The sequence below is a fragment of the Patescibacteria group bacterium genome (genome assembly GCA_018897195.1).
In the GTDB taxonomy this organism is placed as follows: Bacteria; Patescibacteriota; Patescibacteriia; order Patescibacteriales; family UBA12075; genus JAHILH01.
In genome coordinates, this window is sequence record JAHILH010000001.1 from 288,357 (window position 1) to 403,699 (window position 115,343).

The 115,343-nt window shown below is 37.2% G+C and carries 116 protein-coding genes, 4 tRNA genes and 1 other RNA gene (2 of these 121 cut by a window edge); 34 read left to right on the plus strand and 87 right to left on the minus strand.

What is annotated here, in order from left to right:
- The 7 genes from KKD45_01345 to KKD45_01375 form a co-directional block, all read right to left on the minus strand.
- Window positions 1–1,746: the 5' portion of a hypothetical protein gene (locus KKD45_01345; GenBank protein ID MBU4309150.1), read on the minus strand. 690 nt of this gene lie to the left of the window's left edge; 1,746 of the gene's 2,436 nt are visible here — the first part of the coding sequence; its start codon is at window positions 1,744–1,746; the stop codon falls past the left edge of the window.
- 83 nt (window positions 1,747–1,829) lie between these two features.
- A complete protein-coding gene (locus KKD45_01350; GenBank protein MBU4309151.1) occupies window positions 1,830–2,948 on the minus strand; it encodes a glycosyltransferase in 1,119 nt (372 codons plus the stop codon).
- Window positions 2,949–3,129: 181 nt separating this feature from the next.
- Window positions 3,130–4,545, minus strand: a complete 1,416-nt coding sequence (locus KKD45_01355) for a sugar transferase (protein ID MBU4309152.1) — start codon at window positions 4,543–4,545, stop codon at window positions 3,130–3,132.
- Between the two features lie 210 nt (window positions 4,546–4,755).
- An RNA gene (gene rnpB, locus KKD45_01360) (RNase P RNA component class A) lies at window positions 4,756–5,091 on the minus strand.
- Between the two features lie 408 nt (window positions 5,092–5,499).
- Window positions 5,500–5,778, minus strand: coding sequence for a hypothetical protein (locus KKD45_01365; protein ID MBU4309153.1), 279 nt, complete (start codon window positions 5,776–5,778; stop codon window positions 5,500–5,502).
- Between the two features lie 158 nt (window positions 5,779–5,936).
- The gene (locus KKD45_01370; protein MBU4309154.1) at window positions 5,937–6,095 is read right to left on the minus strand and encodes a hypothetical protein; all 159 of its coding nucleotides are present in this window, start codon (window positions 6,093–6,095) and stop codon (window positions 5,937–5,939) included.
- A 135-nt stretch (window positions 6,096–6,230) separates the two neighbouring features.
- A complete protein-coding gene (locus tag KKD45_01375) occupies window positions 6,231–6,575 on the minus strand; it encodes a hypothetical protein (GenBank protein MBU4309155.1) in 345 nt (114 codons plus the stop codon).
- Window positions 6,576–6,816: 241 nt separating this feature from the next.
- Here KKD45_01375 and secE point away from each other — a divergent pair, with 241 nt between their 5' ends.
- The 12 genes from secE to gatB all read left to right on the plus strand — a co-directional run bounded on the left by secE (window position 6,817) and on the right by gatB (window position 16,037).
- Complete coding sequence (secE, locus tag KKD45_01380; GenBank protein ID MBU4309156.1) at window positions 6,817–7,002, plus strand: preprotein translocase subunit SecE; 186 nt, start codon at window positions 6,817–6,819, stop codon at window positions 7,000–7,002.
- Window positions 7,003–7,065: 63 nt separating this feature from the next.
- A complete protein-coding gene (gene nusG / locus KKD45_01385; GenBank protein ID MBU4309157.1) occupies window positions 7,066–7,611 on the plus strand; it encodes a transcription termination/antitermination protein NusG in 546 nt (181 codons plus the stop codon).
- Between the two features lie 264 nt (window positions 7,612–7,875).
- Window positions 7,876–8,298, plus strand: a complete 423-nt coding sequence (rplK, locus tag KKD45_01390; protein MBU4309158.1) for a 50S ribosomal protein L11 — start codon at window positions 7,876–7,878, stop codon at window positions 8,296–8,298.
- Between the two features lie 71 nt (window positions 8,299–8,369).
- Complete coding sequence (gene rplA, locus KKD45_01395) at window positions 8,370–9,041, plus strand: 50S ribosomal protein L1 (GenBank protein MBU4309159.1); 672 nt, start codon at window positions 8,370–8,372, stop codon at window positions 9,039–9,041.
- A gap of 180 nt (window positions 9,042–9,221) precedes the next feature.
- Window positions 9,222–9,761 carry a dCMP deaminase family protein gene (locus KKD45_01400; GenBank protein ID MBU4309160.1) on the plus strand — a complete coding sequence of 180 codons (540 nt, stop codon included), beginning with the start codon at window positions 9,222–9,224 and terminating at the stop codon, window positions 9,759–9,761.
- Between the two features lie 96 nt (window positions 9,762–9,857).
- The gene (locus KKD45_01405) at window positions 9,858–11,300 is read left to right on the plus strand and encodes an FAD-dependent thymidylate synthase (protein ID MBU4309161.1); all 1,443 of its coding nucleotides are present in this window, start codon (window positions 9,858–9,860) and stop codon (window positions 11,298–11,300) included.
- Between the two features lie 113 nt (window positions 11,301–11,413).
- Window positions 11,414–11,959, plus strand: coding sequence for an AAA family ATPase (locus tag KKD45_01410; protein MBU4309162.1), 546 nt, complete (start codon window positions 11,414–11,416; stop codon window positions 11,957–11,959).
- A 51-nt stretch (window positions 11,960–12,010) separates the two neighbouring features.
- A complete protein-coding gene (locus KKD45_01415) occupies window positions 12,011–12,574 on the plus strand; it encodes an AAA family ATPase (protein MBU4309163.1) in 564 nt (187 codons plus the stop codon).
- Between the two features lie 142 nt (window positions 12,575–12,716).
- Window positions 12,717–13,778, plus strand: a complete 1,062-nt coding sequence (dut, locus tag KKD45_01420) for a dUTP diphosphatase (GenBank protein ID MBU4309164.1) — start codon at window positions 12,717–12,719, stop codon at window positions 13,776–13,778.
- Window positions 13,779–13,793: 15 nt separating this feature from the next.
- Window positions 13,794–14,069, plus strand: coding sequence for a hypothetical protein (locus KKD45_01425; protein MBU4309165.1), 276 nt, complete (start codon window positions 13,794–13,796; stop codon window positions 14,067–14,069).
- 18 nt (window positions 14,070–14,087) lie between these two features.
- Entirely contained in the window at window positions 14,088–14,339 is a 252-nt protein-coding gene (locus KKD45_01430) for a hypothetical protein (protein ID MBU4309166.1), read from the plus strand.
- Between the two features lie 180 nt (window positions 14,340–14,519).
- Window positions 14,520–16,037: an Asp-tRNA(Asn)/Glu-tRNA(Gln) amidotransferase subunit GatB gene (gatB, locus tag KKD45_01435; protein MBU4309167.1), complete on the plus strand. Its 1,518-nt coding sequence runs from the start codon at window positions 14,520–14,522 to the stop codon at window positions 16,035–16,037.
- A 282-nt stretch (window positions 16,038–16,319) separates the two neighbouring features.
- Here the strand turns inward: gatB and KKD45_01440 are convergent, their stop codons facing one another.
- Window positions 16,320–17,291 (minus strand): CDP-alcohol phosphatidyltransferase family protein, encoded by a 972-nt coding sequence (locus KKD45_01440; protein MBU4309168.1) that lies wholly within the window; start codon window positions 17,289–17,291, stop codon window positions 16,320–16,322.
- Between the two features lie 216 nt (window positions 17,292–17,507).
- Here KKD45_01440 and KKD45_01445 point away from each other — a divergent pair.
- The 6 genes from KKD45_01445 (at window position 17,508) to KKD45_01470 (ending at window position 20,469) form a co-directional block, all read left to right on the plus strand.
- Window positions 17,508–17,580: transfer RNA gene (locus KKD45_01445), tRNA-Lys, on the plus strand.
- A gap of 16 nt (window positions 17,581–17,596) precedes the next feature.
- Window positions 17,597–17,670: transfer RNA gene (locus KKD45_01450), tRNA-Thr, on the plus strand.
- 113 nt (window positions 17,671–17,783) lie between these two features.
- A complete protein-coding gene (dnaB, locus tag KKD45_01455) occupies window positions 17,784–19,169 on the plus strand; it encodes a replicative DNA helicase (protein ID MBU4309169.1) in 1,386 nt (461 codons plus the stop codon).
- A gap of 192 nt (window positions 19,170–19,361) precedes the next feature.
- Window positions 19,362–19,637, plus strand: coding sequence for a YbaB/EbfC family nucleoid-associated protein (locus tag KKD45_01460; GenBank protein MBU4309170.1), 276 nt, complete (start codon window positions 19,362–19,364; stop codon window positions 19,635–19,637).
- Window positions 19,638–19,646: 9 nt separating this feature from the next.
- Complete coding sequence (recR, locus tag KKD45_01465) at window positions 19,647–20,249, plus strand: recombination mediator RecR (protein MBU4309171.1); 603 nt, start codon at window positions 19,647–19,649, stop codon at window positions 20,247–20,249.
- A gap of 31 nt (window positions 20,250–20,280) precedes the next feature.
- A complete protein-coding gene (locus tag KKD45_01470; GenBank protein MBU4309172.1) occupies window positions 20,281–20,469 on the plus strand; it encodes a hypothetical protein in 189 nt (62 codons plus the stop codon).
- A gap of 53 nt (window positions 20,470–20,522) precedes the next feature.
- Here the strand turns inward: KKD45_01470 and rplU are convergent, their stop codons facing one another.
- From rplU to KKD45_01510, 8 genes are all read right to left on the minus strand, one after another.
- Window positions 20,523–20,840 carry a 50S ribosomal protein L21 gene (gene rplU, locus KKD45_01475; GenBank protein ID MBU4309173.1) on the minus strand — a complete coding sequence of 106 codons (318 nt, stop codon included), beginning with the start codon at window positions 20,838–20,840 and terminating at the stop codon, window positions 20,523–20,525.
- A gap of 185 nt (window positions 20,841–21,025) precedes the next feature.
- Window positions 21,026–22,162 (minus strand): NADP-dependent malic enzyme, encoded by a 1,137-nt coding sequence (locus KKD45_01480; protein MBU4309174.1) that lies wholly within the window; start codon window positions 22,160–22,162, stop codon window positions 21,026–21,028.
- Between the two features lie 20 nt (window positions 22,163–22,182).
- Window positions 22,183–23,394: a hypothetical protein gene (locus KKD45_01485; protein MBU4309175.1), complete on the minus strand. Its 1,212-nt coding sequence runs from the start codon at window positions 23,392–23,394 to the stop codon at window positions 22,183–22,185.
- 1 nt (window position 23,395) lies between these two features.
- Window positions 23,396–24,088 (minus strand): di-trans,poly-cis-decaprenylcistransferase, encoded by a 693-nt coding sequence (gene uppS, locus KKD45_01490; GenBank protein ID MBU4309176.1) that lies wholly within the window; start codon window positions 24,086–24,088, stop codon window positions 23,396–23,398.
- Complete coding sequence (locus tag KKD45_01495; GenBank protein MBU4309177.1) at window positions 24,089–24,361, minus strand: DUF167 domain-containing protein; 273 nt, start codon at window positions 24,359–24,361, stop codon at window positions 24,089–24,091.
- A complete protein-coding gene (locus KKD45_01500; GenBank protein MBU4309178.1) occupies window positions 24,330–25,664 on the minus strand; it encodes a phosphodiester glycosidase family protein in 1,335 nt (444 codons plus the stop codon). The genes KKD45_01495 and KKD45_01500 overlap by 32 nt, the downstream gene beginning before the upstream one ends.
- Window positions 25,665–25,758: 94 nt before the next feature.
- Window positions 25,759–26,457 (minus strand): peptidylprolyl isomerase, encoded by a 699-nt coding sequence (locus KKD45_01505; GenBank protein ID MBU4309179.1) that lies wholly within the window; start codon window positions 26,455–26,457, stop codon window positions 25,759–25,761.
- Between the two features lie 96 nt (window positions 26,458–26,553).
- Window positions 26,554–28,041, minus strand: coding sequence for a CCA tRNA nucleotidyltransferase (locus KKD45_01510; GenBank protein MBU4309180.1), 1,488 nt, complete (start codon window positions 28,039–28,041; stop codon window positions 26,554–26,556).
- Window positions 28,042–28,160: 119 nt separating this feature from the next.
- Between KKD45_01510 and KKD45_01515 the strand changes: the two genes are divergently transcribed.
- Together KKD45_01515 and KKD45_01520 are read left to right on the plus strand one after the other, a co-directional pair.
- Window positions 28,161–28,913 (plus strand): hypothetical protein, encoded by a 753-nt coding sequence (locus KKD45_01515; GenBank protein MBU4309181.1) that lies wholly within the window; start codon window positions 28,161–28,163, stop codon window positions 28,911–28,913.
- On the plus strand, window positions 28,913–29,347 hold the full coding sequence (locus KKD45_01520) for a divergent PAP2 family protein (protein MBU4309182.1): 435 nt from the start codon (window positions 28,913–28,915) through the stop codon (window positions 29,345–29,347). The genes KKD45_01515 and KKD45_01520 overlap by 1 nt, the downstream gene beginning before the upstream one ends.
- A 55-nt stretch (window positions 29,348–29,402) precedes the next feature.
- Here KKD45_01520 and gpmI (KKD45_01525) read toward each other — a convergent pair whose 3' ends face one another.
- The 12 genes from gpmI (KKD45_01525) to KKD45_01580 all read right to left on the minus strand — a co-directional run bounded on the left by gpmI (KKD45_01525) (window position 29,403) and on the right by KKD45_01580 (window position 44,633).
- Window positions 29,403–30,998 carry a 2,3-bisphosphoglycerate-independent phosphoglycerate mutase gene (gene gpmI, locus KKD45_01525; GenBank protein ID MBU4309183.1) on the minus strand — a complete coding sequence of 532 codons (1,596 nt, stop codon included), beginning with the start codon at window positions 30,996–30,998 and terminating at the stop codon, window positions 29,403–29,405.
- A 29-nt stretch (window positions 30,999–31,027) separates the two neighbouring features.
- On the minus strand, window positions 31,028–32,602 hold the full coding sequence (gene gpmI / locus KKD45_01530; GenBank protein MBU4309184.1) for a 2,3-bisphosphoglycerate-independent phosphoglycerate mutase: 1,575 nt from the start codon (window positions 32,600–32,602) through the stop codon (window positions 31,028–31,030).
- Between the two features lie 15 nt (window positions 32,603–32,617).
- On the minus strand, window positions 32,618–33,880 hold the full coding sequence (gene eno / locus KKD45_01535) for a phosphopyruvate hydratase (GenBank protein ID MBU4309185.1): 1,263 nt from the start codon (window positions 33,878–33,880) through the stop codon (window positions 32,618–32,620).
- Window positions 33,881–33,943: 63 nt separating this feature from the next.
- A complete protein-coding gene (pgk, locus tag KKD45_01540; protein MBU4309186.1) occupies window positions 33,944–35,113 on the minus strand; it encodes a phosphoglycerate kinase in 1,170 nt (389 codons plus the stop codon).
- Window positions 35,114–35,302: 189 nt separating this feature from the next.
- On the minus strand, window positions 35,303–36,310 hold the full coding sequence (locus KKD45_01545; protein MBU4309187.1) for a rod shape-determining protein: 1,008 nt from the start codon (window positions 36,308–36,310) through the stop codon (window positions 35,303–35,305).
- Between the two features lie 31 nt (window positions 36,311–36,341).
- Window positions 36,342–38,357, minus strand: a complete 2,016-nt coding sequence (locus KKD45_01550) for a DUF4012 domain-containing protein (protein MBU4309188.1) — start codon at window positions 38,355–38,357, stop codon at window positions 36,342–36,344.
- A gap of 70 nt (window positions 38,358–38,427) precedes the next feature.
- On the minus strand, window positions 38,428–39,717 hold the full coding sequence (locus KKD45_01555; GenBank protein ID MBU4309189.1) for an ABC transporter permease: 1,290 nt from the start codon (window positions 39,715–39,717) through the stop codon (window positions 38,428–38,430).
- A gap of 6 nt (window positions 39,718–39,723) precedes the next feature.
- The gene (locus KKD45_01560) at window positions 39,724–40,974 is read right to left on the minus strand and encodes an ABC transporter permease (GenBank protein ID MBU4309190.1); all 1,251 of its coding nucleotides are present in this window, start codon (window positions 40,972–40,974) and stop codon (window positions 39,724–39,726) included.
- A 110-nt stretch (window positions 40,975–41,084) separates the two neighbouring features.
- Window positions 41,085–41,795 carry an ABC transporter ATP-binding protein gene (locus KKD45_01565; GenBank protein ID MBU4309191.1) on the minus strand — a complete coding sequence of 237 codons (711 nt, stop codon included), beginning with the start codon at window positions 41,793–41,795 and terminating at the stop codon, window positions 41,085–41,087.
- A gap of 28 nt (window positions 41,796–41,823) precedes the next feature.
- Window positions 41,824–42,099, minus strand: coding sequence for a hypothetical protein (locus tag KKD45_01570; GenBank protein ID MBU4309192.1), 276 nt, complete (start codon window positions 42,097–42,099; stop codon window positions 41,824–41,826).
- Window positions 42,100–42,331: 232 nt separating this feature from the next.
- A complete protein-coding gene (locus KKD45_01575; GenBank protein ID MBU4309193.1) occupies window positions 42,332–44,242 on the minus strand; it encodes an HlyD family efflux transporter periplasmic adaptor subunit in 1,911 nt (636 codons plus the stop codon).
- Complete coding sequence (locus KKD45_01580) at window positions 44,235–44,633, minus strand: response regulator (protein ID MBU4309194.1); 399 nt, start codon at window positions 44,631–44,633, stop codon at window positions 44,235–44,237. The genes KKD45_01575 and KKD45_01580 overlap by 8 nt, the downstream gene beginning before the upstream one ends.
- 201 nt (window positions 44,634–44,834) lie before the next feature.
- On the opposite strand from KKD45_01580, the gene KKD45_01585 reads away from it, so the two are divergent.
- Window positions 44,835–45,047, plus strand: a complete 213-nt coding sequence (locus KKD45_01585; GenBank protein ID MBU4309195.1) for a hypothetical protein — start codon at window positions 44,835–44,837, stop codon at window positions 45,045–45,047.
- Between the two features lie 94 nt (window positions 45,048–45,141).
- Here the strand turns inward: KKD45_01585 and KKD45_01590 are convergent, their stop codons facing one another.
- The 3 genes from KKD45_01590 to KKD45_01600 are packed head-to-tail and all read right to left on the minus strand — an operon-like array spanning window position 45,142 to window position 48,247.
- A complete protein-coding gene (locus KKD45_01590; protein ID MBU4309196.1) occupies window positions 45,142–45,288 on the minus strand; it encodes a hypothetical protein in 147 nt (48 codons plus the stop codon).
- Between the two features lie 11 nt (window positions 45,289–45,299).
- A complete protein-coding gene (tgt, locus tag KKD45_01595; GenBank protein ID MBU4309197.1) occupies window positions 45,300–46,454 on the minus strand; it encodes a tRNA guanosine(34) transglycosylase Tgt in 1,155 nt (384 codons plus the stop codon).
- Between the two features lie 14 nt (window positions 46,455–46,468).
- Window positions 46,469–48,247 carry a glycosyltransferase family 39 protein gene (locus tag KKD45_01600; GenBank protein ID MBU4309198.1) on the minus strand — a complete coding sequence of 593 codons (1,779 nt, stop codon included), beginning with the start codon at window positions 48,245–48,247 and terminating at the stop codon, window positions 46,469–46,471.
- Window positions 48,248–48,561: 314 nt separating this feature from the next.
- Here KKD45_01600 and KKD45_01605 point away from each other — a divergent pair, with 314 nt between their 5' ends.
- Window positions 48,562–50,238, plus strand: coding sequence for a hypothetical protein (locus tag KKD45_01605; protein ID MBU4309199.1), 1,677 nt, complete (start codon window positions 48,562–48,564; stop codon window positions 50,236–50,238).
- A 39-nt stretch (window positions 50,239–50,277) separates the two neighbouring features.
- On the opposite strand, the gene KKD45_01610 is transcribed toward KKD45_01605, so the two are convergent.
- From KKD45_01610 to murJ, 3 genes are read right to left on the minus strand one after another with little or no spacing between them, the layout of a single operon-like run.
- Window positions 50,278–52,641, minus strand: coding sequence for a DUF3160 domain-containing protein (locus tag KKD45_01610; protein MBU4309200.1), 2,364 nt, complete (start codon window positions 52,639–52,641; stop codon window positions 50,278–50,280).
- A 38-nt stretch (window positions 52,642–52,679) separates the two neighbouring features.
- On the minus strand, window positions 52,680–53,696 hold the full coding sequence (gene mltG / locus KKD45_01615; GenBank protein ID MBU4309201.1) for an endolytic transglycosylase MltG: 1,017 nt from the start codon (window positions 53,694–53,696) through the stop codon (window positions 52,680–52,682).
- A gap of 23 nt (window positions 53,697–53,719) precedes the next feature.
- Window positions 53,720–55,366 (minus strand): murein biosynthesis integral membrane protein MurJ, encoded by a 1,647-nt coding sequence (murJ, locus tag KKD45_01620; protein ID MBU4309202.1) that lies wholly within the window; start codon window positions 55,364–55,366, stop codon window positions 53,720–53,722.
- 130 nt (window positions 55,367–55,496) lie between these two features.
- Between murJ and KKD45_01625 the strand changes: the two genes are divergently transcribed.
- The 3 genes from KKD45_01625 (at window position 55,497) to KKD45_01635 (ending at window position 56,709) form a co-directional block, all read left to right on the plus strand.
- Entirely contained in the window at window positions 55,497–55,700 is a 204-nt protein-coding gene (locus KKD45_01625; GenBank protein ID MBU4309203.1) for a hypothetical protein, read from the plus strand.
- 218 nt (window positions 55,701–55,918) lie between these two features.
- Window positions 55,919–56,293, plus strand: coding sequence for a hypothetical protein (locus KKD45_01630; GenBank protein MBU4309204.1), 375 nt, complete (start codon window positions 55,919–55,921; stop codon window positions 56,291–56,293).
- Window positions 56,294–56,433: 140 nt separating this feature from the next.
- Window positions 56,434–56,709, plus strand: a complete 276-nt coding sequence (locus KKD45_01635) for a hypothetical protein (GenBank protein MBU4309205.1) — start codon at window positions 56,434–56,436, stop codon at window positions 56,707–56,709.
- Between the two features lie 63 nt (window positions 56,710–56,772).
- Here KKD45_01635 and acs read toward each other — a convergent pair whose 3' ends face one another.
- From acs to KKD45_01675, 8 genes are all read right to left on the minus strand, one after another.
- Complete coding sequence (acs, locus tag KKD45_01640; protein MBU4309206.1) at window positions 56,773–58,734, minus strand: acetate--CoA ligase; 1,962 nt, start codon at window positions 58,732–58,734, stop codon at window positions 56,773–56,775.
- Between the two features lie 22 nt (window positions 58,735–58,756).
- The gene (locus tag KKD45_01645; protein MBU4309207.1) at window positions 58,757–59,743 is read right to left on the minus strand and encodes a carbohydrate kinase family protein; all 987 of its coding nucleotides are present in this window, start codon (window positions 59,741–59,743) and stop codon (window positions 58,757–58,759) included.
- A 68-nt stretch (window positions 59,744–59,811) separates the two neighbouring features.
- Window positions 59,812–60,996, minus strand: a complete 1,185-nt coding sequence (locus KKD45_01650; GenBank protein MBU4309208.1) for an acyltransferase family protein — start codon at window positions 60,994–60,996, stop codon at window positions 59,812–59,814.
- Window positions 60,977–61,726 (minus strand): SGNH/GDSL hydrolase family protein, encoded by a 750-nt coding sequence (locus tag KKD45_01655; GenBank protein MBU4309209.1) that lies wholly within the window; start codon window positions 61,724–61,726, stop codon window positions 60,977–60,979. The genes KKD45_01650 and KKD45_01655 overlap by 20 nt, the downstream gene beginning before the upstream one ends.
- Window positions 61,727–61,731: 5 nt before the next feature.
- On the minus strand, window positions 61,732–62,430 hold the full coding sequence (locus KKD45_01660) for a hypothetical protein (GenBank protein ID MBU4309210.1): 699 nt from the start codon (window positions 62,428–62,430) through the stop codon (window positions 61,732–61,734).
- A gap of 101 nt (window positions 62,431–62,531) precedes the next feature.
- Entirely contained in the window at window positions 62,532–62,738 is a 207-nt protein-coding gene (locus KKD45_01665; protein MBU4309211.1) for a DUF378 domain-containing protein, read from the minus strand.
- A 35-nt stretch (window positions 62,739–62,773) separates the two neighbouring features.
- Window positions 62,774–63,016 (minus strand): SHOCT domain-containing protein, encoded by a 243-nt coding sequence (locus tag KKD45_01670; protein ID MBU4309212.1) that lies wholly within the window; start codon window positions 63,014–63,016, stop codon window positions 62,774–62,776.
- A gap of 95 nt (window positions 63,017–63,111) precedes the next feature.
- Complete coding sequence (locus KKD45_01675) at window positions 63,112–63,810, minus strand: hypothetical protein (GenBank protein ID MBU4309213.1); 699 nt, start codon at window positions 63,808–63,810, stop codon at window positions 63,112–63,114.
- A gap of 138 nt (window positions 63,811–63,948) precedes the next feature.
- On the opposite strand from KKD45_01675, the gene KKD45_01680 reads away from it, so the two are divergent.
- Window positions 63,949–66,078 carry a PBP1A family penicillin-binding protein gene (locus KKD45_01680; protein MBU4309214.1) on the plus strand — a complete coding sequence of 710 codons (2,130 nt, stop codon included), beginning with the start codon at window positions 63,949–63,951 and terminating at the stop codon, window positions 66,076–66,078.
- A gap of 1 nt (window position 66,079) precedes the next feature.
- Here KKD45_01680 and KKD45_01685 read toward each other — a convergent pair whose 3' ends face one another.
- The 11 genes from KKD45_01685 to KKD45_01735 all read right to left on the minus strand — a co-directional run bounded on the left by KKD45_01685 (window position 66,080) and on the right by KKD45_01735 (window position 74,660).
- On the minus strand, window positions 66,080–66,667 hold the full coding sequence (locus KKD45_01685) for an HD domain-containing protein (protein MBU4309215.1): 588 nt from the start codon (window positions 66,665–66,667) through the stop codon (window positions 66,080–66,082).
- An 8-nt stretch (window positions 66,668–66,675) separates the two neighbouring features.
- The gene (locus KKD45_01690) at window positions 66,676–66,903 is read right to left on the minus strand and encodes a VF530 family protein (protein ID MBU4309216.1); all 228 of its coding nucleotides are present in this window, start codon (window positions 66,901–66,903) and stop codon (window positions 66,676–66,678) included.
- Window positions 66,904–66,917: 14 nt separating this feature from the next.
- A complete protein-coding gene (locus KKD45_01695; GenBank protein ID MBU4309217.1) occupies window positions 66,918–67,316 on the minus strand; it encodes a tryptophan-rich sensory protein in 399 nt (132 codons plus the stop codon).
- Window positions 67,317–67,348: 32 nt separating this feature from the next.
- Window positions 67,349–67,678 carry an ASCH domain-containing protein gene (locus tag KKD45_01700; protein ID MBU4309218.1) on the minus strand — a complete coding sequence of 110 codons (330 nt, stop codon included), beginning with the start codon at window positions 67,676–67,678 and terminating at the stop codon, window positions 67,349–67,351.
- A 12-nt stretch (window positions 67,679–67,690) separates the two neighbouring features.
- Window positions 67,691–67,906, minus strand: coding sequence for an alkylphosphonate utilization protein (locus KKD45_01705; GenBank protein MBU4309219.1), 216 nt, complete (start codon window positions 67,904–67,906; stop codon window positions 67,691–67,693).
- A gap of 72 nt (window positions 67,907–67,978) precedes the next feature.
- Window positions 67,979–68,710: a methyltransferase domain-containing protein gene (locus KKD45_01710; protein ID MBU4309220.1), complete on the minus strand. Its 732-nt coding sequence runs from the start codon at window positions 68,708–68,710 to the stop codon at window positions 67,979–67,981.
- 25 nt (window positions 68,711–68,735) lie between these two features.
- Window positions 68,736–69,356, minus strand: coding sequence for a hypothetical protein (locus KKD45_01715; GenBank protein MBU4309221.1), 621 nt, complete (start codon window positions 69,354–69,356; stop codon window positions 68,736–68,738).
- A 37-nt stretch (window positions 69,357–69,393) separates the two neighbouring features.
- Complete coding sequence (locus tag KKD45_01720) at window positions 69,394–71,115, minus strand: DUF262 domain-containing HNH endonuclease family protein (protein ID MBU4309222.1); 1,722 nt, start codon at window positions 71,113–71,115, stop codon at window positions 69,394–69,396.
- Between the two features lie 9 nt (window positions 71,116–71,124).
- Window positions 71,125–72,090, minus strand: a complete 966-nt coding sequence (locus tag KKD45_01725) for a DNA adenine methylase (GenBank protein ID MBU4309223.1) — start codon at window positions 72,088–72,090, stop codon at window positions 71,125–71,127.
- Between the two features lie 458 nt (window positions 72,091–72,548).
- Window positions 72,549–73,583: a virulence RhuM family protein gene (locus KKD45_01730; GenBank protein ID MBU4309224.1), complete on the minus strand. Its 1,035-nt coding sequence runs from the start codon at window positions 73,581–73,583 to the stop codon at window positions 72,549–72,551.
- A gap of 438 nt (window positions 73,584–74,021) precedes the next feature.
- Window positions 74,022–74,660, minus strand: coding sequence for a hypothetical protein (locus KKD45_01735; protein ID MBU4309225.1), 639 nt, complete (start codon window positions 74,658–74,660; stop codon window positions 74,022–74,024).
- 314 nt (window positions 74,661–74,974) lie between these two features.
- Here KKD45_01735 and KKD45_01740 point away from each other — a divergent pair, with 314 nt between their 5' ends.
- Complete coding sequence (locus KKD45_01740; protein MBU4309226.1) at window positions 74,975–75,994, plus strand: phosphoribosylaminoimidazolesuccinocarboxamide synthase; 1,020 nt, start codon at window positions 74,975–74,977, stop codon at window positions 75,992–75,994.
- A 60-nt stretch (window positions 75,995–76,054) separates the two neighbouring features.
- On the opposite strand, the gene miaA is transcribed toward KKD45_01740, so the two are convergent.
- From miaA to KKD45_01755, 3 genes are all read right to left on the minus strand, one after another.
- On the minus strand, window positions 76,055–76,990 hold the full coding sequence (miaA, locus tag KKD45_01745) for a tRNA (adenosine(37)-N6)-dimethylallyltransferase MiaA (GenBank protein ID MBU4309227.1): 936 nt from the start codon (window positions 76,988–76,990) through the stop codon (window positions 76,055–76,057).
- Between the two features lie 126 nt (window positions 76,991–77,116).
- Window positions 77,117–78,454 carry a tRNA (N6-isopentenyl adenosine(37)-C2)-methylthiotransferase MiaB gene (gene miaB, locus KKD45_01750; protein ID MBU4309228.1) on the minus strand — a complete coding sequence of 446 codons (1,338 nt, stop codon included), beginning with the start codon at window positions 78,452–78,454 and terminating at the stop codon, window positions 77,117–77,119.
- A gap of 104 nt (window positions 78,455–78,558) precedes the next feature.
- Window positions 78,559–79,005, minus strand: a complete 447-nt coding sequence (locus KKD45_01755; GenBank protein ID MBU4309229.1) for a hypothetical protein — start codon at window positions 79,003–79,005, stop codon at window positions 78,559–78,561.
- Between the two features lie 248 nt (window positions 79,006–79,253).
- Between KKD45_01755 and KKD45_01760 the strand changes: the two genes are divergently transcribed.
- Both KKD45_01760 and amrB read left to right on the plus strand, forming a co-directional pair.
- On the plus strand, window positions 79,254–80,861 hold the full coding sequence (locus KKD45_01760) for a hypothetical protein (protein ID MBU4309230.1): 1,608 nt from the start codon (window positions 79,254–79,256) through the stop codon (window positions 80,859–80,861).
- 59 nt (window positions 80,862–80,920) lie between these two features.
- Entirely contained in the window at window positions 80,921–81,709 is a 789-nt protein-coding gene (amrB, locus tag KKD45_01765) for an AmmeMemoRadiSam system protein B (protein ID MBU4309231.1), read from the plus strand.
- Here the strand turns inward: amrB and KKD45_01770 are convergent, their stop codons facing one another.
- Window positions 81,710–81,997 (minus strand): hypothetical protein, encoded by a 288-nt coding sequence (locus KKD45_01770; protein MBU4309232.1) that lies wholly within the window; start codon window positions 81,995–81,997, stop codon window positions 81,710–81,712.
- 58 nt (window positions 81,998–82,055) lie between these two features.
- Here KKD45_01770 and def point away from each other — a divergent pair, with 58 nt between their 5' ends.
- Window positions 82,056–82,541: a peptide deformylase gene (gene def, locus KKD45_01775; protein ID MBU4309233.1), complete on the plus strand. Its 486-nt coding sequence runs from the start codon at window positions 82,056–82,058 to the stop codon at window positions 82,539–82,541.
- On the opposite strand, the gene KKD45_01780 is transcribed toward def, so the two are convergent.
- Window positions 82,538–83,158 carry a DedA family protein gene (locus KKD45_01780; protein ID MBU4309234.1) on the minus strand — a complete coding sequence of 207 codons (621 nt, stop codon included), beginning with the start codon at window positions 83,156–83,158 and terminating at the stop codon, window positions 82,538–82,540. The genes def and KKD45_01780 overlap by 4 nt on opposite strands.
- Before the next feature lie 50 nt (window positions 83,159–83,208).
- Here KKD45_01780 and fmt point away from each other — a divergent pair, with 50 nt between their 5' ends.
- Window positions 83,209–84,156 carry a methionyl-tRNA formyltransferase gene (fmt, locus tag KKD45_01785; GenBank protein MBU4309235.1) on the plus strand — a complete coding sequence of 316 codons (948 nt, stop codon included), beginning with the start codon at window positions 83,209–83,211 and terminating at the stop codon, window positions 84,154–84,156.
- Between the two features lie 389 nt (window positions 84,157–84,545).
- On the opposite strand, the gene KKD45_01790 is transcribed toward fmt, so the two are convergent.
- The 3 genes from KKD45_01790 to KKD45_01800 are packed head-to-tail and all read right to left on the minus strand — an operon-like array spanning window position 84,546 to window position 87,820.
- Window positions 84,546–85,457: an ABC transporter permease gene (locus KKD45_01790; GenBank protein ID MBU4309236.1), complete on the minus strand. Its 912-nt coding sequence runs from the start codon at window positions 85,455–85,457 to the stop codon at window positions 84,546–84,548.
- A gap of 31 nt (window positions 85,458–85,488) precedes the next feature.
- Window positions 85,489–86,169: a cell division ATP-binding protein FtsE gene (gene ftsE, locus KKD45_01795; GenBank protein MBU4309237.1), complete on the minus strand. Its 681-nt coding sequence runs from the start codon at window positions 86,167–86,169 to the stop codon at window positions 85,489–85,491.
- A gap of 4 nt (window positions 86,170–86,173) precedes the next feature.
- Entirely contained in the window at window positions 86,174–87,820 is a 1,647-nt protein-coding gene (locus KKD45_01800; protein MBU4309238.1) for a serine hydrolase, read from the minus strand.
- A gap of 111 nt (window positions 87,821–87,931) precedes the next feature.
- Here KKD45_01800 and KKD45_01805 point away from each other — a divergent pair.
- Window positions 87,932–88,004: transfer RNA gene (locus KKD45_01805), tRNA-Thr, on the plus strand.
- Window positions 88,005–88,007: 3 nt separating this feature from the next.
- Here the strand turns inward: KKD45_01805 and KKD45_01810 are convergent.
- From KKD45_01810 to corA, 6 genes are read right to left on the minus strand one after another with little or no spacing between them, the layout of a single operon-like run.
- A complete protein-coding gene (locus KKD45_01810) occupies window positions 88,008–89,162 on the minus strand; it encodes a hypothetical protein (protein MBU4309239.1) in 1,155 nt (384 codons plus the stop codon).
- A 9-nt stretch (window positions 89,163–89,171) separates the two neighbouring features.
- Window positions 89,172–89,603: a septum formation initiator family protein gene (locus tag KKD45_01815; GenBank protein ID MBU4309240.1), complete on the minus strand. Its 432-nt coding sequence runs from the start codon at window positions 89,601–89,603 to the stop codon at window positions 89,172–89,174.
- Window positions 89,604–89,605: 2 nt separating this feature from the next.
- Window positions 89,606–90,076: a hypothetical protein gene (locus tag KKD45_01820; GenBank protein MBU4309241.1), complete on the minus strand. Its 471-nt coding sequence runs from the start codon at window positions 90,074–90,076 to the stop codon at window positions 89,606–89,608.
- Window positions 90,077–90,081: 5 nt separating this feature from the next.
- Window positions 90,082–91,125, minus strand: a complete 1,044-nt coding sequence (locus KKD45_01825) for a PilT/PilU family type 4a pilus ATPase (protein ID MBU4309242.1) — start codon at window positions 91,123–91,125, stop codon at window positions 90,082–90,084.
- An 11-nt stretch (window positions 91,126–91,136) separates the two neighbouring features.
- Window positions 91,137–91,652, minus strand: a complete 516-nt coding sequence (locus tag KKD45_01830) for a CvpA family protein (protein ID MBU4309243.1) — start codon at window positions 91,650–91,652, stop codon at window positions 91,137–91,139.
- A gap of 23 nt (window positions 91,653–91,675) precedes the next feature.
- A complete protein-coding gene (gene corA / locus KKD45_01835) occupies window positions 91,676–92,785 on the minus strand; it encodes a magnesium/cobalt transporter CorA (protein MBU4309244.1) in 1,110 nt (369 codons plus the stop codon).
- A 227-nt stretch (window positions 92,786–93,012) separates the two neighbouring features.
- Here corA and KKD45_01840 point away from each other — a divergent pair, with 227 nt between their 5' ends.
- Window positions 93,013–94,338, plus strand: coding sequence for a sugar transferase (locus KKD45_01840; GenBank protein ID MBU4309245.1), 1,326 nt, complete (start codon window positions 93,013–93,015; stop codon window positions 94,336–94,338).
- 74 nt (window positions 94,339–94,412) lie between these two features.
- On the opposite strand, the gene KKD45_01845 is transcribed toward KKD45_01840, so the two are convergent.
- Window positions 94,413–96,626: an O-antigen ligase family protein gene (locus KKD45_01845; GenBank protein ID MBU4309246.1), complete on the minus strand. Its 2,214-nt coding sequence runs from the start codon at window positions 96,624–96,626 to the stop codon at window positions 94,413–94,415.
- Window positions 96,627–96,803: 177 nt separating this feature from the next.
- Here KKD45_01845 and KKD45_01850 point away from each other — a divergent pair, with 177 nt between their 5' ends.
- A complete protein-coding gene (locus KKD45_01850; protein MBU4309247.1) occupies window positions 96,804–97,817 on the plus strand; it encodes a glycosyltransferase in 1,014 nt (337 codons plus the stop codon).
- 7 nt (window positions 97,818–97,824) lie between these two features.
- Here KKD45_01850 and KKD45_01855 read toward each other — a convergent pair whose 3' ends face one another.
- From KKD45_01855 to gatA, 19 genes are all read right to left on the minus strand, one after another.
- Window positions 97,825–98,919, minus strand: coding sequence for a glycosyltransferase family 4 protein (locus tag KKD45_01855; GenBank protein MBU4309248.1), 1,095 nt, complete (start codon window positions 98,917–98,919; stop codon window positions 97,825–97,827).
- On the minus strand, window positions 98,913–99,623 hold the full coding sequence (locus KKD45_01860) for an FkbM family methyltransferase (protein ID MBU4309249.1): 711 nt from the start codon (window positions 99,621–99,623) through the stop codon (window positions 98,913–98,915). The genes KKD45_01855 and KKD45_01860 overlap by 7 nt, the downstream gene beginning before the upstream one ends.
- Before the next feature lie 10 nt (window positions 99,624–99,633).
- Window positions 99,634–100,311 (minus strand): WbqC family protein, encoded by a 678-nt coding sequence (locus tag KKD45_01865; protein ID MBU4309250.1) that lies wholly within the window; start codon window positions 100,309–100,311, stop codon window positions 99,634–99,636.
- Between the two features lies 1 nt (window position 100,312).
- On the minus strand, window positions 100,313–100,945 hold the full coding sequence (locus KKD45_01870) for a PIG-L family deacetylase (protein ID MBU4309251.1): 633 nt from the start codon (window positions 100,943–100,945) through the stop codon (window positions 100,313–100,315).
- A complete protein-coding gene (locus tag KKD45_01875) occupies window positions 100,942–101,985 on the minus strand; it encodes a glycosyltransferase (GenBank protein MBU4309252.1) in 1,044 nt (347 codons plus the stop codon). The genes KKD45_01870 and KKD45_01875 overlap by 4 nt, the downstream gene beginning before the upstream one ends.
- Window positions 101,982–103,595 carry a class I SAM-dependent methyltransferase gene (locus tag KKD45_01880; GenBank protein ID MBU4309253.1) on the minus strand — a complete coding sequence of 538 codons (1,614 nt, stop codon included), beginning with the start codon at window positions 103,593–103,595 and terminating at the stop codon, window positions 101,982–101,984. Before KKD45_01880 ends, KKD45_01875 begins: the two co-directional genes overlap by 4 nt.
- Window positions 103,588–104,616, minus strand: coding sequence for a hypothetical protein (locus KKD45_01885; GenBank protein ID MBU4309254.1), 1,029 nt, complete (start codon window positions 104,614–104,616; stop codon window positions 103,588–103,590). The genes KKD45_01880 and KKD45_01885 overlap by 8 nt, the downstream gene beginning before the upstream one ends.
- Complete coding sequence (locus tag KKD45_01890; protein MBU4309255.1) at window positions 104,537–105,625, minus strand: glycosyltransferase; 1,089 nt, start codon at window positions 105,623–105,625, stop codon at window positions 104,537–104,539. Before KKD45_01890 ends, KKD45_01885 begins: the two co-directional genes overlap by 80 nt.
- 1 nt (window position 105,626) lies before the next feature.
- On the minus strand, window positions 105,627–107,384 hold the full coding sequence (locus tag KKD45_01895) for a glycosyltransferase (GenBank protein MBU4309256.1): 1,758 nt from the start codon (window positions 107,382–107,384) through the stop codon (window positions 105,627–105,629).
- A gap of 4 nt (window positions 107,385–107,388) precedes the next feature.
- Window positions 107,389–108,042 carry a hypothetical protein gene (locus KKD45_01900; GenBank protein ID MBU4309257.1) on the minus strand — a complete coding sequence of 218 codons (654 nt, stop codon included), beginning with the start codon at window positions 108,040–108,042 and terminating at the stop codon, window positions 107,389–107,391.
- 1 nt (window position 108,043) lies between these two features.
- On the minus strand, window positions 108,044–109,300 hold the full coding sequence (locus tag KKD45_01905) for a flippase (protein ID MBU4309258.1): 1,257 nt from the start codon (window positions 109,298–109,300) through the stop codon (window positions 108,044–108,046).
- 2 nt (window positions 109,301–109,302) lie between these two features.
- Window positions 109,303–109,728: an acyltransferase gene (locus KKD45_01910; GenBank protein ID MBU4309259.1), complete on the minus strand. Its 426-nt coding sequence runs from the start codon at window positions 109,726–109,728 to the stop codon at window positions 109,303–109,305.
- 176 nt (window positions 109,729–109,904) lie between these two features.
- Window positions 109,905–110,153: a helix-turn-helix domain-containing protein gene (locus KKD45_01915; protein MBU4309260.1), complete on the minus strand. Its 249-nt coding sequence runs from the start codon at window positions 110,151–110,153 to the stop codon at window positions 109,905–109,907.
- A 123-nt stretch (window positions 110,154–110,276) separates the two neighbouring features.
- Window positions 110,277–111,227 (minus strand): NAD-dependent epimerase/dehydratase family protein, encoded by a 951-nt coding sequence (locus KKD45_01920; GenBank protein MBU4309261.1) that lies wholly within the window; start codon window positions 111,225–111,227, stop codon window positions 110,277–110,279.
- Window positions 111,228–111,255: 28 nt separating this feature from the next.
- A complete protein-coding gene (locus KKD45_01925; protein MBU4309262.1) occupies window positions 111,256–112,167 on the minus strand; it encodes a hypothetical protein in 912 nt (303 codons plus the stop codon).
- A gap of 34 nt (window positions 112,168–112,201) precedes the next feature.
- On the minus strand, window positions 112,202–113,011 hold the full coding sequence (locus KKD45_01930; protein ID MBU4309263.1) for a GtrA family protein: 810 nt from the start codon (window positions 113,009–113,011) through the stop codon (window positions 112,202–112,204).
- Window positions 113,012–113,047: 36 nt separating this feature from the next.
- Window positions 113,048–113,134 (minus strand) — tRNA-Ser (locus KKD45_01935).
- A gap of 4 nt (window positions 113,135–113,138) precedes the next feature.
- The gene (locus KKD45_01940) at window positions 113,139–113,888 is read right to left on the minus strand and encodes a DsbA family protein (GenBank protein MBU4309264.1); all 750 of its coding nucleotides are present in this window, start codon (window positions 113,886–113,888) and stop codon (window positions 113,139–113,141) included.
- Between the two features lie 13 nt (window positions 113,889–113,901).
- Window positions 113,902–115,343: the 3' portion of an Asp-tRNA(Asn)/Glu-tRNA(Gln) amidotransferase subunit GatA gene (gatA, locus tag KKD45_01945; GenBank protein ID MBU4309265.1), read on the minus strand. It continues 1 nt past the right edge of the window; only the last 1,442 of its 1,443 coding nucleotides appear in the window; its start codon straddles the right edge of the window (only 2 of its three bases are visible, at window positions 115,342–115,343); its stop codon occupies window positions 113,902–113,904.

Sequence of the window (115,343 nt, forward strand, 5' to 3'; positions counted from 1 at the left end):
CAAGGCCAGGGATTCATTATTTGCTGCTTTGTTAGGTGCATACTGTATAGCCTTTTTGCCCTGCTCAATCGCCGTATTTAAGCTGCTCGCCACTTCTGCCTGATCGTTACTACCCATAGCAGCTTTGTTGGCGATAGCCATATAATTGTTTGCAGAATTTATATAATATACATCTTGATAACCAGCCAAGGAAATCGCTTTATTTAATTTTTCATTCTTCTGAGCTAAATCATCAATCATTGATGACTCCTTGGCATAAACATCAGCCATATACATTTTCATACCCATCGTGAACAAAATTACCACTCCAGAACTAACAACCAGGAAGACAGCCGCCAAAGCCAAGGCATACTTTGCTTCGGCTCGAAAAGAAAGACCAACAATTTTGAATTTTTCTGGATACATTTCAATGCCAGACGCAACCGCCAAAATTGAAATTAAGACTGAAAGAATAATTATGGAATTATTTTGCGGAAACAAAAGTGCAAAAAGCACAATTGAAATAAAACTCGCAAACAAACCGACAATAACGGTATTCGCTTCATTGTCTTTACCCTTAATCAATGTCAAAAATAAAATAGAAAGAGAGATTAGCAATAAGACAATAACCATAACTGCACCTGGCACGCCAACAGTAGCTATCAATTCAAACAAGGCGCCGGTTGAACTATCAAAACGCACATTCCAAAGCGGTGACATGTTAAAATTAACATTTTTAAACTTAGAAAAACTATAATCAAATGTAGAAAGACCAGATCCGAAAATCGGATTTTCACGTACAGCTGATTTGGCAATGTCCCAAGAAGCACCACGAGAAAGACTAACCTCAGCTGGTAAATTCAAATTCTTAATTTGAAAATTTCCCATTACCAAGAAAATAATCAGCACTAAAAAAGTTAGCAATGGGATTATTAAATTATTAGTTGAAATCTTGATAATCTTTGCCATAAAAAACATCAACAACACAACCAAGCCAACAACGGGAATCGGCCAGAAGGTAAAACCGTTCAAGATGGCCAAAACTGTCAATGATGAAATTATTGAAATACCAGAAATGGTTTTTATTGCTACTAAAAGGGCTTTTGATGCATTCGGTAATAACTCTTTTGCTTGTGCTGCAACCACTACAAACAAGGGCAAAATCATCACCAAATACATTGTCAAACCAGATAAAGAGCCGATAGGATTAACACCTTGATTATGTGTAAAACCCATAGGCAAGAGATATTTTCCGTTTATTTGTAATAAGGAATAGATGCTCAATAAAAAACCAGAGGTCACAATAGCGCCAAAAAATAATTTAATATTTTTTAAATTAATATTATTTACCACTAAATAAAAAAACAAAGCATACACGATAATAGCAATAAGGCCCTTTGACGAATTTCCGTAAGAACCAATCAAACTATCCTTAGCGCTAATTGAAAAAATAGTAGAAGCACTAAACAAAACCAAAGTTATTAAAATTGGAATGTCCAGGGGTGTTTTTTTAAAAGATAGTTCACCGGCAACTACGCCCTTTGTCACCCAAGCCACAACTCCAACCAAAACTAAAAAATAAAACAAGACAATCTTGTCAAAGCCAAAGCCCTGAGCGGTTAGATTGGTAAAAAATAACGGGATCATGAAAAAAACTAAGGCAATTGAACCCTTGATTATAAGATCTAGGATCATGGTTGCGCCGAATTTATTAACTGATTCCACCCCCCCCAAAGACGATTTTGAATTGATTTTGGCTTCATTCATAAATTTTCTAATATTAACCCCGAGGGATTTTAAATAATTAATATATGTGTATATCTAATTAGATTATATCTAAAAAATTAAATTTAATCAATTTCACCTTGACTATTCTGACTTATAAAAATATTTATCTTGTCCTTAAATATTTGTTCTGAAAAGCTTTCAGCGTGTTTTTTAATTTCACTTGAATTGAACTCATGTTTATCAAAGACATTAATCGCCTCCACCAAGCTCTCTACTGACTGATTATCAAAAAATAATCCCGTTTTTCCACTTATCACCGTTTCGGTAGCTCCCCCTTTTTTATAAGCAATAACTGGTCGCCCTGATGCCATCGCTTCGACAACGGTAATTCCAAAATCCTCTTCTTGTGGATTAATAAAAGCTAGGCAATTACTATACAGTTCAGCTTTTTCATCCTCGCTAACTCGACCAAGAAATTCAATATTATCAGCGCCATTGGCAATACTCTTCAATCGTTCAATATCCACGCCACTACCAAATATTTTTAGTTTCTTGTCTTTTAATTTTTTGAAAGCCTCAACTACGATATCAACCCGCTTATAAGCCGCTAAACGCCCGCCAATTAAGAAATAATCTTTGGATTCATTTGAAATTTTAAAACGACTCAATTCAACCGGTGGATAAATAATTTCAGAATCACGGCGATAATATTTACTGATACGTTTTTGCACTGTTTGAGAATTCGCAATAAATAAATCAACTCGCTGTGCGGCCACAAAATCCCAAATCCGTAATTTATTCAACACCAAGGATATAACTTTCTTGAAATATTTATTGTAAGAAAGTTCATTAATATATTGATGGGTATAATCCCAGAGATATCTCGTCGGCGTGTGACAATAACAAATGTGCAAAGTATCCGGCTTGGTTATCACTCCCTTGGCAAACGCTGAGGCATCGGAAATGACAATATCAAAATCGCTCAGGTCAAAAAACTCAACGGCAATCGGCATGTATTTCAAATACCATTGATAATGTTTTACACCACCTGGTAATTTTTGAATAATAGAGGTTTTTATTTCTCGCCCTTTAAAATATTTATTTACATGCTTTTCTTCATACAATAAAGTATAAATCGGCGCCTCCGGAAACATATCCGCCAACACCTTTAAAACTTTTTCCGCTCCCCCGTCCTGGGCTAGATGGTCATGAACTAAGGCAATTTTTTTGTTTGTAATCATATCTTCTTTCGTCATCCCCGCGAAGGCGGGGATCCAGGTATTATTTAGATTATTCGTTATAATTCTCATCCCAATACCCCTCACCCCGACCCTCTCTCCTCCCAAGGCGGACAGGCCGCCGGGGCGAGGGAGTTTGTATTCCCTCTCCTTTGTAGGAGAGGGTTAGGGTGAGGCAGAAAAGCTACTCTGTCTTTCGACCCTTTAATATCGCAATTGGCGTTCTCAAGAATATTGCTAAATCCAAAAGCAAGGACCAGTTTTCAATATAATAAGTATCCAATTTCACTTCTTCCTCAAAAGTTAAATCACTGCGACCAGAAATCTGTGCCATACCAGTCATACCAGGTTTAATCGTCAAAACTTTTTTGTGATGATGTTCATACTTCGCCACTTCTTCCGGCAAATGCGGACGCGGACCAACCAAGCTCATGTCGCCCTTTAATACTAAAAATAATTCCGGCAACTCGTCTATGCTCCAACGACGAATAAAGCGACCGACGCGAGTGACACGCGGATCATCCTTAATTTTAACCATTGGCCCTTCAGATCGAATATTTTTACTAGCCAACTCCGTATAGCGCAGACTATCCGTCTTCGGTGTCATGGATCGAAACTTAAGATAGTTAAATAATTTACCACCCTGCCCTACACGACACAAAGGACTGTCGTCATCTTTCTTATAAAAGAACACCGGCCCACTCGAATCAATCTTTACCAATAAAGCGGTTACGATTAAAATCGGTGATACTAAAATAATTATAAAAATCGAACCAACAACGTCAAAAGTTCTTTTCGCAATTCTGCCCCAACCCTCCAATGGAGTTTTGATAACTTCTACAATCGGCACACCGGCAATTTCCATCACATCGGTTTTTAGCACTTTGGCATCCAATAAATCAGCCGCATAACGAAACGTAATATGATTTTCATCAGCAAAATCAAACATACGCAAAGTCTCCGCCTTGGATAAGTTCGGATCACATTGAATAATCTCATCAATTTGTCTGAGTTTAATAAATTCTTGCAATTCCTGTGAAGTCTCAATGCTAAAATCTTTCAAACGCTTCACCACATTAATACCTAAGGATTTTCGCGTTGCAAACTCCTGCACCAAAACATCAGCCGTCTTGCTAAAACCAACCAAAACAATATCATGTAAACCGATACCATAGTTAAACAAACCCTTTTGCAACTCACGCATCAAGATGCGATAAAAAGTAATATATAAAATTGAAATAATCCAACCGGCTAAAACAATAAAACGAGAATCAAAAAGTTCTCGTCGTAAAAAAATCATAATCACAATCAGCATCAAACCCGTGGAACACGCCAAGGTAATCTTATAGAATTCCCTAATCACCTTCTTGGTGCTTTTGATATTATAAAGTCCGGCAAAAGCAAAGATAATAATCCAAGCAACGGCAATCAACATCAACACTTTCAAATAATCGGCAAAATTCAAATTAAAAACGACCGGTCTGATTCCTATTGTAAATTCTGAAAATCTAATCTGATATGCGGTAATACCCGCCAAGATAATCATTATAAAATCCAAAGGCACCAAAAGAAACGAGAAAACTAATTCTGATTTTTTCATATATAATAAGACTAACACCAATTCCCCGTCATTCCCGCGAAGGCGGGAATCCAGGCGCCACAATGAGCGGGCGCACGATTATAGAGACTAGTCTTGATAAAATATTGGTTATAAAAATACTTTGTTTAATTTTAATTTTCCTTATATTGAAATCATTGTACGAGGTACCTGGATCCCCGTCTTCACGGGGATGACAGTTGTATTCCAATAATCTTAAGGCAAGCGATAAGCCGGATTCTGTCGTGGGCAACTATTTATCTAAGCCTTGATATTGCTATCAAGATCAAGCGGCACTTCCTGGCTTGCGCCAAGACACGGCCTTGCTCCTTGCAGGGTTTACCACGTCACTCTGTCACCAGAGGACGAATCGAGTGGTCTCGAAACTTTTCACCTTTCATCCCGATTGCTCGGGACTAGTATTGTCTCTGTGGCACTTTCCCTAGAATTACTCCTGGTGGACGTTATCCACTGCAATGTTCGCTCTTGCGAGCGGGAGTCCGGACTTTCCTCCCCGGCCAAAACCGGAGCAACTGCCTACTTACCTTAAAATTATTAAAATCCAAAAAGATGATTAGATTATATCAGAATGGATTTGGAAAGTCAAAAAGGCAAAATCTTGAAAAATAAAAAAAGAAGCTCCATTTCTGAAGCTTCAGGCTGATTTAAAATCAAGTAAATTAACCTTTATTCGATACAAGCTCACGTTTAAGCGCTAAGTCATCTTTTTCTTTTTCTTTTTGACTGTCTTTGAAGAGACTTACGCTTAAAATTGCTGATAACGCGGAAAACGCGAAAGCCAATATAAACGTAACGAGAATGTCTTTTTAATTAAAAATTGCTGCTTGAATGACTGAGATCCTGCCAAACATAAACATCCCGAGAAACATGGCAATTACTGCACCGAATTTAATAAAAAATCTCGCATTATAAGACTTCATCCTCGTTCCTCCATTTTTAATTAATACACACATGTTCTTTCAGTTGAATATCTTTAGCTGGTTTATATGACAGCCAGGTATAAACAAGACTCACGATGAACGAGAACAACATAATCGCCAGTCCAAAAATTTCAAACACTTGCGTATTTCTGCCAAAAACCATTATGCCACGGGGATACAAAGAATTATATCCAAGGAATAAAGGAATACACGCAAAACAAGTTGAAAAAAATACCGCTGAATAATAACGACTCAGAACCCACAAACGTTTTAAAATTTCCTTAAACGTTGCCATGGCGCATTCTCCTTTATAGTAGAGTTTATCTGATATAATCAAAAATATATTTATCAATGAACGAATAACCAATATAGGACAAATTAAATCATTTGTCAATCGAAAATTCCAAAAAAAAGAAGCCCCGAACATTTGGAGCTTCGACTGATTTTTTTTACTTAACCGTCCTCTTTCTTCTGGATTATTTTCCTTCGTGTTGTTTCATTTTCGACAATGCAACCAAGGCCAAATGATATAAAAATCACAAAATACAGCCAACGATGGACATCCCAGTGAAAATAATCAGATATCATTAAAAAAAATTCTGACACAAACATAGATATCACTACATAAAAAATCATCCTTAATGAACTTTCGTGAATATGTATAAAAAATCTCCCAATAGATACCCACATATTATTTCCTCCCGTTTGAGTTATTTTTTATATTTAAAAATAGTTTTGGTTACAATGTCAAGGAAGATCTATGCGTCCTTCTCTTGGAGCATTGTCATATCTGTACATATAATACGATTTAAACACCGCGCCGTCAATTATTTTTCCATCTACACTGACAACATCAAAACAAATTGTTACAGTCGTCTCCTCAAGAAATGTACCTTTTTTTTCAACAAGACGTGATATGTGAAGACGATCAAAAAAGAATCCAGCCAAAACAAATAAAAGAGATGATATAAACACAGACACCATATTAACACCAATAAGCCAGTCTCTATTATTTATAAGCTCTTTCGGTAATGCCATGCCAAACATTCCCGTTAACAGCGCAGACATCAACAAAGACCACACAAAAAACATAATCACCTTCCAATGAATATCCCTCATCTCAATTCCTCCATTTTGAATTATTATTTTATATCCTCAAGTAAACGAAGATTTGTCAACGAACAATAAACCAATATAGCACAAATACAAAGATTTGTCAACGGCCTCTTCTTGACACTTCTACTTTTTTCCTGTATATTGAATACATAAGTAATCAACTGCCAAACGGGGCAGTTTTTAGTTACAATTATTTGGCTAATATTAAATAAATTATATGAATGCAATTATCAATTATGTCAAAGGAGCGATTGTGGAAATGAAGAAAGTTACCTGGCCTACCAAAAATGAGGCCAAGAACTACACTATCCTTGTAATCGTTATCAGTATTGCCATTGCGGCCTTCTTGGGTGCGCTTGATTACCTTTTTACCATTGGCTTTGAACAATTTTTAAACAAATAAACCAGTTATGCCGCAAGGCGCTAACACAGTCTCGTTGAATAACGGGATAATTTATAAAATAGTATGGCAAAACAAACGCTAAATCAAGGACGCCGATGGTATGTCCTTCACACCTACTCAGGCTACGAGGAAAATGTTGCGCAAAATCTTAAACAGAGAATCGAATCGATGGACATGGAAGACCGCATTTTTGAGATTTTAATTCCGATTGAAAAAAAGATTAAGATAAAAAACGGCAAGCGTAAGGTGGTTGAGGAAAAAATCTTCCCTGGCTATGTTATGGTTGAGATGGTTGTAACTGACGAATCTTGGTACGTGGTGCGAAATACACCAAACGTAACCGGCTTTATTGGCACTGGCACAATTCCAACTCCAATCAGCGAGAAAGAAATCAAAGATTTGAAGAAAAGAGTTGGTGTTGAAGAACCTAAATTCAAAATCGACGTGGCTGTTGGCTCACCTGTCAAAATCATCGATGGTCCCTTCAAAAATCTTGAAGGTAAAATCACGAACGTTGATGAGTCCAAGGGTAAGGTTAAAGTATTGGTATCAATGTTTGGTCGCGAAACCCCAGTTGAATTAGACTTTTTACAAATTAAAAAGATATAAAAGTCCGTCATTCCCATGAAAATGGGAATCCATGCGCCACAGATTTTGGATATTTAATTATAGAGACTAGTCTTGATAAAACATTAATAACAAATAGTACGTCGTAAATTTTAATCCTCCTTATACTGAAACCAATCTACGAGGTACCTGGATCCCCGCCTTCGCGAGGATGACGGAAGAAATTAAAAATTTAAAAATATAAATTAAGAAATAAGCAAATTCGGTGTTTTTAAAAACAGCTTCTACGAATAAGCGCTAAAAGATATGGCAAAAAAAGTAAAGACAATCATAAAATTACAAATCAAGGCTGGACAAGCTAACCCAGCGCCTCCGGTTGGACCTGCTTTAGGTCAACACGGTTTGAACATCCAAGAATTTTGTTCATCTTTTAATGACAAAACCAGAGATAAAATGGGAGACATTGTGCCAGTAGAAATTACTGTCTATGATGACAGAACTTTCACTTTTGTCATGAAAACAGCTCCGGCTTCTTCTTTGATCATGAAAGTACTAGGACTTAAAAAAGGTTCAAGCAGTCCCCTAACCACCAAAGTTGGCACACTGACTCAAGATCAATTGCGAGAAATCGCCATCCAAAAGATGCCTGACTTGAATACCAATGACGTTGAACAAGCAATGAGAATCATTGCTGGCTCAGCAAGACAAATGGGAGTAGAAGTTAAATAATATTTTATTAATATAATTTGTGGAAGAAAGTTTGAAGATTCAAAATTCGCTTGCACCACGAAAAAAAAACTATGGCTAAAGAAAAAAAAGAAGTTGTAGAGTTTGATAGATTCAAATTTCACAATATCGACGAAGCTGTCGAATTAGTTAAAAAAATGTCAAACGAAAAATTTGACGCTTCAGTTGAAGTTCATGTTCGTTTAGGAATTGACCCACGTAAAGGTGATCAACAAGTAAGAACCGCAGTTAGCCTTCCTCACGGAACCGGTAAAACTGTAAAAGTTTGTGCTTTTGTATCTCCTGATAAAGAAGAAGCTTGTAGAAAAGCGGGCGCTGACATCGTAGGTGGCGAAGACTTAATCGCTCAAATTAAAGCGACTGAAAAAACTGACTTTCAAGTGGCGGTAGCTGAACCAGTAATGATGAGACATTTGGCTCAAATTGCTAAAATCTTAGGAACAAGAGGTTTAATGCCTTCTCCAAAGAATGAAACAGTTGCTCCAAACCCAGTTAAGGCTATTGAAGAATTGAAAAAAGGTAAAGTAAGTTTCAAAAATGATGACACTGGTAATGTGCACGTTAATATTGGTAAAGTTTCTTTCGACAATGTTAAATTGAAAGAAAATTTCACAGCCTTTATCGACATGATAAAAAGAGTAAAACCAACCGGCTCAAAAGGTGTTTACATCAAACACGTTGCGATTTCCTCTTCAATGGGTAAAGGTATCAAAGTTTCACTATAAAATATACACTCAATATAAAAAACACTCACTATTCATAGTGGGTGTTTTTGTTTTAAATTTTTTATCCACAGCCCCGAGTTGCCATATCTCCCCCATTTGGTAAAATAAATATATATATTATTCATTATTTATTCGCAATTCGCAGATTAATACTAATTAGCAGATTAGCGTTACAATAGTATGAAAAAAAGAATCTCAAAAGATCAATATTATATCAATTTGGCAAAAGAGGCTGCCTCGAGATCCACTTGTTACCGAGCTCTACACGGCGCTCTTATCGTCAAAGATGATCAAATCATCTCCACTGGCTATGTCGGCGCACCTCGTAAAACCAAAGATTGTTTTGAACGTGGTAATTGCCTGCGTCGCGAAATGAACATCCCCTCTGGTCAAAGATACGAACTTTGTCGCTCCGTACATAGCGAACAAAACGCTCTTATTAACGCCGCTCGCTCAGGCGCTAACCTATTTAAAGGCACGATGTATCTTTATTCCGCCGTTCTCAATGAAGAAGGCGATGAAAAAACAATTAACGCCTACCCATGTTTTATTTGTAAAAAAATGATCGTAAACTCTGGTATTGAAAAATTAGTTTCTCATCAGGCCGATGGCTCAATCAAGGAATATTTAATTGAAGACTGGGTTAAGGATTGGCAGGAGAAAGATTTAGTGGATGACATGGAACAATACGGCGTTAAAACTGTGAAAACTGATAAATAGAACTTGTAATTATAATTGACAATAATAATGCTCATGTTAAGGTTTAGGGATTAAACTGCTCTTTTCCAATTAAATCTAACTGGGAGAAAATATAAGATGGAAATTAAACTATTGCCACCAGAAATTAATAATACGGGCATAATTAATAAGTTGATAAATTTGATTGTCGATTTTTTAATTGGTCTAAAGACTAAATTAGGCATCGACAACCCCAACAACAATCCATTGACGGTTGTTAGTCATGCAGCATTGAAATGCTACCAAGCTATTTCACCAATATGGGGCAAGCGAATTGATGAAAGAGGAAGATTGTTTGACACTAGCCATCACACCACCTTTCAGCATGCGTCCTCATACTTCACTTTTGACATAGAGAAAATTGCCATTTCTGATATTACTTTTGGCTTGCACCTCGCCAGTCCGTTTTACAATAGCGACCAGCGCTCAGGACGTTACTGTGCCAAAATGTTTTTGGAGCCAAATTACGAACTAATTGATGACTACATCGCAAAATTTTGGCCAGAAGTCTCAAGTTCTGACCGCACAATGGCAATTAATTTTGTAAAATTTGGAGTTGAGGTTTTTCACACCAACATCGAACAAGCAACCAAGACTGCCGTTGATCTTATCAAATCCGAGAGACCTTTTGCCAAAGGCATCGAGGCTACGGCTGCGAAAATTGCCCAAGAACAAATGCGTATGTTTATTTCCCTCATCTTCCCTACTGGAATGGATTTCACGGTCAATCTGACTGCTTTAGCAGCCATGCGTCTTTCTGCCTGGACACCAGGCATGCGTTATGCAACAGACAAAATGGCCGAATTGATCATTGCTAAGCACCCCGAATTAGCATACGTCTTTGCAGGTGAAAGAAAAGATGAAAATTGGACACCGGAATTACACGACAAGGAAAAGATTACCTTTCCTAAATTTCAATTATTCTCCGTCACTAGCCCTGAAAAATTTGTTATGCCAGTTTCCAGGGACATGCATCCGATTGATACACTTCATTTTCAACCGAAATACATGGACAATTCGGTTTGTCGAGTCAAAACCCAGGTTAAGCTTTCAGCTGCGACCATGGGCCAAGATCAACGACATCGCACTATTAGCCGCGCGAAACCAGCATTTACTGGCGATTTTTACATGCCGCCAATCTTGTCTGAGCTCAAACTAGAAAAAGCCGCTGAAGAAGTAATGACCAAATGGCTAGAAATGAAAAATGTCTTACCGGCAACTTTGTGGGCAGCTATTGCTCCTTATGGCGCAATGCTGACATACGAAAAAGACGGCTCAGCCAACGCTGTTGCGCATGAGCAAGGCAAGAGACTGTGTTTCTGCGCCCAAGAAGAAATTTACAACCTTGGTCGCCTAGAACGCGAAGCTATCAAACAAGAATACGGTGCTGATTCTGAATTACTAAAAATTTTCGAACCACCATGCTACCGAACCGGCATTTGCGCAGAAGGCGCACGCTATTGTGGTCGCGATTTACGTATCCGCAATGAGGATAACTTCTTCCCAGAACGAAAAATTTAATCATCTCAAAACCGTCAAGCACATAACTTGGCGGTTTTTTAAAGTAATTTTCAAATTGACTTAAATCCGTTTTTTTTGTAAAATAAGATAGTAATAAATAAAGAAAAAACTTCATGGAAAACAAAATAATTATCGGCCTGGTTGGTCAGATTGCTTCTGGAAAAGGAACAGTAGCAGAGTATTTAGAAAAAAATCATCAAGCGACTACTTTCCGCTTTTCAACAATTCTACGAGACGTCTTGAATCGTTTGCACGTTGATATCAGTCGTGAAAATTTGCAAGATTTATCCACCATCTTAAGACAAAAATTCGGCGAGGATTTATTGGCCAAAGTTATGGCTGGTGATGTAGAAAAAACAGACAACAAAATTGTGGTTGTCGATGGCATCAGACGCATGGCCGACATTAAATATCTCAAAGAATTAGAAAATTTTAAATTATTAAGCGTGGTAGCCGATCCCAAGGTTCGTTATCAACGCCTAATCGAACGCTCAGAAAATTCTGGTGATAGTCAAAAAACTTACGAAGATTTCTTAGCTGACCAAATGAAAGAAGCCGATGCGGAAATTCCCGAAGTCATGAAAAATGCTGATGTTGAAATCAACAACGACATTGACTTTGAAAATTTATATCAACAAATAGATAAATTATTAAACTAATTAAACCCACGACGTCTCGAATCCTCGGGACAATGGTGGGCGAAGTAAAACATGAAAATAAAAAAGAAAAAAGTTATTGGCATAGTCGGTGAACAAGCTGGCGGAAAAGGCGCAGCTTCTAATATTATTATCAAAAAATACGGCGGTTCAAGATTGACAACCTCCAATATCTTGCGTCGCACACTAGACAGTATCAATATTCCCGTTAGCCGTGAAAATCTAATCACCCTAGCCCTCCTAATTAAAAAAGGCTTTGGCAAAGATGTTTTAATGAAGGCCATGTTAAAAGAGGTAGAAAATGAAGATAGCAGCATTGTCATCGTCGACGGCATCCGCATGCCTGGCGATACTGATCCATTTGTAGAAGAATACGGCGATGATTTTAAATTGATTTATGTAACCGCCGATCAAAAAATAAGATACGAAAGAAGCTTAAAGCGAGGTGAAAAAGCCGGCGAATCAGAAGCTAGTTTTGCTGAATTTATGGAAAAAGAAAATGCTGAAACCGAAAAATACATCGCTAAAGTAGGAAAAAAGGCTGATTTTAAGATTGTAAACAATAAAGATCAGGATGAATTGGAAGAAAAAATTATCGCCGTAATGGAGAAAATATAGTCTCTTTTGACAGAATCTTAAATTTTCGATAATATAAACAATAGGAGGAGTGCTTTAAACAAGGCACTTCTTTTATTCTATTTTCAATATATTCGCAATTCGCGGATTAGCATTTATTAGCAGATTAGCATTATACACGAATATGGAACCAAAAAAAGGAAAATTTATTGTTTTTTACGGGATTAATAACTTGGGTAAGACTACCCAGGCGAAGATTCTTGTTGACCGTTTGAATAGCGTCGGAATTAAGACTGAGCATTTGAAGTACCCGATTTACGAGTTATCCCCTTCTGGAAAACTTTTGAATGCTTATTTGCGTGAAGGCAATCCGCACAAACTTTCAGCTCGAGAGGCACAATTAATTTATGCTAGCAATCGAACTCAGTATGAAAAAAAATTAATAAACAAGTTAGAAAACGGAATTAACATAATTGCAGAAGATTACACTGGCACTGGTATTGCTTGGGGCATCGGCACGGGCGTTGATGAGGCTTTTTTGAAATATCTAAATTCTCACCTCCTCAAAGAAGACTTAGCTTTTTTATTTGATGGTCAACGCTTCATGGAAGCCAAGGAAAAAAGTCACAAGCACGAAAGCAATGATTTCCTCACCGACGAAGTTCGTTGGGCGCATTTGAAATTAGGGCAAGAATATAATTGGACAAAGATTAATGCCAATCAAACTATCAACGAAATACATACGCAGATTTGGAACAAAGTTATTGATCTGATTCAACCTAGAATTAATGCCTCGACAAGCTCAGCACAAAACACAATGGAAAGTGTTTTGAAAGTTGCTCGCATGAACGAATGGGCGAAAATACCGACTCGCGGACACGCCAGTGACGCCGGCCTTGATTTGTATTCAGTTGAGAATTATTCTATTTACCCGAATGAAATGACCACGGTCCACACTGGTATCAAAATGGCTATCCCCCAAGGCATGGCCGGATTAATCTGGGACAAGAGCGGTCTTGCTCACCAAGGTCTCAAAACCATGGGTGGTGTGATTGACTGCGACTACCGCGGGGAAATAAAAATAATGGTGAAGAATTTAAGTGATGATATTATTAATATAACCAGAGGGCAAAAAATTGCTCAAATGCTCATTCAAAAAATCGAATACCCGAGAATTTCGGAAGAGACAATCGAGGACAACACAGTTCGTGGCGCCAATGGGTTTGGTAGCACGGGAAACTTTTAAACAAGGGAGAGGGCGATGAAAATAAGAATCAAGGGCGTCAGAAAATTAGTAATTCAATATTTTTTCAATGCAGTTTTCATGATGTTTTCCCTACTTGCTTTTCTTGTTTCTTTTTTCATGCCATTTTTTCGTTTATGTACCAGAGAAGTTCTGCCATCATCAGTTGAACAACTTGGATGGATACTATCGGCTTCATTATTCCTGGGAATTACCTGCTATCTCCTATACTTCGTTGGACCAAGTATTATGAATAAGATAAATACTACTTTAGAATATGCTGATCCGGCATAACACAAAGGGAGATGGGCGATGAAAAATTTACCAGAAATTACCGAATTAAAGGTTCTATTTTTAACTTCAAAATTTCTTTCTTATTCTTTTTTTGTTATTCTCTTTATACCTCTTGCGATATTAACCAGAAAGCTGATCGATCCAGGAGTGTCACTATCGCTTGATCAAAGAATAACATTAATTGAATTCTTCTGCTTTTCGGGATTTGTTTCATTTTTCCTAAACGAAGTGTCTAAAATTATCAACAAACGAATACAAGCAAAAAATTAGGACAATAAACCGCCATATTACAATAAAAATAGGGCGGTTTTTTTCTTGCTTTTTTTAGTATTTTCGGCTAATATAATGATATAAATAATTACAATTACACTGTTAAAAAACTACCCCACCCCAGCCACTCCTCGCTCCCTCGGGACGCCCTTGTGGTGCAGGAGGGGGAGAAATTAAAATATGCACACAAAATACGATGTCATAATCGGCCTAGAAATTCACGCCGAATTAAAAACTAAATCAAAAATGTTCTGTTCTTGTGATAACGACGCTGATAATGCAGCGCCGAATCAGCACACCTGCCCTATTTGCATGGCTCATCCTGGCACCTTGCCAATTCCAAACAAACAAGCAATTGAATGGACTATTTTGACCGGCCTAGCTTTACATTCCAAGGTAAACAAACTGAGTAAATTTGACCGTAAAAATTATTTTTATCCTGATATTCCAAAAGGCTACCAAATCTCTCAATACGACTTGCCTTTTGTTTATGACGGTTATATGGATATTGATGGTGACAAGATTGCTATCACCAGAATTCATCTTGAAGAAGACACGGCTAAGAATACGCATCCAGACAAAAAGGATTACACCTTGGTTGACTTTAATCGTGCCGGCACACCGCTAATGGAGCTGGTGACTGAACCAGTCATTAAAGACGCGGAACAGGCGAAGAAATTTTGTCAGAACTACCAAAGAATTTTACGCTACCTTGATATCTCTGACGCTGATATGGAAAAAGGTCACATGCGTTGCGAAGCGAACATTAGTGTGCAAGAAAAAGGCAAATGGGAATATAAGGGTGAATGCAAGATTGATGCGCTTGGTGATTACAAATTGAATCCAAAAGTTGAAGTCAAGAACATCAACTCTTTTAAAGCACTCGAAAAAGCAATTAATTACGAAATCAAGAGACAGATTGCGGCGATTGATGATGGTGAGAAATTAGTACAAGAAACTCGTGGCTGGAATGAAAACACAAATGAAACTGTCAGCCAACGAAAAAAAGAAACATCTGCCGACTACCGCTATTTCCCAGAACCAGACATTCCCCCACTAAATATTTCTGATGAAATGATTACGCGAATCAAGAAACATTTAATAGAAATGCCTCCTGAAAAGAAAAAACGCTTCATGGATGAATATAGCTTCACTGACGAAGTAGCTGATCTTTTAGTTAGCGACAGACACTTGGCTAATTATACCGAGAACGTCATTTCCGAATTACGCGCCTGGATTGATGCCTCTGACGATGAATGGGAAAGACAAAAAACTAAGCTAGCTAAGGCTGCTTCCAACTGGTTGACCGGCGAACTTTTCAAACATCTCAAAGAAACTAGCCAAACGATTAAAGATATCAAAATAACCCCAGAAAATATGGCTGAATTGATTGCCCTTAGTTATCAAGACAAGATCAACTCCTCCGCCGGTCAGACTATTTTTGAAGTCATGTTCAAAAAAGGCGGCGACCCGACTGATATTATGCAAGAACTAGGGCTCGAACAGCTAGATAATGACGAAGAATTAGAAAACTCAATCAAAGAAATAATTGCCAAGAATCCAGAACAAGCAACGGGATACAAAAACGGCAAAGAAAATCTCATTCAATTCTTTGTCGGCCAGACCATGGCTGCAACCAAGGGCAAGGCGAATCCGAAAAAGGTTTTGGAGATGTTGAAGAAATTACTTAGTGAATAAAATTTAGGGATCATGCGCAATAGAATGGGTCTTGGTTCCCTCTCCTTTGCAGGAGAGTGTTAACGTAATCCTCGTCCGACCAATAATAAAGGGGGCAGGGTGAGGTAGAACGAGCGAAGAATATCAGATGTGTTATCTCAAATAATACCCCCTCACCCCAGCCCTCTCCCGGCGGGGCGAGGGAGAATATAATGGCAATCTTTTTATTATGCTTATTTATATTTATCTTTTAAGCTCAAAAAAAAGACCGCTTCCAAGTAAAAACTGGAAGCGGTTTGCTGTTTAGGCCACACGAAGACGGCCCAAGATTAGGAAGAAGGTAGTCATGGTAACCATACAGCCACTGAAGAAAATTGCATCATCAATGTTCAATGAAAATGCTAAAACCATAAAAATAAATGAGGCAAAAAGAACAAATACACTTTTTGGAATTTTGACAAGAACTTTTTTCAAAGCCATGAAATTAATAATCGGCACCCTAATCGATAGACCATCTATCAAGGCTACTGAAATAAGAATCGGCCAAAAAATAGCACTTGGTTGATTACGCGCTAGATAAATAGCGCAAAGACTGCATAGCAATTTTGCCACTATTACAGAACGAACATACTTTGATTTTGGTATAATCTTCGTAATTGCAGAAACAAAGGCTAGTATAGCAACAACGCGAAATAACTCGCCGGCAAAATTATGGACATTTTCATTATCCATCAAAATTGGCGCATAGATTATCAAGGCAAACGCCAAAACAGTTTTTACCTTTCCAAACATATTCGCCGCCGTTGACCAGCCCATGTATTTCTGAATATATCGCACCACGAATTGGCCAAGTAAATCTGAGCCCAAAAAAAGCACAACCCATAACATGTTACAAGCTATTACGTCGATTTGCCAAAAATGAAACAATGGCCGAAAATACGACAACTTGTCACAAAACGGATCATACCATTTTCCAAATTCAGTTTCCAGATCGCACGCTCTCGCCACCATACCATCGACGCCATCTAGATAAGCGGCAAATGTAAAAAGAAAAACGCCAGTTCGTTGACACTCATAATCTATAAAAATAGAACTCGCAAGCCAAGCCAACAAAAGTCTGAATGTGCAAATACTATTTGGATGTAACCACCTCTGCCAGTTTGGATTATTTTTGATCAAATCTCGAAATTTTTCATCTTTTAGCTTTTCGCCAAACCGCAAAACAACAATTCCCCAAAACAGTATCGAATATACCACCCAATACGTTAATGTCATAATCCCCTCCTATTATTTGAAAGAACAATTTTAATATTTATAGTAAATATTTCTACTATTTATATACACCAAAAAACAGCTCTTGTCAAAGTTAATTTTATTTGTTAATATATATCTATATGAAGTGCCATATGTCTTGGCAGTTTTATTTTTGCTAATATTGGCATTTTTATTTTACCGTAAAAAATACTTTTTAGCAAAACATATCAACAATATGCGCCTATAGCTCAGCCGGTAGAGCAACAGCCTTTTAAGCTGATGGTCACAGGTTCAAATCCTGTTGGGCGCACATATTTTATCAAAATGCCACCTTAGCTCAGCTGGTTAGAGCGACTGTTTTGTAAACAGTAGGTCGTCGGTTCGAATCCGACAGGTGGCTCAGACAAATACACGAAAATACCCTAAAATTGGGTATTTTTTTGTACTTAAAATGTGGTCGAAATGTGGAAAAATATTCTTGATAAATTCCACCAACTAAGGTAATATAATCTTATGACAAAACAAGACGACATCGAAAAAATCCCGCCTCAAAACATCGACGCGGAAATGTCCTTTATTAGCTCATTGCTAATAGACAAGGACGCCATGCTTAAAGTTTCTGACTCTATTTCTGATGATGATTTTTACAAAGACGCCCATCGCATTATTTATACAGCCATGCTTGATCTTTACAACAAGCACGAGCCGATTGATATCGTCAGCGTTACCAACAAGCTTAAGGGCAAAAAACAACTCGACTCCATTGGTGGTCGCACTTACCTTGCCCACCTAACAAGCTTTGCCGCAACTCCGGCCAATATTCCCCACTACGCAGAAATCATCCAAAAGAAAGCGACATTACGTCGTCTACTCAAAAGCGCCAACGAAATTAGCGCCATGGGCTACAACGAAGACGCTGACCTTGATGATATGCTTGACCAGGCCGAAAGAAAACTTTTTGGCGTTTCGCAGAAATATTTAAAGAATGCTTTTGTTGGTGTTGACACCTTGCTTAATGATGCCTTTGACAGAATTGACGAACTCCACAAACAAGGTGGCAAGCTCAGAGGTATCACCACTGGCTATCCAGACCTAGACAAACTCTTAACCGGTTTACAAAAATCCGATTTAATTATTCTCGCCGCTCGTCCATCTGTTGGTAAAACCACTATCGCTATGGATATCGCCCGTCAGGCGGCCATCGTTGGCAAAGCTGCTGTTGGCGTTTTCTCACTCGAAATGAGCAAAGAACAATTAGTTGACCGTATGCTTTGCGCTGAATCGAAGGTTAGCTTGTGGCGCATGCGCTCTGGCAACCTTTCCGACAAAGAAGGTGACAATGATTTTGCCAAAATCAATGAAGGCATGGGTCGCCTGTCCGAAGCGAAAATATTTATTGACGACACTCCTAATTGCGGTATCATGGAAATTCGCAGTAAAGCCCGCCGCCTACAAATGGAAAAGGGATTAGATTTGATGATTATCGACTATTTACAATTAATGGAGGGTCGCGGTAAGAACTCCGACAATCGCGTTCAAGAAATTGCTGAAATATCCAGAGGTCTCAAAGGCATCGCCCGTGAACTTAATATTCCCGTTATTGCCCTGTCACAACTCTCTCGTGCCGTAGAAGCGACCAAACCAGCGATTCCTAAATTATCACACCTTAGAGATTCAGGATCGATTGAGCAAGACGCTGATATCGTTTTATTCATCTACCGTAAAGCCGCTGACAGAAATTTCAGTATTGAAGAATTAACCCCAGAAGAACGCCACAAAGGCGAAATATTTATTGCCAAACACAGAAACGGCCCAACTGGAAAAGTTGACTTATTCTTTGATGAGGAATCAGTTAGTTATCGCAATATGGAGACAATCAGTCGTGATGGTATGTACTAATTCCATGCGTCATTCCCGCGAAGGCGGGAATCCAGGCGCCACAATGAAAATATTTTAAATTATAGAAACCTAATCTAATAAAGATTGTATACAAAATATTATTTTAATTAATCTACTATATCTAGAACCATTATTCGAGGTACCTGGATTCCCGCCTTCGCGGGAATGACGACTCGATGGATATTCAAACTTATGTTCAACAAATTAAAACAAATCAAAGACTTACGTGACCAAGCCAAAGTAATGCAAAGCGCCTTGTCCGGAGAATCTATTACCGTAGATCGCAAAGGATTAACACTTGTTATGAATGGCAATATGGAAATCACCTCTGTAAAAATCAATGAAGAAATTACCAAAGAGAAATTAGAAGAAATTATCAAAGACAATACAAATAATGCTATCAAGCAAATTCAAAAAGTAATGGCCAAGAAGATGCAAGAAATGGGCGGCTTCCCTGGTTTGTCATAAACCACAGCCATGAATTATCCCAAGGCGATTCAAGATTTAATCAGTCATTTAAAAAAACTACCAAGCGTTGGACCCAAGACGGCTGAGAGGTATGTTTTTTATCTACTCAATCAACGCCAAGAAGATTTACAACAGTTCGCCAAAGCAATTGCCGAACTAAAAGATAATATCACTATTTGCAAAACCTGTTATCAAGTGTCAGAGGCAAACCCATGTTCAATCTGCGCCAATTCTAATCGAGACAATCATACTATCTCCGTTGTTGCCAACACTCGTGACCTGCTCACAATTGAAGCGACCAAAATCTACAACGGCAAATACCATGTTCTGGGCGGCCTGATCGATTCTATAAAAAATATCACCCCCGGTGATTTATATATCAAGCAGCTCGTTGAGCGCCTTGAAAAAGAAAAAATAAAAGAAGTCATTTTGTCCTTAAATCCAACCTTGGAGGGCGAAACAACTTCCTTGTACATTTCAAAATTAATCAAAAGCCACAACCCCAATGTGCGTATCACTCGTCTCGCCAAAGGACTACCCTCTGGTTCTGACCTTGAATACGCCGATGAAGTAACCCTAGCAAACGCTCTCAAGTATCGCAACGAACTTTAGATCAACCTCAGAAAAAAGGAGGTAAAAAACCATGAATACCAAAAAAAGAGCAAGACAAGCAAAAAAAATCTACTCCTGGCATGTACTCTCACAAATAGTAAAAGACAAAGACTGCATTCCCGGGTCAAGCGTTGTTGCTATCTGCTTAGCTGCCGCAACAGCACTAATCACATTTGCCATCATTGCAGAAAAAGCAAACTTCAATTGGGTAAATTTCTAAAACAAAACAAAAAACCCGACTCAGAAATGAGTCGGGTTTTATCATAGAGAGTATTAAGCAATCTTTTTGATCTCAACCTTAGTATAAGGTTGTCTGTGACCAGTTGTTTTCATATAACGAGTCTTGCTCTTATATTTAACTACTGTCACCTTATCATCCTTACCGGTTTCAATAACTGTTCCTTCAACCAATTCACCAAGTGATGGTTTTCCTAGGGTAACATTTTCACCCTCAGAACCAGCTGTCATCAAGGTATCGAATTTTACAGTTTCGCCTGCTTCAACGTTTAATTTTTCAATTTTGACAATTTGACCTTCTTGTACTTTGTACTGTTTGCCACCAGTTTTGATAACTGCAATCTTATTAGACATATTTTGATATATTTGGAACAAAACCAATCGGGTCAATTCTATTCCGTATTTAATTAATATTTGAAAACATAAAAAAGCCATCGGCTTTTTGTATAGTCAGGAATCTCAAAATTCCAGGTGACTAAAATACCGCGTACTTATTGCGGTATTTTTATTATACTAAAATAGTAAAAAAAGTCAAGAAATTACTTCTTAATCGCCTTCGCAATGGCCGTAACCGCCTTTTTGTCTGTAACTTTAGGTAAAATATTGTCAGATGTGGGTTTTTTAACCGTATACGCCAAGGCAATGGCCGCAGATATTTTCATGGCCAAAGTTACCTTTTTCACGCCAGAATCCAACAATCCCCTAAATATACCCGGAAAAACCAAGGCATTATTGATCTGGTTGGCGAAATCTGAGCGTCCTGTACCAATAATAGCCGCACCAGCTTTTTTGGCAATATCCGGCATAACTTCCGGAACAGGATTAGCCATGGCAAAAATAATTGGATCGGGATTCATAGATCTAATCATTTCCGCAGAAACCAAATTCCCCTTGGACACACCAATGAAGACATCAGCATTTTTCATGGCAACATCAAGACCACCTTTCAATTTTTTCTTGTTAGTTTTTTTCGCCATATTTACTTTGTGTATATTCATCCCTTCACGTCCGCTATAAATAATCCCCTTGCTATCCAAGATAATCATATTCTTAACATCTTGTGCTAATAGCAATCGCGCAATCGCAAATCCAGCCGCACCGCCACCATTGATAACCACTTGCAAATCCTTCATTACTTTACCAGTCACCCGGCAAGCATTTATCAAAGCTGCCAAAACTACAATTGCCGTGCCGTCTTGGTCATCATGAAAAACAGGAATTGATAATTCATTTTCCAGTCTTTCTAAAATATCAAAACAACGCGGTGCGGAAATATCTTCCAAATTAATCCCGCCAAAACTCGGTTCGATTAATTTACAGAAACGAATAATTTCTTCTGTGTCCGTGGTATTAATACAAAGCGGCATCGCATCGACACCAGCAAACTCTTTAAAAATAATCGACTTCCCTTCCATTACAGGCATTCCCGCTTCCGGACCGATGTCTCCAAGACCCAACACGGCTGTCCCATCACAAACAATCGCAATCTGATTTTTGCGATTAGTCAATTCCCAGCTTTTTTTCTTATCCTTGGCAATCTCCATGCACACCGCCGCCACGCCAGGCGTATATGCCGTTGACAGATCCTCAATCGTCTCTAATCTGACCTTAGATTTAATCTCAATTTTCCCACGATTCTTTTTGTGCAAAGCAATCGCTTTTTTGTTATAGTCCATAAATTTATATAAATTAATTATTAATCAAAAATTGAATATTTTTTTTCAAATATCAACACCAGGACAAATGTTAAAACACCAGTTATAATCAATGTAACCACGGCCGCCTGAACAAGCGCAATAATACTCAAAAAAGAAATGAAGATAAGTACTCCCAAGATTCTGCCAATATGCATATACATTTCTCTATTCATGATATTATTCGCCATATCGTCATGCGCTTGTTTATAAAAACTACCATCTAGGGCTACGTGCAATAATCCACCAAATACACCACCCATTGTTTGAAAAGTTGTAATTGCAAATATTGTTGTTGAAAAAGCGCGAAAAACCAATGAAACACCGTGGCCAACAGCCCCTAATTTCCCTACACCATTAGAACCATTCTTATCAATTCTTTTACCACCAAGATAACTAACTAATGCATAGGCTGAGTTAGAAACTAAGTACAAAAAACCAATTGAAATTAATTTCACTGAAAGAAAAAATAAAAGTATCGGCCACAAAAAACCAGTAGCCACATGACCCATGCCCTGAATAATAAATATTATATTTTTTCGCATCTTACCAAAATCAAAAATCTTTTCAAAGTTCAGACTAATATCAATGACAATATTTTCAGCAGTCAACAAAACCATTGAAGCGGCAAACACAAATAATGCACTAACTAAAAAAGAACCATAAAAACCAAATACAGTGATAACGGTCGCGCCCAGCAACGGGCTGACAATACTTGCCAAGGTTGGAACTCCCATCAGTAGGCCTAATTTTTCACCCCCATTTTCTGCTTTAGTTGCTTTCAAAAAATAAACATGATGCGCCGTCCAATAAAAAGAAGAGGCCATAATATCAATTAACGCAAGAATAAATAAAAAAAGAATTTTTCCCAAATCAGCCATTAAAACAACCGAAGCGCCCAAGATTAAATAAAATACAACATTTAAAAAATAACTAATTATTAATGATCTTTTTATTCCCCACCTAGAAATATTTGTCAAAACAAAATAATGACAAAAAATAGCACCAATAAATAAAAATAATTCAAAAAAAGCAATTTCATGAATTGTTAAACCAAGATTTTTATACAAAAAAATCGGCACAAACAAAGAAACCATGGAAAGAGCAATCAATCTCAAGGTGTCAGCAATTACTAAGTTATTGTATTTATTGTGCAAAAAACTAGACAGGTGCAAATGTTTTGCGATGTGTAATTCATGATGATATTTATCCATGTTATATTTTTTTATTTATTTTATTATATTTATTTAAAATCAGATCAACGTCAGTCTTCTCAAAATCAGGCCAATACTTGTTCATAGAAATAAATTCACTATCCGCCGATTGCCACAATAAAAATCCCGATACCGTCTGCAAACCAGCCATGCTCACAATTAAGTCCGGATAGGCAATCTCGTTTTGGTAAAGATATTTTCTTATCAAGGATTCACTAACCTGTTCTGTCTCAAATTTTTTATCAATTATTTTCTTAACCGCTTCAACAATTTCATTACGTCCATCATAATTAAAACAAAAATTCATTGTGCCTTTGGAGTTATCCTTGGTAGCACTAACAGCCTCCTTAAAAACATCTGCCAAATCACCAGGCAAGTCATTTGTTTCACCACTCAATAATATCTTATAACCACTCTGATCAAACTCAGGCAAATTTTCCTTAAGAAAATTCTTTGTCACCTTCATCAAATAAGCCAAATCGTTTTCACTCTTTTTGTAATTATTCGTGAGATAAAGCGAAAAGGAAATTTCTTTAACACCTTTTTCAAAAAACCATCCAGGCACATTCTTTAATAGTTCATAACATTTTATCGAACCATTTTCAACAGCCAGATTTCGTTCCTTGGCCCACTCATCATTGCCACCGAGCATAATAGCGATATGGCGGGGAATTTTATTTTTATTTTCTGTCATTTATTTTACTATTTTTATTAATTTAATCTTATCACCAGCTCCACTAATAATCTTCACGCCATCTTTACCAACCCCAAATTCCTTGGCGAGAAATTTCACCAACTCAATATTAGCCTTGCCACCTTCTGGCGCAGCCGCAATGTCTATTTTTAAAACTTCCTCCTCGCCGTCAAGCATGCTCTTAACCTCCGTCTTGTTCGCCCCTGGTCTAGCTTTTATTTTTAAATAAACTTCATTGTCGTTATTTAATTTCGCCTGATATTTTTTCAACATTTTTTCTTTCGCTAAAAACAATAGCATTAGGAATATTGCGTCCCGGGCCAAGCATTAGTTCGCCGTTATAAAATAAAGCTTCGGAATATCCGCCGTCCATATTCAAGGCATATTCCATACCCAGCTCTTGCATAATATAACCTAAGTCCGGCACAGTCGCATTGCGTGCCACCACCAAATAAGTCTTATTATCTTTATATCCAATCGCATTACGCAAAAGCTTTCCTGTTCTCTGCTTCGCATCCAAGCTATAATCAACCAAATAATTCATGTAGTTTTCAATCAAGCGCGGATTATCACCAATCGCAGCTTGCAATTTCACGCCGTACGCTTCTCGAAAAGACTCTTGCACTGTTTTGCCGCCATTATTTTTATACCAACTTGGCGTCGGAAAATCGCGCCCGTCCTTAAAGTAATAAAATTTATTATTTGCATCCCAGGCCATAATCGGACCGGTTGTCCAATACTTCAATTGATGCACATTAACCATTTTATCTAAATTTTTATCATAGACTGGATAAAAATAATAATTCGCGCCATCACAACCAGAAGAAGAGCAAAAATATGTACCATTCATGGCTGCAAAACCGTCATTCTTAATGACAAAATCCATCAATGTCGCACCTCCGTATTTTCCACTCTTGGCTTCAGTTGGATATGGCTCAGCTACTGGTGTAACTATTTCCAAATTCGGATTACTCAAATCTATTTCAATCATATCGATTGTATACACTTGATTATTAACGGTTATTTTTTTATTTTCATATTTACTATAACTATTAATCGACTCACTCAAACCTGGTTTGTGAATCATAGCCAGATCTTTTTGACTAATTCCCAACCCCAATTTCCGCATCACCGCAAAAGCATCCGCTGGCCTACCTAAGTAATATTTTTTCAAATCTTTGGGATAAATATACCAAGCCTCACCGTTCTTTTCGACTTGTAAAATAATCTGACCAGATAATTTTTGCGCCAAAGCTAAGTCACCAGCACTAGTCGAAGCCACCGTGCTCGTGGCAATTGTACTGGTAGACACAGCACTTGTGTCCGCAATCGGAATTTTTTTAAATTCAGTCTCATTAATACCCAAGCCAAGCGTGCGCATCAAGGCAAAAGCATCATTAGGTCGTCCTAAATAATAGCGTTTCGCATCTTTCGGATTCACATACCAAGCCTCGCCGTTTTTTTCCACATTTAAAAGAATCATTCCCGACAATCTACCAGCCGCTTCACCCGTTTGCACGATTATTGGCGACACCAAAAATATAATTAATAACAGTATTTTGAATAAATTTTTCATAGATTTATATAGAATAAATTATGTATACATTATAGCACAGCCGAATAAAAAAAACAGTCCATTTCTGGACTGTTTTTAATAATTTTTTCGCTAATTACTTCAGTAATTCAACACCATTAATTGCAATATCCACAACCGGTCGATCTGGTCCTTCGGTCGCTGAGTTTTCAATCGCCATTACCACATCCATACCTTCTACCACTTCACCGAAATTGGTGTGCTTACCATCCAACCAAGGAGTCTCATCAAGTGTTACAATAAAGAATTGTGAGCCATTGGTATTTGGTCCGGAATTCGCCATCGCCAAACTACCCTTTACCAATTTATGTGCATTAAACTCATCAGCAAAAGCATAACCTGGTCCTCCTGTTCCCCATCTCGATTTCATACCATCGTCCTTGCTCAATGGATCACCACTCTGAATCATAAAGTCCTTAATCACACGATGAAACTTGATACCATCATAAAAACCCTTCTTTGCCAAGTTTAAAAAGTTATTAACTGTCGCTGGTGAGTCCTCACCATAAAACTTAACCTTAATGTCTCCCTTGCTAGTTTTAATTACTGCAAACTGATATTCAGCCGCCAAATCTTCTTGATTGTTGTTGTCCATACTTGATGTATTATCTTCTTGAGCTGTCTTCTCAACAGAAGTAGCGTCATTTTTTAAATCACTGGTTTGATTTGCAGTGTTGTCCGGGACATTCCCTTCATTTACAGTTTCGACACTTTTAGTTGTGCAACCTGTTAACGATAAAGAAATAATCGCGATAAAAAGTAAATACTTTTTCATAGATTGTTTTTTTAATTAGTAAAATTCAATATTTCTATAATAACAAAAAAAGTTAAACTTGTTAACCTTTTTTAAAAGCCTAATTTTACAACTATTTTAAACCTTAAAATCTTTCTTCAATTCTCGATCATCCATTACACGTTTTTCCTCAATCAAGGCCTTCGCCTTCAAGCGGAATTCCTCCAAGTCCATCTTATCCAATTCAATACTTCTTTGTTGTAGATATTCCAAATTATTTCGCTCCGGCTCTTCCAAAACTTCTGACAACAAAACATCCAAAATCTGTCCGATTTTCGGACTAGGCTGGATTTTTAATAATTCCATTAAATCTAAACCGTTAATTTTTAATTCCTTAACCGAAACCGGGTCATGTTGGACTTTTTCCATCATATATTCAAGGTGACGCAATTTGTAAGGCTTGCCTTTTTTCACATCCGAGCCCAAACGATCAGCAATGCGCAAATCTATCAAATCTTTGAGATTTTCCTTGCCCGCCTTAGCGACTAATTTACGCACGGAATGCTCAGTCACTTCGCCAGCATTATAATAAAACATATGATTGCGCACTAAATTAACCACGCGAGCGGTATCATCGTTGGAGAACTTCAGTCTTTTCATAATTTTGTCCACCATTTTCGAACCAATGTATTCATGGTTATAGAAAGTTGGCTGACTATCAATGATTTTCATTGATTTCGGTTTGCCAATATCATGAAATAGTGCGGCTAGGCGCACTTGCCACTCCTTACTTGGACAATGTTTCAAGGATAAAAGATTGTGTTTCAAAACATCATGCACATGATGATGAGCCTGATTCACTCCTTCGCCACTAGCCAGTTCGGGAATGATATACTGTAAGATGTTCGTTTTATGCAAAGCTTTGATACCATCATAAGGACGATCTGATTTCAAGATTTTAGTCAATTCATCCTTCATTCTTTCTTGGGCGACAAATTTAATTGCGCCTGACATTTTAACAATCGCCCTCTCTGTCTTCGGTTCGATTTCAAAATCCAATTGCGCCAAAAAACGAATCGCGCGCATCATACGCAAAGAATCTTCCTTAAAACGATCAATCGGCTCACCAACAGCGCGAATAATTTTCTTGCGAATATCTTTTTGCCCCCCAAATAAATCAATAATTATAAAATTATCCACCCTGGATTGATAGGGAGCGATTTCTTCAGTAATTTGAATCTTGGAATCGGCGCACTTCATCGCCAAGGCATTAATCGTAAAATCACGGCGGGCCAAATCTTTTTCCAATTCCTTTTCAAAGACTACTTGATCTGGTCGGCGGCGGTCGCTATAACCCTGTTCGGAACGATAAGTAGTAATTTCAACCACGTGTTCGGTTAAATCACCATTTTTAATCGGCAAAATCACTGTGCCGAAGGCATTTTCATAGCGAGCATCCGGAAATATTGCCATAATCTCCTCCGGTTCAGCATTAGTGGTCAAATCCCAGTCTTTCGGCTCGACATTCATCAAGAAATCGCGAACAGAACCGCCCACGATAAAGATTTCATGGCCAGCTTCTTCAACTTGATTGATAACATTTTTTAAAAAATTAGGTAATTCCATAATAAAAACTATACTTTAAAAACGCTCTTGTGTCAAAGTTTTATTTATGCTACAATTTAAATATCAAGAAAAAGTGTTTTACACAGCTTGAACAAAAAAAACAAAAAACAAACACAAAAATGAAAAAACCATCACTTAAAAAAATTAATATTGATTATTTTTTGACGTATCCTCTTATTTTTATAATTCTGGGGATTTTTTTATTGCCAAAATTAGCTTTTTTATCCTCAATCACCGAGCAAAATATTATCAACCTTACAAACAAAGAAAGAGTCAGCTTGAGTATTCCCGCCTTAACCACTAATGAATTATTAACCAAAGCGGCTTACGCCAAGGCTAAGTCAATTGTCGAATCTCAGACTTTCCAACACGATATTGGCGACAAAAGGTTTTCTAGCTGGATAAAAGGCGTTGATTACAAATATACCTACGTCGGTGAGAATTTAGCCTTAGATTTTACAACTAGTGAAGGCACAATTAAGGCCTGGCTCAATTCCCCAAGTCATAAAAAAAACCTTTTAAATGATAAATTCAAAGAAACTGGCGTGGCTGTCATCGAAGATAAGTTCCAGGGCAAAAGTACTACAATAATTGTGCAAATATTTGGCACGCCCGTCACACCTCTTGTCAATGAAATTATTACCCCTGAATCAAAAACTAACGATATTGTCGCCAAAGTCGATAATAACATAAATAAAAATATTAGTTTAAATCCAGTCAAATACAAACCAAACCTATTTGAATCTTCATTGGATATAGTATATAATAAGAAGATATCTGCCATTATTTTACTAAATTTTGTGACCATACTGCTCTTAACTGTCGCTTTTGCCAGTCATAAGATAATTAAGTCACACAAAAAAACAAGCTAATGTATGAAATAATCCTCCTGCCAGCGCTGGCTGGACTAACAGCGCAATTGATAAAATTTTTTGTCAATTCAAATAACTTAAAAATCAATCTCTCCAATCTTGCTGCCTATTCAGGAATGCCGTCCGGTCATTCAGCCATGATGTTCTCGTTGTCGACGATTGTCGGTCTCACCGAAGGATTTGATTCAGCCCTTTTTGCCGTAACATTTGTTATGACCGTCTTAATCATTCGCGATGCCGTCGGATTGCGGCAATATCTTGGACAGCACGGCAAAACCCTAAACTTACTCGTCAAAGACCTAGATGAAGATAAAATGCTTGACAACACTTACCCTCACTTACTAGAAAAAATCGGTCACACGCCTCTTCAAGTCTTTGTTGGCAGTATCATTGGCATCTCTATAAGTTTGATTGGCTTCTACTTAATAAACTAAATTCTCAATTAAAAAATCCGCTCTAAGGCGGATTTTTTAATATCTAAAAATAAAATTACATCAAACTCATACCCGTCATTTCTTTCGGCTTCTTCAGGCCCAAGACTTTTAAGATAGTTGGCGCAATATCAGACAAGATTCCCTGTGGCTGAATAAGACTCAGGTCACTGCCGGCCACATTCTTCCAGCCAAAGCTTTTGCCGCGATATTCATTACCTACAACGATAAAAGGCACTGGGTTGGAGGTATGTTCCTTGTCTATTTGACCGGTTTGCATATTAAACATCACCTCAGCATTGCCATGATCAGCTGTTATCATCAAGACGCCGTTTTTACTTAATATAGCCTTGGCAACTCGAGCCACGCATTTATCCAAAAACTCCACACCCTTAATCGCCGCCGCGATATTGCCGGTATGACCGACCATGTCAGCATTGGCATAATTAACGATTATCATGTTATGTTTATCGCTTTCAATTTCGCTAAGTAATTTTTCGGTTATTTCCGCTGCTGACATTTCTGGTTTCGCATCATAACTGGAAACCTGCGGTGAAGGAACTAGGGCATGCTCTTCACCGGGCGCCTTTGTTTCTCGACCTCCATTAAAAAAATATGTTACGTGGGCATATTTTTCTGTTTCCGCAATCCGTAACTGTGTTAACCCGCCGTCTGCCACAACATCGCCAAGAGTATTCTTAATTTCATCGGATTCAAAAACTACACTCACGGGCAATCCTTTTTCGTATTCCGTAAAGCAAGCAAAATATAAATTATCAATCTTTTTTTCACGATTAAATTTTTCCACTTTTTCGTCTACAAACGCCTTTGTTATTTGTCGAGCGCGGTCTGGACGAAAATTATAAAAAACAATTGCATCATTATCATTGATTAAAGCGACTGGCTTTCCATCCTTCTCAATAACCGTGGGTATAAATTCTTCATCATATACCTTATTATTATAGCTTTTTTCAATGGCCGAAATAGCACTTTCTGCCTTATTTCCAACTCCAGCCGTCATCGTCACGTAGGCTTTTTCTATTCTATCCCAATTATTATTTCTATCCATGGTGTAAAATCGTCCCGCAATCGAAGCAATCGCGCCTACGCCATACTCGGCAATACTTCTTTCGACACCTTTGATAAAATTCATACCACTGTTATAAGAAGTGTCTCGTCCATCTAATATGGCGTGTACGTAGGCCTTTTCAATTCCCTGCTCCTTGGCTAAAACTAAAAGAGCGTGCAAATGGTCAATCGAACCATGCACACAACCGTTAGAAACAACGCCCATAAAATGCAATTTGGAATTATTTTTTTTGACATGCTCAATAGCCTCGAGTAGCACCTTATTTTGATAAAAAGTATTGTCGCTAATTTCCTTATTAATTCTAGGAAGATCTTGATAAAGAATTTTTCCCAAGCCAATATTAACATGTCCGACTTCACTATTACCAGGCTCACCCCATGGCAAACCAACTGCTTCACCGCTTGCGCGTAAAGTCATTGACGGATATTCAGAAATCAAACTATTAATAAACGGAGTGTTTGACTGAGTTATTGCATTGCCAGTATAAGGTTGTCCAATGCCCCATCCATCAAGAATTACCAAAACAACTGGCTTTGGTATTTTTATTTCAATATTTTCTTTCATCATATAATAAAATTAATTATTAGTTTTATTTAAATAAGGCTTTTCCCGCTCATTTCTTTTGATTTTTCTATATCCAATAATTTTAATATTGTCGGCGCAATATCGCACAGGCTACCGTTTTTTCTTAATGTAATATTTTTATTATTATTTTTATTAATCAAAATAAATGGAACTTTATTAGTCGTATGCTCAGTATAAACCTCTTCTGTTTCCAAGTTTATCATTTCTTCAATGTTGCCATGATCAGCGGTAACGAGCACCGTTCCATTAATATTGAGGTAGGCCTCAACAATTCTCCCCAAACAGACATCTACGCTTTCACAACATTTTATGCCCGCCGTAATATTGCCAGTATGTCCAATCATGTCGGGCGCCGCAAAATTTACAAAGGTGAAATCGTATTTTGCTTTATTGTTTTTTATGTTTTCTAACACTACGTTTGTTAATTCCGACGAACTCATGCTTGGAGTTTCATCATATGATTTGACATCCGGAGACGGAACCATTACTTGATCTTCACCAGCGACTGTCCCGGAATAACCACCATTAAAAAAATAGGTTACATGGGCATATTTTTCTGTTTCTGCCAAATAGAGTTGCTTAAAATTCGCAAGTGCCATTGGCAAAGTGTTTGTAATATCAATACCAGGATAAGCCGTCAAAACTTCACTCAAGTCTGGTCCAAAATCAGTCATAGCAACAAAATAAAGATGTTCTAGTTTTTTACCACGCAAAAAAGCGCCAGGATTCTTGACATCAAAACCATGCTGCATAAAAGCCTTAGTTAATTGCCGACTACGATCTGACCGTAAATTAAAAAAGATAACACTATCCCCATCTTCTATTCGAGTATTTGTTTTTTCATCATTGGTGATGATGCATGGCTCAATATACTCATCACTCTCGCCACGATTATAAGCCTCAGTAATAGCACCAATGGCCGTTGATGCCATTTTTCCTTTGTTAATCGTCAGGGTGTTAAAAGTTTTTTCCGTTCTTGACCATTTCTTTTTACGATCCATGGCATAAAATCTACCAACGATTGTGGCAATTTTAAAATTACCCAAATGATTTTTTTCCAGATCTTGAATCAATTTCAATGAAGCATATTTAGGGGAATCTCGTCCGTCGGTATATAGATGCAAATATGCATCTTTAACGTTGTTATTTTTCAACATCTCAATCAAGGCAATAAGGTGTCCTGGGTCGCTGTGAGGACTTTGACCATTTGATAACATTCCCATTAAATGTATTTTTGAATTCATTTTACGAGCATGTCTGATCGCACCTAAAAAAGCCGAATTTTTTACAAACGTGCCATTATCAATGGATTTGCTAATTATTACCGACTCTTGTTCCACTAATCGGCCAGCGCCAATATTCATGTGCCCTGCCTCACTATTACCAACTTGACCGTCGGGCAAGCCAACATACTTTCCATGGGCATAAAGAGTTGTATTGGGATATTTTTTTATCAATGAATTAAATACCGGTGTCTTCGACAAAGAAATAGCATTACCACGATTTGGATCACCAATTCCCCAGCCATCCAAAACTATCAATATCATTGGTGACGTTGTTTCATTTTCGACTTTTTTAATCATATATTTCTCGAAATATTATTTTAAATTTAATTGGTCTTCAATCTCCATTAATCGGTTATACTTTACCAAGCGTTCACCTCTTGATAGTGAACCAGACTTAATATATTCAGCGCCAACAGCGACAGCTAAGTCTGCAATAAAGTCGTCGGTTGTCTCACCACTACGATGCGAAATCATTAATTTGTAATTATGAGTTTGAGCCAATTTAATACAGTCGATTGTTTCTGACAACGTCCCTACCTGATTTAATTTTATCAAAACAGCATTGGCTGCTTTTTCCTTTAGGCCAATTCGCAGTCTATTTGAATTTGTCACGAACAAATCGTCACCGATTAACAACATGTGACTACCCAATTCTTTTGTTAACTCTCTCCAGCCTTCCCAATCATCTTGGTCAAGACCGTCTTCGATGGAAATAATCGGGAATTTTCGATACCATTCATTATATAAACCAATTAAGTTGTTTGAAGAAAATTGCGCCTGATCAAGCTTAAAAATATATTTCTTAGTTTCGTGATTATAGAGCTCCGAAGAACCAACATCCATACCTAAGCCAATATCCTCTCCGGGCTTGTAACCACAATTAATCATTGCGGCCATTATCATTTCAATTGCTTGAACACTGTTGTAAATATCTGGAGCATAGCCACCTTCGTTACCAACATCAGTATCCAAATTTCTAGATTTTAAAACATGACCTAGCTCGTGAAAAATTTCCGCGCCCATGCGCACTTTTTCCTTGAAGGGAATGTTCTTCATTGGCAAAATCATAAACTCTTGAAAATCCAAATTTGTATCAGCGTGCTTGCCACCGTTAAAAATATTAAATGATGGTGTCGGCAAGGCAAATTTTTCTTTTTTAAATTTAAAAGTTGAGCCGATATATTCATACAATTCTTGACCCTGCGCCAATGCTGCCGTTCGTGCTACAGCCATAGAAACGGACAGAATTGCATTCGCCCCCAATCTTTTTTTATTCTCGGTGCCGTCCAAATCAATCATTATTTTATCAATCTTTTCTTGCTTGGTCACATCTACGCCTTTTAATTTTTTTGCAATTTCAGTGTTGACATTTTTTACCGCCTGCAAAACTCCTTGTCCGCTATATCTTTTTTTATCGCCATCTCGAAGCTCGTAAGCTTCGTAAATACCAGTGGAAGCACCAGAAGGGACACTCGCCTTGGCTGAAATGCCGTTTTCCAAGATTACTTTTGTTTCTACAGTTGGATTTCCTCGTGAATCTAAAATTTCACGAGCAATGATTTCTTTTATTTTCATACACCTTTAGACAACTAGACAGCCAGATAACTGGACAGCTAGAATATTTAAAAATTATTGTTCCTAACTCACTAACCCTTCTAAACCGGGCATTTTTTCGCCACCCAGATAGCTCAACATTGCGCCGCCACCGGTCGAAATCCAATCAATGCCATATTCCATTTTTAGCGCACGTAAAGCTTCAACGGTTTCACCGCCGCCAACCACGCCAAAGGTTGGACCCTTGGACCGCGCAGCCACATATTGGGCTAGGGCCATCGTACCGGTTTTAAAAATCTTGATTTCAAAAAAACCCATCGGACCGTTCCAGATTATCGTTTTAGCCTTCTTGATTTCATGGGCATATAATTTAATTGTTTCTGGTCCGATATCAAAAATATAATCCCTATCTGTTATTTCATTTAATTTTCTAATTTTAATATCTCCACCCGTTTTACTTGCACTCACCACAACATCTACCGGCAAAAGAATATTTTTTCGATCCAATTTTTTGGCAAAATCCAAATACTCCTTATCAATCATGGACTTGCCCACATTAAAACCATCAACTTTAAAAAAATTATTTGCCAAGGCACCACCAATCATTACGCGGTGCGCTTTTTTTTGTAAATTTTTTATCAATTTAATTTTCGTCTTAATTTTAGCACCGCCAATCAAGACTACTAGTGGGTCAACAGGGTGCAAAGCTTTATTCAAACTTAAAACCTCTTGCTCCAAGAGTAAACCAGCATACGAGGGGATATATTTCTTGATTGCACTGACACTTGCCTCGGCTCGATGACAGACAGAAAAAGCATCATTAACATAAACCTCAGCTAGTTTAGCTAACTTCTTAGCCAGCTTCACATCATTGGTTAATTCCCCTTTTTCGTAACGAATATTTTCTAACATCACAATTTCGCCCGCCTTCATCTTGCCCAAAATTGTTCCGCCAGCTAAAGAAGCAAAATTATCAATAACCCTTATCTTCTTACCCAAAAGCTGCGTTAACTTTCTTACAATCGGCTTCACGGAGAATTGTTCTTCTCTTTTGTCAGGATTTGGCTTACCCAAATGCGTTATCAAAATTATTTTACAATCGTGGTTAAGTAAAAAATTAATCGTGTCCAAGGCCTTAAGAATGCGATAATCATCAAGCACCTTGCCGCCCTTGATTGGCACATTAAAATCAACTCGCAACAAAACTTTTTTGCCGTGTAAATCTTTATAATGATTAATTGATTTAATTTTCATATTTTTTTCCGTCATCCCCGCGAAGGCGGGGATCCAGGTACCTCGTAGATTGTTATCAGTATAAGGAGAATTAAAATTTACAAAGTATTATTTATTATCAATATTATTATGAAGATGAATCTCTATAATTATGTATCCAAAGTATGTGGCGCCTGGATCCCCGCCTTCGCGGGGATGACGATTTAGAAACTATTTAGTTGCTAAAATACTACGTTTGTAACTATCGAGATTTTCTAAAGCAATACCAGTACCTTTGGCCACACAGAGCAACGGATCATCAGCTACATAGGCAGGAACACCCGTTGTACGAGAAAGCAATTGATCAATATTGCGCAATTGTGAACTACCACCAGATAACACCATTCCCTTATCCATAATATCAGCCGACAATTCAGGTGGCGTGTCGTGTAAAACTTTTTTGGCCGCACTAATAATAGCTTCTAGTTCGTGCTGCAGGGCCTCCGTTACATCACTACTGGTAATCGTAATACCACGTGGCAAGCCTGTCAAAATATCGCGACCACGAATTTCCATTGTTAATTTATCTTCCAAGTATAAAGCTGAGCCAATATTAATCTTAATATCCTCCGCTGTTCTTTCGCCAATCGCTAAATTATATTTTCGACGCACGTATTCCAAAATCGACGCGTCAAATTTATTTCCACCCACACGAACTGAAGTCGCCGACACGATACCACCCAAGGAAATTACCGCCATTTCGGCTGTACCACCACCAATATCCACAATCATATGTCCAGAGGCGGAGCCAATCGGAATATCAGCGCCAATCGCAGCCGCTACCGGCTCTTTGATAATATAAGCCGCCTTCGCGCCAGCAGCAATAGTCGCATCAATCACAGCACGTCTTTCTGTCGAGGAAATGCCAGCCGGTACGGCTACCATCACCTCGGGACGAAATAAACGCACGCCACCAACAGCCTTATTAATAAAATAACGTAACATTGCTTCAGTTGTTCGATAATCAGCAATTACACCATCTTTCAAAGGCTTAATAGCGATAATCGAATCAGGGGTGCGGCCCAACATGTCCTTAGCCTCATTGCCAACGGCCAAGATTTTTTTGTCCGCCATGGACACAGCCACCACGCTTGGCTCGTTAATTACTATTCCTCTTTTTGGTAAATGAACTAAGGTGTAGGTTGTTCCTAGGTCAATTCCAATTCTTTTTATAAACATATTTTAAACGTAAATTTGCGCCTCTCCCGCACTACTTAATTAATACTGTAAATTTCTTATCTGTTTCAAAAACATCAGACCAGTTTATTTTATTATCATTTTCTTTTTTAACAAATAACCCAGTCGGATTATAGCTTTTTATTTTTTTATCAAAATTAAAATCAACATTAAAGGCGCCATATCTACTGCCGGCCTGCTTTTGTAAATAAAAATTATATTCTTTATTTTTATTTATGCTATCTGCCACCGTCGATGGCAATTTATATTTCAATGTTATTTCTTTAATGGTGCCTGGCTCAATCGAAACAAAAGTTGTATAAACTGTTTTACCCAGTTCGTTATAAGTCGTCACCTTTTCACCATCAAGACCATCGGCACCGATAAATTCGCTACCTTCGGGTACATAAAATCGAACATAGGTTCGATAGCGTGTTGTCTTCCAATCAAAACCTCCACTGTGAATATATTTTATTTTCACCTCTGACGTTAACCCATTGGCATTTGACTCCACCTTGTAATCCAAACGTCTTTTAATCACCGCATCAGTTTTCAAGCTGGCCATATTGGCATCAACAACCATTAAATAATCTCCCGCCGCCTGAATCACATTGCCGCCCCAGCCCTGCTTTAAGGCTATATTTTCCAAATTTGTATCATGGAAATAAGCAACAAGATTTTTCTTGTCTACGTTATTGCCAACAATTTGAAAAACATTATATAAATCAACTGGCGATAAATCAAAAATTCGCTTTTTCAATTCTTTGGTAATTTCACCAATCACCTCTTTGCGCTCCCAAGACGGAACACCTAATTGTACATAACCCTTTTCAACTTTATATTGCAATAAATTTACAAAATTGTCTTGATTATATTCCTCTCCGTTTATCATCATCGGACCAGTAAACATTAACAAATCAGTAATAAGTTCAGGCGTAATGGCAATCACGCCATCAAAATCTTCATTAAAGTTATTAATATCATCCTTACCGGTTAATAGTTTATTTTCTTCTTTAAAAAAATATTCAATCTTCTGAGCCGAACTAGGCCAATCAGGCGACCAGTTCGCATCACGCAAAAACCAATTATCCACACCGAGATATTTTTTCAACGGATCCGGTGGGACAATTTTAAGTTTATCCTTGACCGGCATATCCATATGATAAACATCATGAGTATCCATTCGTAAAAAATCACTATCTTCCATTTGCAAGATACCATAAGTACCAATAAAGCCACCGGTTGGTCGAAGTTCATCACTATTTTGCAAAATCACCAAGAAACTACTCTTCTGTGGATAGCCCAAGGCCTTAGGTAACAGCTCCATGAAGGGGATAATTTTTTGGGAAGCAGTATTTAGCTCAGATACGCGGTCTCTTAGTTCGGTAATTTTCCCCTCACCCAGTCTAAATAATCCAGATATTTTTACTTTTACCAATTCATTATTAGCAAAATCAACCTGTTTTTGAATCTCCTTAAAATCAATCGTACTTTCTGTCAAAATTTTCAAAACTTTGCGCTTTTCCTCCTTGGTTAATTTCAAAAAACTCTGATCATTATTTAAGGAAGTTTGTAGGTTGGCGCCGATACCTGTTCCGATGGCCATTGCATGACTAAGCGCATCAATTGACGACACCAAGAAGAAAAAATTATTTTTCTGTTCACTAATATAAAAAAGATTGTCTAAGATAAAATTATTATAGCCATCCAAGTTTTGCTTAGCTAGTGAAAAATTACTTTCAGCTAATTTTGAATAATCGTTGGCCGTCTTGAAATCCTTTTCCTTGGCAAAGTAAATAGCTTGATCAATATTATTCTTGCCGCTTCTCAACTCATTAAAAATATTTACCAGGTTAACCGCATTAAATAATAAAAAAATAAAGGCTAAAACAAAAAAGCCGACCATTGTCCAACCGAAGTATTTCAACGCTTTGTCCACCACAACCCTTCTTTTCCTTTCTCTAATTAGCGGCAGCTTGTCATAGACTTTTCTGACATTTTTTAGCGTATCCAAAAAATTGATGTCAATTTGTTTTTCCTTTTTAAACATAATGATATTATAACAGGATATAAGAAGAAAATCAATTTAATTTTTTAGTCATGTTTTAAGCTATTTTTGGCTATTCTTTTCGTAGAGCGTCAATTGGATTCAACTTCGCTGCTTTTTGAGCGGGATAAATACCAAACAAAACACCAAAGACAAAAGAAAAACCAAGGGACACAATATAGCTTTTTATCGGTATGACAAAGTCCCAATTCAAACCATACGAATTAGCCCCCAGGGCAATCAAAAATGATATTAACACCCCAAAAATTACCCCAAAAATACCGCCAAAGATGGTAATAATAATCGATTCAGTTAAAAACTGATATAAGATATCACTCTTCTGCGCCCCGACCGCCATACGCAAGCCAATCTCGGCTGTTCGCTCACTCACAATCACATACATAATATTCATAATCCCAACTCCACCCACAATCAACGAAATAGCCACGATTGCCAAAAGCAACAAAGTAATGGCGCCCGTGATCGTATTAAGAATATCCATCGTCTCCGCCATGGTCGCCACACGAAAATCATCCTTGCTCAAATCCGCCACACCATTAGCATCGATGGTTGGTTGCGGAATATCATGATTCTCTCTCAGTATATATCGTATCTCCTCGGCTGTGTCCTCGGCAATACTCAAATCCTTGATTTCATGCACGGCATAGGTCATATAATCGATGCCCATCATTTTTTTCTGCAAGGTTTTTAAGGGCACAAAAACAAATTCATCATAATTTACACCCATTACCGATCCTCGCTCCTTAATTACTCCAATAACGCGAAATTTATTTTTGCGAATTTTTATTATTTTGCCCAAGGAATCATTTTCACCAAAAAGTTGTTCTTTTATTTTACTACCCAATACCACCACTTCAGACAATGAGTTTTCCTCTTCGTCGGTAAAAAAACTTCCCTCCTCTACTTCACTGGCATCAATGTCTATATAACTCTTGTTTGTTCCAAAAACAAAAGTTTTTTTCATTTCATTTTCATAGCTAACCTGTTCTTGCCCCATAATACTGCCATAACTAGTAATCACATTGGGAATTTTATTTATTTTATCCAAGTCACCGGCTGTTAATGTTGTCACCTGCACGCCCTGAGCCATCGCCGCTCCACTCTGCATATCTTTAGAGGTCTGGCTTTTCTTCCCAGTCGGAATCCGCACCTCGCTCATCACCACGTTGGTTCCGAAAGACTCCACCTGCCCAACAATCAAGCTCTCAATTCCCGCTCCAGCAGAATAAACAACAATAACTGCCGAAATACCAATCACCATACCTAAAATTGTCAGACTTGTTCTGGTTTTATTCGCCAACATGGCCGTGATTGAACTTTTTACAATAGTATTTATTAACATAGTATATTATTCATAGCGCAGCGCTTCCACCGGTTCAAGCCTCGATGCTTTGCGTGCTGGATATATTCCAAAAACAAGCCCAACAAAAGCCGAAACACTAATGGATAAAATTACCGATGACAGTGTCACAACAAACTCCCAATCATATCCCAGCTTTACCGCCACGACGGCAATAAGATAGGAAATAATTATGCCACTAACAATCCCGATAAGACCGCCGATAGTTGTTACTACAATCGCCTCAATCAAAAATTGATTCATAATGTTAGCGTTATTGGCGCCAATAGCTTTGCGCAAACCAATTTCACGCGTTCTTTCAGTTACCGTCACTAACATAATATTCATAATTCCAACTCCTCCCACTATCAATGACAAGGCAGCCATAGCGGCTAAGAAAAACTTCAAAGCATCGGTAATAGTACCAATCATATCAATCGCCTGCGCCGCGCTTCGCACGTCAAAATCATCCTGACTACCGTCTTGTTCTGTGATATCATGTCTTTCACGAAGCGTTTTTTGCATATCAAGAACTGCCTCATTTAGATTTTCCTCATAGTCAACCTTAGCCCTGATCATGCCAACATGATTGACGCCGGCAATTAACTTTTGCATTGTCATTATTGGAATAAAAACTTGGTCATCATAATCTTGAAAAGCGACCGTGCCCCTCTCCTCCATTACACCAATAACCTCAAACATCTGTTTCTTAATTTTAATTCTTTGCCCAACCGCAGGCGACTCTCCAAATAGCTCAGTCTTAGCCGTACTACCGAGCACAACCACCTTTGATAAATTACGCTCCTCTTCTTCTGCGATAAAACGACCCTCTTGCACATTGCCACCCTCCACATTTAAATAACCGGAAGATATCCCGGAAATTGTCGTATCATAAGAAGCTGACTGCCATTGCAAACTACCGGCGCCTTTTGAATAAGCAACAATATCAACCAAGTTTGGCACATTTTTTTTGTCTTTCATGGCCATGGCATCCTCATAAGTCAAAGTTGTAATTACTACACCCATCGCTGAAGCCGGCGGACCGTTATTATCTGATTTGCCAGGCAATACGCCGACTAAATTAGAGCCAAAAGTCTTGACCTGTGACAATATCAAACTCTGTGCACCAGCGCCAACTGCCATAATTACGATTACCGCCCCGACACCGATAATAATTCCAAGCATAGTCAAAAAACTTCTCATTTTATTACTGAGAAGCGCCGTAATCGAGTTTTTAACTGATTGCCCAATTGAGATCATTGCCGAAATTTTTAAATTTTAATTTTAAATTTTGAATCAATTTTAAATGAATTAATTTTTAATTTTTTAAAATCATCAATTACTCAAAATTCAAAATTCGAAATTAAAAATTATTTTAGAAGCTCTCCATCTTTTGCAAATCTTCTATTAATGACTGGTTGATCTGAAACAATTTCTCCATCGCGCACGAGAACAATACGCTTCGCATGTTCAGCCGTGTAGGTTTCATGAGTAACAAGAATAATAGTATTGCCGGCATCATTTAACTTTTGCAAAATCTGCATAATCTGTACACCAGATTTAGAGTCCAAATTACCAGTGGGCTCATCAGCAAAAAGAACCGAGGGTTTATTAATCAAGGCTCGTGCAATAGCGACGCGCTGTTTTTCACCGCCGGAAATTTGATTAGTATAATAGTCCATTCTATGACCAAGGCCAACGCTTTCAAGTACTTCTTTAACTCGTTGATCCATGTCAATTTTATTTTTGGAATACGTTAGTGGTAATTTTACATTTTCAAAAACCGTCGTTCGAGGTAATAAATTAAAAGACTGAAAAACAAAACCAATTTTTTCATTACGCAAAATTGCTAATTCCTCATCATCTAATTTAACCACATCTTTGCCGTCCAAAAAATAATGTCCTTCTGTTGCTCGATCCAAAAGGCCTAAAATATGCATCAAGGTGGACTTACCAGAACCAGATGGTCCCATTATCGCCACAAACTCCCCTTCAGCTATACCAAAAGAAAGGCCGTGCAATACTTTTGTCACGACCTCTCCGGAGTGGAATTCTTTTTGTAAATTTTCTACCTTAATCAACATTGTTGTTTCTTATAAAAAATTATTTTTAGCTTTCTAACACCTTGGCATATCTTTGCTCATCAGCCACCAATCTTGCCCAAGTTTCCGCATCATTATTTTTCATATCCCAAATCTTATCACGTAAATGTTCTGTTAATAGATGTAGATTTTCATTACTTTCACTTGCTGCCTCATAAACCGCTTCATCCTCTTCGGGAATTGAAATTTTAGAAAAAATCTCCCAAAGAATTTTGTGATCAGTATTTAAGTCAGAATCAGTAATCAAGCTATTTAATTTTCCCTTAAAATTTTCTTCTGTCATATTTTTGCTTCGCCACGCCACAGCTTTGGTGACGGCGGATTTTTAATTTTTTATTTATTTTTCCTTAGGCTTGTTGCTTAAAACGACTAAATGCCTCATCTATTTTTTCTCGAGCTGACAAAACAGACTCTTTTTCTTGGTTACTGTCGGTTGTTTCTTGATGACTAGGCATCTGTTCTCCTTTGAAAAAATTAAACATAGGTTTTTGTTTATTAATTTATAATAAATAATTTTAGTTTTCAGTAATCTTCGTGATAATACTCTCACCCTCATTCACGCCCGATACAACTTCAACCAATCCGTCATCGCCCTTAATCCCAATTTTAATGTCTTTTTCAACAACTTCTTTATCATTAAGCAAAATTCGCACAAATTTTTCGCCACTCGCTCGATCAATCATAGCGCGACTTGGAATAATCAAAACATTTTCTTTATTTTCAGTTATAATGACAATATTCGCGGTCATTCCTGATTTAATAGTATAGGAAATACTTTTTTCTGTAAATAGGACAATAACCTTATAATAAATAACTTCTTGTATGACGGTTTCAGCTGGTTCAATAAAATTCACAACGCCATTGAATTTAATATTTTCACCATATGAGTCGAGGGTAATCTCTGTATTTTGTCCAATTTTTAATTTGGAAATATCCGCCTCCGAAATCAAGACTTCGATTTTGAAATTATTTTCCCCCAAAATTGCAATCACCACCTTGCCGGGGGTGGCTTGCTCACCAACAGAATAATCAACACGAGTTACGACAGCGTCAATCGGTGCCTTTATTTTATTATCATCGATCTGCTTGATTACTCCATTTAAATTGGCCTCAGCTTGCTTTATCTGTGATTGTGTCAAATCAACATCATAAGTATTAGCTGGCGCTAAAATTTTAGCCAATTGCGCCTGGACAACCGCCTGCGCTACACGAGCTGAGTCTACACTAGACTGAGCGGAATTAATTTGTTGATCACCAGATATCTTGGCTGTTGTTAGCGTATTTTTAGCTCTATTAACGGCATCGTTATAGTTTGCTCGCGCCTGCGCCAATGCGTCTTCAGCTGTCGAAACCTTGGTTTCATAATTCACAATCACACCATCAAGGCTTTGCATAGCCTGTTGCACTACTGAGACTGCCGCACTAACTAAACCTTGTTCCCTATTAATTGAAGCTTTCAAAGCATCTAAGTCGGCCTGATTAAACTTAGCTGATATAATGGAATTTTCCAAAGCGCTATAACAATCACGCAAAGCAGTATTAGCTTCATTGACCACCTTCCAGGCATCATCAACGGCGTCTTGAACATTTCCATTTGATTTATCCGCATTCGCTTTTGCCAACGAGATCTTGGCATTGTTCAAATAATCAACTGCAAGATTATACTCTAGCTTGGTTGCAGTTAAATATGTGGTGTTCTTGACACTAATTAAATCCTCACCATCCTCATCATTTAGAGTTCGATTCAAAACATCCAAGGAATTATTAATCACATTTAATTTATCACTCACACTCACCAAGGTATTTTTCACATTATTATCAATATCTTTCTGGTAAATCATTTTGGTATTGCCTAGATTGACCTGCGCGGTCGCAATCGCCTGTTCAGACGGGGTAACGTCAGTATTGGCACCAGACTGCAAATCGTTCAAAGTTTTTTGTGCCTGACTAATATTTTCATTAACGGTTTTTCTAATTTTATCCAAGTTGCTTGCAGCCGCATTGTAGGATTTTTGCGCCTGTGCAACATTGGCTTGAGCAATGGCAATATCCTGAGACGTCGCGCCGCTGATTAATTTTGATAAATTACCACGAGCCACCTGTAAACCGGCTTCAGCCTCCTGTTTTCTAATATTTAGCGCTGCGTAATCCAACTCAGCCAAAACCTGACCGGCCTTGACCTGGTCACCAACCTTGGCATTAATAATATTTACCCTACCAGAATTAGCAAAACTCAAATTAATCTCATTATCCGCCTTTACTGTTCCTGTCTCACTCACTGTCTGTACAATATTACTCTTCTGAACCTTCGTGGTAGTATAAACTGTCGTGGTTTTATTTGCCAATGAAAAATAAGTCGCTATGGCACCTGCCAGCGCAAATAATACAACTGCAATTATTATTCTTTTTTTATTTTTTTTAGTCATTTAATTTGCTTCTATTTTGAATTATTTTTTTAACTTTAGCTACAAACTCATCAATATTTAATTCCTCTTTTAAGAAATAATAATCTGCGCCTAAATTGTGACAACGAGCCCGCACATCTGCATCACTCATATCAGAAAAAACAAATACTGGTGTGATAAAAATATCTTCATCCGCCTTGATCCGATTCAAAAGCTCAAAACCATCCATATTGGGCAACACTAAGTCCAAAACAATATAATCAGGCTTATCAACCTTAATCTTCGCAATCAAACTCCCAATAAAATCCGTACCATCACTAAAAGAAACCTCAAATCCGCCCACCCGAAATTGCGCCCCCAAACTATGCATCACATTAGCATCATCCTCAATTATCAATATCTTTTTAGGCATATATTAAAATCTGTTAATAACTTTATTATATCATTATTATACTAAAAATTGCATTAAATTACAAATAAAAATGGGCACACCGCCAATATTGACAAAACGCTAATATCTGATAAAATAATTTTGTTGTTCTTTTTCGTTTTTCTGAATAACTTTACAAACGGAGGTAGAAGCTTGGCAAGTCTTATTGTTAAAAAAGTGATAATGAAGGGCGGAGACACCACCTGCAAGTTCAGCGGCAAACCGATCGTGAACGGACAGGAGCACGTCGCTGTTTTTTCTGGAAAAAAAGTCGTAAATCGATTCCTCAATTACGATTGCCAAGAAAAATTTCAGGAACTTGTCAATAGCAAATCCACCTTAAAACGATACGCCCACAACCCTGAAAAGGAAAAACAAAAAGCCGCGGTGGCTTAAAATAATAACCGCACCCAAGCGACCACTACCCAGTGGTCGCACTTTTTTTTATAAATAAAAAAGCCGGATCTTTGTCCGGCTTCGTAGGCATTTTTTATTTAGCCCTTTTTATTTTTCTACTCCACGCTTGGGAATAATCCCTTCGACCATCAGTTGTCGCATTACGACAGCGATTAGTCGAAATTGTTTTTTTACAAAATCTCAAAAAACTATCAACCGCGAGACCAATGATTATTTTCATTTTTCGTCCCCCTATTTTTCGTTTTTAAGACTTTGTCTTATCTCTTCCATAAGGTCAAGATAAAACTCCAAATTATTTAGACTCGCCAAACGACTGCCTAGTGGTTCTTTTATTTTAAATAAATAGTGCAAATAAGCCCTGGACAGATTGCGTAACTCTGGCAATTTACTATCTTTATTTATTGGCGAAAAATCATTAGCAAATTTCGCATTACCAATTGCTATTGTATCATAAAATGTCTTGGTCGCACACGTCTTCCCCATCGGGATCTTTTTGGAATTCTTTTTCCAGGCAAACATACGACCATGACGACCTTCGCGAGTAGGGATAACACAGTCAAACATATCCACACCGCGCTTGACGGCTTCGACAATATTTTCTGGATAACCAACCCCCATCAAGTATCTCGGCTTGTCCTCGGGCATTTCTGGAGTTAAATAATCTAGCACCTTGTACATTTCCTTCGCCGTTTCCCCCACACTCAAACCGCCGATATTATAGCCATCAAAACCAACCTCAATCAATTCTTTCAAACTCCGCAAACGCAACTCCTTGTCCAGGCCACCTTGAATGACGGCATGTACCAAGGGTACAGCCTTTTTCTTCTTTTTAACTTGTTCCAAGTATTTCTTCGTCTTCGCCGCCCAATGAGTGGTCAACGCCACCGACTCTTCGACGTATTTTCTCTCCGCCGGCAAAGCCACGCACTCATCAAGACAAACGGCAATGTCCACACCCAAGTCCATTTGAATCCGCAAAGATTCTTCCGGTGTCAAGTCATATTTTCGGCCGTCAATATAGGATTTAAATTTTACACCATCACTATTTAATTGCACCAAGCTTTTACCGGTCTTACTTTTATTACCCGCCAAGGAAAAAACTTGAAAACCACCGCTATCCGTCAAAATCGGTTTTTCCCAATTCATAAATTGATGCAAGCCACCGAATTTCTTAATCAAGGCCTCTCCAGGTCGCAACATTAAATGATAGGTATTGGATAATAAAATCGACGCGTCCAACCTGCGCATATCCTCGCCGGAAATGTGCTTAACCGTCCCTTGCGTCGCTACTGGCATAAAAAAAGGTGTCGGTATTTCACCATGTGCCGTTTTCAAGATACCTGCTCGTGCTTGATTATTTTTGGATTTTTTTATTATTTCAAACATTTATTTCAACAAAATTACTTAGTTTTTACAATCTTATAAAGTGTAAAATCATAATTTAATCTCTTAATTACCTTTAACTGTATACCAAACTCTACCAATTTGCGTGTATTTAAATATTCAACATCTTTCGGTGGCAGAGAAAAATTATAATAATAAACTGGCAATTTTCCAGCTAGCTCTGCGTAAATAACCACCATGTTGGGATCAGTAAAATCACCAACAATCACCTTCCTCTCTGGAAATACTAATTTATCATGATATCGAGTAATTAATACAGAATTATTTTCCGTTAAGCTAATTAAATCGCGCCACTCCGCTCTGGTCCTTGTACTTTTTTCATATAAATAAACCAGACCCTCTTCGGAGCCAGCTAACAAAAAATTTGCTGACCAAAAAAAGATTGCGATGAGCACTATTGCTCGCATCGCATTAGTGAAAAATTTTCGGGAAATATGAAAATTAAAAAAAACGTGTCCAACGCGCTCATTCTTACTAATTACCACTTTGGCGATTGTCCGACTTATTTGCACTAATAAATAAACAAAAAACGGAATCATGCCTAAATACATTGGCAACCAATAGCGCGTGTATGAATTACCAATTGTATGACTACGTGGATCCGGATTGTCATAAAAAGTCCAGCTGCCATAATAAATTACCAAAATAAAAGAAATCACCGACAAGGACAATAAAAACACCCACTGTCTTTTTTTGCTCTTTTTAAACTTGGCAACAAATAATAAAATTCCGGCTGAGCCCAACCAAAAGAGCCAATTAAACATTTCAACAAAATAATACAAAAACATATGCGCGCTTTGGCGCGGATGGATACCGAAATAAAATAAAGTCTCCTTGACCTTGGCAATTATACCGGCATAATTTTTAAAATTACCACTCACGGTTGTTTGGAAAATTTGCGATCCTGAATCTTTAAGGTTTTGAATTGAACTGTTCATTTCTGAATAGCCACCCGACAAAGGGGCGCCATACAATATTGTATTAAAATGAAAAACAGGCAACAGGGCGACAAGTAAAAACACCAAAAACACTATCGGACGATAAAAACCGATTTTTCTGATATTAAAAATCCAAATAACTAGCACCATCGGCAAAATCCACATCAACTCTGATGTTCTGGTTATAACACTGAGCCCTAAAAATAAACCAGACAGCATCGCAAAAAACAAACCTTTCAATATCGTTTTTTTCTTGGTCCCCTCAAAACGCTCCACCATCATTACTCCAAAATACAAAGCAATTACCAAAAAAACAGTAAACAAAACATTATGGAACATGCTTCTAACTGTGTAATAAACATAAGATGGGAAAAAAGCCAGAATAAAAGTCGACATCAAGGCATTTTCTTTGCTAAAAATCTTGCGCACTAATAGATAGAAAAAAATTAAACCAAAGGAGGCGAATAGTGGCGTCAAAAACGGTATCACGCGATAAGAAAATACCTTCGCAATTGTGCCATAGACCAAAATAATTCCCAAAAAACTGACCGGCTTAATATCACCATGATCAGAACGAAAACTACGCGGCCGCATAATATCGCTCGCCATTAAATTATAATTTTCGCGAATTATTAATTTATTTTCTTGAGCGTAATACTTAGTAAAGACATAATTAGCCGTCTCGTCCGGTGATGTCCACTTCACAAAATCAACCCCTTCGCCAGTTGATTTTTGGAATTCTTGCGTTTTGTAATTAAAATAACTGGTCGTCAAAAAAAATAATACCGTCAAAATAGTCAGTAAAATCAGATGCCAATTTTTTTTCAAAATATTCATTTTCATTTCCAAAGATTGATATCCTATCGCCTCGCTCTAGGATGACAAAATTTATGTTTCTTGTTTTTTGCCAATTTTTAAGTTAAAATAAACTTATGGAAAAACTTTTAAAATACAGTTTAATATTAATCTCCTTAATCATTTCGATTGGCGGACTTATCTACAAAATATATGCCCTTAATAATTTAGGCCTTTTTTTGACCATAGTCACATCCGTACTCATTTTTTTTATTATAATAACATTAAACAAAAAAGTCAATTTCAAAAATGAAAAACAAATCAACCTTTACTCGCGCAATTGGATAATTCCTACTGTGTATCTCCTCTTGGCCTTCAGGCTAATTTTTATTTTACTGAAAAACGCTACCCCGAATTCAGTTATTTCACCATGGACCATAATCCCCGGTTATTTTTTCATCATTTATTTATTAGCAACTCTTGTCCTCCTCCTCAATATAGCCAAGAAAAACCATTTATCCACCCTTCTTTTATCCATTCACTATTTCATCAGCTTTGCTATTGCTGCTTTTGTCTATAAACTAGGCTACGGCTTTGACCCCTACATTCACGAAGCTACCATTAATCACATCATCAAGTTCGGCTTTATCACGCCAAAGACTTTTTATTACGCCGGTTATTATTCTGTAATTATCGCCCTGCACAAAATATTTCTAATTCCAGTTTTCCTGTTAAATAAATTTATCGTACCGGTCATGGCTAGTCTTTTTTTACCAATCACTATTATCAGCACTCTCAGGCGCTGGCTTGATAATGACAAAAAAATCAAATTTACGGTTTTAGCACTACTCATCCTGCCTTTTAATATTTTCATTCTTTCTACTCCGCAAAATTTGGCTTATTTATTTTTATTGCTTAGTGTTTTGTTCAGTCTGGTCTGCAAAAACTACCTAGACCTCATCCTGATTTATCTTCTCGCTTTCAGCGCCTTTATTATTCAACCCATTGCCGGCATACCCGCCTTAACCGTGGCTGCATATCTGACTATTTTTAATTTTGACCATTCGCCGAAGAAAAAATATTTATACTCAGGTCTGTTTTTATTATCATCATTCACACTGCCGGTCCTTTTTTTAACCTTAAACAAAAATCATTTAAATTTTAGCCTGGCAATTTTCAAAAATATCCTCGACTTCTCCTGGTTAAAGATCATTATCCCCCAACAACAAAACATTTGGCTCAACACCGCCTATCTCATCGGTTTTAACTGGCAATACATCATCATCCTTTTGACCGGCTTTGGAATTTTTATTGCCTGGAAAAACAAACGAAATTTTCCGCAACATTTTATTTATATTTTAATGATTCTTTCATCTCTAATTTCTTATTTATTTATAATCCTCCAACCATTTGATTTTTTAATCGATTATGAGCGTAGCGATTATGCCAATCGACTTTTAGTGGTTACGATTATTTTTTCCACCCCCTTGGCAATTTTGGCCCTATATAAAATAGCCGACGACATCCTACATCAAAATAAAACCACCAGAATCATTCTTACTAGCAGTTTAGCTGTTATTATCTCAATCAATCTCTATGGCTCATACCCGCGTTATGACAATTATTTCAATTCACACGGCACTTCCACTAGTCTAGACGATGTCAAAGCCGTGCAGTGGATAAATAACAACGCCCAGGGTGATTATATCGTCCTCGCCAACCAACAAGTTAGCGCTGCCGCCCTTCATGAATTTGAATTCAAAAAATACTATGCCGTCAACAATGAGGACGTTTTCTACTACTCCATTCCCACCGGCGGAATTCTATATCAACAATATCTTAAAATGATTTACGAAAAACCGAGCAAAGAAAACGCCAACAAGGCAATGGACATTGTTGGCGCACAAACGGTTTATTTTATTTTAAACAAATACTGGTGGGCTTTTCCAAGAATACTTGAAGAGGCAAAGAATGAAGCTGATTCTTTTGAGAATATCAATAATGAGGTTTATGTTTTTAAGTACTCGAAGTAAACCCTCACCCCAGCTCTCTTCTGGCGGGGAGAGGAAGCTTTATCTGAGACGACTTTCTTGATAATCAAAAATAGGTCCAGCGGTAATTGTTTTCTTACCTTCGGCGTCTTGATTAACAACAAATAATAACTTGGCGCCATTATTACTCTCTCTTACAGAGCCGCCATCTTGACCAACAATAAAGAAGTTGGCATCGCCTTCTTTCGCGGAATAATTATTGACAAAAGTTTTAATAAAACGACAATCATCCTCTGCCACAAGCACCCCCTCTGATTCCGCCTTCTCTATCTCGCGGAATTTCCTCAATTCATCAGTCAACTTCTTTAACTTAATTGAGACACCATTGGTATTTTTTGACATATCCAAAGCATCTGTCAACCCAGAAAGCATTTCCCCTCTTGATATCAATTCATTTATAAATTCAATATCTTGTTCGACAATATTATATTTATTGCAGGAATTACCACCTAGATTACTTTCAGCAATCACTGTACTATTCGAATAATTAACAAACTCGTCGCCCACCAAATGAATATCCACCCAAGAGCCAAGGACGGTGTTATAGCTCTTTTCAGTTTGCCATAAAGGATTTTTGGCATAAGTTGTATTACTCTTCTGCTCCAGTATCGGTCGAGACATATCCAATGTCATCCAATAAATATTATTATTCCATGCATTTGTATTAAAATTCGCTATTTGTTGAAAAATATTATTTTGCCTTTCTTGATAACCGGAATATTCCAAGGTATTGCTTGTAAAATAGGAATAGCCACTATCAATCGGTTTTAATAAATTAACAATATCTAAGCCAAAGCTATTACAACGATAAACTACTCGATTCGTAACACATTCGGTAATTAATTTTGCTCCGTTATTTTTATTTTTTCTCAATTCCGGTCCGGATAGATAATCAAAAATATGATCATTCGGCCAGAAATAATCCTGCAAAAGTCGCATGCCTAAATTTTTCCTATTCTTTAACTCTCTTGAGTATGTCCCCTCAATTTCAGAAAAGGCATAATTGGATAATTCATTTTGAATACTTGCAAAATCTTTTTGTTCATTGGGATTTTCTCTAGCAAAAATATTTTCCAGATTATAGTTTTCGCCAAACAACTTTACAAACGCAGCATTATAGTTTAAAAAAGTTAAGTCCTGGCGTAGGCCGGAAAAGAAAGAAATATACTTATAAACAATCGCCCATTTATTCTTCAACTCTAAATCTTTATACAAATCATCAGAAATAAAACTAGCCGCACCAAGATTGATTTTCCAATCATCATAATCCAAGAGGCACTTTGGGCATTCAGCCGACTGTTGATAAAGCGGAAACTCGGTCCTCATCCACTCGGTAACCAAAAAGAAATTATACAATTTTGCATTATTCCTGTAGGCGTTTGGAACTCTAAATGTTGAATAATCTTTATTATAGAAAAAAATCGGCGATCGGTGTTCACCATTAGCTTCATTTATAAAAGCAATTTCTTTTTCAATCGTACCATTTTTTAAATAATCAGGAATCTCAAAGGTATATTTTTTAATTTCCTGCGGACTAAACTTGTTTTCATCAATCAACTTAGTGCCACTAATCTGTACGTTTCTTGGCTCAAGAAGTTTCAGTCCGGTCGCAAAAAAAGACAGTTCCAATCTCGCCGATTCTAGTAATGGGTTATTTTCAGCATCATTACCACTAGCTAAGGTTCGATAACGCACCAAGGCCTTGTTATACATCGCCATATTAATATCCCAAAGATTGTCATAAAAAACAGATTTTTCAATTTCTTTATAAATTGATTTAATGTTATTTTCAAAATAATACATCAAAAAATCACTAGTAATCATTATTGGCACATTTAGACTAACTAATTTCTGATAAGTGTTCCAAAAATCGCGCTTATCGCCAGCGACAGTATTTTTTGCAATCGCAAAACCATTTTTATTTAACCTATCAATAGTTTCTTGATCTAAATTAATCTTTCGAGAAAAGTCATAGTAATTGGTGGTAGCCGACTTAATATTTATCGGCAACTCATAAGAAGCGTCGATCTGCTTGTAAGGAAATTCTTGTTTTTTATAAAAATTACCAAAAGTTAATTTCTCACTTGAATTTTCTTTGGTTATTAAACTCTCCGTACTACTGCTAACTTCATCCTTAATTTCAATCGGCAACTTACTAATTTCTATAGCATTATTCGATTGTAAGAGGTCAGCTGGATTATAGCCATTCTTTCTGGTTTCGTATTTATAAAATAAAAAAGCCACAATTGTGGCAACGACTATAATAGCAATAACAATGAGTGCTTTTTGAGATTTCGTTTCTCCATCATCAAATAAGCTCTTCGGTTGAGCCTGCTGTCCCTGGAGATAAGGATTTATTCTTTTGTTGTGATCATCGTCAAACATTGATAATATTATAGCACTTTTTCTTTTTTTTGAAAAAGTTATTTAAGATATTTAGCCTTATTAAGCAAATGTTCATCATAGGTCTTACTGAATACCGTTTCACCATTATCAAAACGACTCAAAAAGTACACATAATCATTGGCAATCGGATAAATTGCCGCCTTAATCGCATTAATACTCGGATTGCTGATTGGCCCCGGTGGTAAGCCGCGATTCATGTAGGAATTATATGGAGAATCAATTTTGGTATCTTCATAAGTGTATTGTTTTTTATTCACACCCAGAATATAAGCCAGGGTCGCACAAGACTCCAGAGCCTGGCCGTTCTTGATTCGATTCCAAAAAATTCCCGACACCATGCGTTTATCATCATAACTCTTCACCTCTTTTTCAATCAATGAAGCCATGGTGACAATTTCATAAATAGTCTTGCCTTGTTTCTTGATATCCGCACGCATATCCTCCGTTAATTTACCATTAAAATTGCTCAACATTTTTTTTACGACAGTATCCAACTTAGCATTTTCGTGAATTTTATAGGTATCGGGAAACAAAAAACCTTCAAGTGTCGCATTTACTGGCAAATCATTCAAGAAATCATAATTAGTTTTCAAATTGCCAATTTCATTTTTGGAGTAGTCTAATAAATCACCAGACTGAATAATATTCGCCTTCACTAAATAAGCATCCATTTCTCTTGTAGTCCAACCTTCAATAAACTTTACTTCTTTTTCTTTACGAATCACCTTGCCTTTCACCAAAATATCTGCAATCTCACCCATGGATGATTTAGCACTCAATTCATACTCACCCGCTTGAAATTTTGTGGCCAAATTATTATTCTTGGCGTAAATATTAAAAAACAGAGCTGAATTTATCAATTTAGCACTTTGCAAATTGGATGCAATCTGTCGGACACCATCACCTTTTTGCACAACAAAAATCAGATTCTCGCCGCGTGTATTAAAAGGAGATTTAACGGCATATTTGTAATTCAAGACACCAATAACCGGGATGATAATTATAACAGCGATGAGATATTTTAGGTATTTCATAAATATATTTTTAATTTAAAATTTTAAATTCCACGCGCCTCGCCCTGATCTCCAGTCTCAATCTTTCGCCACGGTATTCGCTTCTTAAAAGCATTCCAAAAATAAAAGAATTCTTCGCTACGCAACAATGAAGCAAAGGCGGCAAAAACCAAAAGACCAATCATGCCCGCAATAAAACCTTGCAAAAAAACACCCCATAGTTTATCCATGTTCACATAAGCCGCAATCATAATTTTGGCACTTTGAATTGACCAACCGGCAAAAACCCCAGCCACGGCTAATTTTAAAATTGAGGTGATAATGCGCTTCTCATCCAAGTCCCTGCCCACTTCACGACGTAACATTATCCATAGCAAGACAAAATTCAAAGTATTGGCAATTGAGAATGACAAAGCCAGGCTGGAAATATCACCACTGCGCACAAAATACAAAGCTAAGCCAACATTAATCGCTGCACTAAAAATGCCGACATAAAAGGGCATTTTGGAATTATGTCGCGCATAAAAAACCCGGGCCAAAAGTGGTAAAGCAGCTTGAGAAAAAAGCGAAAAGGCAAAAAATTTCAAAGTTTCAAAAGTAAGCACTGTGTCATTCCAATCAAAACTACCCGAACCGAGGACGACGCGTACAATCTGTGCCCGCAAGGTCAAAAACAAAACCATGGCCGGAATAATAAAAAACATAATCTGTCGAAAAACATTCGAAAAGTTTTCCACTAATTTCTTTTCATTGAAAGCCACGGCGGACAAAGTTGGAAATGCGGCAATTGCCAAAGAAATCCCAAAGACACCAATCGGAAATGACTGTAAATTATTGGCAAAATTAAAAACAGACAAGGAGCCACTTGGCAACGTGGAAGCAATCACGGTAATTGACAGTAATTCAATCTGTGAAATTCCCAAACTCATAATCCGCGGTCCCATCATGCGGCCAATCTTAATAATATTCTTATCTTTAAAATTCAAAATCGCTTGATATTTAAAACCCATGCTAAATATTACTGGCAACTGAATTAGCATGTGCAAAAATGAACCAAACACCACCCCCCAGGCCAAACCGTAAACTCCCCACAGAGGTACTAAATAAAGGGCACCCAAAATTATTCCCAAATTATACATAATCGGCGAAAAGGAATAAACAAAAAAACGCTTGAACGATTGTAAAATACCGCCCAAAACGCTAGAAATACCCAAAAACAATGGAGACAAGAACATAATCCGCGTCAAGCTCACCACCTGTGCTTGTTTATCCACGCCAAAACCCGGCGTAATTACTTTCATAATCCAGGGAGCAAAAATAATACCGACAAGGGAAATTCCAAACATCGCAATTCCCAAAATATTCAATATATTACTCGACAACTCCCAAACTTCCTTATTTGGATTTTTAAAAATTAATTGCTCTTTTTTGCATTCATGATCGCGAATCAAACCGGTAATAATTGGAATAAAGCCGGCCGACAAGGCACCCAAAATTAAAAGATTAAAGATAAAATCCGGAATTCTAAAAGCGGCGTAATAAATATCCAAAGTGTCGCCCGCCCCAAACTCACCCGCTAAAATCCGATCTCGAAAAACACCTAAAAAGCGACTCGCCAAAGAAGACATCGCCACTAAAAGCGCTGCCACCATAATACTATTAATTTGTCCGGAAAAAAGCTTTTTAATCATATTTGATACTCCCTCACCCTGGCGGGAGAGGGCTGGGGTGAGGGCAAATTTATTTGACGACTTTTTTAAAATAGATTATCATATAGGAAACGTTATACACATACTAAAATAAACAAAGAGGAGGTCTTTCATGTCATTACACGATATTTTTAACATGCTTTTGCCTGTTCTTTTTTTACTACTCACAATCTCAAGATTTAAAAAAAGAAAATGGGGACAACTGGCAATCATTTGCCTGATCATTGCCTACCAATACGGGGAACCAAGTCAAAAAAACACATCAATACAAACAAACAACATCCAGCAAGAAATTCAGCAAGGGATGCAGCAATAGCTGCATCCTATTTTTTTTCAAATTTCATTACTTTTATTATATCATCATTCAAGCACATCTTCAACATTAAATTTACAGCTATAATTAGCACTAAAAAAACATAAATTCCTCTATTGTTTTCGCCCGCCATTGACAAAAGATAAAAAATGTGCTAAGTTTAATAATTATTTTAGCTCTTTTGACAACTGAATATTAAAAACACACAAAGGAGAACGGACATGGAAGTAACACTTGAGGATTATATAATGGCATACTATGTCAATCACCCCATCAACTCTTTTTTTATCGGCTCTTTTTTGCTCATCATCGTCTTCGCCTATTTGCTTTATAGTGATTCACGACGCGTCCATCTGATGATAAGAAATCGCTCACTGGAAAAAGAAAACGAGGGCAAGCAAATCCTCCTCGCCAAATATGTCGAGATACTGGACAAAAGAGAGGATGATGTTTGGGACAGAGAGAAATCTTTGGCTGAATTGGAAATCGCCAAGGCGAATGTCGCCCGAATAGCGCTCTCAACCCAAAGGAGAAGGAAAAAATCCTGGTACAACACGATTGGCCTGCAAAACAACCAGCAGCGGGTATCGGCATAAAAACAACAAAACGGGATACAGTCCAGCACTGTATCCCCCTTTTTTTAGCAAAATTGACAAAATACAAAAAATACATTAATTTTAACTATTAGCTTAGTTCTTTTAAATTATATGTATTAATCCTTAAAAGGAGATTTGGCATGATTTACTTCATCACCGTCGCTGGCGCAATTTTATTAGAAATCGCCTATCAATCAACTGAAATTGAAATCTTCAAGTGGCTCGGATTTATTTTTGTTGCTTTTCTTGGAATGCTGATTATGGCTAATACGATAAAAATAGAAAATGAGGACTTGCACAGAGAAGCGGAAATGTCTATGGCTTGGCGGTTAGCCGCACAACAAAGAAGTGCAGAAGAAAATAGACGTAAGCGAATTGCCAAACAAAAAATGAATAAAGCCAAACGAGGATATTAGCGCCAGAACACAAAACGGGACACAGCACCAAGCTGCGTCCCGTCTTTTTTTTACTCAAAAATATTAATTCACTAACGAACTCGTATCCCCTAGGGCTTGTCCAAGTTCTTTTGCCTTCAAAACTCGTCTCATAATCTTACCACTTCGAGTCTTTGGCAAAGTTGCTACAAATTCGATATCCTTGATAACTGCAATCGGTCCGATGTTCTTACGAACGTGCTTACGTAATTCCAATTTCAAGTCATCTGATCCTGTCACACCTTGTTTTAAGATAACAAAGGCTTTGATAATTTCACCACGCAATTCATCGGGAATACCAATAACCGCCGCTTCGGCCACATTGTGATCTGACACAAAGGCACTTTCTACTTCGGCGGTACCGATTCGATGACCAGCAATCTTCAAGACATCATCTGTGCGACCTTGAATATAGAAATAACCATCTTTATCCTTGAAAGCCACGTCGCCGGCGAAATAAACACCTTTAACTTCTGACCAATAGGTCTTGATATATCTTTCTGGATTGTTGAATATTGTTCGAATCATACTTGGCCATTGGTTACGAATTACCAAGAAACCGCCATGACCAACTGGCACTGGCTTACCTTTCTTGTCCACCACATCAGCGATAATACCTGGGAAAGGCTTACAAGCGCTACCTGGTTTCAAAGTTGCTGAAGGTAAAGGGGTAATCATGTGCATACCAGTCTCTGTTTGCCACCAAGTATCCATAATTGGAACGCGTTTCTTGCCAATATTTTCATGATACCATTTCCACGCTTCCGGATTGATCGGCTCACCAACAGAACCCAAAATACGTAAACTTGGCATCTTATATTTCTTTGTCCACTTTGTACCATAGCGCATCAAAGCTCTAATCAAAGTAGGCGCAGTATAAAATACATTTACACCATACTTCTCCACCATAGTCCACAAACGATCTGGATTTGGAATATCTGGCACACCTTCATACATCAAAGTGGTAATACCAGCTAACAAAGGACCATAGACGATATAACTATGACCAGTAATCCAACCCGGATCAGCGGTACACCAATATATTTCATCGCCTTTCAAATCAAACACCCATTTAATTGTGCGCAAAACACCCACTTGGTAACCACCAACTGCGTGAACAATACCTTTTGGCTTGGAAGTGGTGCCAGAAGTGTAAAGCACAAAAGCCGGATCTTCAGAGTCCATCTGTGCACATTTCGCCTCCATTGGCATGCCTTTAACAAAGTCCTCATACCAAACATCAATTTTCTTATTGAAAGCTACTTTCTTTTTATTATTTTTAACAACGATTACTTTTTTAATTGATTTGCAGGTCTTCACCGCCTCATCAACTGTTGTTTTCAAATCAACCACAGAGCCACGACGGAAAGAACCATCCGCGGTAATGATTAATTTTGCCTTCGCATCTTGAATACGATCAGCCAAAGCCATTGCTGAGAAACCGGCATAAACAACGCTATGCATGGCACCCACGCGCGCGCAAGCCAACATGGCAAAAGCTGTTTCTGGAATATTCGGCATGTAGATAGCGACTCGATCACCTTTTTTTACACCTTCTTTCCGCAAAGCGTTTGTCAATTTACTAACTTCGTTAAATAATTGCAAATAAGTATATTTACGAGTGCGTCCGGTTTCATCCTCCCATAAAATGGCATTCTTCTTGCGCATCATTTCTTCTTTTGAGCCTTTTGCCACTTTTAAAAGTTTGCCATTAATATCAACACCAATGTGACGATCAATCGCATTGTAAGAAATGTTAATTTTTCCGTCCACAAACCATTTATAAAACGGCTTCTTACTGCTATCCAAAGCCTTGGTCCAAGGCTTGAACCATTCTAGGTCATGAGCTGCCTCTTCCCAAAATTTCACGGTGTCTTTCGCCGCCGCTTTTAATGTTTTTTCATAATCAGGCACATTGGCTGTGCTGATAACCTTCTTGGAAGGCACATACTTTTTTTCCTCCGCCTGTAAGACGTCGGTAAGTTCTTTGTCTTGTTTCTTTGCCATAGTTTTTTTATTAGTTAGTATCTTATTTTTTTAAAATTTCTTTCTTGGTTAATAAACCAGTCTGTGCGCCATGATGTGAGACGATTGAAGAGGTGTTCTTTGCGCCCAACCACATTGCCTTTTGAATATCACCTTTAAACATTTTCAATCCAGCCACAAAGCTCGCACCAAAAGCATCACCAGCTCCAGTTGTATTAATTTTTTTGCCTTCCTTGATAATACCTTGATGATAAAAATTTTCGCCATCATAAGCATCGGCACCATCACCTCCCCGGGTAATCAAAACAATCTCTACGCCCCAGCTCTTAATTGCCTTTAACAAGTTCTGTATATCGTCAAAATAAGCCTTATTTTGTTTTTTATACAAACCTGAAGAATACACTAACTCAGTTGCCTCTTCCAAATTTAAACACAAAACAGCTGTTTTTTCTAAATATTTACTCAAGACTTTGTAACCGCTATTGATCTGGATATGACCAGGATTCCAGGCAATTTTAACCTTTGACTTAAAAACAGAGTCCAAAACATTTTCCCATTTACCCGACAATGAAGAAATATAAATCCACGCCATTTGTCTTATCATCCGATATTGGCCCGCTGAAATTGCCAATGCCGAATTGGCTGCTCGATTAGAAAAAACAATATGCTCATTGCCTTGTCCTTCTAATAAAAAAGAGAAACCAGTCTCGATATCCTTATGTCGTTGAACCAAGTTAATACCGACTTTATTTTTTTGAAAATTCTTAATAATCCCATCACCACGAGAATCCATTCCGATCGAAACAATAGCTGTCACATTAAGCCCTAGACGCGCCATGCAAACAGCCGCATTTGCAGCCCCACCACCAAAGGTTGAACTAGAATGATCGATTTTCATCTTTTGACCATAGTCAAAAGCCAATAAGTGCGGGTGCAAAACATTATCTGGATTGTCAATCAAAGTCCCCTCCTTAGTTAAAAATGTAAAATCCTCCGTCGCACCACCAATGGTGACAAAATTATACAACATACTTTTTTATTTTAAAAATTAAATATACTTTAAAATAATTATAGCATATTTTTTAAATAAATGAAAAATTAATGATATAAAAATGCAAATATCACCCTGGAAATCTTTTTTAACAACAAGCCCAGGACCAAAAACAACCCCAAATACAAGACCACGGCCAGCCAGGCGGGCATAAATCTCAAAAATAAATCATAATGTGATAAAATTGGCCAGTGCAAGAGATATATTTCGTAAGAATAAAAGCCAAAAATATGAAACAGATTAATATCAACCTTTTTAAGTAAAAATAGAGCTAGAATCGCAGCCATAGTGATCAGACTGATTGCCTGCTCCACATCTGGCAATTCTCCCACTCCGGAATAATAGGCAGTGTAAAAAATTAACGCCAATAGAGAGATAATTAACCCCACTTCTCCTGTTTGTTTGGCCGCGTCTAGTAGGCGATGCTGCCAGCTTTTATTTTCTTTATGGTGACGAATTTTAACTGCCAAATTAGTCTCCCGAAAACGCGTGGCGAGTAATTTAAATTTATCAGCGAGATAATTTCGAACCTTGTTAGGTGAAAAAAACATCCCCCCAATAAACATGCCAATGGGAAAAGCCAAGATATGCACCTCATATAGGCGCATAACCTCTTTCAAAAACACGGGATTGAGCTGTATTATGTAATAACTAATTCCATATACAACCAGTGCGGAAACACATGGATGCTTGCGGATAAAAACAACAGGAAAAATCACATAATAAAATAAGATAAAGGTAAAATACCAAAGCGGTGAATTAATATCTAGGGATAAATCAGCTCGTGGAAAATAACCGAGAAATGACTGCATGATATAACCCCCAGTATATCCGATTTTAAAAATAAAAAAATTGGCCACAAAGAAGACAGCCAAAGTAATCCAAAACGGAATTAATAATTTTAACAAACGCTTCTGGTAAAATTGCCAAATGGAATATTTCTTCTGCAATGAACTAACTACCAAACCAAAACCGGATAAAAACAAGAAAAGATTCACCCCTACTCCCGCCATAATCGACAAGGGAAACAAAAACTGATGGTCGTTGACCAAAAAATAACCGATATGAGAAAAAATAATCGCCAAAATCGCCAAACCCTTGAGTTCATGCGTCAGTGAAACGGAAAAAACCTCGCTATCGGAACGACGACGAAGTGATAAAATTAAGGCTACCAAAAAAATTCCAATAAAAACATGGGTCGCCCCAACGGCGTTACTGATTGATATTGTCATAAATTATTTTTGCCCATGACGCATAACCAATAGCAGAGGGATGAAATAAATCATCAGCATAGTGCGCGCCATTTTCTTTTAGAATTTCCCTGGTCGGAGTAGTCAGATCAATATATTTTAAGTCATAAGTCTTGGCCAAGGCGTGAATAACCTCATTAAACTCATTTATCTTGCTATTGAAGTAATTGCTATACGGTGGCAATATCAAGGAACGTGAACCGATATACGGAATGCTGATCACATAAACCTTCGCCTTGGTCCTAGTGGTTAACTCTTTTAAGATATGTTCATAATTTTTTTGAAAATCAACCACGCTCACCAAGCCATGCACATCATTGGTGCCAATTAGTATGGTTACTACATCTGGTTGCTCCGCAATCGCACCTTCGAGCAAGTCTCGAACTAAATCAGCCGTCCGTGCTCCGGGATAAGAAAAATTTTTATGAACAATAACTTTGCCCGTAACAGTTAAATCCTGCGCCAATAAATATGGATAGGATTCCTCATATTTGTCCGTTCCCACGCCAGCCGTCAAACTATCACCCAGGGAAGTATAAATTATTTTTTGTGAACTTGTCGCCATATTTCCCAAAATATAAGTATGTCTATCGTCAGTTGCTCGTAAATGCGCGGTACCGATTCGGCGATAAATATAGGCATGAGCCAAATAAAGATAGGCAATGATTACAACAGGAATAATTAAAGCTATTTTTGAATATTTTTTATTCATACACTTTAATTACAAATTTCAGGCGTTAGTATTGTGTCAGAAAAACCATAATCTATATGCAATTTTTCACAATCAATATCGCCGTCTCCATCAAAAACTACCTGCCACTCATTATTATTTTTAATAGCTAACAAAACCCACCCTGGCATACCCACCTTAGAAATCACACTTCCACGTGCAGGTTCTCCCACTCCCTGCTCAATATTCACTTGAACTTCATTAGCAGATTTTGGATATTTGTCTACAAATAATTTTCGCAATTCACTGGATGATTGTTGTGGTGTAATTGCACCAGTACAGCGCCAATTAATTTCCGCTGTTTTTTTATCCTCTTTTACCACACAACCCGGAGTACAACCCTCTTTGGACATAATTAATGCAACGTCGAACCACCAAGTCTTCGAAGCTGCATTGTAATACCCAGATTGCAAATACTCCCCGTCTTTAACACATTCTCGTTTACCAATATCCAACGCTTCTTCCTCGGAGAGTTTTGGCGTAGCGTTTTCATTCACCGGCGGACAAGCCGCAAATTCACAATTCAGACCTGTCCGCCCCACTACTGATCCATCCAAACAAGCCTTGGTCTCAAAAGCACAAGCCTGACGAGGAGTATTACTAATTACTTTCATCCTGTAAATTAAAAGGCCTCCTATTACGACAACGAATACCGCCAACACAATTATAACATTATTTCGCTTCATAGATTTTATAAATTAGTTATTATGTATTTATATTATCATAAAATAAAGAAAGAAAAAAGCACTCTTTTACAAAAGCGCCATTTTCAAAAACCATATTACGTTTACCTTGTGCAAAGTTTGCAGATCTCTTTGTGAATAATCATTTCATTGATAGCCGCCAAGCCAACCACGACATACACCAATCTAGAAATTACCGCCCCTTGTCCGCCAAATATGGAACCAATATCCCAACCAAATAGGCCGACAAGCAGCCAGTTAAGACCTCCGATAATTACCAAGGCGAATGAAAGAGTGTGAAGATTTTTCATAGTTTTAATTTAATAATAAAATATATAAATTAGTATTACTCAATCAAAACTTTCTTTTTCTCCTCAAACTCCTTTTCATCAATCTCCCCCTTGGCAAACCGTTCTTTTAGAATATCCAAGGCTTTATTTCCCCCGCCATGACAACCATGGCCACGCCCAGAATGTCCAGTTCCCCATCTCACAAGAGAAACAACGGCCATAATAATAATTATCCAAAAAATAATCATAAAGATCGGACCAAAAAATCCAAACGGTTGATAATAGCTATAACTCATCATATATTTAAATTTAGTTAATTAATAATTAACTTTACTTATATAATATCTTAATACTATTAAATCTACATTAAATAGATTTTATCGCCTCATAAAGCTTAATTACAAATATTTGGCATTAGTATGTCATCAGAGAAACCATATTCAGTACGCATTATATTACAGTCCACAGCCCCATTGCCCTCAAAAACTATCTGCCACACACCATCAACCTTTAGTGCTAAAAATAATCCCCCCGGCGCTCCGCTTTCAAAAATAACACTACCACGCACATGATTGTCCACTTCTTGATCAACAATCACTTGTATTGTTTGAGCATATTTTGGATATTTGGCCACAAATATCTTTTGCAATTCTTCTACTGGTTCTTTTTGACTGATCAAACCAGTGCAGCGCCAATTAATTTCCGCTATTTTCGTTTCCTCGCTAACTACGCAAGCCGGATGGCAACCTTCTTTTGGATTATTAAGAGTCGCATCAAACCACCAAGTTTTTGAATTCTCATTATAATACCCCGGCGCCAGCGTTTCTCCCGCCTTTATACAGGTCTGCTCAGCAATAGCCCGTGCATCAAGCTCAGAGAACGTTCCTACCTCCTCTTCATTACTCATTGGACAAACCGCAAATTCACAACTTGGTCCTGAGCGCCCAACAGCCGACCCATCCGGACAAATTTTTGCCTCCATGGTGCAAGCTTGAGGTACTGCTTCATCCGCAAATTCCGTCTCATACAATAAAAAACCAAAAAAGATAGCGATTGCAGCGATTAGCAAGATAATGATTGTATTTTTTTTCATAAATTTATCAATTTGTTATATTTATTAATCTCCTAATTATCATATATGAAATAAATTAAAAATTTATTAAAAAATTAATAAAAATTTAATGTAACTATATTATAATTTTAATATATAAAAATATGCTATACTAAAAATATGATTATAGTACTCCGTGAATTATACTTCATACTTCAAAAAAATAATTTTTCCAAAAAAATTATTTCGCTTTTGAAATATCTCCTCGTTTTTTTTCTCAAATTCACTTTAATTTTCCTTTTTAGTTTAATAATTATCGTCCCAGCCCTTTTCCTGCACGAACTCTCTCTTTTACCTAATCCCACTCCAGACAAAATGCAAGCGGCATCTGCCTCTTCCTATATCCTTGATCGTAATGGTGAGTTTCTCTATGAATATCATGGTGACATGAAACGAACCCGTATTCCCTTCAATGAAATACCCCAATATCTAAAAGATGCGTCGGTGGTTATTGAAGATAAAAATTTTTACAAGCATTACGGATTCGAACCTATTGCGATTGCCCGGGCGGCGATTATTAATCTTCGCTATGGGGAAATCCGCCAAGGGGCCAGCACTATTACCCAACAATTAGCCCGCACTTTGCTTTTAAATAATGAAGTGACTTACACCAGGAAAATAAAAGAAATAATGTATGCGATCAAGATTGAAAAACTTTATAGCAAAGACGAAATCTTGGAAATGTATTTAAATAATATTCCTTATGGCTCTAATGCTTATGGGGTTGTGGCAGCCGCCGAAATATATTTTGGCAAAAAAGTGCCAGATTTAAATCTGCTCGAATCAGCCTACATTGCCGCCCTGCCCAAGGCGCCTAGCGATTATTCCCCCTTTGGACAAAATGCCGAGCTATTACATAAACGCGCTCGTCTCGTACTTCAAACCATGCGAGAAAACAACTACATCACTGACGAACAGCTCGCTTCGGCCCTCCAATCGGGAGACATAAAATTCAAACGCATTCCCACTGAAATCAAAGCCCCTCATTTTGTTTTTTATGTCCTCGATTATCTTAAAAAAACTTATGGCGAAGAAAAATTACGCACCGGTGGTCTAACCATCTACACCAGTCTAGATTTAAAATTACAAAAAGAAGCCGAAAAAATTGTCGCCGATTGGGGTAATAAAAATGAAGCCAAGTTTAGTGCCGGTAATGCGGCTCTAGTTTCCCTTGATCCTCGCAACGGCGAAATCATCGCCATGGTTGGTTCGCGTGACTATTTCAAATCCAAGGACGGCGAGGTTAATGTCGTCACCAGTCTGCAACAACCAGGTTCCTCATTCAAGCCCTATGTCTATGTCACCGGCATGACCAACGGTCTTAGTCCGGCCAGTATTATCATGGATACACGTACCAATTTTGCCTCCTCCAACTACGGAGTTTCCTATATACCGCAAAATTATAACAATAAGCACTACGGACCCATCCCAGTCCGCAATGCCCTGGCCGGCTCTTTAAACGTGCCCGCAGTCAAGGCTTTGGTCTCTGTTGGTATTAATAAAGTAATAGACACAGCCGAAAAACTCGGCCTTACAACTCTCAAAGACCGTAAGCGCTTCGGACCCTCACTTGCCCTCGGTGGCGCCGAGGTCACCCTCCTTGAACACACCGCTGGCTTGGCTTCATTTGGCAATGGCGGTATCAAACAAGGGATCAATCCCATCATGCGCATAATCAGCAAAGACAAGGAGATCGCTTATCAACGCCAGATAGCGACTGGCACGCAGGCCATTGATCCTCAAGCCGCCTACCTTATCACCGATATTCTTTCCGACACCAAAGCCCGCCAGTTTATTTTTGGTCGCGGTCTTAATCTGCAATTGCCCAATCGCCCTGTCGCTGTCAAAACCGGCACCACCCAAGACTTTCGCGATGCCTGGACAGTTGGTTTCACCCCCACCCTTGCGACGGGCGTCTGGGTTGGCAATAACGACAACTCCCCCATGAAAGACAAGGCCGACGGCTCGGTTGTGGCTGCTCCCATCTGGCACGATTTCATGATCAAGGCCCTGGCTAATCAGCCAATTGCCAAATTCACCAAACCCAAAGGAATCGTCGAAGTTGTGATCAATCCCTACACCGGCAAACTCCCAACTAACTACGCCAGTAGCACCAAAAAAGAACTCTTCGCCTCCTTCAATGCCCCAATCAAAAAAGACAATGCACGCATTGTCCCTAAAACACCTAAGCCTGATAAGGTGGTGGCAAATATAATTCCCGAAAAAGCGATTCTACCTTCACAGGATTAATTTATTTCCGCAACTTCCGCAATTCCCGACGCGCAAACAACAAATCCTCACGCAGAGGATTATCCTTCCAACGTTTTAACAAAGATGTAATCACCTCGCAGTGATTACTCAAGATATTCATTTTTTTCGGAACCGGCGCGTTAAAATTTTGAAAAACTTTGTCCCCATCACGAGCATACTCGTCAAACATCTCATTAATATTTGCTAGCAAGTTAGCTGACTTCACCATCAAGGCCTCATTGGAAAGCTGGGCAATATGCACCACTGCCTCCTGCTTGCGCTGTTTCCAGGACAAACCTTTATTCATCTCACTGACACTGGCCACCATCGTTGCGACTTCCGCACCAAAACGCTCCGCCAGTAAATCCTCACTCACCTTCTTCGCCACAATACTATCCTCAATCGTATCATGTAAAATCCCTGCAATAATTACATCCTCACTCGCCCCAGCCGTTGCCAAAATCAAGCCAACGGTCAGCGGGTGCGTGATATAAGCAATGTCTTTACCTTTTCGCTTCTGCTTCTGATAAACCTCATGCGTCTTGATCGAAAATTTAATTGCTTTTTGAATTTTGGGTGTGAATTTCATAGAGATATTTATTTATTTTTATGAAAAGTCTGTAAATACAAATCCTCCACCTTCTTCCGCGCCCAGGGCGTTTTACGCAAAAAAGTCAGACTCGATTTAATGCTTGGGTTGCTATAAAAACAATTTATCGGTATCAGTTTATTCAACTCCCACCAACCATACTTCTCAACCAAAGCCTCAAGAATAGCCTTGAGAGTAACGCCGTGAAGAGGATTATTCGGTTGTTTTGTCGGTATTGTGTCCATATTTTTTATTTCCAATTTAAATAAGTAATTGTTAATTGTAATCCCGTCGCAAACAGCACCCAGAGTAGATATGGAATATTGACGAGCGCTACCCATTTCAACTCCGGATAAATAACTATCAAAGCCCAAATCAAAGTGCCCAGCACAAGCAAAATATCCACCGCCGCCAAGACATTATTCTTGAGACCAAATTGAATCGGTGTAAAAGCGAAATTAAAAATAAGATTAAGCACAAAGGGTAAAGCGATATACCAAGACAATTTCCCATTGAAAGCGCGATAAAAAACCGTTCCAAAAGAAAAAACAATAATAAGATAAAGTGCACTCCAAACCGGTCCAAACAACCACGACGGTGGCGACCAAGTTGGTTTGATTAACTGCTGATACCAGGTATAGTTTTGCATAAATTTAAATTTAATTATAAATTTCTACATTTTTAAATTTTCTTAATCCGCAAAGCCACCACCCCAAATTCTTTTTCTTCTTCCTCGCTATAAAACTTACGATAAACATCCACGCCCCGATCCAAGTCATATTGATCCGGCAAAACATTAGCAATCCCCTCCGTCTCCAGCATCTCTCGAAATGTCGGATAGACATTCTTCGCCACCACCACAAAAGGCGTCCGCTCATCGTTCATCTCCATCACATCCCCAACTTCCAACGCCGCAAACTTGCCGCGATTCAAACGCCCCTCGACAGTTTTTTGACCGTCGACGACGAAGGAGGTGTATGGTTCTTGGATGTTGGTGCTTATGGTTTTCATAACATTTATATCTTATCGCTTTTTCAAAAAACAGGTCTTCAACACAATGGTGCTTTTCCCAATCTTACACTCCACCTCATCGCTCTTCGACGTCAAGCGAATGCTTTTCACCACTGCCCCTCGCTTCATATCCATCGATGAGCCTTTAACGTTTAAATCTTTTATAAGTTGCACGGAATCACCATCATTTAAAACGTTTCCATTACTGTCTTTTACAATTTCTTCCATATTTTTTTCATTCTTATATTAATATATTCATCATCAAGATAAGTTATATTTCAATAACAATTATTTATTATTTTATTTCTGAAACACAAACAGGTGCTCATGCATTATTAATAAGAAATTACTTTCTTTCGATTTATTAACCCAAAAACCTGTCGCCTTGCAATTATGTTGTTTTTTTATAATATCCTCCTTTAATACAAACCCTTGTTTCAAAAATCGCTCCATAACTTTAAAAGCTAAAGGCTGATACATTTTATTTCTTCTTGTGTCACCCATTAAAACAGCGCAATATTTCCCCTTTCTCAAAACACGATATAATTCTTTGGCTACTTTTTCTATTTCGTCTACAAAGGCATCAATGTCATGAATGCCAGACAAATCTTCTTTTATTTTTCCTTCACTATATTTTATAATATCGACATAAGGCGGATGTGTAAGAACAAAATCAATTTCCTCATCCTTAATAAAATCCATATTTCGAGCATCACATTTTATTATTCTCTGTTTAGCCTTATTATCGACATCAAATTCTAAAGATTTTTTTGTTCGCTCCAATGCCTCTTCGTTGACATCAACACAAGTAATATGGCGATTTAAAATTTTCGCCTCAATCGCCGTTGTTCCACCGCCGATCATACAATCAAGTAAATGATCGCTTTCTTTTGAGTAACGCAAAATTAAATTGCGCACCACTTCCGGTGCCCAATTTCCACGCCAATCTGATTTGTGAGTAGCCCAGTTGCCACGACGCGGGAATGACCAAACGGTAGTACATTCCATATCGAATTCAGCAGGATGAAGCATTAATTCTTTCATAGATATTAAAAATCTATTTATTATTCCAGCACCCGTCGGTCAGTCCAATTTTCTTAAGAATATCAGTAAAGGCAACATATTCTATTTTATGCTCCTTGTAAAAAGCTAAACTATCTTGCAATTCTTGTGTTTGATTATTTTTGTCCAACAGATCGCCAAAAGCAAACTTTTCTCGCGCTTCATATTCTTGATAGCCTACCAAAATAATTTGAAGAGGTTTTTTATATAAACGTGGCAATTCTCCATACTTTAATGGAACTCCTAGTATTTTTTCACCAGCCGTGCCCGGCGTACACCAACTTCGTCCCTTTACCTCATAAACATAATCGTCACACTCCAAATCTGGATCATATTTTTTATTCCTAAGAGTGCTTTTTCTTGATGTAGTTGTTCTAACATTTTTTCTACCGATTTTATTGAGCCCCTCCATGACCAAATTTTGACAAAGAACAGTAGTCCATTGTTTGCCGTCAGAAGTGTTCATGATTTTATTACCCCATTTTTTTTCCAACTCTTTTGACTCTTTTAATTTTTTTTCACTTTCAGTATTTTTCAAAGAAATATCCGTAATGCCTTCATAACACCATTTAATAACATCAAGATTGTCAAGCAAATTTATGCCGTTGTTTTTCATATATTATATCTTTACTATTTTAAACTCACTCAATAAATTACAATACTTTTAAAAAATCAAATATTTGCCCTCCCAAATCCACACCTCTTTTAATAATGGCTGCCTCTGGATCTTTTAAAAAGTCTTTCTCATATTTCTTCAAATCTCTATTGAACTTAAATTTAGATTTTGCGTATACGTCACTTATTTTTTTGCTCAATGGCTCATTCCCAGCATCATTGTTGTCATTATTGTGAAGTATTGTTAAGTTTCCTATTTTATTAACATACCCACTAATACTTTCTTTGGACAATCCCCATTTTTGTGGATTTTGCGGTAAAATATGTTCAATATTTGGATCTAAAATAGCTATCCCCCTATCATCCCTGCAATAATTTATCATCAATTCGGTAATTAAAAACTCTATCAATTTAGATCCAGATCCATACTCTAAATTTTTAGAAAAGTTTTTAGAAAATTCTTCTTTTTTATTAACGTATTTAAATAATTTTTTAAATTTTCCCCCAACTTCTTTTTTATACCTTAAATCAGAATACTCAACGGAGGACTCACAGATAGAGGCAAAAATGACTTCATAATCCGAAGGGTTAATACTAACAAACTTTGCCAAAATAGCAAAATACAACAATCGTTGAACATCCTCCCTAAATTCAGAAGGTTTATAGGCAGTGTCTACCTGCTTTTTATTATAAAATGAAAGCAATACTTCATATACCTGATCTAGTCCGCCAAGATATCTAAACACTCTTAATAACTTTTTAATCTTTTCATCTCGCTTTAATAATGTCAAATTATTTTCATATTCCTCAAATTTAAGACCGATGTAAACCTGGGCATTAAATAATAACTCTTTTGTAAATGCGTCTACCTCACTTCCGGTTTTTCTTTCAATTTTTTCTTTTTTTATTGTTTTAAATAATCTCGACGAATTAATATAGCCCTTTTTTGAAATCCAGTAATGCCTCAAAAATTTTGGGAAAATTGAAATTTTTGTATCCTCAAATAAATTTTCAATCTGTGTCCAATTTGATTCAATATTGTTTCGCAACATTTTTGAAGGAGCTGATTTTAACACAGCGTTCTTCAATAAGTCGGCCACCGACAAACCTAGACCGGTGGAGTTTAAGCCCTCAAATAAATCGTATATATCATTTTCTGAATCAACGACAATTGCTATAAATTGCACGGATAATATTTTTCGTATTAAAAAATCAATCTCCTCTTCTTTTTTATTTTTTATTTCCTTTTTTATAATTGTAATTATATATTTAAGATTTGAATAATACCTCAACTGGTTATCATCTAGTTTTTTTTCATCCTTGTCCATATTCAATAATGAATTGAAAATTTCCATTAAATTTTCTTTTCCCGGTATAAGACGTGGAGTTAGTTCTTGTGTTCTTGGATTTCTCCAAAACAAATAAGAGTCTACTAAATTAGCAAGCTCTTTGCTCGTTTTTGTTTCTTTAACTTCATGCAATATATTTTTAAAAGCAATTAAAAACAATGACACCGTTGTCAACCTCTGCTGCCCATCAACTATAATAAGACTATCTTCTGAATCCTCTGACGGACTAAGACAAACAAGATTGCCGATAAAATAACCCTCCTCATTTTCAACAATAGACTCCCAAAGCTCATTAACTTGTGTAGTTTTCCATGCATATGGTCTTTGATTATGAGGCATTGAAAATTTTTCATACCTTGAACAAAGCGTTGCGTAGGTGTAATCCTTTGTATCTACAAACTTATTTTTCATACAAAATATTTAATAATTAACAACAACAACCTCCTTAATCTTCCCCCGATTAGCACCATTTGAATTAATCGCCCGCCCGGCAAAAACTTTTTTTATTTTTATTTTCCTATCTAATTCAAAATAAAGATCATTTATAAACTTAGTGTCAGAATTAGACAGCATCACATAACAACCACGTTTATGTAGTTTTAAAAAAGTATCTCGAAGCTCTTCTTGTTGTTGTTCCAAAAATCCTTCCTTGGTATAACTCGTAAAACTAGAAGTCTTGTTAACTGGATAATATGGCGGGTCGAAATATATAAAATCTCCCTTTTTTGCCTTGTCTAAGACATACTTATAATCTTGGTGTAAAATTATTGTTTCCTTCATGGCGTCACGTGCTTTTAAAAGATTTACTTCATCACAAATTAAAGGATTTTTGTTATCACCATAAGGCACATTAAAACCACCGCTACTGTTTACTCGATACATTCCATTAAAACAGGTTCGATTAAGATATATGAAACGAGCAGCCCTGTTTACGTCAGAAAGTTTCTCTACCTTTAGTGCGCGGACTTTAAGAAAATAATCTTTAGTATTTTTTTTCTGATGTTCTTTTAATTTTTTAATTAAAGCCGAAACGTCATTCTTGATAACATTGTAAGTTGTCACCAATTCAAGGTTCATGTCTGATAGTACTGCTCTTTTTGGAAGCAAATCAAAAAACATTGCACCACCGCCAACAAAGGGTTCAAAATAAGTTGCCGTCTTTGGATTGAACTTATAGGGTGGGTAAAGATTTAAATCTTTAAATTGTTGAACTAATTGTCTTTTTCCTCCCACCCATTTTACAAATGGCTTAGGATTATCTGCAACAAATTTTTTATAAGAAATAACCACATCCTCATCTTTGGGCGGCGCAGTCTCAAAGGTTGCCAAAAAAAGCCTAACATGAATCGGATGAACATTAAGAGCCACCGCGGTAGCTTGTATCATTTGTTTGGTCATATAAATTACCTAGTATTATTATAACTATATAATACCACTTATACACCCCGCTTGCAAAGTCCATATATCCACAGCCAATATAAATCCCATTAAAATAGTTTAATCATTAAACCGCGTCAAAATTACTAAAAAATCCCACCCCAAAGTCAATTTATTTCCATAAAAAAATTAATCAAAAAGTTAATAAAATTTTAACCAATTTTATATATAAATTTAAGAAAATTAGGCTTATTTTTTTTGTTTTTTTTTAAAATCCAACCAAAACCCCCACCCCCAAAAAATTTATTAAAAATACACACCAAAAAAAATAAGGCTGTTATTGTTTTATATTAAAACGGATAACAGCTTTTTAGTTTTAGCCCCTCTCAATTTCGCCAACAATCTCATCAATCGCAGTATGCAGCTCTGTCTGCCTTGCAATAATATTTAGTTGGTTATTATTTATATCATTTTTTAGATCTAGAAGATTTTTCTTTGGCTTTCTTTTCTATCTTCTTCCCCACGATTTTAATTGCTTCCAAGTAAGATTTTTCAACCTCGCTCAAATTCTTTGCTTTGTATTTGCGATATTCCAGATTAGCTTTTTCCGTAGCTTTCTCGTGACTTATCTTTCCAGAGTCATTCAAAATTTTCCTTCCCGTTGATTTTAAAATATTATCCAACTCACGAATATAATCAGCCATCTTCATGGGCTTTTGTTCTATGGCATTAATTTCTGCCAAATCAAAGTATGCCGAAACAAGATTGTTCAAAACTTTAAGTTCGTTTAATTCAAGAAAATTTTTGGCAACAATCGCTTCGGCTTGAGTTGGTTGCTTGCCTTTAAAATTGGTAAGTCCTGCAAATTCTTTATCCGAATCTACCCGTAAATAAATTACTTCTGCCGCCGTGTGTCCATGAGCTGCAAAATGAAGTTTGTTTTGCACAATCTTAAAAAATTTTAAGGACTCGCTTGCTTGGGGATCATAATCAATGGCAGTTGCATACAAATCAAGCACCTGACGATGCAGCACCTTTTCACTGCTACGGATATCTCGGATCTCATCAAGTAATTCTTTCCAGTAATTTCCTCCCCCAAGATTCTTCAATCGATCTGAATCAATAGTAAAGCCTTTGATAATGTATTCTTTGAGGCGCGCAGTTGCCCAAATACGAAACTTTGTTGCGATGCTTGATTTTACTCGATATCCAAGCGAAATAATCATGTCGAGATTATAGAACGGCAATTCACGCTCTACCTCCCGTTTACCTTCGACGCGAACCTGTCGGAAATTCCGACAGGTTGCCAATTCGTCAAGCTCGCCATCTTCGTAGATGTGCTTGATATGCTCAACGATATTAGTACGTGATGATTGGTAGAGTTCAGCCAGTTGTTGCTGGCTTAACCATACTGTTTCTCCTGTTAAGCGCACCTCAATCTTTGGCTCATCGCCGTCGCCCTGATAGATAATAATTTCGCTATTTGGCTTGTTGTTTTCCATATATTATTTAGTTAGATTCAATTGGTCAATTTGCCCACAATCCCAGTCTATAAAATTATCACCAACAGCTCCTTATCTTTCAAACTAATCGCCCCTCTTTCAATTAATTTTTCCCGCGGCATTTCGTGCCGGGGCAGATCTTTTATTTTTGGCATACGTAATTTTTTACTTGAGTAACATATTATAAATATATTATACCCCCAACCCCACCCCGAAGTCAATTTATTTCAATAAAAAAATTAATCAAAAAATTAATAAACTTTTAACCAGTTTTATATATAAATTTAAAAAAATTAGGCTTATTTTTTTTGTTTTTTTTAAAATCCAACCAAAAACACCACCCCAAAAAATTTATTAAAAATATCAACCAAAAAAAAATAAGGCTGTTATTGTTTTATACTAAAACAGATAACAGCCTCGTGTTGCCCGGACTTGCGTCTAGGCGGTTACTTTCTCGAGATAATCGAGCGCCAGATTTCTCACGAGAGCGTAGAACTCCTTCGGATTGCGGTATGCCCTTTCAGCGGCGATGCCGTCGACGATTGTTTGCCCGCTCCACCCATCAAGAATGATGATTGCTTCAATGGCGTCAGCACTCCTCAGATTGAATGTGAGTTGCGGCAATCCATTGACCACTTCGAGTTCGCCAGTGATGCGCAGATCATAATTCGGCAACTCGTCGGCATCATTCAGATTGCCGATGCACTCTTGGATAATCCGGTTGGCGTGCTCTTCCTGGACTTTTTTTCGTCCCGTCATGAGCACGTTTAGAGGATGCGGAGTGGCCAGACGAATCGATTCGATACCTTCAGCGCCTTGCTCCAAAAAAATTGGACTAGTCAAGATGTAACCCAAGGGAAGACGGACCAAAACGCTGCGGTTCTGATCGCCACCCCAGTCGTTGGATTCCAAAATTGCCAGGACAAGAATCTTTTGTACAAACTCGACCAAACCGGCGCTGCTAAATTCCCACAACGCACGCAGGGCGTTAATTCCCTGTGGTTTGAATTTGATTTCCAGCCTTGGCCCAACTTTGGGATAGCGCCTGCCCATCTCCGTAAGTGTTTCATGTTTCATTTCTTCCTCCTCGATTGATTGATTAAAAAAATCCAGCCCGATATTAATTACTCGTAATATTTTAAATAAAAAAAGAACAATATATAACTATAGCACATTTTCACTGTTTTGTCCAGTATGCGCACTTAAGGCTAGTTTTAGCATTATTTATTTTACTAAAAATATATATATTCGCGCCATACCCCGCACCAATCCTTGACTTTTTCAATATTTATTGTAATATTAACCCATAATTCAGACGATAAATTATGTCTTTTTTTATTGTTCTTTACATCAAAAACAACCGACCAACCAACACAAAGGAGAGGGACAACATGGCAGAGGAAAAAGGAAAAAAAGTGAAATACGAAGGGGCTGCCTCTTACGATGATATCATTCGTCGATTTGAGGCCTGCGGATTGGTTCATGTGAACACAGGTAAGACCAGGGAGACTTTTATCAATCCCGACTTTCCAGATTTGCTTTACATCCTAGCAACTGACCGGATCAGTATTTTCGACATCGTCCTGAATGCGCGCATTCACATGAAGGGGGCGGTGCTGACGGCGATGACTGTTTACTGGCTCACCAATGTTTTTCATGATATTCCCCACCACCTGGTTGACTACGGTGCCAACGTCGGCGCCTATCTGCCCGCAAAGCTGGTAAGCTCCCTGAGTGACAAAGAGCGTTTTTACATCATGAAGCACATGCTTGTGGTCAAAAAGACTGAAGTCTTGAAAGTTGAGGCCATCGTGCGTGGATTCCTGACTGGCTCCGGATTGAAAGACTACAAAAAATCCGGCATGATCTGCGGGATTGAATTGCCAACAGGATTGGTCGATGGAAGTAGGCTTCCTGATGTTGAATTCACACCCTCCACTAAAGCGGATTACGGAGAACATGACGAGAACATCTCTTTTGATAAGGCCATCGAGATAATCGGCGAAGGCGCGGCAATCTTCGTTCGTGACAAATCGAAAGATCTCTATATTAGGGCTCGTGATTTAGCCAAAGATGCTGGCATCATTATCGCTGACACCAAATTTGAACTGGGCGTCGATAAAAACGGCAACATCATCCTGATCGACGAAGTCCTAACACCAGACTCCAGCCGTTACTGGCCTGAAGAACAATGGTTGATTGCCATGGCGGAAGGAAAAACTCCTCCAAGCCTGGACAAGCAGCTTGTTCGCGATGCTGGCGCGGCCGCCGGAGTCAAGGATAATCACGACTGGATTCCGCCGATCGGTCTTTTGAAGGAAACATCCGAACGTTATCAGCAAATCTTTAAACGTTTGGTTGGAAAACCGCTGGGACAATTCTGGCGGGAAAACATGGGTATTATGGGCTAAGTCCATACTGTCAAAACAAACAACAAGGCGCTACCTTTCGGATAGCGCCTTTTTTATTTTTTATTTTTTCAAAAACTCCTTCACCAACTCCACCGCCTCTTTCTTCTCACTCACCCAATTTATCTTCGTCCCCTGCCTCTCCCAACGCTGGAACCAGCTCATTTGTTTTTTGGCGAATTGGCGGATGGCTATGTTGAGTTTCTCCACCATTTCGTCGTAGGTCATTTTCTTTTGTAAATATTTGGCGATGAATTTGTATTCGAGCCCAAAACTCTCCAGTCTTTTCCAAGACACACCTTCTTTGTGCAATCTTTCGACCTCTTCAATCATGTTTTCTTTTTCGAGACGCACAATTAGTCTTTTGTAAATGCGGTCTTGGATCACGTCACGCGGCCAAGCGATTCCTAATATTAAATATTCGCAATCGCTAGATTTTTTCGCGATACTCTTGCCAACAAATAAATCACTGGCATTATCACGTGCGATTTCAACATAACGAATCAGGCGTCTTTGATTGTTGCGTTCGCTGTTATTTAATTTTTCGGCAAAGTCTGGTTTTAATTTTTCCAATTTCGCCACCAATTCCTCCACGCTGAGCTTTTCCATCTCGGCGCGAAAGTCTTTGTCTGGTCCAACGGAGGATAGTTTCATATCATCGACTAAGGATTGGATATAAAATCCGGTACCGCCGACGACCAGTGGTAATTTCTTACGCTCACTAATTTCCGTAATCGCTTTCTTGGCTAGTTTTTTGTATTTAACGAGATCAAATTCGGTGTTAGGACTAACCACGTCGATCAAGTGATAAGGCGTGTCGCCGTATTCGCCCAGGTCCTTGCCAGTGCCGATGTCCATGCCACGATAAACCTGGCGCGAATCGGCGCTGATAATTTCGCCCTTGAATTTATTCGCCAAAAAAACGCCCAGGGTGGTTTTACCACTGGCAGTTGGTCCAAGAATGACCACGACTTTATTTTTTGGTTTTAACTTATTCATAATAAAACTAATCAATCTTGCTTGTCATTCTGGAACGAAACGAAGTGCAGTGATAGAATCTTCCGCTTTGTACGTTTTTTACGTAGTCGAAGATCCTATCGCTTCGCTCCAGGATGACAAGAGTGATTACACTTCGTCCGCCTCAAAGCCGAAATTTCTAATTTTCACAATTTTCACCATCACAAAATCACCGGCTTCAGCTTTGATTCTCTTATTCATCTTAATTACTTTACCCGCGCGTGTTTTGCCATACCATTCTCCCCTCTTATTAATCCCCTCCACCAACATCTCCACTGTCTTGCCTAAATATTGTTCATTTCTTTTTTTGATAATTTTTTCTAAAATACTTTCTAATCTTTGCGCCCGTTCCTTTTTTACCTCATTCGTCACATCATCGCCCATTTTCTCCGCCGCCGTGCCTGGACGTGAGCTATATTCGGAAACATAGGCCATGTCGAATTCTACTTCTTCAAATAATCGCATTGTATCCAGGAAATGTTCTTCGGTTTCACCGGGAAAGCCGACAATAATATCAGTGGTAATCGCCACCGGCAAATCAGCATCCAAACCTGCGCGAATTTTTTTAATCAAATCAAGATAATGTTCACGGGTGTATTTACGATTCATTCTTTGCAAAATTTCATTACTTCCCGACTGCGCCGGCACGTGAATATGACGGCAAACCTTCTCGCACTGCGCCACCATCTCTATCAATTCCTCGCTCATATCCTTGGGATGATTGGTGGAAAAACGCAACCAAAATTCTCCCGGGATGTCATTGACCATTTTTAATAGCTCTGGGAAATTGACAACGTCACCCCTCACCCCGACCCTCTCCCGCGGGGCGAGGGAGTTATAACTGTTGACGTTTTGCGCGATTAAATTTATTTCCTTGTAGCCTTTCGCAATCAAATCCTTCACTTCCGCCACAATCTCGCCTGCCGGTCGATATACCTCACGCCCGCGCGCATAGGGCACGACGCAGTAGGTGCAAAAATTATCACAGCCATTGCCAATCGGCACGTAGGCCGCAAAAGTCGATTGTCGCTTGGCTTCAATGCTAAAATAAGATTCCTTTCTGATACCATGCACTTTAAATATCTCTTCCGCGTTAACCGCCCGTAGACGTTCCGGCAATAATTCGTGTAATTTCGGGAGGTCGATTATATTCATCCAAATATCAACACTCTTTTTCAAAATCTTTTGCACATCAGCACGTTGCGACAAACAACCAGTCAAAACAATAACATTGTTCGGATTGATTTTTTTCAATTTTGGAATAATGCCATAAATCCGACTCTCTGCCGAACCACGCACACCGCAAGTGGTAAACAAAACCAAGTCCGCCTTGTCGCGGACCGATTCTTCACTAAACCCTAAATTTTCCAAATACGTGGCCATGCGCTCAGAATCATTCTTATTCATCTGACAACCAAAAACCACAATATGATATGTTTTTTTCATAGTTATTTTTATTAACTTAATCTAACAGAATAAGGAGAATTTTTCAAGACCGCAAATAAAAAAGGCGCCATCTTCGAAAGGTGGCGCCTTGTGTTGTAATTTTATTACTTCTTGTGCAAATTCAAAAGAACGATATTGCCCATGGCCTTGTTGCTGTGCAATTTCTTGGAATCATCTGTGGTTTCAGAAAAATTATCGTGAGTACGATAACCGTCCAGATGTATTTTTTGAACAGTTCGACTGATAGCCGCGGCGCCCTTGGAAGCACCGATGCTTTCCAGCGTTGTTGCCATCGCCAACATCAAATCGAGAATATTCCTTCGCTCCTGCGTCGTCGAGACGGGTATGCCAACTTCGTGCGCAAGTGTAGTCAATGCCGTGCTTGGGCTGTCCGCTGAAAAAATAGTCATTGTTCTAAAGATCAGTTGGATATCATCCATTCGAACTGCCTCTACGGCAACTGCACAAACAGCAGCCATAACCTCCGACAACGATTGATCATGCCTTGCCAGGGCAATTATCACTTCCTTTTCTTTTTCCACCTTCTTCATCTTGCTCCTCCTTCTCAATGTTAATATTTCCCGCCTTGTTTCATCCTTGAATTAATTTACTAGCCATTTAATTGTTTGCTAAATTTAAAAAAATCCGTATCAAAAACTTATCAAAAATTACTTAAAATGTCAACAATATTGGTCAAAAATTACAACTTGCACAATATGGACTTTTATTGTCTTAAATTTGTCGAATATTTTCTCATATGCTATAATATTTAGGTTAATAAAATAAGATTTACGTATTTATGAAAAAACAAAACTACGCGATATTTCTTGTGCTAATCATGATTTCTCTGATAGCGACCAAGGTCAAGGCGGATGCCTTTAATCCGAATAACATTATCACCGATCAAGAAATATTAGATTCATCCAGCATGTCACTGGAAGATATCCGCAATTTTTTAAATGATAAAGGTGGCTACATTTCCAAGAATCTTTTTAAAGATTACAGTGGTAAGTTAATGACCACGGCGGAGATCATTTATAATGCCGCAAATAATTTTGATTGTGATGATGCCAAGGATTTAAGCGCCAATCCGTCAGTTACCGAAAAGCAAGTAAAGTGCAGACCGGTCACAATTAATCCTAAATTTTTAATGGTGCTCCTACAAAAAGAACAAAGCCTGATTACTGACACTAGCCCAACCCAACGGCAACTTGATTTCGCTTGCGGTTATGGTTGTCCTGATGGCGTGGCGTGCAATAATCGCTGGACCGGCATTGGCAAGCAAATCAATTCAGCCTCATTACAATTTTATGACTATGTCAAAAATCCCCAGAACTACGGCTACAAAGCTGGCAACACCTACACCTTCCGCAACAGTAGCGGTCACGCCGATTCAGTGGTAACCATCGAAAACAACGCTACGGCTGGATTATATAATTATACTCCTCACGTTTATAATGGCAATTTTAATTTTTTCAATTTGTGGATGAAATATTTTTCTCGTAATTATCCGAATGGCACCTTAATGCAAGCCAAGGGCGAGGGTGGGGTTTGGATGATTCAAAACGGCAAAAAAAGACCATTTCTTAGTCGTGGGGCTTTAACCAGCCGCTTTGACACCAAAAAAATAATTACCGTTAGTAAGAGTGTTTTGGATAGTTATCCAAAAGGCGCCGGCATTAAGTTTCCCCAATACTCCGTTGTCCGCTCACCCCGTGGCACAATCTTCTTAATAGTTGATGATAAAAAAAGAGGCTTTTCAGATGGCGAGGCCTTCCGCAAGGTTGGTATCAATCCAGAAGAAGTGGTTAGTGCCAGCTGGACCGATCTCAATGCCTATGAAGATGGTGCGAATATCACCGCTACCTCCACTTATCCAACTGGTGCCTTATTGCAAGACAAAAAAACCGGTGGCATTTATTGGGTATCCGATGGCACCAAAGCACCACTCTGGGATGCGATTTTATTAAAAACAAAATTCAAATACAAATCAATTACCCCAGTAGACTCGACTAAATTAGCTAGCTACACCACGGTTGCTCCAGCTATTTTTGGCGATGGCGAATTAATCAAACCAAACAATTCTCCGGCTGTATTTGTTATTGATCAAGGCAAGCGCCGTTTAATAACGTCCGGAGAACTCTTTGAAGATATGGGCTACAAATGGGATAACATTATTGCTGTTACACCAAAAATCCTAGCCCTATACGAAGAAGGCCTACCATTAATTGCTGAGCCAGTCATTACGGACCCAGGCACTTCAGCGACCAGCACACCAGCAACCAGCACACCGGCCATCTCCACCACGGCCACCAGCACCGCAACCATGCCAGCCACTCCAGTTATCCCAGCTACCACCACTGATAGCACATTGCAAAGCGAAATTAATAGTATATTGAATCCATAAATTTAATATTTTAAAATGTAAATTTTAAGTTTTAAATTTAAAGTTTGCAATTAATAGTTATGTCCTTAGTTTATTCAGCCATCGTCCCCCATCCACCGATTCTTATTCCCAGCATTGGCAAAGAAAATTTAAATAAGTTAGAGGAAACCAGCCGATCATTTGAACGTATTCGCAAAGAGCTCATCAAGAATGAGGTGGATACTATTTTTATTATCTCTCCGCACGGCACTATTCAACCCAAGTCTTTTACCATCAATCTTTCTCCAGAGTTTCATTGCGATTTTCGAAATTTTGGCGACCTCGAAACTACACAAACTTGGTCAGGCAATATCAGCCTTGCCCATCGCATTCGCGAACAATTAGAAACTAAGGCGCCCCTACAGATGACCACTGAACACGAACTTGACCATGGCTCCGCCGTACCTCTATTTTTATTAACCAAAGACTTAAAGCATATCAAAATCATTCCACTCTACTATTCCGGATTGAATTATGACGCTCATTTTAAATTTGGACAACTGCTAAAACGTGAGCTTTTATTTCACAAAGACAAAATCGCCGTGATTGCCTCTGGCGATCTTTCCCATCGCATTACCAAAGACGCACCCGCTGGCTATTCACCCAAAGGCAAAAAGTTCGACAAAAAATTTATCGATCTTCTAAAACAAAATAAAACTGAGGAGATCTTAAAGATGGATCACGAACTGATCCACGAAGCTGGCGAATGCGGCCTAAAATCAATTTTAATTCTACTCGGCATCCTGGATGGTATCAAGCATACCCCCAAATTACATTCCTATGAACACCCATTTGGCGTTGGCTACCTGACTATGAGTTTTGATTTATAGCTAATCCTTCTTGGGCGTAATATTGGTCAGACTGGCAAGTTTAAAAAAATAACGCCACTTATCCTTACTATTACAAAGTTCCTTAGTATCATTTAGGCATTTTTCAACAAAAGCTCTTGGCCTATCTTTACAAATTTTAAAAACTGAACCCTTTTTCGTTGGCGGAATGTTTAATTCTTTGATAATTTGCAACGCAAAATCTTGCCACTGGTATGCCGGGGCTTTTTTTATTTGTCGACTTTTTAATATGTCTCCGAAGTTCTGAAAACCTTCTTCTTTTTTTTCCATATAAACATTATAAGTAATTTCTTGATTTTAAGCAATCTATTTGCTAAGATTAATTCATATGAGTAAAATACTAAAAATCCTAACAAATCCTAACAAGCAACTGCGGAAAAAATCCAAAGATGTCGCCCTGCAAGAGGTTAAAACCAAGCCATTTCAGGCTATGCTCGACAACATGGCCGAAACCATGCTCAAGAAAGACGGCGTTGGATTAGCCGCACCGCAAATCGGAGAAAATATCCGTCTTTTTGTCATTAATACAAAAACTGGACCGGAGTTTTTTATCAATCCGATTATTGTCAAAAAGTCCTGGGCCAAAGAAATCGCCGAAGAGGGTTGTTTATCTGTGCCGAATTTCTTTGGCAAGGTGAAAAGACACCGTCAGGTCGTAGTTGATTATGTCAACCGGAAGAACGTCAAGCAAAGAGTAGAAGCCACCGGCTTGATGGCTAGAGTAATTCAACATGAGAACGATCACCTGGATGGCGTCTTATTCATTGACATCGCGACTAATATTCATGAATTCACTGGAGAAGAGAATGATTAATTGACTTTTTTGCCATTTGTTTTTACAAAGGCATAATATCCAATCAACAAAACAAAAACAGCCACAAAAAACCAAGAAATTTCCTTATAGTACTGTGACAATAATTCCTGATTTGCTCCAAATTGATAACCCAAAATAGCTAATATAACTGTCCAAGATCCTGATCCCAGAGTTGTAAATAAGAAAAACTTTTTTAAATCCATTCTAACAAAGCCGGCCGGAATTGATATCAACTGACGGATTGCTGGCACTAATCGACCGACAAATGTTGAAACACTGCCATGGTCTACAAAGTATTTTTCCGCTTTCTCTATTTTTGCCTGATCAATTAAAAAGTATTTTGCAAATCTATGCCCAGCCAAAACAAAGACTAATTTGCGACCCAGCGTCATGGCTAAATAATAATTAAAAAAAGCACCAATCAAGCTTCCAGCAACTCCCGAAGCAATAACGAGATAAACATTCATTTGACCCATAGACGCCAAATAAGCTGCTGGAGGAATAACTACCTCTGACGGAAACGGAATAAACGAACTTTCAATTGCCATCAATAAAATTATCCCCCAATATCCCATCTTGGCAGTGGCTGTAAGTAAAATCGTCACTATTTCAAACATATTATAACAGAAATTAATATTTATTGTTTCAGTATAACATAAAAAATAAAATGAACAAACCAATCAGAACAATCTTTATCGGCACCCCCGACTTCGGCGTGCCTGCCCTGCAGAGTCTAGTTAATAGCGCAAATTTTGAAATTATCGGCGTCATCACGCAGCCTGACAAAAAAATTGGCCGCAAGCAGGTCTTAACTTCACCACCAATTAAGGTCACAGCATTAGAACACAAAATTGCCGTTCATCAACCCGAAAAAATTCGCAATTTCTCTCTTGATGTATTTAGTGATATTGATTTGATAGTTGTAGTGGCCTACGCCCAAATCATCCCCAAGAGCATCCTGGAGTCACCTAAATACGGCTGTATCAATATCCATGGCTCACTCTTGCCAAAATATCGTGGCGCTGCCTGCATTCAAGCGTCGATTATGGGTGGCGACCCTGAAACCGGCATTACTATTATGCAAATGGACGAAGGTTTGGATACTGGTGCCATTATCCACCAAGAAAAAATTAAAATTGAAAACAATGACACAACTGGTGTTATTTTTGATAAACTTTCAACTCTGGGCGGTCACATCTTGCCAGATATTTTACTAAAATATATTTCCGGCGATCTAAAACCACAGGCACAAGATAATAACAAATCATCCTATGTCGGTATGCTCAAAAAAACTGACGGACACATTGACTGGAATAAGACAGCGGTCGAATTGGAACGCTTTGTGCGCGCAATGTCACCATGGCCAGGCGCGAGCGCAATTACTAATTACAAATTAAAAACTATTAATTTAAAAATTATTTCAACGGAACATTCTGTTTTAGAGATTAACAGTCATACGCCGGGAACTTTGTTCATAAATGATGATAAATTATGTGTACAGTGTGGACAAGACGCGCTTATCGTTAAACAATTACAATTAGAAGGCAAAAAAGCCTTAACTGATAAAGAATTTCTTAACGGTCACCAGAATTTAATCGGCACAACATTAGAATAAACATTTTTTTAAAACAAAACACTCAGCTTCTAAAAAGGCTGAGTGTTTTTGGTTGGAAAATAAATTCCCAGCCATAGAAAAAACCGTTTGTTTTTATATATTTAGAAAGTAAGTATTGTTTTACGCAACCGGAAAACTCATTAATTTCAAGAAACAAAGAACCCGCGCTTCTTACGAAGTGCGGATTCTTATATCCCCATGCTTAAATCCTAATCGAGTCGCAATGATTTTGACGTCATCACGAAATAACTAGGAGACATTCAGACTAGACGGTAAACCGCTTTCATCCGAAACGCACTCTAATATTATATATTATATCAGAAACAAGTCAATAGCAAAAAAACCCCAATAAAATCAACCTCTTACTGGATAATTTTGTATAAAAAATATTATATCTTAGAATATCTCCGAACCGCAATCAAACTTGCTAAAATATTTATTGCCGCCGCTACCAGGAACTGGATTCCAAAAATTGACAAAACATTACCGTAAAAATATTGCACCAAATTAACATTATAGCTCACAAAAAAAGTTTCCAAGTATGGCTGCAGAAGGTTTAAAAATGGCCAAAAAATGAGCATGACGGCGCCAACCCCGAATAAGGTGTAGATTATCGATGAAAAGACGTATGGCAGCTGTATGAACCAATTTGAGGCTCCCACTAGGCGCATAATCGTAATTTCTTTCTTGTGTGTATAAATAGCAACGCGTACAGAGTTATAAATAACCAATAATGTGATAAAGATAAAAATCGAACTCAGGACCAAGGCGGCATTGCTCACCTTTTCCGTAATCGCATTAATCTTCTCTAACATTGTTTTATAATTTGAGAAATTTCTAGACTCAATAATATCATCCTCGATAATATTCAATTGATTAATTAAGCTATCAAAGACATCCATACTCTTCGGCTTAATAACCAAGGTTGGTGTTAATGGATTTTTACCTAATTCCTTCAAGGCATCCAATATCTCCGGATTATCCTGATGTCTTAAGCGAAACTCTTCCATCGCTTGATCTTTAGAAATATATTCCACGCTTTTTACCTCAGCCAAAGACGAAATTTTCATCTTCAAGGCCTCAATATGGTCTTCTGGGGCATCGGTTTTTAAAAATAAATTAACATCAATTTTTTCCTTAATTGTGTCAACGGCGGTCTGCCCCACCACCTTAACAACCAAAAGCATATTAACCGTAAATAAAGTTAAAACTAAAATAATAATAGTAACCAATGACAACCAAATATTTCTAACCACGTCTTGGATACTAAACTTAATTGCTCGAAAGAATGAAATAAACATTTTGTAGATTTAAAATAATAAATTAAATATTTTACAACATATACTTACCATTTTCTTGGTCACTGACAATTTGACCGCCATCAATGGTAATAACGCGTCTTTTGAGGTTATTCACTACTTCCCGATTATGAGTTACCAACAAAACCGTGGTACCAAATTTGTTAATTCGTAATAGCAAGTCAATAATTTCGTTGGTATTCAAAGAATCAAGATTTCCAGTTGGCTCGTCAGCTAATAAAATCTTTGGTCGATGCACCAAGGCGCGTGCAATCGCTACGCGTTGTTGCTCTCCACCAGATATTTCCATTGGGTAACGATGCATTTTTGATTCAAGGCCAACAATCTTCATAACGTGTGGGACAATTTTTTGAATCTTGGCGTTCTTGCCGCCACAAACCTGCATCGCAAAAGCGACGTTTTCAAATAAAGTCTTTTTTTGCAATAGTTTAAAATCTTGAAAAATAACGCCGATCTGTCGTCTTAATACCGGTATTTCGCGCTGACCAATATTAGTTACATCCCAGCCACCGATAATAATTTTACCGTCGTCGATCTTCTCTTCACCAATCAACGTTTTCACTAGTGTGGTTTTACCAGTACCAGATTGTCCAACAATTGAAACAAATTCTCCCGGTTTGATATGGAGATTAATATTGTTCAAGGCTTTATAATCCTTGGTGTATGATTTTATAACATTTTGATATTGAATCATTTTTTTAGGAATTCAAATTTATTAAACTATATTTTATTAATTTTTCGGTTTCATAAAAACTAGTACTTCTATCCTCGGCACCAAACGTGACCACGATAACACTGTCGCCATTATAACTCACTCGACTCATTAAACAGTAGCCCGCCTCCACCAAATAACCAGTCTTTGAACCGGTAATGTCATATTTATTACCAGTGACCAATCTATTAGTGTTTACTAAACGATGATATTTCTTAGTGTTTTTTGTAAAGAATTCGTAACTAGTTGCGGTACTCACCTTCTTAATCGTGGCATTTTTCATTACCGCCTTGGTAATAACCACGTAATCCTGAACGGAACTAACGTTCTGTGGCGCCAATCCAGTTGGCTCGATAAAATATGATGAATTTGCACCAATGCTTTTTACATACTTATTCATTCTATCAATAAAGACATCTCGATCAAGACCAGAAACGCGAACTAAACTTTCAACCGCGTTGTTTGCCGATCCGACCAAGGAAGAATATAACAAATCCTCAATTGTCATTGTTTCACCATCGGCCACTTTTAACTTCGCAATCGCGCCACCATCATCAACATATGACTGATTATATCTTTCATCTTGCCTGGAATAAGAAACGACTTTTTTTAAATCAGGCTTAGTGTCCAAAAACACCTTCATAGAAACTAATTTAGTAAGGCTTGCCAGGGGCAAAACCGAGTTGGCATCTTTTTCCCAAATAACATTGCCTGTATTTTCATTAACCGCAATCGCCGACTTCACCCTTAAATTCATGTTAATTTTTTCCGTCAAATCAATTTTCGGTACAACTTTTACTTCTGTTTTTTTTACCACTTCCTTACTATCAAATACCTTTTCCATTACAATAACTCCTAAAACTTTCCCGCCTTCAGGCGCAATATACAATGGCTCAATAGACACATCGATAACACCGGCTCCCAAGGGTGCCAACGCTTGAAAGGCGACCTTGTCTAAATCAATGACTCGCTCAGGATGCACTTTACGATCAGGACCAAAGTCGTTAACAATCACGTCAACAAATTTATTACTATTAAGACTTTTAACTCTTAGCTTTGAACCAATCGGAAAATCAGGTGAGGCCGCGAAATTACCGCCCTTGTGGCTATACCAAGAAGTCTTGCCCACGGTCATTGTCCCGGGATAGGCAAAAACTGCAATTCTAGCATAGGGCAAATGAATCAATGATCGAACAAAGTTTTCAGCTGGAAAATCAGAAGTCGGCAATGGTCGCCAAATATTAACTGTTTTATCAAAAAAGAACACTCCCTTGCGACGATTATCAGACTGATCATAGCTTAATTGAATATAAAATGGCTTGTGATTGTCGTAAGCTTGTTTATTTTTAAATTCAAATTGATAAATATCGCTAATCTTCTCAAATTCAGACGAAGTGGCGATTGGCTCATTGCTCAAGTTAAGAACTTCAACATCTGTAGAAGACGCCAAAATACCAGGAACTAGGGATAATTTTATTCTATCCGCAAAAGCAGTCACGGTGTATCCCTTCTGGATGGTCGCGTGATCTAAATTGATGTTAAAATTATTCTCATTCAAAACATTGTCAGCTGATACAGTCGAAAAAGCTAAAAATAAAAAAATTCCTCCCACTAAAAATATCCTTTTTGTCATAATTATGTAGTTTATTCTAATTGCTTTATTATAACATAAAATATAAGGAACGCAAAGACTTGAAATTATTCGCAATTATAGGTATATTTAAAAATGTGCACTATGCACGATGCCTACGTAGCTCAGTTGGTAGAGCAATGCACTCGTAACGCAGAGGTCGCCGGTTCGATTCCGGCCGCGGGCTCACCTAATCAACAAAACTCACATAATAGATATTTTTAGCCGCTTCGTCGACATACTCGTCGAAATTTTTGGCTTGAACAAAAATATAACTGAGACTGGTGCTGCTGTCATTTTTTTCGTAGCACTTAAAAAGATAATAACCATTTTGATCAAAAATAACATCACTCACCTCGCCCATATTGAGTGCCTTGATCTTATCACCGTATTCATATTTAGAAAAATCATCAGATCCCAAACTAATTAATTCTCTTTTGTCTCCGTATTTTCCAGCAATTTGATCAAAGTCTCCCCCTTTATTAATTAATGTTTTTATTTTTCTAATCCTATTTAAGCCAGTGCTGTTTATTACTTCATTGGCAACAACATCACCAGCTCCATATTTTCGAAAAAATTTCCTCGTAATCACATTTTTAATTAATTCCTTTTTCGCCCCGACGCCGTCGCCATTCAGCTTATTTTTCAAATCAATATAATCATAATAATCAACAAGACGATTATCAACAATTATAGCCGGCACAGGCAAACATCTATCCAAAAAACGAAAGACGCGATTATCAACTCCATAATTAACGATTAATAAAAATAAAGAAAGATAAATAACACTAAGCGCCAAAATTGCCACCAACGAAACAAAAGAAAAAATTTCAAGCATTTCCTTTACGCGAATAGTGGTAAAAGAAAAAAATGTTTTACTATGCTTAATTCTAGCAACGACATGATGTCTTATTTTTGTACTTGTTTTATTGAGAACCTTATTTGAATTCACCTTTCTCTTAGTGAACGTAACTTCTTTTTTTACAGGCTGTTTTTTAATAATTTCCTTTTCTGGTTCGATCTCGGCAAAACTGCCTTTTTCTGATTGTATCTTTTTTTTATCAACAATCAGTTCTTCTAAAATATTTTTACCGACCAATGTATTTTTCTTAAGCTCTTCCTGCCATTCCTTTTTCTGTTCTTCGGCATGCTTTTTTTCCGCTTCCGCAACTACCTCCTTGGTAATTCCACTCTGCGGTATTTTTTTTTCAAACAAAATACCATCAACTTTTTTATTGGTTGATTTTGGTGCGTTAAAATCCTCGCCAAGCATGCCTAGGATTATCTCACGCTTCTTTTTTATCTCATCGGGTGACATTTTTTGAACGCCATCAACATTATTCATAATTTATTATTAACTTTTAGCAAAAAACTGCCACCATCTATAAATATTCGAGTCCTTGAAAATATTTTTCTCTTTTTTCTCTTCATTAATATTAAAAACCCCCCTGCTATCTCCGCTATCATCTTTTTTATCTAACGCATTCTTAATAACCACCACCCCTTCGTTGTCTTTTCTGTAATTTAAATTCAAACGTGCTTGTTCCAAGACAAATTGATCAGAGTTTAAATAATTGATCATTTTTTTTAAATCAGTATTATTACCATCAAGTCTGGCAACCTCTTTTTCCAAATCCTTTATCTCATTATTTATTCTTTTTTGCTTTTGAGCATTGCGAACAATTGGAATCGTAATATAGACCAAAATAAAAAAACCAATCATACCTATGAAAATAGGATGAAAAAATATTTTGCCAAAATTATATTTTCCGCTTCGCTTTCTCATATCTAGTCCAATAATAATTCCCGGCTTTTTTTAACCTTTTTAACATAATCAATGCAGACTACATTCTTCTGACTCGCCGGCGCTTCCAAATAATCTTTTATCGACAATAAGGACAGCACTAAATTCATGTGCAAATCTTTATATTCCATTGATGGCGCCTTAAGGCCGACAATCTTATTTTTTAAATCATCTATTTGTTGAAAAATAAGATCATCACTGCCAAAACTTGGTCTCGCGGAGGTATCATAAATATCGGCTGCCGTAATCACCTGTTCATATTCATCCAAAACATTAAAGATATTTTTTTTATACTCCTCCTTGTTAATTGTTATTTTTTCCACAGCATTATTCTGAGAACTACCCTCCTTGACTGAGGTTACTTTTAATCTCAAAATGGCAACCATGAGTAAAACTAAGGTGACCACTAATAAGAGTAATAAAATATTAGCTTTGTTTAAAATTATTTTTTTCATATTTTTTAGTAATAAACGATTTGAGTTTCTAAATCTCTTTTTCTATTTCTGGCCGTCTCCTCGGTAATCTGACCGGCGTGATATAAATTATCAATAGCTTTATTCATGGTAATCATGCCTTCTTGCGAACCATTTTGAATGGCGTTGAAAAGTTGTTCGTATTTTCCGGTTCTAATAATATTGGAAATTGCCGCATTGTTTGTCATTATCTCTCTAGCTGCGGCCATGCCACCGTTCTTCCCTGGCAAAAGCTGTTGGGCAATAACCGCTCGCAAAACTGACGCCAATTGATGAGCAATCTGATTCTGATTATCAACTGGAAAAAAATCAATAATTCTTTCGATGGTTTCTGCTGCTGTCGAAGTGTGCAAGGTTGCCAAAACAAGATGTCCAGTTTTAGCTGCCGTCAGTGCCGCTGAAATTGTTTCGAGGTCGCGCAATTCCCCCACCATGATTACATTCGGATCTTGACGCAAGGCATACTTGAGCGCCGAGGCAAAACTTTCCGTATCACGGCCAATCTGTCTTTGTTCAACTATGCTTTGCTTGTCATGAAAATTAAATTCAATCGGATCTTCGATGGTTAGAATATGAGAACGTCTTTCAGCGTTAATCAAATCAATCATAACCGCTAAAGTTGTTGATTTACCCATACCCGTCGGACCAGTTACCAAAATCAAACCATCACGAAAATGCGTAAATGAGTAAATAGTTTCATTAAGACCGATTTCTTTGGCAGTCGGAATAACATTCGGCACCAAGCGAGCAGACAAACCGATTTTTCCCTCTTGATAGTGCAAATTAATTCTAAAACGGCAACCAAAAAATTCCAAAGATAAATCTAAATCCTTTTTTCTCTTAAATCTTTCTAGAGTTGTCTTGTCCAAACTATTAAAGACGGCATATTTAAGCTCGCCAAAGGGTATCTCCGGCTCTTCCAGTCTGGTTAATTCACCAAAAATACGCAAAGACGGCACGCTACCTTCAACAAGGTGCAGGTCAGAGGCTTTTCTATCTATAGCTAGTTTAAAGTAATACGGTAAATCCATTCAATTAAAATTTAAATTATTGATTTAATTTGTTTTAAAAATTCCGGCAAAAACGGTAAAACAATTTTAGCGATTTTCAAAAAATATGGGGCCAATTTTGAAGCCAACAACCAATGACCAACCCAGTGATCAACAATAGAATAACGCGCGGTCACAAAAATTATCAAACCAATCGCCAATGAACCTTCCAAGAGACCCAAGGCCGCTCCGGCCAATTTATTAATTGTTTTTAAAAAAGGGATTATCGAAATAAAACCGAATATCTTATCTAATAACGACACCGAAATCATCACTAATTTTTGCACCAGTGAAAAAATAAATAAAAATGCACCCACCTTACCAACATTGGTCCAGCCGTGCAACATTTTTTCAATATAAGAAAATAGCAAAAGATAAAAATGACTCGCCACCCAGGCGCCAATAAAAATCCCTAACAAGACGCCAATAGCGCGAATCAAGCCAAAAAAGAGGCCATAAAAAACAAAGCCTGACAAAATTACTATAAAAACGATATCAATAATTGGCATAAAAAATTATTAAATAATAAATATCACATCCACCTCTTTCTTTTAAAGAAAATAAACAGACTTGAAGCCACTGTTATAATAATACCCCAAACAATAAAATATCCCCACTGTGTTTCCAGCTCTGGCATGTGTTTAAAATTCATGCCGTAAACACCCACAATGAAAGTGAGCGGTATAAAAACTGCTGAAAACATTGTTAATATTTTCATTATCTCGTTCATCTTGTTGCTAACACTGGACAAATATAAATCCAACATACCGGTTGAAATATCTCGCATCGCCTCTACTGTTTCTATAATCTGAATGACGTGATCGTAGACGTCCTTAAAATACATCTCAACTGATGGAGTTATTAATTGATAATTCTCTCTTAACAAATTATTAATAACATCCCGTGATGGCCAGATTGATTTTCGCAAAACTGCCAATTCCCGCTTAGTGCTATAAATCTCATTTAAAGTTGACTGTTTAGCTTCTTTTATTAACAAATCTTCAATTCGTTCAATATTATCCTCGTATTTTTCCAAGACGACAAAATAATGATCAATAACGGAATCAATAATCGCATAAATTAAAAAATCAGTCTTAAGATTACGAATTGCTTCACCCTTTTTCCTGATTCGCGCATACAAAGTTTCAAAAATATCATCATCACCTTCTTGAAAAGTAATAATATTTTTTTTATTTGCCACAATGCTAACTTGTTCAATATTTACATTGCCACTAGCTTCATCAATATAGGCAACCTTTAGGACAATAAATAAATATTTTTTATGATCTTCAATTTTTGGTCGCTGTGTTGAATTAGCAATATCCTCCAGTGTCAAAGGGTGAATTTCAAACATCTGTCCGATTTCTTTCAAAATCTCAACATCATGAATACCACTGACATTAATCCAATTAGTATTACTTTTTTTGGAGTATTTTGCAATATCACGAACCCTGCCAAGAGCGTGTTCCGAAAAACCGACCTTGTCGTAATTCATAATTTTCATGCGTATAGCCTCAGATCTTTCCTCACCTATATAACTAATAGTATCAGGCGAAGAGCCTGCAGCCTTAGTCGCCCGGCTCACTCGTTTTCTAAAAGTCTTAGACTTAATTGAGTTGTTAGAATTTTTTTTTGAATTCATATTATGGCGTTAATGAGTTATTTACTTCATAAATCATTATGCAAAATATAATTATTAAAATAAAAATAAAGAAACTTCTTAACAATAAAATTATAACACAAAAATACAAAAACTTGAAATATTATAAAATCAATGCTATTTTACAGTCAAGGGACATCAACCCTCGACTATACAAAAAAATGTAAATTTTTAAATAATAAAATTAAGATTATAAAACTTTTAAGCAAATGCCGCATAAAATCAAAAAAACAATATTATTATTTGGGGATATATTTGTCTTATATTTTTCGCTGTATTCAACCTTGTTAATAAGATACCAAGAGAATATTTCAAATGAATGGGATGGTCATGTTTGGTTTTTTAGCACCATCTTTATTTTATGGATTATTATTTTTTATATTTCCAATCTGTACAATTTAAACATCACGATTAACACCCAAAATTTTACTCTGCGCGCCCTACGCGCCGTTGGTATTTCCGCTCTCATGTCCATCCTGTATTTCTACCTCAATGCCAATGTTTCAATTTCTCCAAAAACTAATTTAGCCATTTTTACTATTATCTTTTCGATTATCTTTATTCTATGGCGTCGTCTATATAATTTATTACTCAGTTCTTATTTACCTAAAAATAATATCGGTTTTTTGGGATACAACGAGCAAGTTAAGGAATTAATAAAAATTATCAAAGAAAGACCGCAGTTAGGCTTTGCCGTTTCTTTTGTAATCAAGAAAGAAGAAATTGACAACATAGATATCAAAAAAATCATTCAAGAAAGCCACATCTCCACTGTTATTCTAGCCTCCAATATAGACAGCTCACCAAACTTAAGACACCAACTATTCTCCTCATTGACCTTAAAAATTAATATCATTAATCTGCCAAAATTTTACGAACACATAACTGGCAAAATTCCGATTGAGGCCATTAGCCAAATGTGGTTTTTAGAAAATTTAAGCGAAGGTAGTAAGAAATGGTTTGATACGGTAAAAAGAATTTATGATATCATGTTCTCCTCCACAATTATCGCCGTCTCTTTTCCCTTTTGGTTTATTATTGCTTTAATAATTAAAAAAGGAAGCCTTGGCCCCGTTTTTTTCGTCCAAGAAAGAACCGGTAAAAATAACAAAAACTTTTCGGTTATCAAGTTTCGCACTATGACAGTTAATAACAACAACTACTCCCCAACTATTGGTAATGACAAACGTATTACCAGATTTGGAAATTTCTTGCGCAAAACCAGACTTGATGAATTACCGCAACTTATCAACATTCTCTTAGGTGACATGAGTTTGGTAGGGCCACGCCCAGAAAGACCCGAATATATCGCAGAACTAAAAAAAGAAATTCCCTTTTACGAAGAAAGAATGTTGGTCAAACCGGGACTAACCGGCTCTGACCAAATATCTGGAGAATATCATTCACCTTCCAAGGAAGACACTTTAAAAAAATTACAATACGACCTCTATTATATAAAAAACAGGTCAATCTATCTTGACCTGTCTATTATTCTCAAAACAATCGCAACTGTTTTTAGCAAGGGTGGAATGTAAACCCAAGCCCCACATTTTAAATACCCAGCATTTTTACGTGCTGGGTATTTTTATATACAAGATTATTTTTGTTATTATTTCAAATTGTCCAAAAATTCTTTTGCGTACTGTTCGATCCCTGGGTCAAGTTTAACCGCCGCACCAACGGCCTCGATAGCCTTGTCTTTTTCGCCCCTCTGCGCATAAAGCTTGGCTAGATTTATCCAATTCGCCGACGTTGGCTCAAGTGTGACAATTCTTTTAGCTAATTTTTCAACACTTTCCCAGTCATTTTTATCAACATATCGCTTAACTAAACTTCTTACATATCCAACTGGTGACAATAAATCGGCGCCACCGGCAGATTGCACACATTCATCCAAGTATCTATAACCCTCTGTTTCCTTTTTTAAATAAATTAAAGTTTTACCAAGATAACAAGATGAGTCATAATAAGAGGGATGTAAATCATAGGCATAGCGCAAAGTTTCGAGAGCCTTATCTGTTTCTCCTTGTGTCATATAAACCTGCGCCTTCTGATAATAAACCGGCACTCGTCCTGGTGTTGCCTCAATTGATTTATTAATTGCTTCCAAGGCTCGACTAGAATAAAACATAAAACTCTCTGATCCAATCTGATAAATACTGGCGGCAGTATTTAAAACCTGCGCCAAGGCCATTTGATTCAAACTATCATGGGTATTGTAAGCAACATTCTTCTCAGCCAAACTAATTATATAATCCATATACTCTTTCTTTTTTTCAACAGTCAAGCCAGTTAAACTATTAGGGTCTGAAAACATTCGAATCAAACTTGTTCGACTATCACGATCAAGAACAGTGTCATAGCTCAAGGCCTTCTTGTATGCCGCAATTAATAACTCGGGGTTTTTAGCCACCTTCTGGCCATCAATAGTACCAACCAACATCTTCCAGGGTTTAACATTATATTGATAAGCAATTGTCAACATAATAATCCCAGAAATCAACAAGGCATAAATCTCCTTATTGTCAAAAGTTGTGTCTCCACCATCAATATCACTTACACCATTTTCCACATCTTCACCTTTTTTATTTAACCAATAAACATAGCCCAAAGAAATCATTAACATTTGATAAGTTGGAAAAGAATCAAATACGGCTAGATTTTGAATAAAGTAACCAACAAAAAGAGAGGTTAAAATAATAAACTCATGCAAATCAATATAATCTTTTCGATACCCTCTTATTAAATAATAAGCAAGGGCTACAAAAATAGATAAATACGTCAAAAGACCTAAGAAGCCAGTAGTGGACACAATATCGATTATATTATTATGGGCTCGATCAAAATAAGTATCACCTCTTGTAATATCATAAAAGGCCGGATCAAAATATTTATCAAAAATATAAGCATAATTACCATGACCAACGCCCAAGAACGGATGGTTTCTTAAATCCTTGATTCCGCCCCTCCATGAAATAAGGCGAGTTTGAAAAGTCGCCTTTTGAGTACTAATTGCACTGATATTACTAAATGGTGGCGTGTTTTTAACAAAATCACTATTCCTGTTCAAAAAGACAAAAGCTGTTAAAGCAATAAGAAAAACCAGAATTGAAAAAGTAGCAATACGTATTTTTTTATTTTTATACATGACGCCATAAAGAAATGCCATCAACATAAAACTAACACCCAAACCAACAAGCGCGCCAGTGGTTTGCAATTTCACAAATTCAAAATAAAAAATCAAATTCGGCAACAAATACAACCAGCGTAAACTGTTGTCTTTTTTTTCTTTTATAAATAAAAGAATAGTGAAATAAATATTAAAAATTAAATAGCCACTAACATAAGCAGTGTTACCGATATAGCTATAAGCCTGCGCGCCCTCCCCAAGTCCGTTAAGACTGACCAAGACAGCAATCACCAAAGATGTTACATATAACCACTTCCAATCAGTCCACGACTTAAAGGCTGTAATAATAACTAAATAAAGAATGAAAAAATGTAAAATATGAAAAGCACCCAACATTCTCTCAACATCGCCGAACATGCTTAAATTATAATCAACTCCGGTAAAAGATGAGATTATCATTATAGAGAAAAAGGCCATCATGCCGAAAGTGATATATGACTTCTTGGGGCGATACTGCGGATATTTCACAACAAAGGCTACCAAAATAATAAATAAAACTTCCATTAAAATATTAAAAGGAATTTGCTTGGAAGTAATATAAGGGAATAAAAGATTCTTAAAAACGAAAAAAACGAAAAACAACGACACGTAAACGCCAATCTGTAAAATCTTTAAATACATCTTTTGACTCATACTTTTAACTACTACTCTAAAACAAACAACAAATTTTTATTTTAAAATAAAATGAATAATAATAGACAAAAAGCGATTTAACTCTCGCTCTTTTATAAGTTTATAGTTAAATTATAGCAAAAAAAAAGCTAATGTCAAACAATATTTTTTTTATTTTAATTATGTTATACTTTAAATATGAAGATATTATACATTATAACAAAGGGAGAAATTGGCGGAGCACAGCAAGTGGTGCTTAATTTAGCGCGTCAACAAAAAAAAGAAGGACACGACGTAGTTGTCGGCTGGGGCGACGGTGAGTCCCTAAGAAATGAGCTCCAAAAATCAAATATTGCGTATAAAAATTTCGCTTATTTAAAAAGGAGTTATAATCCCCTCTTTGTATTATTTTTTGTTTGGGAAATAAAAAAATATCTAAGCAATAATAATTTTGACCTAGTTCATTTCCACAGCTCCAATACACTGCCTGGAGCCATAGGCGTTAAAATTAGCAACAAAAAATCACCAAAAACTATTTTTACTTTTCACGGTCTTTCCGTTCTCGATCCAAACTATGAAACCAATACCTTAAAAAGGATTATTTTTTGGGTTTATTTTAAATTATTTCTACTTTTTATCGATGAGAATATATTTGTTTGTAATTACAATCTAGAGACGGCCAAAAAAATCAAATTAGTAAAAAATGGAACAGTAATCTACAACTGGATTGATGAAAACGAATTAAAATTACTTCCGCGCGAAGAAGCGCGAAGAAGTATGGCCACGGAATACAAAATTACAAATCTTGATAACAAATTTATTATCGGCTCAATTGGCAGACTGGCCTATCCAAAAAATTACGAATTTTTAATTAACATTTTTCCCAAAATATTAAAATTAAAGCCAAACGCGGTTTGCATAATTTTTGGCGAGGGGCCAGAAAGAGAAAAATATGAAAAGTTAATAAATAAATTTGAGTTATCTGATATTTTTTTTCTACCTGGAGAATTTAAAAACGCTATGGATTATCTAAAAGCTTTTGATTTGTTTGTCTTGCCATCTAAATACGAAGGAATGCCGATGGTTTTACTTGGAGCACTTATTGCTGAAACAAAAATTCTTGCCAGCAATGTTGGTGGCAATAAAGAAATATTATCCGACAATCAACTTTATAACCTTGATGATGAAGAAACTTTTTTAAAATTAATATAAGTCAATCTTAGGACATAAATTCAACCAAACCCTCTGCCACCTTTTTCCAAGTAAAAACATTGTCGCCATAAAATTTAGCGCGTTTGCCCATCTCCTCAATTCTAGAAGGATTGGCACATAAATAAACCATCTTCTCTAAAAGACTGTCCCCATCTCCTGGTTTAGCCAATAAACCATTATCACCCTCTATTACCTGTTCTGCTAAACCAGTAAGGCTGGAAACAATTATTGGTAAACCAAATCCGAGGGACATACTTACGACGCCAGACTGGCTAGCTTTTGTGTATGGTAACACCATAACATCTGCCTTGTTCAAAAAATTCATAATTTGCTCGTCTGTCAACCATTGGTTATAAATCTCAACCCCCAAGGTATTCATGGCCTTAATTTGTTCCGTGTTGATATTCCCTTGTCCGGCAACAATAAGCTTCGCATCGCTAAATTGTTTCTTTACCCCCGTAAAGGCTTCAAGTAAAACTTCAAGTCCCTTGTATTTCTCGATTCTTCCTAGAAATAAAAAAGTAACGCCAGCGGGCGGATATTTAATCGGTGTTCGACGATTGTAAAATTGATAAGACCCTAGTGGTAAATGTTTAACTCTATCTTCTGGAAAAAATTCCTGAAGATTTTTTTTCATAAACTCACTGTGAACTATAATCTTGTCTGCATGTTTAAGAATAAATTTTTGTAAGAACACCATAATGTAATTATCTCTCTCTTTCGGTAAAAAAGGATTTTCATGTACCACATAAATAAAATTAAACCCAATTATTCTTTTTGCTAATACGACAAAAAACAACCAGGGATGAAAATGAGTCGCTACTATATTTTTAGCCTTCAAATAGTTTATCTGCCTAATAACAAAAAACCAACGTGAAGCCAAAAAAGTCCACTTCACAAAATCGCCAACGGTTGATTTATAAGTATCACACCAGACAATTGACCGATAAATAGACTCTTCCTTGTTCCATTTGTCAGCCAACTCATTCTCTCGACTTAAAAAAACACTATGTTTAATTTCCAAGTCAACCAGGGCTGACGACAACTCAAAAGAATCGATTACACCAGCTCCTTTTTTTTGGAGAGAAAGCTGAATTAACATTTTGCTAAATATTCCGTTGGTTCAATCAACGTCAAGGAATAGCCAAGGCCTTCAAGAAACGCCTTGCATTGTACCTCTAACTCATCACTGTGCGTTGACAAGAACACAACCGGACGTTTTGACGCTAAGGTTTTTTTGGCACCATTAAAAGCCAACATTTCCGCACCCTCAACATCCAATTTAATAACATCGGGATAAAGATTTTTACTTTCACAAAAATCATCGATACTAATAGCGCTAACATTATAAGTCCCCTCCTTGCTACTGATAGTATCAAGTACGCCTAGTTCATTCTCTTGAAGAAAAACCTCTCCACTAACATCACTTATGGCGCTATCTACAACTTCCACCTTGTCGGCGTTATTCAGTGACATATGTTTTTTTAAAAATTCGACATTTCGACGTGACGGCTCAAATGCAAAAACCTTGCCCTCCTTCATATATTTATTCGCCAAAAGAGAATAATATCCAACATTAGATCCGATATCAAAAACAACTTTGGCATCCACAACGCTTGAAATAAAAAGTTTTACCTTTTTCTTTTCAAAGCTGCCGAAATAAAAGGAAGGAGCTGACGAAAAATAATCCCATTTATGACCCCGCAATTCCCCAGTTAAAATAGATGAAATCTTACCCCTCTTTTTAAGAGAATTAAATAAACCAATAATAATCTTTTTCATTAATGAAACTAAATAATTTTTCATAATATTTTTTTTAAATTAATTTATATAAATTCTCATATCCCAAATGAAATAGACCGTCAATTATAGAAAGGTTAGGCACAAACTCTTTACCAAATTGCGTATAGACTGGATGATTAAATTTTTGCCAAATAATTTTTAAACCCTCTTTTTCACAGCGTGCCTCATCTAAATAACTGCGAGCACCGCCACCACTAATATAAGTGTCGCAACCAACTGAGCGACAAATTTCAATTATTCCATCAGTACTTTTTTTGGCTCTATCAATAGAAAGCTCACTACTTGATATGATTTTTTTTGCAGGATCAAACTTTTTAAAAATCATTTTCAATAACGCGGTATTTATATCCGTCAATTTTGCCAAATTTTCATCCAAATAAATTTTTTCCAAATCAGCGTAGATTTCCTTGAAAAAAGGTGCCTTGCGATATGTTTGCTGGATTAAGCCAAGGTGTTTTTTTACAAAATCACGATTGGCGATTTTTGCCTCGAGAATTAAATCACCCAGGTGAATCGAAACGGGAATGGTTATCCAGGCACCCTGATCACCGACTTTAATTTGATTTCGGTTGTGATAATCATTCTTGCTGTATTGAGCCGTATCGTATAACACAAAAACATCGGCCTGTTTGAATTTATTAAAAAAGCCCAAGTATGGTAAAAAATTTGGTTGATGGATTGTGCAAATCATATTAAACAATAAGTTGATGAATTTCAAAACCCTCGTAGTGTTTTCCGCCTTGGTAAATCTGAAATCCCAAAAATTCAGCCAAGCCCTTGATAGCACGGTCGGCCATATAAACATTCTCGCCCTGTGACACATGCAGTTGCACGGCTTGCATTTTAATATCTATGTGATTACTAATATCAACAAAAAATTTTGGATTAAAATCACGCGTTGACGATGGCGTTTGGTAAAAAAGAACGGCCGGAACAAAGCGCGCTGCCGATATTGCCGCCCTAGACGCATTACGATGATCCTGGTGCGTGTCATTGGTGGAATTCACGATAACTAATGTAGGTTTAAAATCATTAATCGCCTTTTCGATAATACTGATAGTTGTAACGCCATCTGATATTTTGGTATCTGGCAATTCGCCAAAATATGTTTTGGCTGACAATAACTTAGCTGACGCAATTGCCTCTTTTTTTCTCTTATTCTCCTTACTTTTTGCACCACCAAAACTTAAAACCACAAAACCGATTTTACTACCATTCGCATGATACTTTGCAAGCGTCCCAAAGCATCCAAGCTCAATATCGTCCGGATGCGGACCAATTGCTAAAATTCTATCCATTATTTTATTATCATCTGTAATTTTCATATTTTTTTAAAATTTAATAAATTATTATAATGAATCTTGGCAACTGACTCGCTGTCATGATTATTTAAGATATACTGATAATTTTTTTCCACTATATCATTTTTAAATTTATCATCAGTTAGCAATTTTATCGCTAAACCTGGCATCTCCGCCACACTAGTTTTGAGCGTTTCATAATTATCAAAACTGACAAGCGGTCTCCTTAATGCCATAACTTGCATTGGCAAAAGGCTCAGGGCGCCAATGCTAAAATCACCAAAAACTAAATCCGCACCTCGCAATTTAGCAGCGAGTTCCTCCTTGCTCATATAGCCATGCCAAAAATAAGTCTTAGAATCATTCAGCTTCCGTTTGTATAAATCTGTTAACTCTCCTGATGCGATCAAGTGAAGCGTAGCCTTGGAGAAATGTTTTTTTATTGTATTTTCAAAAATATCAATTGCTACTTCTGGTTTTTTGTCACCATGCAAACGTGCAGCCAAGAAGCATGCCGGCTCACCTTCCAATTTAATTACTCCACCCTCTGGCACAAACAAAGAAGTATCAATCGGATTTGGTAACCAAGTTGGCTTTCTACCACACCACTTTGTAATCGGTTCCACTAAGTCCGGAGTCGAACAATAAAAAATATCGGCTAATTGAATATTTTTCTTAATCTTATTTTCAATTAATTTATCCAAAAATAAACCAAGGCGTTGCTTGGTCGGACTATGTAAATCTTTCAGATAAAGTTCGCCACAAACCCCGATGTCAAAACCATGGATTTCAAATATGGAAATTTGCCCAGGAATTTTTTTAAATAACAAGAAGGCTTCAGCCCTATTTAGATGTATAATACCATAATTTTTCATTTTTCCAAAAAAATAATAAAACCAAATAGTCGCCATATTCAAGGGAACGTATAAAAAAGCGGGTAGACGGACATTGGTTACACGAGGCGTAAAATCAAAGTCAAATTCCTTATCAAGGTAGCGCTCAAAGAGCTGCTTTTGAAAAAAGAAAGAATTAATCATGTATTTAATTTTTTTAGTATTTGTCATTTTTTTTGATATATATAATAAGGAAAGGGATCGCGAAATGGAAAAATATTTTTTACGTTTGGAATAATTGCTATTTTTTCAAAACCAATTTGACGCAATTCCCCATCTATCATCTTTGGTGATGCAAAATATGTTAATAATTTTCCAAAACTTTGATCAACCAATCTATAAGAATTTGATTTTAATAAGCCAATTATGTTTTTCCACGAAATGAGTAAATACCGGCGGTTAACACAAAGACTGTTGTGGGAAGAAAAAATAAAATATCCGCCTGGCTTTAATTTTTTATATATCTGATCAAGCGCTCGTCTTCTTTCAGATAACGGATATAAATAGTCTAGTCCATTATAGGAAAAAAAGGCACAGTCTAGTGACCTATCCTGAATATTTTCATCAGTATCCAAATCTAATACATTCAAAACTTTAAAATAATCAACATATTTTCCCTTGTCAAAATTTTTAGCGCGATTTATTAAACCGTCAACAACGTCAATGCCCAAAATATTTTTATAACCATCTTTCGCTAAAAAAATAGTTGTTCTTCCGGCACCACACCCTATATCAAGAATTTTTGCATCAGGAGATAAATGAATTTGTGTAAAACATTCTTGTTCAGCTGGCATTAAATAATGCTTACCGTCATAAACCATCAATGATCTTTTTACACTATAAGCCTCATTACTGGAAAAGACCTCATAAATATCAGACAAAATAAATTTCCAATATAGTAATAAAGTAATCACCTGTTTTAATATTGTTTTTATTGCCAGTCCAACGCCAAATTTATTTTGAGAAAAATTTAATAGACGATATTTTTTTACATATTTATCATCAGAGAAAATAAACTGAAATCCTAGGGGCATATATAAAATCTTAGCGGCACTAATCATGGTGCCTGCCTCTTCGGTTAACCTACGACAATTGGCCGTTTCGGCTGGTAAAAAAATTGTCGGTTCTTTCCCAAAATGAACATACCGAGGATTATTAACTTCAAACTCATTTTTCAGCTCCTTATTAAGTCGATCCATTAATGACCAAGAAACATCTATCGACCGTCGCAAAAGAAGCTCAACCTCTGCAAGTGTAATATCTGGATAACAATTACGCGCATCGACAATGTCTTTGTTCAAAAGAATTACTTCTTCAAAGTTTGCATACCCAAAAAACTCCACATATCGAAAATCATTTAAATTCTTCAGGATAGTTGCAATATTTTTTTCACGGGCGCGTTTTAACCGATAATAATTGCGCAAAAAACTCACAAAAAACATGCTAGCCATTTTGACTAAGTTAGCCTTCTTTAGGCTTGCCGGTTCGGTGGTTTTTACCATTAACTGTTCGCCAAATATTAATTCCATTTGCGAATATGAATAATATTGAGACTGATGGCCAAACTCCTCCCTGGTCACAATTCGACGAACATCAACTAGTGGACTTAAATAAGAAAACCGCGCATTCAAGTTGATATTGGTTTTTTCCGAAGCAACTATCAGTATATCAATGTCAGACAATTCATTCCCGTCATTAACACCAACCGAATAAACCGCAACCAATTTTAATTCATTGGCCAGGTTTATTATTTTTTCGATTGTTGAATCAAATTTATTCATCTTTTTTGAAAAATAATTTCATAAATTTATTAGCATCCTTGTCAATCCTTGCACGATACGCAGGAATAATTTCTAATAATTTTTGCAAAGTTTCATTTCCTAACATAAACATAAAAGTGGGATTATATAATATATAGCCCGCAAATGGTCCATGCATTGGTAGTTCAGCTGTATAATTATTCACGGCAATAATTTGAGAAAAGGCATTCTCGGGGGAAATCTTTTCAATCACAGCCTCAGCCCCGCGACTTATAATATATAATTTTTTTATTAAGTAACTATCCAAACAATTATCGCCCGCGCCTTCCGTATAAAAATAAACTCTGTCACCGGAAATAACAACGTAGTTTTCCGTAAGTATTTTTGCCCCTGGATTATCTTTCATTAACTGCTTAATCAGAGTGCTTTTGCCAGCCCCTGGTAATCCTAAAAACACATATGCCTCGTTATTAACAGAAATTGCAGCCCCGGACAACACTTCTTTATTTTGGCCTTGTTTTATTTTCATGAAAATTAAGTTTTGAATAATTAACCTGACTACAAATCTATAATAATGTTTTTGCGTATCAAGACCGCGGAAAAATAGCAAATTCGCAAAATGTTTAAATAAATTCTTTTTAAAACGCACTTCACTAGACCAAAGACTGTCTTCAAACTTAATCGTTGCATCAACTTCTTGATACTGAAAAACATAAGAACCTTTTTGCATCCCCGCCTTCTCGCCCAAAAATTCATCAAGTGATTCTGATTTTCTGTCCACCTTAAATCTAAAGCCTTTTTCAAAATTAAAAACTAAATCAATTACCGGCTCACTTACCAAAGTAACTAGCTCGAAACCCTTGAAATACCTTTTTGTAAAATCTAAAAATGCATCATTATTTGAATTAATGCACACATTAATGCCCCAAAAATTTAAAATTAATTTTTCCATATACTTGATATTAATTAATATACAAACTTGCCACACCTTCTTCATCCAAAAGGTTATCTCCGTACTTCTTGGCTTCAGATATTTTTTCATTCAATAATTCACTTCCCTGGCTATTTACTTCGATTAGAGCTTGCAACTCTTGCACATCTTTATATAAAAACACCTGCTTTTCAAATTCTTTAAATACTGGTAAATCAGTCAAAAACACCGGCGTATTTGATACAAAGGCTTCCAGCAAAACCAGCGGGGCTGACATGGTATTATTTTCATCCAGTGCCGGCATAATAACAGCATCAACCTCTTGATAAAATTTTACCATATTATCGATATTTCTTCTAAACTCAATATTTTCAATACCTATTTTTTTCACAGAGCTTATTAAATTTTGAACAGCTCCCTCTTCACGCTCGGAAAATTTCCGCAACGCGATAATTATTTTTAAGTCGGAAAGACGTTGGGCTAATTCAATTACAATATTAACTCCAGCTGAAGTATCTGGATTACTAAGGTAGGCAATAGTTTTAATAACCGGCAAATCTTTTGCCGTGGATAAATTTTCTAAAAATATTTTTTTATTAGGTAAAACAGTGGCAACTGTTATTTTACTTGCCTCAACTCCCATTTTAATTAATTGATTCTTCAGATACAAGGTTCTGGTAAAAATATGATCTAATCTTCCATGAAATAGACGAATCCAAAAACCACCGATTCCACTCGTCTCCCTGGTGGAAAAAATCATAACCCTTACGCGAATATTCTTATTAAAAAACACCAACCAACAAAGCGAGAATAAAAAAGACCAATCTAGCGAAAATACCAAAACCAAATCAATTTCATTTTTTTTAAAGAATTTAAGGACACGAAAACCATCACCAATCCAAGTTAAATATTTTATCAATCTTATTTTTCCCGAATTTAAATAATAAAAAATATTAAGGCCAGCGATTGGCTCAAGCGGCTCGCCATATGAACACTGACTAACGACTAACACCTCGGGAACAATTTTGGACAATTCCGTGCTTACAGCCCAAGCGCTTTTCTGAATACCCTCAATAAATGGCTTATGCATCTCTGGGGCAAATATTGCAATTTTTGACATATTATAATTTAAATAATTCTTGAGTTTTATTCATAATCAACTCAGGAGTATATATTTTACTAATAAATTCTCTGCATTTCATATTATGTTCATGCATTATTTGTTCGTTTTTAAGATAATACAAAATATTTTTTGCCAATTTTTCATGGTCATATACAGAATGAAACAAAGCCTTGTCCTTAAATACGCCGGAAAATGACAATGTTGCAGGCAGACAAAGTGCGTTACCAGAAAGAGCTGCCTCATAAGCCGCCAAACACTGCCCCTCGGAGATAGATGAATTTAAATATATTTTTGTTTTTTGCAAATATGGCAATAAGTGGTCATGCGCAACAAAGCCGTGAATTTTTACAACATTGGCAAGGTCATGTTCTTTTATAAGTTTATCAAATTCGGGGTCACGCACCTCACCCACCACATCCAAGCGAATGTCGAGTAATGTTGCTTTAACAATTGCCAGCGCTCGAAGTATGGTGTTGATATTTTTATCAGGGGTCACATTTCCAAGAAAAATTAAACCCGCTCTCGTGCCATCAATATTCTCTCTGGAAAAATGTTGCACATCAATCGCCAACGGCAGTACAACAATCTTCTTCTCGTTAACACCTTGTTTAACTAAAAAATCTTTTTCCTCATCAGAGATAACACGAATTTTTTTAAAAAATTTAAAAACAAAATTCTCAATTCGCTGCTTTAATAATGTTTTTCTCTGAACCGAGTCATGACCCATGAATACCGCTTTTCGGCAAATAAAAGGGACTAAGAATGACTGCCAGGTAAAAGTATTAACATAAATAACTGATAGCCTATTTTTATATAAATATTTTAAAAATTGCCACACATTCGCATAAGCCGTCATCTTAATATCATTATTAACTATACCAACTTTGTGAAAATCGTTTCCAATGTCCGCCCTTGCATCAATCGATAATATTCCCACCTGATATCCCAATAATTTTGCCGCCTTCAAGGCCTGCAAGTGATAATTTTCATTAGCGGACAATGTGCGCATCTGTTGATGATAGCCCCAAATCATAAAGATAAAATCTTGCCGAGTCTTTTTGGCATATATCAAAATGTATGGCGAAAAAAACGATACAGAAGAAATCTTTAAATATAGACTATAAAGTATTTTTTTAAAAAAAGACGCCTGACTCTTATTAGCTTGTTTAATATCTTGATATTGAACAGGTCTCACTTTTACAATTTCAAAACCACGCTGCTTCAAAATTTTGATTGCCTTGAGATAGGAGAAGGTAAAAAAACTATATCCCTGCGCCCTACTCCTCCTATAACCTCTTGAGATAAAAGGATTGAACGAATTTCGCACATCAAAAACAAAATAACCATCATCTTTCAAAACATTATTAGAGCTACGTAGCACTGATTCAATCTCTTTTTTTCCGGTTAGATTGTGAAGTGTATTGCATACCACCAAAAAATCAAACTTGGGAAAGTTATTTTTTTTTAAATAACCCAAAACATCACCACATTCCAGAGATAGCTTTGATGCGGAAATCTCTAATCGTGCCGCTTGAAGCATTTCCTCAGAGGTGTCGACGCCAGTTAATTCTATCTGAGAATTCTTGTCGGAAATTTTTTTTAATATGCGACCATTACCACATCCAAGCTCAACAACTCGCGACCCGGATTGCTTTGATTGGCCAAGAATAAATGAGGCAACATCATTTCTGATAATTTCCTCAAGGTAATTGGCTAAGCCGTAGGTGTTTGCTATTTTACTCCAATACTCTTGCATATTTTTATTTATTAATAATTTTTTTAATTAAATAAAGTGCTACGCGAATAAATTTGAAACGCTTCAAATATCTGTAATAGACATATTTAGTCATACTGCAATTTTCAGTAATTTCTGTCTGGCTAATAGCCCATTTCTGCTTAAAGAAGGCGACATTGGCGAGTGCTGAATCCCTTGCATTCAAATAAATAAGTAATCCTAGATTAAAGAAAATAAAATCTTGGCTTTTTAAAAACTCAATAGCCTGCCAAATCAGTAAATAATTGGGACAATATTTTTTTTCAGAATGAACCGTTGCCGACAATCCAAGAAACGCTGTTTTTTCTTTGCCAAAAAAAGAATTTGCAGTTTTTGGCAAGATTAAAACAAAAGATACAGCTTGATTATTTCGATAAGCCACTAATAAATAATTTTCTGGATCCGCCAATAAAAGATCATAGCCCTTGGAATAAGGTACATACTCATTTTTTAGTAATTGTTTGAGCATGACACGACATTCATCAATAACTCCCACTTCGGCATTGCCATAATAAATTTGGACACTGACATTGTTTTTTTCAGCATACCTAATTTCAGTTCTACACTTAATCCGCTTAAACAATTCAGTCAACTCGCTTCTTAAGTCTATGTAGCCTATGGTGTATTTTAATATAGCCATATTATTGTCTTAAAAGTTTAAACACATATCCGCCCGTAAGGACGAAATTAAATGCTTGACTAATCAAGCTAGCACCAACCGCGCCATACATACCAAAAGAAGGGATTAAAAGTATGCACAGAATTAAATTCGCAATTGCCGCTAAAAGAGTTAGATAAAAATCCTGCTTCTGGCGGTTAAACGAAATCAGAACATGGTCTAATAATGAAACCATAAACATGAATATCAAAATCGGAGAAAGCAATTTGATAATTGAAGCGGATGGTGCGTATTGCGCTCCGAAAAAAAATATAAAATATTTTATCAGAATAATTATTGCCAAAGAAATCAAAGCGCCAGCAATAGCATAAGCCACTAAGCCACGTGCCACCAAAAATTTTAATCTAGGCTTATCGTTTATTCGCTGCGAAAGCATCGGTAATACTACCGAATTAATAAGGCTCGGGAAAATTTGTAATGTTAAAACTATCTTTGTTGCCAACGCATAATAACCAACCTCCTCATAGCCATGAAAATATTTTAAAAATAACTGATCCGTTGAAAAGAAGATATACCCGAGGATGCCAAACAAGGATAATACAAAGCCATTTTTTAATAACTCAATTAGCAATGTCTTATCAAAACTTTTAAACGAGAACTTTATCCACTTACTCGCAAAATACCAGCTTGCTACCATCGTTGCAGTCGAAACTAATAAATAAAAAAATGCTAAATTAAACGCAGAGGGGCTTTTAAAAAAAAGAAAATAGAAAAAAGGAATTGATAATATCGTTTCGATAAAATAAACCCTAGCCTCAAATTCAGCCTTTTGCATCGCTAAAAAAATAGCTGAGAATAATTCTTTTACATGGCCTACAAAAAAAGTTAACGCAATTATCGCGCCTATACCAAACAAGCTTAGTGAGGAGCCGCTGACAAACAGGATGCCAAGAGCGACAATTGTAGAAATAAATAAAATAGAGATCTTGGCAACAAATGAGGTGGTAACAATCTTATTTTTATCCTCAAAATGTTGATAATCTCTAATTAAGAGGATATTAATACCCCAATCAGAAACAATAAAGGCCATACTAACCAAGGCTACGGCATAATTATAAACACCGAATGATTCTGGCCCAAGCTGTTTTGCTGCTAACAAGATGATAAAAAAGCGCAATAATTTACTTGGCAGCACCCCGGCGAAACGCCAAAAAGAATTCTTTAAAAAAATCTGACGATTGCCCTGATTGGAAAATAATAATTGCCTTAAAGTGCTCATAATTATTTACGATACTTAATAACTCTGGCTGGATTGCCAACCGCAACAGCAAACGGCGGAATATCACGTGTCACAACACTGCCAGCACCAATCACCACGCCATCACCGATATTAACATTTTTTAGAATAACTGATTTTGCACCGATCCAGCAATTTTTACCAATAACAATGCTACCCCTGCGACCGCCCTCATCCCCCTTTATATTGATTAATACATTTTTATCAATATCATGATCACCGGTTATCAAATAACAATCTGGGGCAAGGCTCGTATATTCTCCGATAATAATTTCATCTTCAAGACCGGCATTCAAGCTGCAAAATTCATTCACGAAGACATTTTTCCCAATCGTAATTTTTCCTTGCAAGCGCGTCAGGCGACCAATTGTTGAATTTTTACCGATTGTTATCAAGTTACCACGATTAATTTTTGGTAGTCCAAAAATACGAACACCGCCAAGGAAAGGAACATGAACACCCAATAAGCGTAAATACACTATTTTTGGAAGACTAATAAATATATAAATTTGTCCGATTATATAATCCCTTAATCGCATATAATTGAAATATTATGCTATATGAACCTTATAGCGTTTATTAAAATCTACCAATCCTTAATAACATCGATGGCCTTTTTCTTCACATCAAGGTATACTTCAATCGCCTTTTCTTCTACTTTTGGTGATATTAATTTCAGTATTTCCAAACCTAAAATGCGATACTGCTTACCCACCTTATTTGCCTTTAAAATACCGTTTTTCAATAATCTTTTAACAGTGCTATTGCTCACTTTGAGCAATTTTTCCACTTCCTCTGTTGTATAAACGCCGTTAGGCTTAATTTCTTCTGTCATATACAATTATTATACCAAAGTGTCATTGGGTGTCAATAGGTGTCAAAACATCAAACAAGCAAGAATTTAATAATTAAAAAAGAAGGATTAACATCCCTCTTTTTAAATATATATTACTATAGTTTATTTCTTCAAACTCTTAGTCCATTCAATCGTTCGTCCAATTCCCTCTTCAAGATAAATCATTGGCTGCCAATTCAAAATCTTGTTCGCCTTGCTGTAATCCAGGCAGCTGCGTCGCTCTTCTCCTGGCATAGCCACTTTGAATTCCTTGGACACATCTTGTCCTAAGGCTTTTTCAATAGCTGCAATAATATCCAATAAATTATTCTCAATGCCCGTTGAAAAATTTATCTCACCTACATAATCAGATTCCGCTGCTGTCACAAAGGCATTAACCACATCATCAACATAAACATAATCCCGAGTTTGTAAACCGTCGCCGTTAATAAAACTTGTCTTACTATTAACCGCATTATCAATAAAGATGGATACTACGCCCGCCTCCCCACCTTTATATTGACGTGGGCCATAGACATTGGAAAATCGCAAAGAAGTATAATTTTGTCCGTAAATCTTATAATAATAGCTTAAATATTTTTCAAAAGTTAATTTATGAATACCATAAGGCGAAAACGGATAAGTTGGATAAGTTTCCAAAGTTGGGATCTCCTCAGCACCGCCATAAAGAGCGCCACCAGTTGAAGAGAACATTACTTTCTTTACGCCATGACTATAAGCATTATCTAAGATATTTAACGACCCCAAAACATTAACTTTATTATCAAAAACCGGATCTTTCACTGATAGACGCACATCAATCTGCGCCGCTAAATGAAAAACAAAATCAATCCCCCCATCTTCAGATTCTTTATCAAAAATATCTTTAATTTTTACCTCATCACAGATATTAACTTCATAAAACTTAGCCGTCTCATTAACATAACTGCGCATACCGGAATACAGATTGTCAATCACAATCACTTCATGACCAAGCTCGATTAGTCTATCGACCAAAGTCGAACCAATAAAACCGGCGCCGCCAGTTACTACTGACTTAATTCTTTTCTTCATATACAATAATTAATGATTTATTATCGTTTTAGCAATGATCGTGCCCACAACCGCAATCATCATCTTCTTTATGATAATTATGCAAGAAGTCACCATAAACCCCCTTAACCACTTCAATGTCCTTACCGCTACCAAGCAAAAGGCTCAGATTCTTGGATTCGATTGCTTCCAAAATATTCAATCCCAAAACATCTTCCTTTGCCAAATCAGCATACATTTGCCTAAAGGCGGTATAATCTTTCAGGAAACAATGTCCGCCTGCACCACGTCCCAATATGCCTAAAGTTTCATGTACGGGGCTCATGTGCGCTTTACCGATTCTTGGATCAGCTGTGATTGCCTGTTGCACCGGCTCCCAATCACATTCCAGAGACTTTGTTAAGTCATATAAAATATTGGCGTAAATAATCTTGATATAAAGAAAAACGTTAGCACCGTATTTAACTACTTCTGCTTCACGGGCCTTGCATATCAACTTCAGCGGCGCCTCTGGCAAAATCGACAAAACTTCTTCGGCTTTCATACGATATTCATCATTATCAACCGGCATGCCAATAATATTGCGAGTTGGATGAGCAGCATCATAAGCCGCATTTTTTTCTGTCAAAAACTCCGGAGAATGCAAAACAAAGATATCTGGAAAAGTATCTTGCAAATTTTCCGTTGTTCCTGGCAGGATGGTTGATTTAATTACCGCCGTTTTACCACAACCAACCTCTGTTAGCGCATCTCTCACAATCGAATAATCAAAACCCTCAGGTGTTGTCGGGGTCGGCACGGCGATGAAAACGATATCACAATCTGCAATCAGTTCACGATTGCCCTTATATTGATCTTCTAAACCATAGCGCACAACCTCATAACCCCTGGCCTCAAAATCATTAGCATAATTTTTACCAATCCAGCCTTGACCGATAAAACCGATTAATTGTTTAGTCATAAATTTTTATAATAAATATTAATAATTTTTTTTATTACGAAATCACTTCTTCCATATCTTTAATAATCTTTCGGTACCACCCTTTTGGTCTATTTTCATCTTTTATTTGCAAAATAAATTTTTTGCCAGCCAACTTAGCGACCGCGTACCCTGGCAAAGCAATTTCACCTAAGCAATAACATTTTACCTTGTCAGACCAATGAATCCATTTCCTAGTCTGATAAAATATTTTGATAAAATTTAAAAATCTATTTTTAGTTCTGACAACTAAACGAAAATTAGGTATCTCCATTTTATAATCTTTCTTTCCAAAAACAATGCCGCGATACTCACAGTCTTCGGCCGGTTTATAATCAACCACATCCTCCTCGTTGACTAGAATAAAAAAACGTTGTTTATCTCTTTCACCAAATTTCTTTTTTAATTTTTTTTCTCGATGCTCTTTCTCAAAAATAACAAATTTATTCATTAAAAAACTCCAAATCGATAATAAGATTGTACTTACCAACTGCGCCAATAAATAATAAATATGGAATTTGCGCACCGCTTCATGAACAATTACCGCATTCAAGACCAGATTAGTTGTTCCAACAAATAAATATATCGACAACTGTCTGGGAATTTTTTCAATGTTCGCATTTCTAAATGTCCAAAATTTTTGCAAAGAAAAACTAATTGAAAAGGCCACTGCAAATGCTATTGTCGACGACAGTATCAACCCCATTCTCCAAACCCCATGCAATAAATACAATAACCACAGTTCGGCTAAGGTTGCTGTCGTGCCTGATATAGCAAACTTAATATAAATCTTATTCTTATGTAATAAATTTAACAGGTAATCCATATAATAATTAATTTAATAAGTTCACCTGCTTAATAGCGGAAGGAAAGGGATTTGAACCCTTGAAGGCTTTGACACCTTACCCGCTTTCCAAGCGAGCGCACTCGGCCACTATGCGACCCTTCCGTTTTTATTTCTTCAATTTCTCTTCAATTAGACTTCTTAATCCCTTGCGACTCTCTCCAGAACTATCCGTAAAATCCTCAAAAGGAATAGCTCCTGGAACCGGCTCTCCATTAATAAAACTAGCCGGGGTACCATTAACGCCAAATTCTTTTGCCTCAAGCTGTGATAATGTAATTGCTTTTTTATATTTTTCCGTATCTAGGCATTCATTAAACTTAACCTGATCCAGGCCCAATTCTTTGGCATTCTGTTTGTAATTAGTAATACTCAAGGCATTGTCCTGAGAATCTTGGAATAACTGATCATGCATCTCCCAAAACTTCCCCTGCTCGCCGGCGCATTCAGCTGCTACTGCTGCTGGAATCGCGTCGGTATGTGAAAGCAAAGGATAATGACGAAAAGCAATAACAACTTTATTACCAAAAGTCTCCTCAACCTGTTTCAGGCTATTTACAAACTTCAAACAAAAAGGACATTCAAAGTCACTATAAACAATCACTTGAACCGGTGCTTCCAACTCGCCCTTGCGATGATCATTTTCATCAATCGGTCTTACTGTTTTCACGCTCATCTTATTAGCCTTATCGATGGCATCCTTATTTGAGTCTTTATTTTTTTGCGCCTCATCATTAACAATATGTACGTCGGCCGGCTTTTTTGAATTCCTTGAATTAAAGAAATAAAGACCACCAACGATTATAACCAATATAATACAAGCTATCGCTAATATATTTATGATATTAAGTTTTTTCATAAAATAATATTTATTATATTAATGCCTTTTTCTGATGCCAATCTGTTACCTCTTGATATTTTTTACCAAAAGCAAACAAGGTTGTCTCGTCAAATCTTTTACCAATCAACTGGATCCCCACGGGCATTTCATCAACAAAGCCACCCGGAATTGATATCGCTGGTAAACCAGCCAAAGATGCTGGTGACAAGAAAATATCTTCCAAATACATCTTCAAAGGATCATCAGATTGATCACCAATCTTAAAAGCAATATCTGGCTGGGTTGGCGTAATAATAATATCCACTTTTTCCAATTCTCGGTCAAGCTCATCTTTAATCTTGGTTCGCACCTTCTGCGCCTTTAAATAATAGGCGTCAAAATAACCAGCCGATAAAACAAAGGTGCCGAGCATGATACGACGCTTCGCCTCCGGACCAAAGCCCTTACCGCGACTTTGCTTATAAACTTCTAATAAATTCTTCGCCTCAACATCACTAAAACCGTAACGAATACCGTCAAAGCGCGCTAAGTTTGAGCTAACCTCACTTGGAGTAATAATATAATAAACCGGGATGCCATATTTTGCGTGCGGTAAAGTAATCGGCACAATCTCAGCGCCTTGCTCTTTAAACTTCGCAATCGCGTCATTAACTATTTTCAAAATCTTTTCATCTGTGCCTTTAAAAAATTCTTCAGGCACACCAATCTTCTTACGCTTAATATTTGACTGACTCATTTTTGTTGCCGGCGCATCCACGGTTGTAGCATCATGCTCATCAATGCCCTCCATAACACTTAGAACAATTTCCGCATCCGCAACATCTTTAGTAATTGGTCCGGGCACATCAGTGGAACTCGTCATCGACACTAAACCAAAACGAGAACTGCGTCCATAGGTTGGTTTCAATCCAGTGAGATTACAAAAACTAGCTGGACAGCGTACTGATCCACCTGTATCAGTACCCATCGCAAATAAACACATATCGGAGGCCACAACAGCGGCTGGTCCACTTGATGAACCACCGGCTACACGCGTTAAATCCCAAGGATTGTGTGTTGCGCCATAAGCACTATTTTCACCACTCGCACCATGCGCAAATTCATCCATATTCGCCTTACCCAAAAGGACCGCACCCGCTTTTCTCAATTTTTTGATAATTGTCGCATCGTAAGGTGCAATATAATTGTCCAAGATCTTCGATGCTGCCGTGGTGCGCACACCCTTAGTTAAAATATTATCTTTAGCAATGTATGGTATTCCTAATAAAGGCCCGGTTTCGCCTTTAGCCCGACGCTCATCAGCGAGCTCCGCTTCCTTCATTGCCTCTTCTTCACAAAAAGTTAAAACCGCATTCAACTTATCGTTCAATTCACGCATCCGCTCCAAACAATCCCGAGTAATATCAACCGAGCTAATTTCCCCTTGCTCCATTTTCTCCTGTGCCTGTTTAATTGTTAATTTATTTAATTTCA

What these genes read in the sequence shown, in the direction of transcription:
- KKD45_01755 (MBU4309229.1), bottom strand. Translation starts at nt 79,005, where the DNA reads ATGAAGAAGGTGGAAAAAGAAAAGGAAGTGATAATTGCCCTGGCAAGG.
- KKD45_01725 (MBU4309223.1), bottom strand. Translation starts at nt 72,090, where the DNA reads ATGATACAAGCTACCGCGGTGGCTCTTAATGTTCATCCGATTCATGTT.
- KKD45_01555 (MBU4309189.1), bottom strand. Translation starts at nt 39,717, where the DNA reads ATGTTAATAAATACTATTGTAAAAAGTTCAATCACGGCCATGTTGGCG.
- KKD45_01730 (MBU4309224.1), bottom strand. Translation starts at nt 73,583, where the DNA reads ATGGAAAACAACAAGCCAAATAGCGAAATTATTATCTATCAGGGCGAC.
- rplU (MBU4309173.1), bottom strand. Translation starts at nt 20,840, where the DNA reads ATGTCTAATAAGATTGCAGTTATCAAAACTGGTGGCAAACAGTACAAA.
- KKD45_01575 (MBU4309193.1), bottom strand. Translation starts at nt 44,242, where the DNA reads ATGACTAAAAAAAATAAAAAAAGAATAATAATTGCAGTTGTATTATTT.
- corA (MBU4309244.1), bottom strand. Translation starts at nt 92,785, where the DNA reads ATGAATTCAAAAAAAAATTCTAACAACTCAATTAAGTCTAAGACTTTT.
- KKD45_01760 (MBU4309230.1), top strand. Translation starts at nt 79,254, where the DNA reads ATGAAAAAACAAAACTACGCGATATTTCTTGTGCTAATCATGATTTCT.
- KKD45_01520 (MBU4309182.1), top strand. Translation starts at nt 28,913, where the DNA reads ATGTATGAAATAATCCTCCTGCCAGCGCTGGCTGGACTAACAGCGCAA.
- KKD45_01710 (MBU4309220.1), bottom strand. Translation starts at nt 68,710, where the DNA reads ATGCTTCATCCTGCTGAATTCGATATGGAATGTACTACCGTTTGGTCA.
- pgk (MBU4309186.1), bottom strand. Translation starts at nt 35,113, where the DNA reads ATGAAAATTAAATCAATTAATCATTATAAAGATTTACACGGCAAAAAA.
- KKD45_01735 (MBU4309225.1), bottom strand. Translation starts at nt 74,660, where the DNA reads ATGAAACATGAAACACTTACGGAGATGGGCAGGCGCTATCCCAAAGTT.
- KKD45_01635 (MBU4309205.1), top strand. Translation starts at nt 56,434, where the DNA reads ATGATTTACTTCATCACCGTCGCTGGCGCAATTTTATTAGAAATCGCC.
- KKD45_01740 (MBU4309226.1), top strand. Translation starts at nt 74,975, where the DNA reads ATGGCAGAGGAAAAAGGAAAAAAAGTGAAATACGAAGGGGCTGCCTCT.
- def (MBU4309233.1), top strand. Translation starts at nt 82,056, where the DNA reads ATGAGTAAAATACTAAAAATCCTAACAAATCCTAACAAGCAACTGCGG.
- KKD45_01470 (MBU4309172.1), top strand. Translation starts at nt 20,281, where the DNA reads ATGAATACCAAAAAAAGAGCAAGACAAGCAAAAAAAATCTACTCCTGG.
- rplK (MBU4309158.1), top strand. Translation starts at nt 7,876, where the DNA reads ATGGCAAAAAAAGTAAAGACAATCATAAAATTACAAATCAAGGCTGGA.
- KKD45_01850 (MBU4309247.1), top strand. Translation starts at nt 96,804, where the DNA reads ATGAAGATATTATACATTATAACAAAGGGAGAAATTGGCGGAGCACAG.
- KKD45_01865 (MBU4309250.1), bottom strand. Translation starts at nt 100,311, where the DNA reads ATGATTTGCACAATCCATCAACCAAATTTTTTACCATACTTGGGCTTT.
- KKD45_01370 (MBU4309154.1), bottom strand. Translation starts at nt 6,095, where the DNA reads ATGTTTGTGTCAGAATTTTTTTTAATGATATCTGATTATTTTCACTGG.
- ftsE (MBU4309237.1), bottom strand. Translation starts at nt 86,169, where the DNA reads ATGATTCAATATCAAAATGTTATAAAATCATACACCAAGGATTATAAA.
- fmt (MBU4309235.1), top strand. Translation starts at nt 83,209, where the DNA reads ATGAACAAACCAATCAGAACAATCTTTATCGGCACCCCCGACTTCGGC.
- KKD45_01895 (MBU4309256.1), bottom strand. Translation starts at nt 107,384, where the DNA reads ATGCAAGAGTATTGGAGTAAAATAGCAAACACCTACGGCTTAGCCAAT.
- KKD45_01840 (MBU4309245.1), top strand. Translation starts at nt 93,013, where the DNA reads ATGCCGCATAAAATCAAAAAAACAATATTATTATTTGGGGATATATTT.
- KKD45_01845 (MBU4309246.1), bottom strand. Translation starts at nt 96,626, where the DNA reads ATGAGTCAAAAGATGTATTTAAAGATTTTACAGATTGGCGTTTACGTG.
- KKD45_01675 (MBU4309213.1), bottom strand. Translation starts at nt 63,810, where the DNA reads ATGAAAAAAAATACAATCATTATCTTGCTAATCGCTGCAATCGCTATC.
- KKD45_01480 (MBU4309174.1), bottom strand. Translation starts at nt 22,162, where the DNA reads ATGGACTATAACAAAAAAGCGATTGCTTTGCACAAAAAGAATCGTGGG.
- KKD45_01590 (MBU4309196.1), bottom strand. Translation starts at nt 45,288, where the DNA reads ATGAAAATAATCATTGGTCTCGCGGTTGATAGTTTTTTGAGATTTTGT.
- KKD45_01830 (MBU4309243.1), bottom strand. Translation starts at nt 91,652, where the DNA reads ATGCCAATTATTGATATCGTTTTTATAGTAATTTTGTCAGGCTTTGTT.
- KKD45_01685 (MBU4309215.1), bottom strand. Translation starts at nt 66,667, where the DNA reads ATGAAATTCACACCCAAAATTCAAAAAGCAATTAAATTTTCGATCAAG.
- KKD45_01670 (MBU4309212.1), bottom strand. Translation starts at nt 63,016, where the DNA reads ATGATGAGTTATAGCTATTATCAACCGTTTGGATTTTTTGGTCCGATC.
- KKD45_01495 (MBU4309177.1), bottom strand. Translation starts at nt 24,361, where the DNA reads ATGTTGAAAAAATATCAGGCGAAATTAAATAACGACAATGAAGTTTAT.
- KKD45_01365 (MBU4309153.1), bottom strand. Translation starts at nt 5,778, where the DNA reads ATGGCAACGTTTAAGGAAATTTTAAAACGTTTGTGGGTTCTGAGTCGT.
- dnaB (MBU4309169.1), top strand. Translation starts at nt 17,784, where the DNA reads ATGACAAAACAAGACGACATCGAAAAAATCCCGCCTCAAAACATCGAC.
- KKD45_01570 (MBU4309192.1), bottom strand. Translation starts at nt 42,099, where the DNA reads ATGACAGAAGAAAATTTTAAGGGAAAATTAAATAGCTTGATTACTGAT.
- KKD45_01660 (MBU4309210.1), bottom strand. Translation starts at nt 62,430, where the DNA reads ATGAAGCGAAATAATGTTATAATTGTGTTGGCGGTATTCGTTGTCGTA.
- KKD45_01855 (MBU4309248.1), bottom strand. Translation starts at nt 98,919, where the DNA reads ATGTTAATTCAGCTTTCTCTCCAAAAAAAAGGAGCTGGTGTAATCGAT.
- KKD45_01870 (MBU4309251.1), bottom strand. Translation starts at nt 100,945, where the DNA reads ATGAAAATTACAGATGATAATAAAATAATGGATAGAATTTTAGCAATT.
- KKD45_01515 (MBU4309181.1), top strand. Translation starts at nt 28,161, where the DNA reads ATGAAAAAACCATCACTTAAAAAAATTAATATTGATTATTTTTTGACG.
- KKD45_01890 (MBU4309255.1), bottom strand. Translation starts at nt 105,625, where the DNA reads ATGTCAAAAATTGCAATATTTGCCCCAGAGATGCATAAGCCATTTATT.
- rplA (MBU4309159.1), top strand. Translation starts at nt 8,370, where the DNA reads ATGGCTAAAGAAAAAAAAGAAGTTGTAGAGTTTGATAGATTCAAATTT.
- KKD45_01665 (MBU4309211.1), bottom strand. Translation starts at nt 62,738, where the DNA reads ATGAAAAATCTTCACACTCTTTCATTCGCCTTGGTAATTATCGGAGGT.
- KKD45_01780 (MBU4309234.1), bottom strand. Translation starts at nt 83,158, where the DNA reads ATGTTTGAAATAGTGACGATTTTACTTACAGCCACTGCCAAGATGGGA.
- KKD45_01680 (MBU4309214.1), top strand. Translation starts at nt 63,949, where the DNA reads ATGATTATAGTACTCCGTGAATTATACTTCATACTTCAAAAAAATAAT.
- recR (MBU4309171.1), top strand. Translation starts at nt 19,647, where the DNA reads ATGAATTATCCCAAGGCGATTCAAGATTTAATCAGTCATTTAAAAAAA.
- uppS (MBU4309176.1), bottom strand. Translation starts at nt 24,088, where the DNA reads ATGACAGAAAATAAAAATAAAATTCCCCGCCATATCGCTATTATGCTC.
- KKD45_01655 (MBU4309209.1), bottom strand. Translation starts at nt 61,726, where the DNA reads ATGAATAAAAAATATTCAAAAATAGCTTTAATTATTCCTGTTGTAATC.
- eno (MBU4309185.1), bottom strand. Translation starts at nt 33,880, where the DNA reads ATGAAAATAAAAGAAATCATTGCTCGTGAAATTTTAGATTCACGAGGA.
- miaA (MBU4309227.1), bottom strand. Translation starts at nt 76,990, where the DNA reads ATGAATAAGTTAAAACCAAAAAATAAAGTCGTGGTCATTCTTGGACCA.
- KKD45_01440 (MBU4309168.1), bottom strand. Translation starts at nt 17,291, where the DNA reads ATGACATTAACGTATTGGGTGGTATATTCGATACTGTTTTGGGGAATT.
- KKD45_01500 (MBU4309178.1), bottom strand. Translation starts at nt 25,664, where the DNA reads ATGAAAAATTTATTCAAAATACTGTTATTAATTATATTTTTGGTGTCG.
- KKD45_01905 (MBU4309258.1), bottom strand. Translation starts at nt 109,300, where the DNA reads ATGAGCACTTTAAGGCAATTATTATTTTCCAATCAGGGCAATCGTCAG.
- KKD45_01485 (MBU4309175.1), bottom strand. Translation starts at nt 23,394, where the DNA reads ATGGATAAATATCATCATGAATTACACATCGCAAAACATTTGCACCTG.
- amrB (MBU4309231.1), top strand. Translation starts at nt 80,921, where the DNA reads ATGTCCTTAGTTTATTCAGCCATCGTCCCCCATCCACCGATTCTTATT.
- KKD45_01650 (MBU4309208.1), bottom strand. Translation starts at nt 60,996, where the DNA reads ATGACAATATCAATCAGTAACGCCGTTGGGGCGACCCATGTTTTTATT.
- KKD45_01940 (MBU4309264.1), bottom strand. Translation starts at nt 113,888, where the DNA reads ATGAAAAAACTTAATATCATAAATATATTAGCGATAGCTTGTATTATA.
- KKD45_01405 (MBU4309161.1), top strand. Translation starts at nt 9,858, where the DNA reads ATGGAAATTAAACTATTGCCACCAGAAATTAATAATACGGGCATAATT.
- KKD45_01880 (MBU4309253.1), bottom strand. Translation starts at nt 103,595, where the DNA reads ATGAATAAATTTGATTCAACAATCGAAAAAATAATAAACCTGGCCAAT.
- dut (MBU4309164.1), top strand. Translation starts at nt 12,717, where the DNA reads ATGGAACCAAAAAAAGGAAAATTTATTGTTTTTTACGGGATTAATAAC.
- KKD45_01375 (MBU4309155.1), bottom strand. Translation starts at nt 6,575, where the DNA reads ATGTTTTTTGTGTGGTCTTTGTTGATGTCTGCGCTGTTAACGGGAATG.
- KKD45_01610 (MBU4309200.1), bottom strand. Translation starts at nt 52,641, where the DNA reads ATGTTTGACGATGATCACAACAAAAGAATAAATCCTTATCTCCAGGGA.
- KKD45_01505 (MBU4309179.1), bottom strand. Translation starts at nt 26,457, where the DNA reads ATGAAAAAGTATTTACTTTTTATCGCGATTATTTCTTTATCGTTAACA.
- KKD45_01625 (MBU4309203.1), top strand. Translation starts at nt 55,497, where the DNA reads ATGTCATTACACGATATTTTTAACATGCTTTTGCCTGTTCTTTTTTTA.
- KKD45_01355 (MBU4309152.1), bottom strand. Translation starts at nt 4,545, where the DNA reads ATGAAAAAATCAGAATTAGTTTTCTCGTTTCTTTTGGTGCCTTTGGAT.
- gatB (MBU4309167.1), top strand. Translation starts at nt 14,520, where the DNA reads ATGCACACAAAATACGATGTCATAATCGGCCTAGAAATTCACGCCGAA.
- gpmI (MBU4309184.1), bottom strand. Translation starts at nt 32,602, where the DNA reads ATGATTAAAAAAGTCGAAAATGAAACAACGTCACCAATGATATTGATA.
- KKD45_01700 (MBU4309218.1), bottom strand. Translation starts at nt 67,678, where the DNA reads ATGAAAACCATAAGCACCAACATCCAAGAACCATACACCTCCTTCGTC.
- KKD45_01790 (MBU4309236.1), bottom strand. Translation starts at nt 85,457, where the DNA reads ATGTTTATTTCATTCTTTCGAGCAATTAAGTTTAGTATCCAAGACGTG.
- KKD45_01695 (MBU4309217.1), bottom strand. Translation starts at nt 67,316, where the DNA reads ATGCAAAACTATACCTGGTATCAGCAGTTAATCAAACCAACTTGGTCG.
- KKD45_01920 (MBU4309261.1), bottom strand. Translation starts at nt 111,227, where the DNA reads ATGAAGAAAAGAATTAAGTCAGTAGTAACTGGCGGCGCCGGTTTTATT.
- secE (MBU4309156.1), top strand. Translation starts at nt 6,817, where the DNA reads ATGAATGCAATTATCAATTATGTCAAAGGAGCGATTGTGGAAATGAAG.
- KKD45_01915 (MBU4309260.1), bottom strand. Translation starts at nt 110,153, where the DNA reads ATGACAGAAGAAATTAAGCCTAACGGCGTTTATACAACAGAGGAAGTG.
- KKD45_01460 (MBU4309170.1), top strand. Translation starts at nt 19,362, where the DNA reads ATGTTCAACAAATTAAAACAAATCAAAGACTTACGTGACCAAGCCAAA.
- KKD45_01715 (MBU4309221.1), bottom strand. Translation starts at nt 69,356, where the DNA reads ATGAAAAACAACGGCATAAATTTGCTTGACAATCTTGATGTTATTAAA.
- KKD45_01705 (MBU4309219.1), bottom strand. Translation starts at nt 67,906, where the DNA reads ATGGAAGAAATTGTAAAAGACAGTAATGGAAACGTTTTAAATGATGGT.
- KKD45_01720 (MBU4309222.1), bottom strand. Translation starts at nt 71,115, where the DNA reads ATGAAAAATAAGTTTGTAGATACAAAGGATTACACCTACGCAACGCTT.
- KKD45_01430 (MBU4309166.1), top strand. Translation starts at nt 14,088, where the DNA reads ATGAAAAATTTACCAGAAATTACCGAATTAAAGGTTCTATTTTTAACT.
- KKD45_01410 (MBU4309162.1), top strand. Translation starts at nt 11,414, where the DNA reads ATGGAAAACAAAATAATTATCGGCCTGGTTGGTCAGATTGCTTCTGGA.
- KKD45_01925 (MBU4309262.1), bottom strand. Translation starts at nt 112,167, where the DNA reads ATGACTAAACAATTAATCGGTTTTATCGGTCAAGGCTGGATTGGTAAA.
- acs (MBU4309206.1), bottom strand. Translation starts at nt 58,734, where the DNA reads ATGGCAAAGAAACAAGACAAAGAACTTACCGACGTCTTACAGGCGGAG.
- nusG (MBU4309157.1), top strand. Translation starts at nt 7,066, where the DNA reads ATGGCAAAACAAACGCTAAATCAAGGACGCCGATGGTATGTCCTTCAC.
- KKD45_01550 (MBU4309188.1), bottom strand. Translation starts at nt 38,357, where the DNA reads ATGTTTAAAAAGGAAAAACAAATTGACATCAATTTTTTGGATACGCTA.
- KKD45_01585 (MBU4309195.1), top strand. Translation starts at nt 44,835, where the DNA reads ATGAAGGGCGGAGACACCACCTGCAAGTTCAGCGGCAAACCGATCGTG.
- KKD45_01815 (MBU4309240.1), bottom strand. Translation starts at nt 89,603, where the DNA reads ATGAGAAAGCGAAGCGGAAAATATAATTTTGGCAAAATATTTTTTCAT.
- KKD45_01425 (MBU4309165.1), top strand. Translation starts at nt 13,794, where the DNA reads ATGAAAATAAGAATCAAGGGCGTCAGAAAATTAGTAATTCAATATTTT.
- mltG (MBU4309201.1), bottom strand. Translation starts at nt 53,696, where the DNA reads ATGAAATACCTAAAATATCTCATCGCTGTTATAATTATCATCCCGGTT.
- KKD45_01415 (MBU4309163.1), top strand. Translation starts at nt 12,011, where the DNA reads ATGAAAATAAAAAAGAAAAAAGTTATTGGCATAGTCGGTGAACAAGCT.
- KKD45_01770 (MBU4309232.1), bottom strand. Translation starts at nt 81,997, where the DNA reads ATGGAAAAAAAAGAAGAAGGTTTTCAGAACTTCGGAGACATATTAAAA.
- KKD45_01600 (MBU4309198.1), bottom strand. Translation starts at nt 48,247, where the DNA reads ATGAATATTTTGAAAAAAAATTGGCATCTGATTTTACTGACTATTTTG.
- KKD45_01825 (MBU4309242.1), bottom strand. Translation starts at nt 91,125, where the DNA reads ATGGATTTACCGTATTACTTTAAACTAGCTATAGATAGAAAAGCCTCT.
- KKD45_01510 (MBU4309180.1), bottom strand. Translation starts at nt 28,041, where the DNA reads ATGGAATTACCTAATTTTTTAAAAAATGTTATCAATCAAGTTGAAGAA.
- gpmI (MBU4309183.1), bottom strand. Translation starts at nt 30,998, where the DNA reads ATGAAAGAAAATATTGAAATAAAAATACCAAAGCCAGTTGTTTTGGTA.
- murJ (MBU4309202.1), bottom strand. Translation starts at nt 55,366, where the DNA reads ATGATTAAAAAGCTTTTTTCCGGACAAATTAATAGTATTATGGTGGCA.
- KKD45_01875 (MBU4309252.1), bottom strand. Translation starts at nt 101,985, where the DNA reads ATGACAAATACTAAAAAAATTAAATACATGATTAATTCTTTCTTTTTT.
- KKD45_01630 (MBU4309204.1), top strand. Translation starts at nt 55,919, where the DNA reads ATGGAAGTAACACTTGAGGATTATATAATGGCATACTATGTCAATCAC.
- KKD45_01860 (MBU4309249.1), bottom strand. Translation starts at nt 99,623, where the DNA reads ATGAAAAATTATTTAGTTTCATTAATGAAAAAGATTATTATTGGTTTA.
- KKD45_01810 (MBU4309239.1), bottom strand. Translation starts at nt 89,162, where the DNA reads ATGAATAATGTTGATGGCGTTCAAAAAATGTCACCCGATGAGATAAAA.
- KKD45_01820 (MBU4309241.1), bottom strand. Translation starts at nt 90,076, where the DNA reads ATGAAAAAAATAATTTTAAACAAAGCTAATATTTTATTACTCTTATTA.
- KKD45_01930 (MBU4309263.1), bottom strand. Translation starts at nt 113,011, where the DNA reads ATGGATTACCTGTTAAATTTATTACATAAGAATAAGATTTATATTAAG.
- KKD45_01885 (MBU4309254.1), bottom strand. Translation starts at nt 104,616, where the DNA reads ATGAAAAAATATCTGAAGCCAAGAAGTACGGAGATAACCTTTTGGATG.
- KKD45_01900 (MBU4309257.1), bottom strand. Translation starts at nt 108,042, where the DNA reads ATGGCTATATTAAAATACACCATAGGCTACATAGACTTAAGAAGCGAG.
- KKD45_01800 (MBU4309238.1), bottom strand. Translation starts at nt 87,820, where the DNA reads ATGACAAAAAGGATATTTTTAGTGGGAGGAATTTTTTTATTTTTAGCT.
- KKD45_01645 (MBU4309207.1), bottom strand. Translation starts at nt 59,743, where the DNA reads ATGTTGTATAATTTTGTCACCATTGGTGGTGCGACGGAGGATTTTACA.
- KKD45_01560 (MBU4309190.1), bottom strand. Translation starts at nt 40,974, where the DNA reads ATGATCTCAATTGGGCAATCAGTTAAAAACTCGATTACGGCGCTTCTC.
- tgt (MBU4309197.1), bottom strand. Translation starts at nt 46,454, where the DNA reads ATGTTTGAAATAATAAAAAAATCCAAAAATAATCAAGCACGAGCAGGT.
- KKD45_01400 (MBU4309160.1), top strand. Translation starts at nt 9,222, where the DNA reads ATGAAAAAAAGAATCTCAAAAGATCAATATTATATCAATTTGGCAAAA.
- KKD45_01580 (MBU4309194.1), bottom strand. Translation starts at nt 44,633, where the DNA reads ATGCCTAAAAAGATATTGATAATTGAGGATGATGCTAATGTGATGCAT.
- KKD45_01545 (MBU4309187.1), bottom strand. Translation starts at nt 36,310, where the DNA reads ATGTTTATAAAAAGAATTGGAATTGACCTAGGAACAACCTACACCTTA.
- KKD45_01350 (MBU4309151.1), bottom strand. Translation starts at nt 2,948, where the DNA reads ATGATTACAAACAAAAAAATTGCCTTAGTTCATGACCATCTAGCCCAG.
- miaB (MBU4309228.1), bottom strand. Translation starts at nt 78,454, where the DNA reads ATGAAAAAAACATATCATATTGTGGTTTTTGGTTGTCAGATGAATAAG.